Raw genomic sequence first — 106,647 nt, forward strand, 5'->3', positions numbered from 1 at the left:
GGAAGCCGCCGCCAAGGACGTCAGCGCACAGACGCTGCGGACCTTGGCGACGCAGCGGGCGGAGAACGCGCGCAACGAACTGGTGGAGCAGCATGGATTGGATGCGGGCCGGGTTCGTCTTGGGGATCCGGCCATGGACGGTAAACTGGCGGGCATCCAACTTGGGCTGGGCAACGATTAAATGAGTCTGATCTGGGAGCAGCAGCACGACGGGGTGTGTTATCAGGTGCGTCGCCGGCGAACCACTTTGGAGCTGTACGCCAATGGGGTGCAGCACTCCGAATTCCACCCCCGCCGTTTGGTCACCGGCAGTGTCTGGGATCTGTTGTGGTTGCCGGCGTTATTGGGAGAACCGGAACGGCTGCGGCGGGTGCTGGTGCTGGGTTTGGGAGGCGGCACGCTGATCCCGCCGCTGCGCCGGTTATTGAAACCGGAGTGTCTGGTGGCGGTGGAAATGGACCCGTTGCATCTGACCGTGGCGCGGGACGTGTTTCAGGTGATCGACGATGATATGGAAACGGTGGAAGGCGATGCGGTGCAGTGGGTCCGTGATTACCAGGGGCCGCCATTCGATCTGATCATCGAGGATCTGTTCGCGCCCAGTGACGAATCCGTAACACGGGCGGTGGCGGCGGATCGCGACTGGTGCGACAGTCTGAGCCGGCATGTCTCCGAACAGGGGGTGCTGGTGATGAACTTCGGCGACTATCGTGAGTTTCGCGACAGCCACGCGGCTGGCTCCGCCGCCATGGCCGGTTGGGCCAGCCGCTTCCGCCTGTCCTGTGGCGACTGCCACAATGCGGTGGTGGCGTTTTCCCGGTTGCCGGCGCGCAGCGTACACCTGCGGCGCCGGGTGCAGGCGCATCCGGCGCTGGCTCCGTCAGTGCGTGACGGGCGTCTTAACTACCATATCCGCCAGCTGAACTAGCCCGCGGCCAGTTAATCGGTCTTGGAAACATCCATTCACGCCGTATTCGCTGGCAAGCCAGCTTCCCACGGAGGGGAACTACGAAGCTGCTGTGGGAAGCTGGCTTGCCAGCGAATACGGCGTGTAGGCGTGCCAGCCTGTAAGCTGGCGGGTCTACAGCTGTGGGATTCCACGGGTTCGTGGGCCACGATGTCTTTACTTCCTCACCAGTGCCTCATCGCTTTGCAAAAGCGCCTGGGAATAGCCCGCGTTACGCTCCGCCGGGGTAGTCAGACGCACCTTCTCGTCAGGGGCGTGCAAACCCGCCAGCAGTACCCGGTAGGTGAGCACCGCCTGCACATACTCGCGGGTTTCACGGAAGGGAATCGATTCAATCCACACGTCCATCGGGCGGGTGTCGCTGCGTTCCGGCAACCACTGGGGAATACGGCCCGGCCCGGCGTTATAGGCGGCCAGGGCCAGAATCCGGTTATCGTTGAAACGGCCCAACATATCGGACAGGTAGCGGCTGCCCAGATTGATGTTGGTTTCTGGATCAAACACCTGATCACGGGAGGGGGCCGGCTGCTCTTCATCCATGGCGACCTTGCGCGCGGTACCGGGCATCAGCTGCATCAGGCCCATGGCGCCGGCATGGGACTGGGCGCGGGGGTTGAAGGCGCTCTCCCGGCGGGAAATCGCCATCGCCAGCCATGGGTCCAGTTTGTGACGGGCGCTGGCGCGGGCGAATTCCTTGCTGTAGGCGGCCGGGAAGCGCCAGGCCAGCGTGTCCCAGGCCTTGGCCTGAATGGAAGCCTGCACGGCGAGGTCGTACCACCCTTGCTCCAGCGCGTACTGGGCCAGACGGTCCTGATGGGGCCGGTCATTGTGCAACATCAGCCAGTGCCATTCTTTCCAGGCGGCGCCGTACTCTCCCATGTCACGCAGCAAGCGCACGCGGATCACGCCGGGAGGCAGGTTGACATTGGTATCGGGCTGGTAGACTTGCTGATTGAAACTGTAGGTCTGCCCGAGCCGGTCGGCGGCTAGAAAACCATAGAAATTCCGTTGCTCGGCGGCCTGCCGCCACAGTGGTGTCGCCTGGTTCCGCTGGCCGTTTTCCCAAGCGGCCCGGCCGGCCCAGTAGCGCCAGCGGCTGTCGCTGGCTTCCTCGCTGGGCAGGCGTTGGATCCAGCGTGCCACGGCGGGCCAGTCCTGCTCAATAACGGCGCGGCGAATGCGTTGGTCCAGCAGGGCGGTATCGGGGTGGTCCGACAACCACCGGTCGAGCCAGTCCTGATTTCCGCGAATGCCCCGAATAGTGGAATAAAAAGCAATCCGATCACCGGCGGCGCTATACAGTGCCGGGTCGGTGAGCCCCCAGCGCCTGGCTCTTTGCTCGAAGGCCTGACGGGCACCGGTGGTATTGGTATAGGCCATGCGCTGCAAGGCCGCGGAGATCAGTTCCTGGCGCCGGGTATCGGCCAGCGTCGCCGGTAAGTCGGCGACCTTGTCCGGGTTGTGATAAAGCTGCTCCAGCCATTCTCCAGCGGTCTGGTAGGGTTCGTCGAGCATACGTTTGAGATAGCGCATCAGTCCGGTGGCCCGGGCTTCGAACGCCAGTTGCATGCGTTGCCAGATTTGTTCCTGGCCGATGACGCCGGCGGCCTGGGCGGCTTCGAACAGAGGGTCGCAGGCGGAGGGGCGGGATTGGCCCGCCAGCCAGATTTCACGGGCGTCCTTCAGTGCGGCATCGCGATCATGGCGCAACTGGGCCCGTTGATAGTAACAGCGCGCTTCAATGGCGGTGGGAGGGCTGTCCATGGCTTCGGCGGCGGCATCCCAGCGCCCGGCCTTGGCGTAAGCGATCAAGGCCATCTGGCGAATGTCCGCCGGCAACGGGGAACGGGGATAGCGGTTTTGGTAGTCACGCAGACGCGAAGGATTCAGCTCCGGAAGGTCTCTGCGCAAATGATGGAATTCCAGGTAATCGCGCAGCGGGTAGTCCTGGGCGATGCGTGGTTCCAATTGCGCCAGTGTTTCCCAATCATTGTCGCGAGCTGCCCGCAGTGCGTCCTCGAAATTTGTGTTCACGGGTTGTGTGGCGCATGCCAGGGCGCTACAAGCGAAACTGAAAACCAGTACGGCGCGACGGATCATCCTGCCTCCATTCGTAGGGTGATCTCACCATTCTAGCGAGACGCGACCGCCGGGCGTGCGCGGTGAATGTAAAACTTGAGGTGGCGCCGGCGCCGGGGTTTATACTGTCGCCCCTTTTTTCGCCTGCCCTGACCGGTGACCGTGATGGAAAACAGCACAAAACTTTTGCAACGTCAGGCGTCCGCGCTGGCGGCTCGCCGGGTCGGGGTGGTGGAGGCCGATGACGCGGCCCTGGCCGATCTGCCGACGGCCTCCCTGTGGCTGCATGCCGATGATTTTACCGTGTCGGCGGATCAGTGGCGGCCGTTGCCGGAAGTGGCCGAGGACACCGATTTGTTGATCCTGCCGTTGCCGAAAGCGGCGGACCGCATGACGCTGCTGTTGCGCCATCTGGCCGGCGTGATCCGCAAGCCGCTGCCGCTGTGGTTGGTGGGGCCGGCCAAGGGCGGGATCCGTGGCGGCGTTACCCGGCTCAAGGGCTTCGCCGATGACATCCAACTGCTCGACAGCGCCCGCCACTGCAAACTGTATGAGGCGCAACTGAGACCTGGGCCACCGCTATCCCTGGCGGAGCAGGCCGCGGTGATCGAGGTGCGCGGTGCACGGGTGACCAGTTACCCCGGTGTGTTCAGCCACGGCCGCCTCGACGAAGGCAGCGACTTGCTGCTGGATGCCCTGGAAGCCGCCGATGTCGGTGGTGGCAAGGCTTTGGATATTGGTTGCGGTGCCGGTGTGCTGACGGTCTGGCTGGCCCGGGCCGGCTGCCGGGTGCAGGCGTTGGATCCAAGTGCCACGGCGGTGACCGCAGCCCGCGCCACGCTGGCCGATAACGGTTTGAGCGCCGAGATACAGGGCGGCGATCTGTTTGACGGCATCACTGGTCGCTTTGATCTGCTGGTGACCAACCCTCCGTTCCACGATGGCCGTGAGCGTACCACCCAGATCACTCGCCGTTTGATCCGGCAGGCGCCAGAGCATCTGCAAGCGGACGGGGAACTTTGGCTGGTGGCAAACCGGGAATTGCCCTATGCCCAGTGGCTGGACGACGCTTTCCGGCAAGTGACCGTGGTACGGGAAACCAATCGCTTCCGGGTTTATCGGGCCCGCCGTTGATCAGGTGACACTCAGCATTCCTTCCGCGCGCATCCAGTCGATGCATCGACGCAGCATGATCTCCAGCGGTACCTGATCATCAAAACCCAGCTCCCGTACCGCCTTGGCGCCACTGACCCGGCTGCGCGTGGAAATCAGCGCTACCTTTTCCGGCGTCAGACGTGGCTCGTTACCGGAGAAACGAGCGGCGATGGGGGACAACTGTCCCAGCAGGCCCAGCGCCCAACGTGGCGTCACTTTGCGGGGCGCTGGCCGGCCCAGCAGCCGCCCGATGGTTTGCGCCAGTTCCAGAAAACTGGCCTCGACGCCGGCCAGGATATAGTTGTGCCCGTCCCGGCCTGCGTCCCAGGCCGCCAGATGGGCCCGCGCCACTTCCTCCACCGCGCCGAAATTACCACCACCAGGGGGAACGCCGGGCAGACGGCGCTGATCGATCAGGCTGATCATCTGCGACCAGTTATGCGTATCGCCGGCGCCAATGATGGCGCAGGGGTTGAGGATCACCGTGCTCAGGCCCTGACGGGCGCCGTCACGGACTTCTTCTTCCGCCAGATATTTGGTGCGGTTGTAGCCGATCCAATCGTTGGCGGCGTTGGAGGGGATTTCCTCGTGGATGATGCCATCCTGCTGCCCCCATGCGGAAATCGAAGACGTATGAATCAACCTGCCCGCCTGATTGCGCAGGGCTGCGGTGACCACCGCCCGGGTGCCCATGACATTGTCCTGATACTGCTGGTCGCGCCGCCGTCGCCAGAGACTGGTATTGCCGGCTACGTGGAACACGGCGTCCACCGCCGGCGGCATTACCAGAGTGAGTTCGGTGGCGTTGCTCAGCGGGGCATGGACGATTTTCATCCCGGCTTCCCGCAGCGCTTGGCCGTCGCTGCCGGGGCGCAGCAGGGCGGTGACCTGCCAGCCTTGTTCCACCAGCAGGCGGGCGATGTGGCAACCGAGAAACCCCCGGGCTCCGGTGATAAAGGCGCTGGGCATGTTGTCGCTCCCCATTCATGGTTTGTCTCCGGTTATCGCCTAGGGCGGGGAGCGTGTAAAGCCCGGGCCTTCTTCGCGCAGGCGCAGAAAGCTGGCGAACCGGGGCAGGCCATGACGAGTGTGGCCGTGGTATTTGTAGGTGACGACGCTGCCAATGGCCGGAGGGCGAGCCCGCAGCGCATCGCTGAAACCGGTGCCCAGACGGAAATGACGCCCGCCGGGCGTTTTCACCAGCAGCGCCCCCATCATTCCGGTGTACTTGCCTTCGCCGGGGATCACCGCGACCACTTCCGCTTCCGCGTCCAGATAGGGCTTTACCTTGAGCAGATTGTCATTGCGTTCGCCCCGGTAAGGCGCGCCGCCGCGATGCAGCATCAGGCCTTCTCCGCCCGCCGCCACCACCTGCTCCAGATCGCGCATCAGCGTGGCGTGGTCGTGTCCCCGGCGCTGGTCGACCAGGTACAGGTGGGGCAGGGCGGCATCGTCAATCAGTTCGCGCAGTCGCGGCAGCCGCTGGTCGAACGGACCCGCGGACGAGGGCAGATCAAACGCCATGAAATAGATATGTCGCCAGGGTTCCGCGGGTGGCGTGCGACGGTTGAGTATCCCGACCAACTGACTGAAGGTGCCGCGCCCCATCCATAACTCGCCGTCCAGCGGTTGGTCGGGAAAGCCTTCGGTAAAGCCGGGCGGGGTATCGATCACATTTCCGTTGCGCGACAAAAACCGCTGCCCATCCCAGTAAGCGCGCACGCCATCCAGCTTCTCGCTGACCCAGTAGTTGCTCAGATCAATGCCTTCTTCATAAGTATTCGCCAGCATCAGCGCCGGTGCTTTCGCCGCCCGGGCCGCGGCGGCCATTACCAGAGTGGTGGCGATCAGTAACGTGCCGATGAAGTACAAAATTGGGCGGGACATCCTTGTTCCTCCTGGTCATCCATTGACGGAGCCAGTGTAGAAGAAGGGGCGGGCCGGGGATGCAGGTCCAGGCTGAAATACGTGTAGGACTATGGCTGCCTGCCCATGGTGATTGGCTGACAAGGACGCGGAACAGGTGGCCGGGCGCTGGAAAAAATTCTGGGCCCGTAAGCCTTTTAGTCCAGGTGCTTGTGCCCGTTTTGCTCGCTGGGGGGCGGGCTGAACAATCGGGGAGCGCCGCGGCGGGGTTGATGAATCAGGTTCAGCCGGCTGCTGCGCGCCTGCCGCACGCTCAGCGATGATGGCGCGGACAGACTCACCAGGGTGCCGGCACCGGCGCGCACTGCTTTGTGGATCAATTCCAGACCGCAACGGCTGGTGATGGCCAAAAAACCGCTGGCCGGATCCAGGCCCGCGCGGACGCAGGCGCCGATCAGCTTATCCAGGGCGTTATGACGGCCGATGTCCTCGCGGCACAGACGCGTTTTACCGGCGCCATCCACATAAACCGCCGCGTGCATGGCGCCGCTGTCGCGGGCGAGAACTTGTCTCGCCTGGAAGCGTTCACGTAATCCCGTCAGGTGGACCAGTGGTGGCAGTGGCGCGGCGTCCCGCTCGGGCAACCGGGGTAAGGCTTGATCCAGGGCCTCCACCCCGCACAGGCCGCAGCCGCCGCTGCCCGCCCGGTTGCGGCGCTGGTGTTTGAAGGCGCTTAAGGCTCGGCTGCTTAAAGTCACTTCAACCTGGATCGCGTCTTCCAGTGGTGTCGGATCGATGTCGCGGATCGCCAGGGGGCTATCCACCACGCCCTCGGTCAGCGTGAAGCCGGTAACAAAATCCTCCACATCGTTCGGGGTCGCCATCATTACCGCGTGATTGATGCCGTTATAGCTGATCGCCACCGCCACTTCGGCGGCAAGCGGCTGATCGCCGGACACTGCGTGGGGGCTGTATTCCAGATAACCGTAACGGGGGGACGGATCCACCAGAGCAGAATCTTCATCGGAGGAACGCCCGGCACCGGGCCGGGAAGACGTCATGGTCGTTACCTCATGGGTTCAGGACGTGTCCTGCGTTGTTCTGTCATCCAGGCTCTTAGGATAGGGCGATTCGGGCCCCGGGTCCAAAATGTCAGAGGCTTTATTCAGGTTCATCGCGGAATAACGGGAATATGGGTTTCCATCGGGAGCCCGGGTGGCCTTCCGAGGTCCCTGATGGAAGGTAAGATCGGCCCCCACTAATCTACGATGAACCCAAAAAAGGGGTTGATTTTTGATCGCCGCTCCCTGATGTTGGATCAAGTCTGTTTACGGATCGGGGAAGGCCGGGAGCTACAAACCGGAGTGCCACCCCCCGTGGAGAGCGACACCGAAACCGATACTATTCGATAACAAAAGGTAGAGGCTAATGATGGATATCAGTACCACCCTGCTGGGGCAGATGGCGATCGCCTGGGCTGTGCTCTGTGCAGTGATTTCCTATTTTCTGGCACGCAAGAAAGTTCGCGCGCCGATTCTTGCCGCCGTGCTGGGCCTGTTCATGTCCCTGGTGCCGCCGTTCGCTTTGGTGTACATGGCGGTGCTGGCGTTCCTGCGGCCGGAACCGCGGCATAGCCAGGTTTCCGCCTGACCTCCTTGTCTCCGGTCTGCTCCGGTCCCGGGCTTCCGACAGGGCCTGTCGTGCCCTGTCCTGAGCTGTCGGTGCGGTTTAAAGGCGCCTGTCCACGCTGGTCTGTTGCATCCGTCTCCCACGGCAAGCATGCTGACCCTGGCATGGATTCCATGGGAATGTGGTATGTACCATCGATTCGCTATTGCTCTGATATTTCCCCTGAGCGCTTGTATGTCCAACACCACGGAACAGGATGACTCGGCTGGGCCCACCGGTATGGCTAATCCTGCTTCGCAATACTGTGAGCAAGTGGGAGGCGAACTGGAAATCCGCGACGAGCAGAATGGCCAGGTTGGCTACTGCCATCTGCCGGATGGTCGTGTCGTCGAGGAATGGGCGCTGTATCGCTCCTCCATCCAGAATTGATGACGCCGTACGAAAATGCCGCGGGACAGTGGACATGGCATAAGGCGTTAACTATATTGCCGTTTCACGGAAGCGGGTGTAGCTCAATGGTAGAGCAGAAGCTTCCCAAGCTTACGACGAGGGTTCGATTCCCTTCACCCGCTCCAAACCTCCTTCTCCCGCCGCGAATACCCCCTCCCGCCACCGATAGGATGGAACGAGCCGTGTCAGGATGCGGTATCCTTTCTTTCTGGAATGCGACTCATGAAACCAACGGATAAAGGGCGCGATATGAGGAAGTGGTTCTGGGGAGTAGCGGTGCTCTTCTTGCTCGCCGGTTGTGGCGGTAATGATCTGAGCGCGGTCACGCTGGACAAGTTCACGGTGATGTTGATCGACGGTAAGGAGAGGAAAGCCGCGATCTGCCTGAGGAAGCTCAATGCCCAGGGCGATGGGATGATTGCGGGTTGTGGTGAGTGGACGCCGATCGACGTGGTGCATAAGACCCTTTAGTTGCACGTCTGGCGGTTCTGGCCGAACTGCTGCGCCTTATTCTCTCTTTTCCATGTTTGCCTTCCTTATGGTAACAATTGAAGTTACGATAAGGCGAAACGGTGGCAATGGAATCTCCTGTGTCCTCTTTTTCCAATCCCGGTTCCGTTGCCCGGTACGCTGATGGCCCGGTCAGGCAGGTGCCGGGTTTCCTCGCGCTGCAGAAAATGGCGGAGTTGCTGCTGGCGGAGCGTGTTCCCGAACAGGGGCATGTTCTGGTGTTGGGCGCCGGTGGCGGCCTGGAATTGAAGGCATTCGCGCAATCCCGGTCCGGATGGCGCTTTCTGGGCGTTGATCCCTCGGCGCGGATGCTGGAGCTGGCGTCGGATACGCTGGGCCCGCTTGCGGACCGCGTGGAACTTCTCGAAGGTTACATCGACCAGGCGCCGGACCTGGCCTTCGACGGCGCCACCTGCTTGTTGACGCTGCACTTTCTATCGATGGAGCAGCGCCGCCACACGCTCGGAGCGCTGCGGCGCCGCTTGAAACCCGGCGCGCCGTTGGTGGTGGCCCATCACAGTTTTCCCCAGGACGAGGATGAGAAACGGCGTTGGCTGAAGCGTTACGCTGCGTTCGCGGCGTCGTCCGGGGTAGCCGGAGCCGACGCCGAAAGAGCCATCGAAGCCATTGGCGTCCGGTTGCCCTTGCTTGCTCCAGAGCAGGAAGAGGCGCTCCTCAGGGAAGCAGGTTTCAAAGGAACCGAGCTGTTCTACGCCGGGTTTACCTTCAAGGGCTGGGTTGCTTACGCTCCCTGACGCTGGTCAATGCCGGAAGGCCCCCAGCCGCTTGATTTGCAGGCGCAGCCCGTCTTCACCCAGGTAGTGCGCGAGTTTGCCCTGTCTCACCTTTTCCAAACTCGTGCGCAATGACGCCAACAGTGTTTGTTTTTGTTCCGGCAGGGTGGCGCGCTGCTGTACGGACAGCTGTTCCGTTATGCAGTGGGCACTGTCGGGGACTCCATGCAGGACGCAGCGTAGCGCTGCCTGTACCGAGGCCTGATCCGGGTGGGTCAGCACACGGGCCACCAACGCCCTGGGAACAGGACCATTTACGTCGTCCAGCAGCCGTTCGGGGAGCGGCGGATCACGGTCAAGCAGGGCCTGAAAGGCTGACCAGGCATTGTTGATGACAGCCAGGGAGAGCGGGCTCATATCGCCGCGAAGCGGGATATCCGCCGTGATGCCGCCGTCGAGTAATTGCGTGAGCAGGGCGGCATCGTCCTGTTGAATGGCGTGACTCAGAGCCAGTGTGGCAAGAAGAGGATTGTTGCTCAGGGTGCCGGCTTCGAGCGCGCCCCGCCAATCCAGCACGGCTTGCCGGTAAAAGTCGACTATCTTGTCGGCCAGAGCGTCGGGCAGGCCGTGATCCTGCCTGCGGCAGTCCAGATACTCCAAGAATTCCAGACCGGTATCGGCGCTGTCGTCGGAGACCGGATCTTTTTCCAGTCCGAGGCATTGGAAAGCCTCCCGCAGAGTCGGTGCGATGGTGGCCAGTCCGTCCTCGTGCATGGCGTGGCGCCAGGCTGGCGGCAAGCCCATTTTCCAAGCCAGAGCGTGGCCGTAATCCAGGGCGTGCTGGTCGGTGACCACATAGATGCGGTCGCAGTATTCGAAGCCGCCGATGGGCAGAGCGCCGATTTTGCCGTCCCAATCACGCCCACCAGCCTCGCAGGCTTCTTCCGCGAGCGCCTGTTCATGCTCGATCCAGCCGGGTAGATCACGATAGCCATCGCTGTCGTGGTAGAACAGCTCGGTCCAGGAAATCGCTTCCTGATTGCCGTGCATGGTCAAGCGCAGGTCGTAGTCCAGACGGCCGCCGGCGGTGAGTCGCCAGAGCGACAGCAGAGCGTCGGGCAGGGTGCCGCGGATTCGCTGGCGGATATCCCGCAACGCATCCTCACTAACGGGGGGCTGCGCTTCGAAGATGACGCGGTCGGCCCAGATCACGATATCGTGATCGCGCAGTTGCTGAAGTTCATCCCGGGTGAAAGTGTCGGAGAGATCCATTCTGGTCTGGTGCCGTGCCCAATGAGAAAGTCAGCTTACCATGGTGAGGGCCAGGGTTTGTTGATCATGGCGGAGGATTACAAGCCCATTAAAAAGGTTCATCGCGGTTTGGCGGGATTTGGAAATGCCCTCCATCAGGGACAGCGTAGCCGTGTTACGCCTTTGCGGGAACGTCGTGAAGCAGGTTCCGCAAAGGCGTAACACAGCTCCGCTTCGAGGTGAGGGGCTGGCGCCAGCGCTTTTCCGGTCGCTGGCATGGAAGGGCTTTGATGTCGCTGTGGGAGCCAGCCTGCTGGCGAGCGATGAACCATTAAAAAGCCGAAGCCCGTATTTTTCGCGGACTTCGGCTGTGCAGGCCGCCGCTCTGACAGAGGGCGGAACGGTTCAACTGGTTTTCGGTTGCTTGACCATCCGCAGGTAGGGTTTCTTCTCATCCCAGCCTTCGGGGAACAGCTTTTGCGCGTCCTCGTTGCTGAGTGAGGGAACGATGATGACGTCATCGCCGTCGTTCCAGTTCACCGGGGTCGCCACTTTGTAGCCGTCGGTGAGCTGCAGACTGTCGATGACCCGCAGAATCTCGTCGAAATTACGGCCGGTGCTGGCCGGGTAGGTGATGGTGAGACGGATCTTCTTGTTCGGGTCGATGACGAACACGCTACGCACGGTCAGGGTGTCGTTGGCGTTGGGGTGGATCATGCCATACAGGTCGGCGACCTTACGGTCGGCGTCGGCCAGCAGCGGGAAGTTCAGGGCCTGCCCCTGGGTTTCCTCGATGTCACCGCACCAGGCGTTGTGATCGTCGAGCGGGTCCACGGACAGACCGATAACCTTGGCGTTGCGTTTCTCGAATTCCGGCTTCAGCCGGGCCACTTCCCCCAGCTCGGTGGTGCACACCGGGGTGAAATCCTTGGGATGGGAAAACAGTACCACCCAATTGTCCCCGGCCCATTGATGGAAGGAAATCGGACCGTCGGTGGAGTCCTGCTGAAAATCCGGTGCGATGTCACCTAATTGCAATGCCATGCTACGCCTCCTTGTTATATTGGCGGATAGTGATAGGGCTGAAAGCTAAGCTCGCTTATAACTCCAGAGAACATAGAGGTTCACGATGACGCTTTAAAGGGGGGCGGCAAGACGGAATTGCGCTAAGCATCTTCTCCACGCTTATTAGTGTGAACCGGCGCTAGTGCGACAGATCGCTGGCGGCGGCGCGGCGGTGCTCCGGATCGTCGGGAGAGTATGCCACCTGCAGTCGGTTGAGCGTGCGTTCCTCCAGTTGGTCCAGCCGCTGTCGGCAGGCCAGGAAGGTCCGGCTGATGCGGGTGGAGTTGTTGATCATGTCCAGCTTCGGCCAACTGGTGCGTTCGCCCAGGCTGATGAAATTGCGCACGTCGTCCATGCTGGGATTACGCAGTATGCGCAGCAGATTCAGCGGCTGACGCGGCGGAATCAGGTTGATGTCGCCGATGTAGCGTTGCTTGACCACATTCTGTGCTTTGCTGATCAGCAGTCCCAGATCGTTGGAACGCACCCGCCGCTGCGCCAGTTCCAATGCGTAATTCAGGTTCATGGACAGATTGCGCACGCCCCAATCGGCCAGGGTGCTGAAGCTGGAGTCGGTGCTCTCGCTGCGCGACAGGAACGGTACCACGTGGGGATTGGTCTGGCTGACGATGGAATGATTGACGCCGAACAGGCGGGCCAGACGCCGCACCGGCAGGTCATCCTGGATCGAGCCGTCAACGAATTTGCGCCCGGGGATATAAGGCACGCGCTCACCATCGATGTTCTTGGCCCACAGGCTCACCGGGGGATAAATGCCGGGGATCGCGCAACTGGCCAGGGATGCCTTGCGAATCAGGACATTGGGCGAGGTGCGCCAGTTCAGCAGCCGACTGTGCTGGTTACGGTCATAGGGGCTGACGGTGATGTTGATCTCGCGTCCGGTCTTGCGGTAGGCCTCCTCGAAGGTGAGGTCGGGAATGTTCTCTTCCAGACAGGCTTCCAGGTGATCACCATCCAGTACCGGGGTGCCGCGTACCAGGCCCTTCCAGCCGGCGGCGCGGAACGCCTCCAGGTAGAGATTTTCCGGGCGCAGTTTTTCCGCCAACTCGTCATTGCTGTGGGTACCGGCCCCCGCCGCCACGATACTGCCGGCGCTGGAGCCGGAGATCACGCACGGTAACAGGCCCTGTTCCCACAGGCTTTTCACCACGCCCACATGGAACAGTCCGAGGGCGGCGCCGCCGGACAGCATCAGGCCGCTTTGGCCGAACGCCTGGCCGGTGGTTTCGAAGAAATCCAGTTTCTGCTTCAGGCCGAATTGCTCGAAGGACTCGTCGCACAGATAGTTCAGCGCGGCGCAGACTTCGTCCAGGTAACGCTCGATCAGATGTTTGGTGCCAACCCGGCTGTGGCGATACAGCGCCGGGTTGGAAATGTTGCCGAGGTTGCCGTGCAGGCCTTCGTGGAGATGAAATACCAGTTTGTTGACATTGTGCCGCTCGCGGGCCTGGCGGATCTGCCAGAGCCGGTTTCGGATCAGTTCGTAATCGTAGTGAGGGGAGCGGTCGATACCCTTCCATTCGTCGGCACCGGATATCCGGTCGTGTTCCAGACTGGCTTCCATCCACGCCTGATAGGAGGTGGCGTTGGCGATGTCGCGCTCGAGCTGCTTGAGCGTCCGATTCATGCGGATCTCCCTGGCTGACGACCGGCCCGAGGTTGGGCCGCCGATCTTGCTACCGGCCCATCGGCGGGCCGGAAATGTTTATTGTTGGGCGTTTTCGCGGTTACGCCAATTCAGCATTAGCACAACCGGATTGCGATTCAGTGTAGCCGTCTCTTCCGGCGCCATTGGTTCCGGATTGTCGGACAATAGCGTAAAAAGTGACATTGACCGATGGCATGGTGTTTCGCGGCGCGGCGGCCTGGCGGGCAGCCCCTGACCGTGCTCCGGTGGCGCCGGTGAGGGCTCTATTCCTGGGCCAGGATCAGCGTCATGATGCGCCGGGCCATGGGGGACGGTGTGCGATCGCGCAGGGCGACGATACCGAATGAAGCCTGCATCGCGGGGGCGTCTCTTACTTGCAGCGGAACCAGGGTCCCGTCCCGCAGGTCCTCGGCAACGGCCGCCTCGGTGGCGATGAGCACCGTGTCGGTGGCCAGGGTGATCGATCGCAGCACCGCGAAGTCGTCGCATTCCAGGGCCAGGGCGGGACTTTGCCCGGCCTGCGGCGGCAGTTGTTCAAGGAAGCGGGCGCGGGTTTGCGATGAGACACTGACGGAGCCGAGCCCATATCGCCACACATCGGAGAGGGGATTGTCCCTGTTCGCCAGAGGGTGACCGGAACGGACATAGAAGCGAACATCGCGGTGGGGCAGGGGGGTTATCTCAAGGGATGGCCCCGCTCTCAGATGGCTGATATCGGCGATGAAGAATTCAATCTCCTCGCCCTGCAAATGGGTCAGTAACTGGGTGGTGTGACTTTGTTCGATGCGGAATGTCGCCAGAGGGTGGCCGCGCCGCAATTCGCTCAGGACCGGTGCCAGCATGGTGGCCGAAACCATCGCCCCCACGCCGAAAGCGGTATCCCCCAACTGACTATCCCGGTAGAGAGCCACCTCCCATTGCAGACTGCGTGCGTCAAACAGCAGTTTACGCGCCCTCTCGATAACCAACCGCCCGGCCGGAGTAACCCGAACACCGTCCGTGTCCCGATCGAACAGTCGCAGGCCAAGTTCCTGTTCCACCGCCTGAATGCTGCGGCTGAAAGCGGATTGGCTCAAATGCGCACGGGCCGAGGCACGGGCGAAGTGCAACTCGTCGGCCAGGGCGACCACATGGGAAAGTCGGCGCAGATTCATGGCCCTGATTCTCAAGGGTGTATTGCATAAAACACAATGATGAAACGCATATTATGCATTGGACGCATTAGGAGGCCAGTCAATACATTGAATTTGAGAGCCGGGCTCCGCCATTGGCGGCTTCCGGCCGGCATTCACGCGGAGATCGTCAAGGAGACCGTCCATGAGCCTTTCAACGGCAGCCCCCGAGGTTGGAATGGGGGAAGAGACACCCGAACAAGAACATCCGCCGTTTCGAATCAAACCGCTGTCCCCCACCATCGGTGTCGAGATCGAGGGCATCGACTTGCGGCAACCACTGGATGATGTCACCTGCAAAGCAATGCGGGCGGCGCTGATCCGCCATAAATTACTGGTGTTTCGCGACCAGGACATCACGCCGGCGCAACACGTGCGGTTGGCGGGTCGCTTCGGCGAACTGGAAGTGCACCCGGTGTTTAATCATCACCCTGACCATCCTGAATTGGTGCTGCTTGGCGGTGACCAGCAGGTCCGGGCCCGGGAGAACATTTTTCACACCGACGTGTCCTGGCGGGAATGTCCTTCGATGGGCTCGATGCTGCGGTGTATTGAATGCCCTGAAGTGGGGGGTGATACCCTGTGGGTGAACATGGCCGCCGCTTATGACAATTTACCGGAGGATGTGAAGGAAAGGCTGGTCGCACTGTACGCGGTACATGACGTGATGCCGGCATTCGGCGCGCGAATGACGCCGCAAGAGCGTGAAATAAACCGCCATAAGTTCCCGCCGGCAACGCACCCGGTGGTCAGAACCCATCCGGAAAGCGGCGAGAAGATTCTTTACGTTAACGAGGCGTTCGTTACTCATCTGGCCAATTACAACCAGGTGGCGGAGATGCGGATGGGGTTTGATTTCCGGCTCGGAGAGATGGACCTGCTGCAGTACCTGTATCGACAGGCGGCGGCCCCGGAATATCAGATTCGCCTGCGCTGGCGGCCGAATACCATTGCGTTCTGGGATAACCGTTCAACCCAGCACTACGCTATTCAGGACTATTTCCCGGCGGTGCGTCGCATGATGCGGGCCACTATCATCGGTGACCGGCCGCGCTGATCGGCATGGTCGCGGGGAATTGCGCCAACGCCACCTTGCGGGGCGGCGTTGGCGTCGGTGGGGTATCGATCAGCGCAGTTGGAAGGTGACCATCACCTGAGCACTCAGCTCCTGCTCACCGGGGCGATAGCTCTCCTGCACCGCGCCCTTGGCCATGGCGGCACGCATCATCGGTGCCGGATGGCTCTGGCCCTGCACATTGATGGTAATCGCCGGACCCAGCTTGCGGTCCGCCGCCTTGGCGACAATCTCGGCCTTGGCGCGGGCGTCTTCCACCGCCGTTTCCAGTGCCTGCTGGTTCAGCTCGGCGGCGTTGCTGATATCGGTGCCGGCCGGGGAAATGTCCTTCAGTCCCAGTTTGGTCAGGCCGTCGGCCAGTTCCGCATAGACTTCGATGCCGTTGACCTGGAAGCGCACTTCCCGCGCCACTTCATGGCCAATCAGCTTGCGTTCCGGCTGGTACTGCCACTGCGGCGTGACGCGAATATCGGTGGCGGTGACGTCCTTCTCATCAATATCCAGGGAATCGGCCAGATCCAGCATGGCCTTGACCTGATCGTCCACGCGATCCTTCATGGTGGCGATGTCATCGCCGGTCTCCCGGGCGGTGGCCTGCAGATTGAAAATATCCGGCTGACCGCTGACCTTGCCCTCGCCGGACACCGTGATGGTGTCGCGCTCTCCGTTGGTGGTGCCGCTGTCCGTGCCGCAGGCGCTCAACCCCAGCACGGCCAGAGCGACGACAAAAAGAGCCGGTTTGTTGCGCATTGTGATACTCCCTTATTCATTGGTTATGAGGTAATTCCGGTTGCGACCTTGGTTGTGTTGCCGGGGAACTTTATCATTCCTGATTCATCAGCAGGAGGTCCCATGGCGGAAGTCGAACAGGCGGTTAGACAGGTTCTTGGCGATTTGATCCCGGACGATTTGCAAACCGACCTGATCAGCGCCGGCACCCTGTCGGCGATACAGGTGGATCAGGATCAGGTGCGGCTGGAGATTACCCTGGGCTATCCCTGTGCCTCGGTGCTGCCGGCGCTGCGCGAGCGTATTCGTACCGCGGTGGCAGCGGTGATCGAAGGCCGTCGTTTGCTGCTGGCGGTGACCGTGGCGATCAAGCCGCACCGCGCCCAAGGCGGCATGCCGGCCATGGCTCAGGTGACCAATGTGATCGCGGTGGCGTCCGGCAAGGGCGGGGTGGGCAAATCCACCACCGCGGTGAATCTGGCTCTGGCGCTGAGCCGGGAAGGCGCCCGGGTGGGCATTCTCGACGCCGATATCTTCGGTCCCAGCCAGCCGCTGATGCTGGGGTTGCCGGAGGGCACGCGGCCACAGGTTCGCGATGGCAATCGCTTCGTGCCGGTGGAGGCCCTCGGCCTGCAAAGCATGTCCATGGGCTACCTGATCACCGAGCAGACGCCGGTGGTGTGGCGTGGTCCCAAGGCCAGCGGCGCGCTGACGCAAATGATGCAGCAGACACTGTGGCACCAACTGGATTATCTGATTGTCGATCTGCCGCCGGGCACCGGTGATATTGTGCTGACGCTGGCCCAGAAAGTGCCGGTGGCCGGCGCCGTGGTGGTGACCACTCCCCAGGACATTGCCTTGCTGGACGCCACCAAGGGGGTGGAGATGTTCCGTAAGGTGGACGTGCGGGTATTGGGTATCATCGAGAACATGGCGGTGCATGTGTGCAGTCAGTGCGGCCACCAGGAGCATGTGTTCGGTGAAGGCGGCGCGCGCCGGCTGGCGGACCGTTACCACACCGAGGTGCTGGGAGCGTTGCCGTTGTCACTGAAGATCCGCGAGCAGGCCGACGCCGGCCGGCCCACCGTGGCGGCGGAACCGGACAGCCCGGAGGCCGCGCTGTACCGGGCGGCGGCCCGGCGCCTGGCGGCGCGGTTGTCGCTCACCGAGGAAGGCAAACGCGGGTTTCCGAAAGTCGTCACCCAGCATTAGTGGTTACCCGGCATTGAGGCCGGAGGGACTCCTTCTGTACCATTGGTCGATTCACCCTATCACTGGACAAGGCTTGTCATGAGTATTAAATCCGATCGCTGGATCTCCCGCATGGCCCGCGAGCAGGGCATGATCGAACCGTTCGAGGCCGAGCAGGTGCGCGTCGACGGCGAGGGCAACAAGCTGATTTCCTATGGCGTGTCCAGTTATGGCTACGACGTGCGCTGCGCCGACGAATTCAAGGTTTTCACCAACATCCATTCGGCCACGGTGGACCCCAAGCATTTCGATGAGAAGAGCTTCGTCGACATCAAGGGCGACTACTGCATCATTCCGCCCAACTCCTTTGCTCTGGCCCGCACCGTGGAGTATTTCCGCATTCCCCGTAATGTGCTGACCATCTGCCTGGGCAAATCCACCTACGCCCGCTGCGGCATCATCGTCAACGTGACGCCACTGGAACCGGAATGGGAAGGGCACGTGACGCTGGAGTTTTCCAACACCACCACCTTGCCGGCGAGAATCTACGCCAACGAAGGCGTGGCGCAGATGCTGTTCCTGGAGTCCGATGAAGAGTGCGCGGTGTCCTACATGGATCGTGGTGGCAAATACCAGGGCCAGCGAGGGGTGACGCTGCCGAAGGCCTGATAGGAGTATCGTGGCCGTTCGACTACTGGTGTCCCTCGGATTCTGATGGCGCTGAATCCATGGCCGTGGCCAGTCCATGGGGCCTGGAGACATGAAGAGGCGTTGTATTCGCTGGCAAGCCAGCTTCCCACGGAGGGAGCTACGGAGCCGCTGTGGGAGACTGCCTTGGCAGCGAATCAGTGTGCGGCATGCCGTTCAATTCCCGTAGTCGATCATGATCAGCTCGCCGCGCAGTAGCGTGCTTTCAATGTGGCGGGCTTTCACCACCATGTAGTCCTTGGCCGGCGCCACCCAGAACAGGGTGCGGCGTTTTTTCTTGCGGTCGCCTTTGCGGCGTTTTTCCACGATCAGCGTATCCAGTTCGCCCATGGGGGTGTCCAGGGTTTCCCGGTCGATGACGATGAAATGATGCTGGCGGATCCGGTCACCGTAAACGCTGGTGGCGGTGTATTCCTTGTCACCGGTGGCGAACACGCAACGGGCCCGCAGCAACATGGTCAACTCGTCCAGGGCATCGGCCGGGATGTCGAAACTCTCCTTGCCTTCCTTGTTGTCGCTGTTGACCACCCTGGGTGGTGACCAGGAGAAGTCGGTGTGGTGGTAGCGGTGTTTGCCGAACCCCTGGAACTCATGCACGTAACGCTCGGTGCGCGGTTTGCAGTCGTTCCATTCGAACCGGCTCTCCTCGGTGTTGGTGAGCATGAACGAGTCCGCCTCGAACAGCATGCGGTACTGGTCCGCGCCCGGCGCGGGTTCCAACACCAGGGTCGCCTTGATCGGCGTGGGAATCTTGTTGACGTGAATGCGATATTCGGCGGCGAACGGTGCCAGCGGCTCGGCCAGAGCGGCGCCGCCAGGTAATGCCAGAGCCAGTGCCAGGAGCGCGGCACGCATCACGGTAGCGCTCCCTGCAGGGTCATCACGTGGCGGCCGTCCTCGTTTTCCTGCACCAGTTGCACCAGCGTATAGCCGTACTCCGGTGCGAACCAGAGCCAGGTCTGGCGCGGGCTGTTGCCGCTGCGGTCGCGGCGTACCTTGACCGTGGTGATCGGGTTGCCATTGATGCTCAGGGTTTCCTCACCCTCGACCAGATAATGCTGGCTTTCCAGTTCCCGTTCATCGGCCACATGCAAGGTCAGATCCCGCTCGCCCCGGGCCAGCCGGCATTGCAGAGCCAGGGTCAGGGAAATCTTGTCGGTCACCGCGTCGGACGGCACCGGGTATTGGCGATCCGCCTTGCCGCTGCGTTTGGCGGTGGCGGTGGCGCCACCGGCCGGGATCCGCACTTCCGCTTCCTTGAGCTGGCCAAGTCCCTTGCGCCGGTACCCGTAATAGCGACTCACCGGAGTGCAGCCGCTCCAGGTGAAACGGGAGGTCTCGCGGATTTCGCCGAGTACGTTGCTGGCCACCACTTCCATTTGCCATTGCCCGTCACCGAGCGCTTTCAGCGTCCGGTTGGCGGTGACCGCGAAAGGAATGCCCTGGGCCTTGAGCCGGTATTGCAGTTGGAACGGGGTGATCGGTGATTCGGTGGCGATGGCCGGGGCCGTCGCCAGGATCAGCAGCGTCAGCAGGGCGCTAGTGAGAAACCGCCGGCGCCCATTGCCGGCCTTGTGGGGGTAGGATTTCGCCATCCAGTGCCACTCCCTGTGTGGTCAGACGCAGACGCCCGGCGGCCCGCCATCGCAGCACCTCCGGATACAGTCCGTGCTCGCATTCCTGTACCCGTTTGGACAGGGTTTCCGGGGTATCGTTCGCCAGTATCGGTAAGCGCGCCTGAGCAATCAACGGGCCTCCATCCAGTTCCTCGGTGACGAAGTGGATCGAACAGCCGTGCTCGCGGTCACCGGCCTCCAGCGCCCGGGCGTGAGTGTGCAGCCCACGGTGCAGCGGCAACAGTGACGGGTGGATGTTGATCAGGCGGCCGTCATAGTGCCGCACGAAGTCACTGGAGAGGATCCGCATGAAACCGGCGAGCACCACCGTGTCCGCGCCATGGGCGTCAAGTTCGCGGATCATGGCGCGGTCGAAAGAGGGCCGGTCCGGATAATCGCGATGATCAATCACCGCCGTGTCGACGCCGGCCCGGCTCGCCCGCCGCAGGCCGCCGGCATCGGCCCGGTTACTCAGCACCAGAGTAACGCGGGCGTCCAGGGATCCGTCGTCGATGGCATCAAGAATGGCTTGCAGGTTGGTGCCCGAACCGCTGATCAGCACCGCCAGACGGTGGGTCACGGAGTGAGCCCCTCCATCACCACTTCCGGGGTGCCGTCGTGAGAACGGATGTCGCCGATCAGGATGGGCTGCTCGCCGGCGGCTTCCAGCTCGGCCACCGCCTGATCCACGTGCTCGGCGGGCACCACCACCACCATGCCAATGCCGCAGTTGAAGGTGCGGTACATCTCCATTTCCGGCACTTGGCCCTGTTCCCGCAGCCACTGGAATACCGGCGGCCAGGTCCAGGTCTTGGTGTCGACCACCGCGCGGGTGCCGTCCGGCAGCACCCGTGGCAGGTTCTCCGGCAGACCACCGCCGGTGATGTGCGCCAGGGCGTGCACTGGCACGGACTTGATCAGGGCCAGCAGGCTCTTCACGTAAATGCGGGTGGGTTCCAGCAGATGCTCGATCACCGGTTTACCGTCCAGATCGGCGTTGGCGTCGCCTTGCTCGAGAATGCGGCGCACCAGGGAGTAGCCGTTGGAATGAGGGCCGGAGCTGGCCAGACCGATCAACTTGTCGCCGGCCTGGACGCGGCTGCCGTCGATGACACCGTCGCGTTCCACCACGCCGACGCAGAAGCCGGCCAGATCGTAATCCTCGCCCTGGTACATGCCGGGCATTTCCGCGGTTTCGCCACCCACCAGGGCGCAACCGGCTTGCACGCAGCCTTCGCCGATGCCTTCCACCACCCGCGCGGCGGTCTCCACATCGAGCTTGCCGGTGGCGTAGTAGTCAAGGAACATCAGCGGTTCAGCGCCGCCCACCACCAGATCATTCACGCACATCGCCACCAGGTCGATGCCGACGCGGTCATGGCGGTCGTGATCCATGGCCAGCCGCAGTTTGGTGCCGACGCCGTCGGTGCCGGCCACCAGCACCGGGTTCCGGTACCCTTCAGGCAGAGCGCAGAGAGCGCCGAAGCCTCCCAGACCGCCCATCACTTCGGGCCGGCCGGTGCGCCTGGCCACCGGTTTGATTCGTTTTACCAGCTCATTGCCGGCATCGATGTCCACGCCGGCGTCGCGGTAGGTCAGCGGCCGTTTCTGTTCGCTCATGGGGCACTCCAGATGGTGAAGGCGCGTATTCTAGCAATCGCGGACCAGGAGTGGAAACGGGCCGATGGACGGTTCGCCAGCGGCGTTCGGATAGGGGATAATAGCGCGCCCAATCGAGGCCCGCTGGACCGAACTGATGACCCGATTATTGTGCTGCGTACTGATATTGCTGGCCCTGGCGCCGGGCGCGGGGGCCGATACCCTGGGGCAGGTGTCGCTGCCCGCGACGCAAGGGGCCGGCGGCGAGGCGCCCGGCGAAGAGGCGCTTCGTGACGGGTTGGAAAGATTGACCCGCCGCCTGACCGGCCAGGCCGAGGTAGCCGACCTGCCCGGCGTGGCCGCGGCTCTGGAAGCGCCGGATCGTTGGCTGCAGGCCTATCGCTATCAGCAGGATGGCGATGCCACCCGGCTGGAACTGGAATTCGACGGCGCCGCCCTGCGCCGCTACCTGGCCAACCAGGGGGCGCCGGTGTGGCGGGGAGAGCCACCCACGGTGTTGGTGTGGATGGTGGCGGGAAGCGGGCGCGGCAGTGTGGTCGGCGCCGGCGATGATCTGGCTGATGCGATGACGGATGTGGCGGCACAACGCGGCGTGACGCTGCGTTTCCCGGCCTGGGATGAACAAGACCGCGAGGGGCTCACGGTGGCGGACATTCGCGGCCGTTTCGATGAACCGGTGCTGGCGGCGTCGCGCCGCTACGGCAGCGACTGGGTGGCCACGGCGGTGCTGTACGACGGCCGCCAAGAGACCCTCAACTGGCGTTTGATGGAAGGCCGTGAAACCGTGACGCAGGATCGTGACAGTGGTGAGCGGGGCGCCTTGCTCTCCGGCATGGTGACGGCGATGGCCGATACTCTCACGGAGCGCTATGGCGATGAGGTCCGCGCCGCCGCAGGCGGACAGGCGAACCCGCCAGCCTCCCCGCCGACGTCTTCGCCCGCCACGCCCGCGGACGGTGGGCCGATGGTGGCCGGCGCTCCGGTGACGCCCACCGGCCCGGACAGCTTTGACGACATGACGTTGCTGGCGGTGCGCGGCATCGGCTCCCTGCGAGACCTGACCGCTTTGCGCCAGGCGCTGTCCCAGGCGCCCGGCGTGGCCTCGGTGGAGGTGCGCTCGCTCGACGGCGATCAGGTGTTGGTTCAAGTGAGCCCCGCGGGGCTGACGCTGGCCCGCGATGTGGCTGGTCTCAGCGAATGCGGGGAAAGTCAGGGGCGCTCCCTGTATTGCTGGCAACCATGAGCAACCAGTTACCCCTGGCCCTGCAGTTGCGTGAAGGGCACGATCTCGACAATTTCCAAGCCGGTGACAATGGCCTTGCCCTGGCCTCGGTGAAAGCCGCGGCTCAAGGCGAGGAGCGGCAGGTATTGCTATGGGGCGGTGAGGGGCAGGGCAAGAGCCATCTGTTGGAAGGCGCGGTGCGCCACGCCCAGACGTTGGGCCGCCCCGCCTGTTTGCTGCCGGCCACGGAGCTGTTGCCGCTGGTTCCCGACGTCCTTGATGGCATGGAGCAGTTCGCTCTGCTGGCGTTGGACGATGTCGACCGTTTCGCCAGCCAGCCGCGCTGGGAAGAAGCGCTGTTCCATCTCTACAACCGCGTCATGGCCGGCGGCGGCGCGCTGCTGTTTACCGCGTCCGCCTCACCGGCGGCAACCGCCTGGCAACTGCCGGATCTGGCCACGCGGCTGGCGGCGGGGCCGGTGATCCGGCTGCAGCCCCTGGATGAGCAGGCGCTTACGGAATTGGTGGTGCGACGCGCCGGTGAACGCGGCTTGCGCATCAATGGTGAGGCAGCCCGTTATCTGGCCATGCGCAGCGAGCGCTCGCCGGCGGCACTGCTGGAGCGATTGGCCACGCTGGATCATATGGCGCTGGCCCGTCAGCGCGCCCTGACCATCCCGTTCATCAAGGATGTTTTTGATTGGTGACCCGGCGGGGATCCGTCTTTTTTCCTATACTACCGAAACAACACCGAACACCCTCGCGTGATCTCGCGATCACCACCAAGTCGATAAGGAGACGCTATGGATATCAGTTCCGGTTGGGATCTAGTCATCATCGGCAGTGGACCGGCGGGGGAGGCGGCGGCGATGCAGGCGGCCAAGGGCGGTTTGCGCGTTGCCATGATCGAGAGCCAGAACCGGGTCGGCGGTAACTGCACCCATTGGGGCACGATCCCCTCCAAGGCGCTGCGTCACCAGGTGCGTCAGGTGATCCGTTCGCAACGCAATCCGTTGCTGCGCGGTCTGATCAATCCGCGCCAGGTGCAATGGCAGGATCTGATCCGCCGCAGCGGGGAAGTGATCGACTCCCAGGTGCAGGTGCGTACCGACTTCTATATCCGTAACCGGGTACGTTTATTCTCCGGGCTCGGCTATATTCAGGGGCCGGGGGACGTCCGCGTGGACGATCCGGTGGGCCGCCAGTGGCTGTTGCGTACCCGCAATATTCTCATCGCCACCGGCTCGCGGCCCTATCATCCGGCGGACGTGGACTTCGATCATCCACGCATCTACGACTCCGACACCATCCTCAACATGGCGCATACGCCGCGCAACATCATCGTCTACGGCGCCGGGGTGATCGGTTGCGAGTACGCCTGCATGTTCACCGGCTTGGGCATGCGGGTGGATCTGGTCAATAACCGGCAGCATTTGCTGGATTTCCTCGACACGGAAATTTCCGATGCGCTCAGCTATCACCTGCGTGACCAGGGCGCCACCATCCGTCACAGCGAGGAATACTCGCGGATCATCGCCGACGATGAAGGCGTGACGCTGGAGTTGCAGTCCGGCAAACGACTGCGCGCCGACGCGCTGCTGTGGTGCAACGGCCGTTCCGGTAACACCCAGGATCTGGGTATCGAGAATCTGGGGCTGGAAGCCAACAGTCGCGGTCAGTTGAGCGTGGATGAGCGCTACTGCACGGCGGCGGAGAACGTTTACGCGGTGGGGGACGTGGTGGGCTGGCCGTCCCTGGCCAGCGCCTCCTACGACCAGGGCCGCTTCTGTGCCGAAGGGATCGTCACCGGTGGACCGGTGAAGCAGGTGGAGAATGTTCCCACCGGTATTTACACCATCCCCGGCATCAGTTCGGTGGGGCAAACCGAACAGGAACTGACCGAATCAAAGGTGCCCTACGAAGTGGGGCAGGCGTTCTTCAAGAATCTGGCCCGGGCGCAGATCACTGGTGAGCGGGTTGGCATGCTGAAAATTCTGTTCCACCGCGAGACCCTGGCGGTGCTGGGAATTCATTGCTTCGGTTATCAGGCGATGGAAATAGTACACGTCGGGCAGGCGGTGATGCGTCAACCGGCGCCCAACAACACGCTGCATTATTTCGTTGACACCACTTTTAACTACCCCACCATGGCGGAAGCCTATCGGGTAGCGGCGATCAACGGGGTCAACCGGGTTAGGCGGTGAAACAGACCGGGCCTTCTTCTGGAGGGACATAAATTCGGAAGCCACTACAAAGCCGCCGTGGGAAGCGGCCTTGGCCGCGAATGCCCCCGGGCCGTCGGCCATTCGCTTGCAAGCAAGCTTCCCACGGCGGCTTTGTAGCGGCTACCTCTGCGCGCGGCTGCGCTCGTAAAAAAACTCCCGGTTTTTCTGCCGCGCGTCGCCACTTTTTTTCAACAGCGCCAGGGTGACGCCAGCGCCGCCCTGATTCTGCGGGGCGCTGTGGAAGGCCAACACTTCCGGGTACTCGGCCAGCCAGTGCAGCACGTAGCTTTTCAGCAGCCCGGGGCGCTCGCTGTGCTGGCCCTTGCCATGGCTGATTTGCACGGTGCGTAACCCCTGGGTCTGAGCCTCCTGGAGAAAGCGGAATACCTGTTCGCGGGCATCGAGCAGACGAACCCGGTGCAGATCCAGACGGGCCTGGGTTTCGTACTTGCCCAAACGCAATTTCCGGAACACCCCTTCCTGCACGCCGTTTTTCTTCTGGCCGACGATGTCGTGGGGGCCGGCCTCGGGAACATGTTCCGGCAAGGACAAGGGATTGCCGTCCTGGGCGGGGCGGGCGGTGGCGGCGGCGCGACGTTGCTGCTGGGCCAGGCTGGGGGGGTGAGGGCGGCTCAGGTGCACGCGGCCATCGTCCTTGAGCGGTGCCACACCGGTCATTTCTTTGCGAAACAGATCGTCGTCATGGTCGTTCATGGCACCCTCCGGACACGGCACTTTATTGGGATAGTACACAAAGTATGAGGGGCATGGCAGCGGCCCGATGGTCGTCAATACCGGGGCGCGGAGGGGGAACTCGGAAAAAAGCACCACAGGGGGTATGCGAGCATACCCCTTGAGGACCGGGAGAAAAGGTCGATCAGTGCGAGGGACGCGGCGGTCGGGGGCGACCGGGGGCTTCCGCGGCCTCGTCATCGGTTTGATGACGATGCTTCTTGGCGTCCCGCTTGCGACGTTCCTTCGCTACCCGACTATGCTCTTCTTGCCATTCTTTGGCGTCGTAGTCATCAAAGTGGCGACGACTCATGTTCTGTACTCTCAAAAAAGATCCGTAATACAAAAGGCGCGTGATAACAGGCGCGACCAGCTCGCATTCCCTGTGTATCAACGACTATATATCACTGAACCCGGCGGCGGAGAAGAGGCGCAACGCAATATTCATACGATCCTGTTCATACCGCCCGGGGAGCGGTATCGGGTTCCTGGTAGGCGTAATCCAGGTATTCCAGGATCGAAGCCGATTCATAACGCTCCTCGCCAGTATTCGGGTCCACCAGATAGGGAATCGCCACCATATCGGTGATGGTGATCAGACGTTGGCGGTTGCGCTGGCTGGGCCGGTAATTCAGGTTCAAACGGTCACGTACCGCCGGCAGCACCCAGTCCATCCACTGGTCCCGGCCGCACTGCCGGATCAGATACGGCAGTTGCATCTCGCACAGCCGTTCCCGCACCAGGCGGGCGAACGGGCTGGCCTCGAAGGAATACAGTTCCAGAGGCCGTTCCGCCAGGCCCGCGGGGCGGGCGCGCAGCCCTCGGCGGCCACGGGGCACCGACGCGGTGAACGATGACACCAGCCGCAAGCGGGAAGCCAGTCCGCGGCCGGGGGGCAGGCGGTCGCCATATTCCCGGTGCAGGTAATCGATAATGTCCCCGGATTCATAGAGCGCCGCTCCTGTGTTCGGATCCATCAGGAACGGGACGCGGGTCTGTCCACCGAGATTTTCCACTAGAGGCCGGTAACGGCTGCCGTCCTTGGGGCAAGGGAAAATCAGCACGTCCAGATCCAGCTCGGTAAGCGTTTCACGCACCAACCGGCAATAGGGGCAGGCTTCGATGTCGTACAATTCCAAAGGCTCTTCCGGCTGCCTGTCACGCGGGCGGGTGGCGATGCCCCGGCCATTTTGCGCGGCGCTGGAAGCCAGTGAACGGGCGATATCCAGATATGACATAAGGCTCCTCCTTGTTCCGCTCTACCTTGACCATGGCGCCGTGCCGGAACAATGGCCCTGGCGCCGGTAAGATCATGAACCGGCTCCAAGGCGCCAGGGGCGATGCCGCCGTCAGGCCGACTTTTGCCGCGATACTTGCGCCAGCGCATCTTCGTACAGGCGGTTCACGTAGGGCCAGTTGACCACCTTCCACCAGGCGTCGATGTAGTCCGGGCGCTTGTTCATGTAGGTGAGATAGTAAGCGTGCTCCCACACGTCGCAACCCAGAATCGGCGTGCCGCGCACCTCGGCGGTGTCCATCAGCGGATTGTCCTGGTTACCGGTGGAGCTGATCGCCAGATCGCCGTTCGCGGTAACCGAGAGCCAGGCGAAACCGGAGCCGAACTGGGTGATGCCGGCGTTGGCGAAAGCCGTCTTGAATTCATCGAAGGAACCGTACTTGGCCAGCAGAGCGTCCGCCAGCGGACCCACCGGATCGCCGCCGCCATCCGGCGACATCACGTTCCAATACAGGGTGTGGTTGTAATAGCCGCCGCCGTTGTTGCGCACCGCCGGCGCGTGCCGGGAGATGTGGGCGAAAATGGTCTCCATCGGCTGCTGTTCCAGATCGGTGCCGCTGATGGCGGTGATGAACTTGTCGTAGTAAGTGCGATGGTGCCGGGTATGGTGTACGCGCATGGTGGTCTCGTCGATCACCGGTTCCAAGGCGTCGTAAGCGTACGGTAAGTCCGGAAACTCATGAATCATGGTAACTATCCTCTAACGTTAAAAGACGTGTGGCGTCCTCCAGTGCCCGCCGCTGATGTGGCTCGAGCAATCCGACGCCGGATTGGTGCAAAGCCAGTAACCGCATTCTCAGCCGGCCGAACTCGCCCAGCGCGCAGCCGCCGGCACCTCGCGACATCTGATCGTTCACCCAGACCGCCAGATTCAAGCAGCCCTCCAGCAGAACATCCCGGATCCGCTCCGGTTGTTCGCGCCGGGCGTGGGTATCGGCGAGGTTCTGAATGGCGATGGAATACAAGATCAGGGCGTCGGTGTCGGCGGGGCGCCGGCATTGAAGGGCGGTTGCCAGAGCGCTGATGGCCTGGCGGTAGCGGTCCTGAGCTTCGGCGTAGCGTTGCGTGGCGAAGGCTTCGTTACCTAGCCGGAGCAGGGCTTTGCTGTCCATTGCGATAATCGTAATGCGAATTACTTTTATTTAAAAGAAGGAAAAGAATCAGAATGCTGTCTTTTTCGCTCAGTATCCGTGATCGCTCCCGTCATTGTGGCCATTCCGGCCCTCGGGCACTCTGTTGGCCTCAATATCTGTTCACCTCAATAATTATCGTTACCCCGGAACGCCGAGCCTGCTCAGGCCGCGAGGGCGAGAGGAACGCTTACATGACCGAAGCCTATATTTACGATGCCATCCGCACCCCCCGTGGGCGTGGCAAGAAGGATGGCTCCCTGCATACTGTCAAACCTCTGGATCTGGTGGTGGGGTTGATTGGTGAATTGCGCGATCGTTTCCCCAATATGGACGTCAACCGCATCGACGATGTGTTGCTCGGCGTGGTCTCGCCGGTGGGGGATCAGGGAGCCTGTATCGCCAAGACCGCGGCCCTGGCCGCCGGTCTGCCGGAAACGGTGGCGGGCTATCAACTGAACCGGTTTTGTGCGTCCGGCCTGGAAGCGGTCAACACGGCGGCCCAGAAAGTGGCGTCCGGTTGGGATGATCTGGTTCTGGCCGGCGGTGTTGAAGCGATGAGCCGGGTGCCGATGGGCTCCGATGGCGGTGCCTGGGCCATGGACCCGATCACCAACTACGAAACCGGTTTCGTGCCTCAGGGCATCGGCGCCGATCTGATCGCCACCATCGAAGGCTTCTCCCGCCGCGATGTGGACGAATTCGCCGCCGAGTCCCAGGCCCGTGCCGCCAATGCCTGGGAAAAAGGCTATTTCCGGCGCTCCGTGGTGCCGGTGAAGGACCGCAACGGCCTGGTGGTGTTGGATCGGGACGAGCACGTGCGCGCCGGCACCACCGCCGATGTGCTTGGCAACTTGAATCCGTCGTTTGCCGTCATGGGCGAAATGGGCGGCTTCGACGCCGTGGCGCTGCAGAAATACCACTGGGTCGAGAAGATCGATCACGTGCACACCGGAGGCAACTCCTCCGGCATTGTCGATGGCGCTTCCCTGGTGGCCATCGGTAACGCCCAGGTGGGCAAGGACTACGGCATGACGCCGCGGGGGAGGGTGGTGGCCACCGCCATCAGCGGCGCTGATCCCACCATCATGCTCACCGGTCCGGCGCCGGCCTGCCGCAAGGTGCTGAAGAAAGCCGGCATGACCATCGACCAGATCGACCTGGTGGAAATCAACGAGGCCTTCGCTTCCGTGGCCATGCGTTTCATGAAGGACATGGGCCTCAGCCATGACAAAGTGAACGTCAACGGCGGCGCCATTGCCATGGGTCACCCGCTGGGCGCCACCGGCGCCATGATTCTGGGCACCGTGCTGGATGAGCTGGAACGCCGTGACCAGAAATACGGACTGTGCACCCTCTGCGTGGGCGGTGGCATGGGGATCGCCACCATCATCGAGCGCCTGTGAGCCGGACGGGGAGAAACGAATCATGAATGAGAAAGCTGTTAGCGATAAAGAAAGCACCATCCGCTGGGAACAGGACGCCGACAATATCGTCACCCTGGTCCTGGACGATCCCAAGCAATCCGCCAATACCATGAACGAGCGCTACATGCGCTCCATGGCGGCCACCGTGGAACGGCTGGAAAAAGAAAAGGACAACATTGCCGGGGTGATCATTACCTCAGCCAAGAGCACCTTCTTTGCCGGCGGCGACCTTAACGACCTGATCCAGGTAACGCCGGAGCGGGCGGCGGAATTCTCCGCCGGTGTGGAAACCGCCAAGGCACAGCTGCGCACCCTGGAAACCCTGGGGATTCCGGTAGTGGCGGCGTTGAACGGCACCGCCCTGGGCGGCGGTCTGGAAATCGCCTTGTCCTGTCATCGTCGTATCGCACTGAACAATCCCAAGGCGGTGTTCGGTCTGCCGGAAGTCACCCTTGGGCTGTTGCCCGGTGGCGGCGGTGTGGTACGCACCGTGCGCATGCTGGGGATTCAGAACGCTCTGATGCAGGTCCTGCTGCAAGGCCAGCGCCACAAGGTGGACAAAGCCAAGGCGCTGGGTCTTGTCGACGAAGTCGTGGATACCCCGGAAGCGATGCTGGAACAGGCCCGTGCCTGGATCAAAGCCAACCCCAAGGCCAAACAGCCCTGGGACGAGAAGGGCTACAAGATTCCCGGCGGTTCGCCGAGCCATCCCGGTTTCGCGCAGAACCTGCCGGCGTTCCCGGCTAATCTGCGCAAACAGCTCAAAGGGGCCAATTATCCGGCGCCGCGCAATATTCTGGCGGCGGCGGTGGAAGGGGCCCAGGTGGACTTCGACAACGCCATCAAGATCGAGGGCCGCTACTTCGTCGAGCTGGCCTGTGGTCAGGTGGCGAAGAACATGACCACCGCTTTCTTCTTCAATCTGCAGGCGATCAACGCCGGCGCCAGCCGTCCCAAGGACGTGCCGAAATACAAAGCCCGGAAAGTGGCGGTGCTCGGCGCCGGCATGATGGGCGCGGGGATCGCCTACGTCACTGCCCGCTCCGGTGCCGAGGTGGTGCTCAAGGACGTCTCCCTGGAGAACGCGGAGAAAGGCAAGGCGTACTCCGGGAAGCTGCTGGACAAGGCGGTATCCAAGGGCCGGATGAGCAAGGAAAAGAAAGAGCAGATTCTTGCCCGTATCACGCCCTCCGCCAATGTTGACGATCTGCAAGGCGTGGACTTTGTCGTCGAAGCCGTGTTTGAAAACACCGACCTGAAGCACAAGGTGTTCCAGGAGATCGAGGACGTGGTCAACGCGGACGCGGTACTGGGCTCCAACACCTCAACGCTGCCGATCACCGGCCTGGCGGAAGGCGTGAAGAAACAGGACAACTTTATCGGCATCCATTTCTTCAGCCCGGTGGACAAAATGCCGCTGGTGGAAATCATCCGTGGTGAGAACACCAGTGATGAAGTGCTGGCGAAGGTGTTCGACTACACATTGCAAATCAACAAGACGCCGATCGTGGTCAATGATTCCCGTGGTTTCTTCACCAGCCGGGTGATCGGCACCTTCATCAACGAGGCCATCGCCATGGTGGGTGAAGGGCAGAACGCCAACTCCATCGAGCAGGCTGCTACTCAGGCCGGCTATCCGGTGGGCGCGCTCAAACTGATCGATGAGATCAACATGAAGCTGTCCCTGAAGATCGCCGGTGAGTACAAGCAGGCCGCCGAAGCCCAGGGTAACAGCCCGCAAGCCCATCCCGCGCTGGCGGTGATGGAAAAAATGGTCAACCAACTGGAACGCCCCGGCAAGCTGGATGGCAAGGGCTTTTACGATTATCCGGAAAATGGCAAGGCGCGCCTCTGGGCTGGCCTGAAGGAACAGTTCCCGGCCCGTGAAGCAATTCCATTCAAGGATATGCAGGAGCGGATGCTGTTCGCCGAAGCCCTGGAAACGGTCAAGTGCTTCCAGGAAGGGGTGATCGAGTCCGTTGGCGATACCAACATTGGTTCCATCTTCGGTATCGGTTTCCCGGCCTGGTCCGGCGGTGTGGTGCAGTATATGAACCAGTACGAGGGTGGCCTGCGCGGCTTCGTGGCCCGTGCCGAGGAACTGGCCGACCGCTACGGGGAGCGTTTCAATCCGCCGCCGCTGCTGGTGGAAAAAGCAGAGAAAGGCGAGATTTTCAAATAGCCAGCGGCTTTCGTTGGAACCGCCGAAGCCCGGGCCGTTTGGCCCGGGCTTTTTTATGGTTCATCGCGGTTTGGAGGGAAACCGTATTGCCTTCCATCAGGGACAGCGTAGCCGTGTTACGCCTTTGCGGGAACGTCGTGAAGCAGGTTCCGCAAAGGCGTAACACAGCTACGCTTCGAGGTGAGCGGCTGGCATGGAAGGGCCTCGAAGTCGCTGTGGGAGCCAGCCTGCTGGCGAATGGGCTTGCGACCTTAACCTTCGCTTGCAGCGGTCCGCCGCCCGGACAAGCTCCCACAGTGGCGCTGTAGTCACCTCCGGGTTTGGGTCTCCAAGGCCAGCAAAGGCATAACGCACCTTCGCTATGGGTTCCTGGGTCCCCTCTTGGCCCGTGGCGCCCCGGCTGAAGCGAGACTTCCCGCTAAAGTGCGATGAACCTTTTTCATTGAGGCGCTGGCACGCAACACGCTTGCACGCGCCAGCATTCGATAACCATTCTGGTTGCGATTCGTTTCTCTGCTACCTGTAACCTAACCCATTGAATTAAATGATAAAATCTTCGCCGGGGCTGGCGCGTCACAACAGGGCGCGTCATACTGTGCGCGTGTTCCATTTATCTGTAATTCGAGGAGTTATCCATGAAAGGCCATCCTGATGTGATCAAGTGCCTGCAGGAGCTGCTGCGCGGTGAACTGGCTGCCCGTGACCAGTATTTTCTGCATTCACGCCAGTACGAGGATCAAGGGTATGGCCGCCTCTACGAGCGCATCAATCACGAAATGCAGGAAGAGACCGAACACGCGGATGCCATTCTGCGGCGGCTGTTGTTCCTGGAAGGGGTTCCGGATATGACGCCCCACGCCATGTCTCCGGGCCGTACCGTCATGGAAATGTTGGAAGCGGATCTGCGCCTCGAATATAAAGTGCGGGAGGATCTGGCCAAAGCCATGGCATTGTGTGAGTCGGTGGGGGATTACGTGACCCGGGAAATGCTGCGTCAGCAATTACAGGACACGGAAGAGGATCACACTCACTGGCTGGAGCAACAGCTCCGTTTGATCAAGCACATCGGCGAGGAAAACTACCGCCAGTCCCAGATGTCCTGATCCGGCGTCATTGGATCGCCGGGCGGTGCCACGGCGATTACTCGGTTCTTCATATTTGCACAAAGTCGGCACAGTGTTTGCGCATTACCGGCGCATCCTGGTTCCATCAGGACGAAACAGGAGCCGACCATGAAAAGCCGAAAAACTCTCGCTCTCGCCCTTGGTGGCAGCCTGCTGCTGTCGTCTTCTCTGGCCTGGTCACAGCCGGCTAGAGGACCGGATCAGAGCAATCACGGGCCGGCTCAGCAGGCCCATCAAGGTCCCTCCCATGGTGATGGGCATCGTCCGCACCATGCCGACTGGAAGGGAAAGCCGTTGCCCAAGCGTTATCAGGAACCGCGTTACGTGGTGAAGGAGTACGGTCGTTATGGGCTGCCGGCACCGAAGCCGGGTCACCACTGGGTAAAAGTGGATAATGACTTTCTGCTCACCGCCATCGCTACCGGCGTCATTGTCTCGATCATTGCCGGCTCATAGAGGCCGGTTTGTCACCACTCCCCTGTTAATGGAATGATGTTAGTATTGTTCCATTAACTTTGTTGAGGGTGGAAAAGGATGGCGGCAGCAAGGAAACCCACGCGTCGTAAAAAGAGCAAGGCGGAAGAGATTTCCGGAACCAAGTTGGAGTTGACGCTGGCGGCGGAGAAGGTTTTCGCCATGAATGGGGTGCAGGGGGCGTCCCTGCGTCAGATTCGTGAGGAGGCCGGACAAAAGAACGAATCGGCGATTCACTATTACTTTGGTTCCCGGGAAGCGATCATCGAGTCCATTCTGGCGATGCGCTCCAAACCGATAGACGCGGACCGCCATGCCATGTTCGAGGAGGCCCGCCGGCAGGCGGGTGGCAAGCCTCTGTCCACGGAACAGATTATGCGCTGCGGGATGATGCCCCTGGCCCGTTATCTGTTTGGTACACAGGAGCCCGGATATTACCTGCGTTTTTTGGTGCAATTGCGTATGGAGCGCGGTACCTGGCTGCACTTCAACGCGATGTACGGTGCGGGCATGGAAAAGTGTCTGGAAGCGCTGCGGGAGGCAAAACCGTATTTGCCCAAGGCGATTATCGAGCAGCGTTTCCTCAGTATGTTGTTCATGCACACCAACGGGATGGCGACGATCGAGCGGATTCAGTCGGAAAAAGGTCAGAGTTTCCGTCGTGAAGAGGCCTGGATTCGAGTCGAGGATATTATTGGTTGCAGCGTTGCCATGTACGACGCGCCGTTATCGCCGGAGACGCTGGAAGCGATTCATCAGGCGTCCACGTTGTATGACCTGCCCTCCTATACGGAAACCTCCATACTCAAGAGCGCCGGCACCGGCGGCGGCGAATGATGCCGCCGGTGCCGGCGTCTCCTCAACCAATGCCAACCCGGCGGCCGGGATAACCCGGGTCACCGTCATCACCCAGCGCTTTCAACGAGGCGTTGGCGGCGTCGGTGAAAATGCCTCTGGCCATTAATGAGGTTTCGGCTTTGGCCCGCGCCTGGTTCACCGCTACGCGCACCCGGTGAGCTTCCTGATTGCCGGGCTCCGCGCTGATCGCCATTTCGCTGAGGTGTCCGGCCAGGCGTAAGTCGCCTTGCTCCAGATACCCGCTGGCGGCCTGTGCCAGAATGGTGGCGCCGCCGCACAGTTCCGCCAGGGCGCTGCTCAGCGCATCAGGGTGTGCCGGTTTCAACTGGGCGGGATTGCCGTCGTACCAGCCACCGTACAACCGCCAGACATTTCGGATCAGAAACTCAGGGTCATCGTAAGAGGGGTGCAGGTAGGGCCGGTCAAGCAAGCCTTCAGGCAGCGTTACCTGTTGCACGATGTCCGCCAGGGGCAACCCCTGATTCATGCCCGCCAAGGTTTGGTCATGGATGGTTTCCAGGAAAGTGGCGGTGTCGTCCAGCAGGGTGGCGACGCGGTCGGCACCAAACACCGCCGGCCCGTGGCCGGGCACCAATACTTCCGGTTTCTTCCGGGCCATGGCCCGCAGCGCCTCCGCCCATTGCAAGGCGAAGCGCTGGACCTTCTGCGGGTTACCGGCATTGGGGGCCGCCCAGATAATGAAGTCGCCGGTGATAACGGTGCGGTCCTCCGCGATCCAGCTCCAGGTATGGTCGTCGGTTTCGCCCATGCCGTGATTGAGTTCCACCTGACTGTCACCGCACTGCAGAATCATCTGTTCTTCATAGAAGCGGTCGGGATAACGGTATTCAGCGGGCCAGTGGAATCCGGCGACTTTGAATTGCCGGCTATTGATATGAGCGTTCCAGTTGGCGCTGGCCTGATAGCGTTGGAAGCGCCGGCGAATATTCGCCTGGCCGATAACTTCCGGTTTCGGATCGCCGGCCTGTTGTGCTTCCTGATCGAACAGGGGGGTGCCGAAGGCGTGGTCAAGATGGCCATGGGTATAGATGACGTGCCGGATCGGCTGATCCGACCAGGAACGAATAGCCTGATGAATATTGGCGGCGGTATTGCGGCTGCCACTGTCGAATACCACCAGACCTTCCCCGGTGCTGAGCACGGTGACATTGCCCACCACGCCTTTGGAAGCGATGTAGACCAGATGGTCGTTGATCGGTATGACCTGGCTGCCATGCAGGTGGCGATTCCAGTCACGGCCGAAATCAAACCGCTCCCAACAGGCGTCGCCAATAGCTCTGAGTTCTTCGTTGATCATTCAGGGTCTCCTCCGAGGGTGAGAATCAGGAACAGAGTGTTACCTAAAGTAATGTCGTGACATTAGAAAAGATAGGTGAAATTCATGTTATGGCATTACTTATGCTCAAATCCGCCTCTCTTGCGAGGAAAGAGGGGTGGGCATTCCGGGTTGCCGGATAGGCATGTTGAGTGTCGACAGGTGTGTTCAACGATGTCCGGTTTAAGATAAAAAATACTTTTATAACAATAACTTGTAATTTGAGGACGGCAAAATTCCGTGTCTTGAACGAATGTTCACTTCCGCCGGGGATAATGAGGCATGCCAATGAATAAATTGTCACTGAGGTGAGGGAGTTTGTAGTAATCTAATTGACAGACATTAATTCGGCATGATCTGATGAGTGCACAAAAAAACCAAGGCGGACTTCGATGTCCGCGGGAGAGGGAGAGTGCTCACAGATTCAAGCCGCCGGCTTGGCCTGGCGATTGCCGTGGTGCTGGCCGCCATCAGTATTTATACGTCTCTTTTCGGGATCTTTGATCCCAGCTATCAGCGTCCATTGACGTTTGCTGCCTGTATTCTTGTCGCCGTACTGGTCAAGCCTCTGGTGATGGTGAATCCGCCGCGCACCGCATCATTCCGCGCTCTGTTCTGGCTCATCGATCTGGTGCTGGTCGGCGCCATCCTGTTGGCCGTCGGCCGCTTCCTCGTCTTCGCCGGCGATATGGAAAACATGTTGGTCGACTATAGCCGCACGGATCAACTGATCGCGCTGGCTGGTGTGGTGGCGGTTATCGAGCTGACCCGCAGGGAGTTTGGCCTCGGACTGTCCCTGTTCGCCGGCGTGACATTGCTGTATTGCCTGTGGGGAGATCTGTTGCCCGACGTCGTTCGCCATGCTGGGTTCTCTCTGGACCAGATCATGCAGGGCATGTGGTACGGCTTCAGTGGCGTATTCGGTACGCCGGTAGCGGTGATGATCGAGTTGTTGTTCATCTACATTATCTTCGGCGTCATGCTTGAAGCCACCGGCGCCGGCCCGGCTCTGGTCCGCATGTCGATTCGCGTCACCGGCCGTCTGCCGGGTGGGCCGGCTCACGCCGCGATCTTCGCCAGCATGCTGTTTGGCACTATGTCGGGTAGTGTTACCGCCAACGTGGCGGGGACCGGTGCCTTCACTATTCCCATGATCAAGAAGCGCGGCTTCAGCCCCGCTTTCGCCGGTGCCGTTGAAGCCGCCGCATCCACCGGGGGGCAGGTGATTCCTCCGGTGATGGGAGCAGCCGCATTCATGATGGCGCAACTGACCGGCACCCCCTATCTGTTGATCTGCGTGGCGGCATTATTGCCGGCGGCTTTTTATGTGATCGCGCTGTTCGCGGCGGTCTACTACGAGGCTCGGCGGCTTGGCATCAAGCCTACCCCCGAGCATGAACTGCCAGTGCTGACCAAAGATGACTGGTTGCGCTCGCTGATGTTCGTGGCACCGGTGTTAACGGTGATCCTGGTCCTGGCCACCGGCCGTTCACCGGCCATGGCCGGGGTATGGGCGACGCTGGTGGCAATGGCCTTTGGTTTCCTCAATCCTGAAATTCGCCGTCGGCCCTGGGCGCTGATCGGTGCTCTGGCAAAAGGCGGAGTGGCAGGATCGCGCATCATGATCGCGGTGGGGGCTATTGGTATTGTCATTGCCGGTATGGATCTGACCGGTCTGGGATTGAGTTTCGCGCAAGCCGTTGCCGGCCTCGGCGAGCACAGTTTGCTGTTGAGTCTGGTGTTAACCGCGTTGGGTTGTCTGATTCTGGGCATGGGCATGCCGACCCTGCCCGCCTATCTGATCATTGTGTTGGTCATGGGGCCGGCCCTGACCAGCTTCGATGTGCCGTTGCTTTCCGTGCACCTGTTTGTCCTCTACTTCGGTGTGCTGTCCGCCATTACTCCGCCGGTGGCGTTGGCGGCTTTCGCCGCGGCGCCATTGGCCGAGGCTAACCCGATGAAAGTGGCGATGCTCTCCGTGCGTCTGACTCTGGTCGGGTTTCTGGTGCCCTTCCTGTTCGTGTTCAACCCATCGCTACTGTTGATCGTGGAGGGCTTCGATCCAATGGATCTGGCCTGGGGGGTGGTGCGTCTGACTCTGGTGGTATGGGCAGTGACCACGGGATTCGCGGGGTTTGGCGGCGAGCGGTTGAGCATGTTGGCACGGGTTCTGAGGCTGGCGGTGGCGGCGCTGCTGATGGCGCGCGGCACCTCGGTGGAGCTGGTCGGCCTGGCCCTGGCGCTACTGATCCTGCTGTTTGATTTCATGCCGCACCACAGGCCGCGTTGGCTTGGTTGTGCGCCGGCGGACAAGTGAACGCCGGAATAAAAAACGAAAAAAGGCCGGGAGGCCTGGCAGTAAGAGGCTCGCACGAGCCCCAAAAGGAGAATGGAATGTTTGGACTGAAAACGATTAAGTGGGTGGTCTGTGTGATGACCGTCGCTTTGGCGCTGGGGCAGGTCGCGCAGGCGCAAGAAACTCATCTGCGAATGCAGACCGCCACTCCCGGATCGGGATACTACGTTTTTTCCGTGACCTTGCAGTCGGTTCTGCAGAAGAAGCTGCCGGTGAAGATCAACATGACAGCCGGTGTCACAGGCCCTCGTTCGCCACTGGATGCGGCACGGGGCCAGACCGACCTTTTTATCAGCAGTCCGTCCATCAATCATTTCATGCGAACCGGTACGGGGATGTTCGCCAAAATGGAGGCGGCACCGGAGTTGTACCAGAACGTCAGGCAGATCATGACGTTCCCGGCTGGCCCCTATCATATCGTGGTGCATGAAAAGTCCGGCATTCGTTCCCTCGAGGACATCAAAGGGCGTCGTATCTTTCTCGGCGCGCCGGGTGGCGCGGCTACTCTGGTGGCCATCTCCATTGTCGAAGGCGCCACCGGCTATGAGGCCGGCACGGACTATGAGCTGGCAAAACTGGATTGGAACTCTGGTCTGCAGGCTTTCCAGGATGGACATGTGGACATGTTGGTAATGCCAACGCAGCTACCGTCCGCTTCGATGGAGCAGATGGCATTGCTTGAGAAAGTCCGTTTCCTGGGGATTCCCGATGACGCGTTCGAATCCGACCAGATGAAGAAAATCATGGCCCTTCCCGGGCGGACCCGGGCCACCATCCCCGCCGGTATTTACGGTGCAAATCAAACCAACGAGACGGACGTAAGAACCATCGGTTCCTGGGCTGGCCTGGGTACCCGCAAGGATCTGGATGAAGAGCTGGTGTACCAGATCACCAAAACCTTGTTCGAGAACCTGTCTGCTTTCCATGGCGCCGCGAAGTTCATGGAAGAGATCACCCTGGAGAATGCTCTGACGGAGATGAGAACCCCGTTGCACGCCGGCGCGGTTCGTTATTACCGGGAGGCCGGCGTTGACCTTCCGGATCACTTGATTCCACCGGAGGCACGTTAATGAGCGCAGTATCAGAACACACTATCGAAGATCTGGATCGTCTGTTCCGGCCCCGCTCCGTGGCGGTCATTGGTGCCAGCGCCACGCCGACGAAAATCGGCGGCCTGCCGATCGCGTTCCTGCTTGCCCAAGGCTTCGAAGGGCCAATCTTTCCGATCAACCCGAAGGCCTCTGAAGTGCAGGGGCTCAAAGCCTACACCCACATCGGCGAGGTAGCGGGACAAGTGGACCTGGCTATCGTCGCGGTGCCGGCCGCGCTGGTCGATCAAGCCGTGGATGACGCCATCGCCGCGGACGTCAAGGGTATTGTGCTGTTTTCATCCGGTTTCGCGGAGATCAGTGAGGAAGGGCGTCTGGCACAGGATGCGCTGATGGCCCGCGCCCGCGCGGCCGGTGTCCGTATTCTCGGGCCCAACTGTCTTGGTTTCATGAACCTTTCCGAAAAAGTGTTTGCGACTTTCTCGCCGGTGGTGGGACAAGGCGTGACGCCGAAAGGGCGCATTGGCCTGATCAGCCAGAGCGGTGCCTATGGTGCCTATGCGTTTACGCTGGCGCGGCAGCGTGGTCTGGGGCTGAGCTACTGGATCACCACGGGCAACGAAGGCAACGTGGATTTCGCCGATTGTCTGAGCTGGCTGGCGCGGGATCCGGACACCGATGTGATCCTCGGTTACATGGAAGGCTGCCGTGATGGCCGCAAGCTGGAAGCCGCTCTGGCCGCCGCCCGCGCCGCCGGCAAGCCGGTGGTGATGACCAAAGTCGGTCGCACCGATATCGGCGCCCAGGCCGCTGCGTCTCATACCGCCGCGCTGGCCGGCGAGGACGCGGTCTTTGATGCGGTATTCCGCCAGTACGGCGTGTATCGCGCCTATTCCATCGAGGAATTTTTCGATGTGGGTTATGCCTTTTCCGTGGCGGGCATCCCGTCCGGAGAAAACCTCGGTGTGTTTACTGTGTCTGGCGGTGCTGGTGTGTTGATGGCGGATGCCGCCGCTGATGAAGGACTGGCGCTGCCGGAGCTTAATCAACAGGCCCAGGACCGCATCCGGGAGTTGGTTCCGTTCGCCGCACCGCGCAATCCGGTGGACATCACCGGACAGATCACCAACGACATCGGTCTGTTCGAGACCAGCCTCGACATCATGCTCGAGCAGGGTGATTACCACCTGGTCGCCGCTTTTCTGGCCGCCGCCGGTCAGGGGCCCATGGGCGAGCACATCGCCGAGCAGATCGGCCGTGTACGTGAGCGTTATCCGGATCGCGTGTTCTGCGCGGTATCGGTGTTCAAGGAGCCGGTGCGTGCCTTGCTGGAGCGTAATCGCTGTCTCGCCTTCGAGGACCCCACTCGTGCCATTCGTGCGCTGTCCGCCCTGGCCTGGTTTGCCCGGCAACGGCAAAAACCAGCGGTGCCGGTGGCGTCGCGCGGCGCCAGCGTAACGTTGCGCACTGGCAGTTATTCGGAGGCGGACAGCTTCCAACTGCTGGCTGACTTCGGAGTGCCGGTGCCGGAGTCCCATCTGGTCGCCGACGGTGCCGAGGCCCGGGCCCGGGTGGCGCAAGACTCTCGCGCCTGGGTGGCGAAGATCGCGTCCCCCGACATTCCGCACAAATCCGACATTGGCGGTGTACGGCTGAACCTGCGTGGTGCCGAGGCTGTTGGCCAGGCCAGTGATGAGGTGCTCGCCGCGGCCCGCCGCGCCTGCCCGGAGGCGCGCCTCGATGGCGTGCTGCTCTCGCCAATGGAAGAACAGGGCGTTGAATGCATCGTCGGTGTGCAGAGGGATCCTGCCTTTGGCCCAGTGGTGATGCTGGGATTGGGTGGCGTATTGGTGGAGGTGCTCAAGGACGTCAGCTTCCGCAGCGCGCCACTGAACCGGGATATGGCCATGGACATGATCAACGAGCTGCGCGGCAGAGCGATTCTTGACGGTGTCCGCGGGCAGCCACCGGCGGACATCGGTGCCCTGGCCGATCTGCTGGTGAGAGTGTCGCACTTCGCCGTGGCCGCCGGGGACAGTCTGGAAAGTCTGGACATCAATCCGGTGCGCGTGCGCGCCGGGGGGCAGGGCGTGGTGGCATTGGATGCCCTGGTCATCGGGCGCTGATATCGGGCGCCCCGGAATCAAGCAATAGCCAGATAAAACAACAAATCGGGAGATTGGAATGAAACTGAAACACCCTTTTATCCGCTGGGCGAGTGGTCTGGTGCTCCTGGCAACCGTATCGCTGGCCAGCTACGCCAATGCTGATGCCAATCTGCGGATGCATACCGCTCAACCAGGGTCGTCCCCTTATGTGTTTTCGGTGACGCTGCAGTCGGTGCTGCAAAAGCACTTGCCGGTTCGCATCAACATGACGTCCAGTATGGCGTCCACCCGTTCCACTCTGGACGCCGCCAAGGGGCAGGTGGATCTGTACATTGGCAGTCAATCGATCAATCACTTCATGAGCACCGGCACGGGCATGTTCAGCAAAATGTCCAGCGCGCCGGAGCTGTTCAAGAACATCCGCACCATCATGAGCTTCCCGCTCGGACCGTACCACATCATGGTGCACGAGAAATCGGGTATCCGTTCGCTCAAGGACATCAAGGATCGCCGTGTCTTCATTGGACCGCCAGGTGGGGCCGCGACCCTGGTTGCCTTGTCCATCATCGAAGGGGCCACCGGCTACAAGGCGGGTGAGGATTATGAGATGGCGAAGCTGGACTGGAACTCCGGGCAGCAGGCCTTCCAGGACGGTCAGGTGGATATGTATATCGGTCCGACCCAGTTGCCGTCGGCCTCCATCGAGCAAGTAGTGCTGCTGCAAAAGGTCCGTTTCCTGGGGATTCCCGAGGAGGCCTTCGATAGCGAGCCGATGAAGCAAGTGATGTCGTTGCCCGGCCGGACCATTGCGGAAATTCCCGCCGGTATCTATGGCGAGAACCAGACCAACGAAGGTCCGGTGAAAACCGTCGGTACCTGGGTCACCCTGGGTACACAGAAGGATTTGGACCCCGAACTGGGATATAAGATCACCAAAACCATCTTCGAGAATCTTCAGACGTTCCACGACGCCGCCAAGTTCATGGATTCCATAACGCTGGAGAACGCGCTCAATCAGGTGAACACGCCACTGCAGGCCGGGGCCTTGCGGTACTACCGGGAAATTGGCCTGGATGTGCCGGATGCGATGGTGCCGCCGGAAGCCCGTTGACGGGTGGTGGAAAAGGCACACCGGCGAAACGACCTGGGTGTTACCCCAAGACCTTGGCACCGGCATTGAGCGCGGGTGCCCGGGGGCATCCTTTGAAGAAGAGAAAGAGGAACTAACATGAGTAATGAATTTGCTTCGGTGTCTCCCGCTGAACTGAAGTCCGCCGCCAAGCGCGCGTACATTTACACGGTTCCACTGGTGATCATGGAGACCACCCGTAAATGGCGCATGGGCGCCGGGGCCAACGTCTTCAATCATGCACGCAAGTTGTTGACGCACCGCAGCCGCTGGGTGACCACGCCGAACAATGACACCCTGTACTCCGATGCCTGGCTGGATCTGTCAAAAGGGCCGGTAAAGATCACCGTGCCGGCCACTGGCGAGCGCTATTTTTCGCTGGCCTTCATGGACATGTACACCAACAACTTCGACATTCTCGGCACTCGTACCACGGGGAATAACGGCGGTGTTTATACCGTGGTTGGTCCGCATCAGGCGGTGCCGGAGGATGCCACCAATGTGGTCCGTGCACCGACGCCAAGAGTCTGGGCACTGGCGCGTATTCTGGTGGACGGCCCCGACGACCTGCCGGCGGCCTGCGCCGTGCAGGATGGATTGTTCGTCCATGAAGGGGCGGATCCTGAAGACGTGGCACCGGGTGATCCGGTACAGCGCTCCGCCAGCTGGCGTGAGTATCTGGCCACCGCCAATCGCTTGTTGCGCCGCGAACCGCCGCCGGTCACCGACGGCCTGATTCTGGAACAGATTCGTGCCCTGAATATCGGCCCGGATCAGGTGTTCGACGCGGATGCGTTCGATCAGGAGCAGGCGGAAGCGATTGAACGGGGCGTGGAGGAGGCCAGGAACTGGCTGGTCCAGATTCAGCGTGCGCGCCGCAGCGCCATTGACGGCTGGACCTATCCCAGCATGCGCAATGGTGATTATGGTCAGAACTACACCCTGCGAGCGGTGGTGTCGGTGGGTGGTCTGGGTGCCTTGCCGTTGGAAGAAGCGATCTATATGCGTGCCGAAGGGGATGCCGAAGAAGGTCTGTTCGACGGCAACCAGAACTACCGGCTGCATTTCCCCGCTGGCGCCATGCCGCCGTTGAATTCGTTCTGGTCACTGACACTTTACGAAGCCATGGACGACGGGCAGTTCTTCTTCGCCGATACCCCGTTGCGCCGTTACGCCGTGGGGGATCGCAGTCCCGGTCTGCAGTACAACGAGGACGGATCCCTGGATCTCTGGATCGGTGCACGCAGTCCCGGCGCGGATCGCGAGAGAAACTGGCTGCCCGCCAACGAGGGGCCCTTCGCCCTGTTTTTCCGAGGTTATATGCCTAAGGCTGATCTGATGGAAGGCCGTTACAGGCTGCCGCGCGTCGAGCGTCTGTAAACACGGAATCACCCGTTTTCCCTTCTTTCCAACGGCACCACCGGTGGCCGTTACGGGCGCCCCTGTGCCCGCCACCGGTGACAAAGCAGGAGCTATGTCATGACAGGCAACAGCAACAAGCGGGAATCGCCGATCCTTGGCGAATTCCTGCTCGCCAACAAGGACCTCAAGACCATCGCCCCGGGTGTCCATCTGCTCGGAGGGCAGGGCAACAGTGTGGTGGTGGAAACCGACAACGGCGTGGTAATCACTGACTCCGGTCCGGGCGGCAAGATCACCCGGGCAATGATCGAACACATTCGCCAACTGACCGATAAACCGGTGCTGGCCATCGTCTACAGCCACGGCCATTTGGGTTACAACCACGGTGCCCGCAGCTGGCTGGCGGACGCCGCCGAGCGCGGTCATCCGCGCCCGAAAATAGTGGCTCAGGCCAACCTGCCGCGTCGCTATGACCGCTACCAGGAGACATGGGGATTGCAGGCGCATCTCAACGGGCTGCAGTTCAATTCCCAATTCCCGGAAAGCGCGCCGGAAAAATGGTTCGCCTATCCGGATGTCACCTTCCGTGAACGCTATGTTATCGAGGGTGGGGATCGTCAGGTGGAGATACTGGAAGCGCCTTCGGAAACCGATGACGCCATGGCGTTGTGGTTGCCGGAGGAGAAGATCCTTTATGCCGGCCCGGCCTTCATCAAATCCATTCCCAATATCGGCACGCCTTTGCGCACGCTGCGTGATCCGGTGCGCTGGGCGGAAACCATGGAAAAGCTGTTGGGGCTGGAGCCGGAAATGCTGATTCCTGAATTCGGCAAGCCGATTGAAGGCCGGGAAGCCGTTCGTGAAGCCATGACTCTGACCATCAAGGCCCTGCGTTATCTGCGTGAGGAAACGGTGAAGCGGATGAATCGCGGTATGACCGAGGCGGAGATTCTGCATGACATGGTCTACCCGGAAGAGATCTTTGGTCATCCGTTGATGAAGCCCAGCTACGGCATGCCGGAGTACATCGTGCGCGATATCTGGCGTTCGGAGAACGGCTGGTGGGACCGCAATGCCACGCAGCTGCATCCGGGGCCGCCGGATGCGGTGACGGCCGCGCTACGCGAGGCCATCAGTGATCCCGAAAAGGTATTGGGGGTGGCACGGCGAAAGCGGGAGGAAGGCCAGCCGCAACTGGCTTTGCATGTGCTGGATCTGCTTTCCCCTGAAAGCAGCCAGGACCGGATCGGAGCCAGTGCCCGTGCCCTGAAGGCGGAAATTCTGGAGCAACTGGCGGAGGCCTCTCCGTCTTTTGTCTCCGCGCAAATCTATCGTTCGGTGGCGGCACGACTGAACGAGAGATAACCCCGGGTTATGACCCGTATCAATTAGATAAAAAAAGATTCGAGGAGAAGCTAATGAAAACCCGTCCTCTTTTGACCGCGGCAGGCTCCGGTCTGCTGATGGCTTTGCTGCCACTGTCCGTCCAGGCCGCGGATATTCAGGTTCTGGAAGATGTTATTCACCCGGAACAGGCGATTAAGAAGAAGATGGAACTGTATGGGGCGCTGCGCATGTCGGTGGACTATGTGGACTCCGATGTCACGGATGCGCAGGCGGACACCTCGCCCTTGCTTTCCGATGGTGGGATCGGTGTTTCCAGTAATACCACGATGATAGGTTTTCGGGGAGAAGTCCCTTACAGCGAGGATTTTAAGTTCCTGTGGCAATACGAACAGCAGGTTGACATGGATGATACCGACGGTAATGACGTCTGGACCACCCGTGACAGCTTTCTTGGCCTGGGTACACCTATCGGTACTTTCCTGGTGGGACGTATCAACACGCCTTTCAAGAACATGGGTGTGTCGTATCTCGGCTACTTCAATACCACGGTGGCTGATACCCACGCCATTCTTGGCGCGCCCTCGGCAGGTGCTGGTGGACGGCTGGATTTGTTTGGCTCCAACAGCTTGAACTGGAAGTTCCGTCTGGCCGGTGTCAACGTCGCTCTGCAGTACGCGGCGGATCAGGCTGGTTCAGTCAATAGTGCTGACGATAATGATCGTGACAGTTCAAGTATCTGGCTGGATTGGAAGCGAGGCGGGCTGCAATTGAGCAGTGCCTATATTCATTATTCCGATTTCGCCACTACCGGCAGCCTGGATGCCTGGCGGGTTTTCGCCAAGTATAAATTTTCTGTTTTCACCCTTGGTGCCATTTACGAGGACATCAGTCCGGACAATTTTGCCTCCCTCGACCGCGAGGCCTATGGTTTGCAGGCTCTGTATACGGTGGCGCCGCGCTGGAACCTGGCGGCGCAATGGAACCACGCGGAAGAATCGGAAGTGGGTGACGATGAAGCCGACCAGTACAGCGTTGGTGTATTCCATTCCCTTAGTGACTCGGTATTGCTGCATGCCATGTACACGGTGACGCAAAACGGCGACAACGCCGCCTATCGTGGCGTTGATTATGCCCATGGCGACAAAGTGGGCACGCTGGCCGGTAATGACCCGTGGGCCCTGTCGGTCGGTGCCCAGCTGAAGTTCTGAATGCCGTTGTCCACTGGATACGGTGTGTTCTCCGGACATCCTCCACGTTGTCCGGGCGGTGTCGAGACTCTCCGGGGCGAATGCTCTCCCCATCGCCGGAGTGGTGTCGAATGTAGTGTCGATGATGACGCCGCCTTCCGTGTCCTTTTTCGCGCCGGCCGATGGCCGGCGTTTTTTTATGACCACTGCCCGTGGCGGTCACCCTTCGGGCCATCGCGGAGCGACGTTCAAAATTACCGGGAGCAATTTTTTAATTCTCCAGGGCAGATGGGAGCAGTTCAGTGGCCCTGAAACCAGTAAACCATCAACAGGAGTGTTTGAAGATGACGGATCTGAGCCGATCGGAGGAAATCCGGTTCCGACAGGAGATTCGCGAGTTCGTGGTCAGTGAAGTGCCGGAGTCCATTCGCCTGAAAGTGGCGCAGGGCAGGGACGTCAGCCGTGACGAGACGATTGCCTGGCAACGCAAGCTGGTTGCCCGGGGCTGGGGGGCGGTGCATTGGCCGAAGCGATGGGGTGGTACCGACTGGAGTCTGCAAAAGCGATTTGTCTTTGAGGAGGAAATGGCACTGGCTGGCGCGCCATCCATACCGCCTTTCAATACCCGCATGCTGGGGCCGATCCTGTTGGAATACGGTACCGAGGAGCAGAAGGCGCGTTTTCTGCCCGGTGCTCTGAACATGGATCAATGGTGGTGTCAGGGCTATTCGGAACCTTCCGCCGGGTCGGATCTGGCGGCACTGCGGACCCGGGCGGTTCGTGAAGGGGATTACTACCACGTCAACGGCGGCAAGATCTGGACCAGCTATGCCCACTACGCCGACTGGATGTTCTGCCTGGTTCGCACCGATCCCGAAGCCAAGAAGCAGAAAGGTATTTCCTTCCTGCTGCTGGATATGCGCAGCGAAGGGGTCAGTGTCGAGCCGATTCATCATTTCTATGGCGCGCACTTGCTCAATCAGGTGTTGCTCGAAGATGTAAAAGTGCCAGTGGAGCAACGTATCGGCGAGGAGAACACCGGGTGGACCACGGCGAAAGCGCTGCTGGAACACGAGCGGCTGGCCACCTCCCGCCACGCCGAGGCACGGCGCAAACTGGGCCGTCTTCTGGTGCTGGCGAAAACCAACAGGGACGCGTCGGGAGCGCTTTATCAAAGGGCTGATCTCAAAGCGCGCATCGCCGAGGTGGCGGTACAGGTGAAGGCTCTGGAATTCGCCACCCGCCGCGGGTTGGAGATGCTGATTCGCGATGGCCGCATCGGGGTCTTCGCCTCATCGCTCAATCTCAAGGGCGTGGCCATCAATCAGGCAGTGGATGAGGCGATCATGGACATCGCCGGCGTCGATGCGCTTGCCGCCGATGCCGCCTATGACGGCTTGCCCGGGGGCCTGTTGAATGATGGCGGTGATGCCCGCTATGTGGCGGAGTCCCGCTACTACCTGCGAGGGCCGGCCATCGCCGCCGGCTCCAATGAAGTGCAGCGCAATATCATCGCCAAGCACGTGCTTGATCTGTGAGGTATCCCATGGAGTTTATGTTGACCGAAGAGCAGCAACTCATCGAAGACACGGTGGCCCGGTTGCTGGACAAACAATGGGACCCGCGCCGGGACCAGGCGCTGTTGTCCGCCGACGTGGCCCGTATGCGCTTGTGGCGTGAGCTGGCCGAGTTGGGTCTGTTGGGGATCGCGTTGCCCGAGGAGCACGGCGGTGGCGGCATGGGTCCGGTGGAGCTGACGGTGTTGTGCCGTCGCTTTGGCCGGGACCAACTGCGCTCGCCTTTTCTCTCGTCGTTGATTCTGGCCGGCACCGCGTTGACGTTCTCGCCGCGGGGTGCCTTGCGGGATCAATGGCTGCGACAGTTGGCCGCCGGCGAGGCAACTCTGACACTGGCCACATTGGAGGATCGGGCCGGGTATGACCACCATCACACGGCAATAGAGGGGCAGCGATACCAGTCGGGCTATATGTTGAATGGCCGAAAAAGAGCGGTGATGGATGCCGCTGGTGCCGACGCGTTCATCGTCTCCTGCCGGTTGGATGGTGAGCTCGCGCTGGTGCTGCTGGCGCCGGAGACGGAGGGAATGGCGGTGGCGTCTTACGCGGCCTTTGACGGCAGCAGCCTGGCGACGCTCACCTTTAATGACGCTTTGCTACCGGAAGAAGCGGTGCTGGCCCGCGGGGCGGAGGCGCGGGCGGCGCTGGAAGCGGCGCTGGCGCAGGGTGCCCTGGCCGCGGCGGCGGAAACTCTGGGCGCGTGCGAAGGCGCCCTGGAACGTACTCTGGACTATCTGCGATTACGCGAACAGTTCGGAACCAAACTAGCCCGCTTTCAGGCTTTGCAACATCGTGCCAGCGATCTGCATGCGGATCTGGAAATGCTGCGCTCGCTGGTGTCCGGTGCGGCACAAAGCCTGCTCCACGAACCGGCCCATGCCGACGCCTTCGCGGCAATGGCGCTGGCGGTACCGGTGGGTGACCGTGTATGCAGGGAGGCGATTCAGATGCACGGCGGCATCGGCATGACCCTGGAGCTGGGGATCGGACGTTATCTGTTGCGCGTGAACGCATTGAGCCGGCTGCTCGGTGACGCCACGCATAACGGGCAGCTTTATCTCGAACGTATGGAGGCCTGAGACAATGACGGAACAAGCGGTATTGATGGAAATCCAGGAGGCGGTAGCGGTGGTCACTATCAACGCCTACGCCATGCGAAACTCCATGGGCGCGCCCGGGGTGCGTGAAGGGCTGCTGGAGGCCTTGGAGCACTTTGAAAATGATGATGACCTGCGTGTCATGGTATTGACCGGAGCGGGCGGTGTGTTCTCCGCTGGCGGCAATCTGGATGCGTTGCGCCGTATTCGTGACGTGGAAAAAATCCGCCAGCGTCTGGAAGCGGGCGGCCCTTTGCTGCAACGCATCTTGACGTCGGAAAAGCTGTACATAGCAGCGGTGGAAGGTCCCGCTTTCGGTGCCGGTCTGGGGCTGGCCGCCTGTTGTGATTTGATGGTGGCCGCGGAGGGGGCCCGCTTTTGTGCCGCGCAAATCCGTGTCGGCGCGGCGCCGGATGGCGCCCTTTGGTGGGCACTGCCTTTTCGCGTTGGCGCTGGTCGGGCGCGGAGGATTCTGCTCACCGGTGAGGAAGTGTCACTGGAAGAGGCCCTTCATATCGGTCTTGCTGACGTGCGCGCGGAGCAGGGTGGGGCTCTGGAAACCGCGCTGAAACACGCCCGCCGTCTCGCCGCCGGACCGCCGTTGGCTCAGGCCACGATCAAGAGGCTGTTCACCGCGTTGCCGGCGGATCTGGTGGAGCGTTTGCGGGTGGAGCGGGAAACCGCCGCGGAGACGTTCGCCTCCGAGGACTTCGTCGAAGGCGCCAGCGCCTTTCTGGAAAAACGCCGCGCCCACTTTAAAGGATGCTGAGCAACCGGAAGTGAAAGCATCACGACCCTAATGGGGGGCTTCGGTGTTTGCGCGCTGCATTCGCTGGCAAGCCAGCTTCCCACGGCAGCTCCGTAGCTCCCGTTGTGGCAAGCTGGCTTGGCGGCGAATCGGCGAGCAAGCGGCTTGCTGCGCTGCCCTGAAAAGAAAAACCAGGCCTCCAGCCGGGGCGTGGCCGTTACCTTGCTTTGGGGCAGTGTCCCGTCTTTGACCCAGACGTTCGCCAAACAACCAAGGACCTTCGGCTTGACCTTTATAGCAATTGAGAATTATTCTCATATTCTGAATTGGCTATAGCGTACCAACGACGGAATCCCGCAGGGGAGGGGCGAACGGATGGGGGCGACGAGCTACCTGAAACGCGATCTGGTGGCGGTGCTGTACAGCGATCACCACGGCTGGCTGCTGGGTTGGTTGAGAAAGAAGCTGGGCTGTTCACAGCGCGCGGCGGACATGGCCCATGACACCTTCGTAAGAGTGCTGACCTCCTCCTCGGATCTGCAGGGGGTGCGTGAGCCTCGGGCCTTTCTTACCACCATCGCCGGCCGTCTGATCATCGACGACGCCCGGCGCAAAAAGGTGGAGCAGGCGTACCTGGAAACCTGGATGGCGCTGTATGGGGATTGCGCCGCGGCACCGTCGTCCGAGGAACTGGCGACGGTGGTGGAGCTGCTCACGGAAGTGGCGGGCTGGTTGGAGAGCTTGCCGGAGAAGCCCCGTCAGGCCTTTATAATGAGCCGGCTGGACGGGCTGTCCCATGCGGAGATCGCCGAACGGCTCGGCGTCTCGGTAAGCATGGTGAAGAAATACGTGGCGCAGGCGTTATTGCACTGCCTGGCTCTGAACGAGACCGATTGAAGCGTGACCGTGGAAGACGAAGGGCCTTTTTTGCGTGAGGCGGCGGAATGGATCGCCACTTTGCACTCCGGGGCCGTCACCGAGGAAGAACGGGAAGCCTGCCGCCGCTGGCGCCGGGCCGACGTCCGTCATGAGCGTGCCTATGTGCGCGCCGAATCCCTGTGGCATGGTCTCGAACCGGTGTCCGGGCGGCATCGCCCGGAAGCCGGCCCGGTGCTGGGTAAAGTGCTGGGGCCGGTGCGTCGCAACCGCCGCGCCAGTTTGCTGGCGCTGGCCGGGCTGCTTGGGCTGGGCCTGGCCTGGTGGCCGCTATGGTCCTTGAATCTGACTTCCGATTACCGCGCTGCCGTTGGGGAACAGCGTCAGGTGACCTTGCCGGACGGCAGTTCACTGATACTGAACAGCGGCGCCGCCGTTGATGTGGATTACGATGGTGACGAGCGTCGAGTGATTCTGCGCGATGGCGACGTCCACGCCACGGTGGCGCCAGACCCCGACAGACCCTTCGTGGTGGCCACCGGCCTGGGGTCGGCTCGTGCCCTGGGCACCCGTTACACCGTCAGTTTGCGTGACCGGAACATGGCGGTGGTGGTGACCGAATCCAGCGTGCAACTGTGCGCCGCCGCGCCGCCACCGCCGGCCCGCCACGCCTGCGTCGATGCTCATGCGGGGCAGCGCACCGCCACCGACGGAAAGAGCATCAAATCACCGCGCGGCGTCGATGTACGCCTGGCCACCGCCTGGCTGGACCGGCGTCTGGTGGCCGACGACCAGCCTTTGACGACGGTGTTGGAGGAATTGGCGCGTTATCGATCCGGGCTGTTGCGATTCGACGATCTGGAACTGGCGGGGTTGCGTGTGTCCGGTGTCTTCCCGCTCGACGATACCGACCAGGCCTTGGCGCTGCTGGCCGACTACCTGCCGATTCAAGTGACCAATTACACCCGCTGGCTGACCGTGATCGGCCGTCGCTGATACACAGCACGCCGATTCGCGAGCAAGCTCGGCTCCCACGGCAGTTTCGCAGCCCACTTTGTGGGAGCCGGGCTTGCTCGCGAATACAACGTGAATCCATATCGTCTTATTTTCCCTAATCACTGTCCCTTTCCCGATCTCGCCCGTCATCACAGATGAACAAGGATGAGAATGGGAATTGATATTAATGCAGCGCTGTCTCCGACCCCGCTTCGCCATGGGCATCCTGGCGGCGGCCTTTCTGCTTGGCGGCCCCGGCCAGACCCGGGCGCAAGCCGAGGCGTCATCCGTGACGCAAAGGCACTACCAGATACCCGCCGGCGCCCTGGCACCGGCGTTGAATCGCTTCGCGCTGGAAGCCGGAGTGGTGATGTACTTCGATCCCGGTCTCACCGAGGGCAAGCACACTCGCGGACTGCGGGGGCAATATTCAGTGCCGGATGGGTTCGCCGCGCTACTGATCGGGACCGGTCTCAGCGCCGAGCCGGAAGCGCGGGGTCAATATGTATTGCGCCAGGAAGGCGGCGAGGGCGGTGACCATGCCAACCCTTTGCCTCGGGTCACCGTCACCGGTGAACTGGATCCGCGCGGGCGGGCTTACCGCACGCCGGGGTCCATGACCATCATCTCCCGGGACCAGATCGACCGGATGCCGCCGCGCAATACTTCCGACGTGCTGGCGGCGGTGCCCGGCGTGCATACCTCGCAAAGCCGTCAGGATCCGGGGGTATCGGTGAATATTCGCGGCCTGCAGGACTTCGGCCGCGTCAATGTGATGATTGACGGTACCCGCCAGAACTATCAGCAAAGCGGCCACGGCAGTAATGGGCAGGTCTACGTGGATCCGGAACTGCTGGCCGGCGTGGATATCAGTAAAGGACCCAGCTCCGGCGCCGGCGGCGCGGCGGTGATCGGCGGCATGGTCAACTTCCGCACTCTGGATGTGGACGATCTGCTCAAACCGGAGCAAAAGACCGGCGGCCGCGTCAATGCCACCACCGGTGACAACGCCTATTACTTTTCCGGCAGCATCGCCGGCGCGGTGCGCGCCAGTGACGATGTGGATCTGATGGCGGCGGTGAGCCGCAAGAACGTAGGCGCGTTCAAAAAAGGCGAACGGGGTGGCAACAGCGGCGGCTATTGGCACGGCACCAGCCAGTTCACCGGCCAGGAACAGTGGTCCGCGCTGCTGAAAAGTACCTGGCGCTTCGCCGACAACCACTCCCTGAAACTCAGTTATATCGGCCTGCGAGCGGATTTCGATGAAGGCAGCAATACTGCGTCTGGCAGTGACGCCACCGATGAAAACCAGATCCACTCCGACACCTTCCTGATCAACTACGCCTTCTATCCCGGCAGCCGCTGGTGGGACCTGGATACCAGCCTTTACTACACCCGTACCAGAAACGATGAGTACCGGCCCGCGGACCCCGCCAATGGCTACGGCGAATTCGATCTGCGTTATGAGACCAACACCGTCGGAGGGACTCTGGTGAATCGCATGGAGGTTCCCGTTGGTGACTGGCGTGGCTCACTGGACGTGACCTACGGCGGTGAGTTCTATCACGACTGGACCCAGCCGGATAACAGCGGTGACGAGCGCGGCAGCGACTGGTTCTCCGGACCGACGCCGGAAGGGGAACGTTCCGTGATCAGCGCCTTCACTACGGCGCGCCTGGCCCATTATGACGGCTGGGAATTGACCGGCGGTGTGCGTTACGACTGGTTCCGGCTCGAAGGCGACGGCGAGATGTTTGTTGGGCGGCAGGAGAACGAAGACGGCGTGCGCCCGCCCTACACCCTTCTTTACAGCAAGTTCGACGTGGCCCGCCACGATGGCTTTGTCTCGCCGACTTTGAAAGCCGCCTGGCAGGTGGCCAATCCATTGCAACTGTTCGCCAGCTACGGCCAGGGCGTGCGCCCGCCGGCCATCACCGAGTCGATCATGTGGGGCGCCCACGTCGGCAATACCTTTCCGTTCTTTCCCAATCCCGGTCTGGAACCGGAACGTTCTCGTACCTGGGAAGTGGGGGCCAATCTCAACTGGCAATCCTTGTTCCGCGACGGCGATCGCCTGCGCATGAAAACCGCCTGGTTCGACACCCGTGTCAAGAATTACATCACCCAGGGCTTGGTGGTCGGGCCCGCCTCCGAAAACGGGGAATCCCAATCCCTGGCCTTCGTCAATCTGCAAGATGAAGTGCGTTTCTACGGTTTGGAATGGCAGGCCGAGTATGACGCCGGCGGTTATTTCCTCGAAGCCAGCTGGACGCGGACCCTGCACGATCTGGGGCGAGGCGGTTACGACCCTTACCCGCTTGGCTGCTTCACCGGTTGTCCGCCGACTGGCCATGGCGACGCCAACGGCGGCGGCATGTTCTATCTGTTGCCGCCGGTGAAGAAAAGCACCTTGAGCGCCGGCCTGCGGCTGCTCGATCGCAAACTCACGCTCGGCGCCCGGGCCCGCTACGAAGACAACGATGGCCGCGGCGGCAGCGCCTACGAAGACGTGGTGGACTGGACCGTCTACGACGCCTGGGCCAGCTACCAGCCCGATGATCGCCTCACCCTGCGGCTCGCGGTGGACAACCTGCGCGACCGCAACTACGCCGAACTCAACGGCCTCTCTTACTGGATCGCGCCGGGCCGCACCGTCACCGGCACGGTTTCACTGAAATTCTGAAAGAAGGAGTGTTTCGATGACACCGCATTCATCACGAAAATTCCGGCCGGTTGTGGCCGGTGTCGGCGCCACGCTTTTATTGATGTCGTCTTCGCTGCTGGCGGCAGTGACGCCGGAAGTGCTGTATCGGTTTTCCAATTCTTCCGGCATGAAGCCGGCGTCGCCGCCGGTCAGAGTGGAATCCGAGGATAGAGCCTGGTTGTTCGGTGTCTCCCCGCCTGTATCGAGCGTTTTAGTGAGTTATTACACGTATCCACTAAGCGGAGTGGAAGATGACTTCGCGGCCGCCGACCTGCCTCAGGCCGGGACGGGATCCCAACCTTCGCCGCTGGTGACGGATGGTGAAAGAGCGCTTTTTCTCATCAACCCAACATGCATGGGGGAAACGTGTTTCGGCGACCCGGACGTGTATGCGTGGCGCTCGGGGGAGGAGCCAGCATCCTTGATCACGTCACCGGAAAATCCGGCGGAAGAGTACGGATCGGATCTTAGGCCTCGTGGTGTGCCCGCGCTGGATGCGCAAGGCAATCTCTATTTCGGCGGTGGCGGGGGGAGCTCCGGTAACGGCCTGTTCCGGCTTTCTCCGGAGGGTCAACTGGTTGAGCTGGTGGACTTTGATAACCATGCGGAAGGTCGCTATTACCCGCTTGGGCAGCGCCCAATCGCCTTGCTTATCGATCAGGAAGAGAACGTTCTTTACGGCTTGGCGGGACGAGACCAGTCCGACGGCGTTGGTGATTCCGAGGCGATTCCCGCGGACGACGAAAGTATGGGGACGTTGTTCTCCATTGATCTTGCCAATGTCGAGACCGACGGTTCCACCACGGTGACACTGCTGCGCACCTTCGCCAAGGAGGCCGATGGGTGTTCAGCAAACGGTGTCGACAGCTGCTTCCACGGCAGCCATACCGCGCAGCACGCTTTGCTTCAGGTCGGGGCGTGGTTGTACGGCACGTCCTTCAACACGATATGGCGTTTCCAGCCTGATGACAGTGACAGCTTTGCCGTTGTGCATGCTTTCGGGGAAGAGGTTGGCGACGGCCGTGTGCCCTGGGGGCCATTGGTTCTGGCGGCGGACGGCAATCTTTACGGCACCACTCGCCGTACGGTGGCCGAGGAGGGCGCCGTGGATGGGGCTGGGGTTCTGTTCCGTGTACGCATCGGACAAGCCAATGATCGTTCCGACGACGAGTATGAAGTACTGCATGTCTTTGACGTGGAAGCTGATGGCGCCTTGCCGGCGGGACTCAGCGCCGGTGCCGTCGATGGAACGGTGCAGACCTTGTACGGCGCTACCTCTCGGGGGGGACGGGTTGGTAATACCGTTTCCGTCAATGACGCCGATGGCTTCGGCACTTTGTTCGCCGTTGATATCGATCTGCCCGTGCTCGCGGAGATCGAAATCAGCGCCGATCCGCAAACCCTCACCCTGGGCGAAAGCACCACCCTGACCTGGTCGGTGAGCAACGCCAATAACTGCTCGGGGGAAGACGACTGGGCGGGAGTGAAAGCCACTGAAGGCAGCGAAATCTATACCCCCTCCGTGGATGGCGAATACGTTCTCACCCTGGCCTGCGTGGATGCCAATGACGATCGGGTGGAAGCGAGTGTCACCGTGACCGTGGAACCGGCGGAAGATGGCGGAGATGGCGATGGTGATAACGGCGGTGACAGCGGCGGTGGCTCTTCCGGTGGCGGTGGAGGCGGCGGCGCCTTGTCACTGCTGTGGCTGTCCGTTCTGACATTGCTGACGGTGCGCCGCCGGCGCCACTTCTCCCTCTGATTTTTGCTGGCGGGCAGGCCCCGTCGGCCAAAGAGCAATCGAGCGCCAGCCGCGCCGCCAGCCTCGGACGCCCCGTCGCGGAAAGCGGCGGGTCACTACCCCGTAACGGGGCACAGTAAACAGAGCTAAAGGAGTACCTGTAATGAGCGTAACCGTAACTTACTCAGCAACGTTCGGTAATTATGACGGGACCTATGGACCTGATGCTGTCCAAGGTTGGGATGGTTCAGACGGGCTGCACAGTGGAACGACAGGCAGTTTTGAAAATCAGGATGGCTTCCTGCCCGCCTTCAACCGCCTTTTCGAGATCGCCGACCATAGCGAAAACCCGGGGGCTTTTGCCGGTGATGAAGACCCTGATCCGGTCGTGGACCTGGGCCTTTGGGACCTGCTGGGTACCTTCTCTGGTACCCAGTACGCCTCCTCCGGCGAATACGCGGGTCTGGATCTGGGCTTTATCGTCGAAGCGGCGGACGGCTCTTATCTCAACTACACCTTCTTCGCCAGCCCCACTCATACCCTCTATGGGGAAATCGGTTCGATCACCTTCGGTCTTGGCCTGGAGCAGGACAGCAATGGTCTGTACTACTTCGATGAGGAACTGGTGACCATCGACGGCTTGGACACCATCGGCCTCAATGGCGGCCTGGACGCGAATGGTGATGTCATTGATCGCAATGACCCCAATCTGACCAACGATACCCACGCGATCGTGAATGGGCTGAAGGATGGTGATGCCTCGGCATTGTGGGCGGCCATTGACGGCAATATTGGTTCCGAGGTTTTCAATTCCGCTTTTGCCGAAGTGCTGGGTGTTCCAGAAACCACCGAAACCGAACTGGAACTGGCGGCCTGAGCATAACCGCCTGATTGACCGGTGTTCGCTCTCTGATGGGCGGACACCGCTTTTTTTAAAAAGAAGGAAGCAAGACATGCGACGGTTTGGACTCTGTTTGCTCTCATTTTGCGCCTTCGCTCTGGCGGGCCCGCCGGCCAGTGCGCTGGAACCCACCATCCTGGCCGCCAATGGGGGCCCCAAACCGGACGGTTATGAAGGGGTGGGCGCCCCCCGTGTCCCGCCACTGTTGGCAAGGAACGGCCGCCTTTATGGCATTGACGCTTACGACAATATCTTTTCACTGGAAAATTACGTTAACCATTCCCGGCAAGTCGTACAGCTGACCGAGTTTGGGCTGGAGGCGTTCAGCGGTGGTCTGGTGCAAGACCATCGGGACGGGAAGGGAGAAATGTATGTGGCGGGCTTCCGCGTGGCCGGCCCTTTTGATGAACTCGACACTGGTCGACTGCTGCGTCTGGACTTTGATGGCAGCCACCCGCGCGCACTGGTGGAATTGCTGGAACCCAATGGCATTCTGGTGATCGATGACGATCATCTCTACGGGTTGGATAAAGGGCCGGAAGGCAATGGGCGCTTGTTCACTGTCAACCTGGACGCGGCGCAGCCGGCGCTGGAGACCGTGCACACCTTTTCCGCGGGTCCTCAGGGGCAACGCCAGTATCCCAACGGCATGATTCTGGGCTCCGATGGCTGGCTCTACGGAGTGAGCGCCTATGTGCGGGGCGTGCCCTACGCTCCGGGAACGCCGTCTTCGCCCGCCACACCCACCGGCACGGTGTATCGAATCGATCCACGGCAAGGCACGGCCTCGTTCGAGGTGTTGCATACCTTTGTTCTTGATGATGGAGAAATCCCCTGGCAGACCCGCTACGGGGAAACCTACCATCGTAATGCCGTGGACGGTGCCAACTCTATTGGTTACACCCTCAGTGGTTTGGTGGAAGGGCCGGACGGCTATGTGTACGGCAATCTCTCCCTGGGTATCTGCACCACGCCGGGTACCCAGGAAGAGGGTTGGAGCCATTTTCTAGAGGCCCTGCCGTTGTGCCATGGGCAGGAAGTCGCGGCGGACGACCAACTGAAGTGGTACGCGTCCGATCCGCCCCATTACGATGGCCCGAATCTCCACGGATCGGTCTACCGCGTGGCCATGAGCGGCGATGACTTCGCCATTGTGCATCGTTTCAGCGGTGGTGACGGCGGCAGCCAGCCACGGGGGCCGATGGTGCTGGCCGGAGACGGCAATATCTACGGCACCACCTATGCTGGTGGCCGTCTCAGTGGCGGCAGGGCACTACCGGGCGAGCCGGTGGAGCCGCCGGCCGATGACGAATGGGGCTACGGCGGTGCGATTTATCGCATTAATCCGGACCAGATCCGCATCAATGAGTCCGGGCAGGTGGAAGACGATGGATTCGAACTGGTGTATGGCTTTGTAGACGGCGTGGATAAGCAAGGTAATGTGCGTTACGACGGCCGGGGACCGGTGGGTCTGTCGCTGGGATTGGACGGACGTATGTACGGAGGCAACCTAAGTGGGGGAGGCTATTTCAGTACTTCCGGCAGCAAGGTGCTGTCGCGTACAGGTACCCTTTACCGGCTCAGCCTCAATCCGGACGATGAGCAATCCCGAGTCACCGTCACCATCACTCCCGGCGAGATCGAGGAAGGCGGCACCGCCCTGCTGGAATGGAGCACGGTGGATGCCTCCAACTGCACCGCCAGCGGCGGCAATGATGGTGACGGCTGGGCCGGGGCCAAGGACGACAGCGGTTTCCTTCGGGTCAGCCCGGAACCGGGCACCCATTACTACACCCTGACGTGTGAAAGCACGCTGACCGGCGGCCAGGTAGGCGACGTGGCGTCCCTCGGCGTCGGCGCGCCGGATCGGGAAACCGACGAGCAGGTTCTCGAGTACGGCAATGGCAGCGGCGGCAGCCCGTCCTGGTGGTTACTCGCGGGCCTGGGGGTGTTGTTGGCGGCCCGTTCCAAGCGGAGCGGCCGGCGATGAAAAAGACCAGGGACGATCTGCGCGCGGCGTTGATGCTGCAGCGCGGCACTTTCGTTTCCGTGGGCGTGTTCAGCGCGGTGATCAATTTGCTGATGCTGGTGCCAGCGCTGTATATGTTGCAGGTCTACGACCGGGTGTTGGCGTCCGGTAATGGCGTGACGTTGCTGATGCTGACGGTGATCGCCCTGGGGCTGTACGCGCTGATGGCCGCGCTGGACTGGCTGCGCGGCTTACTGGTGATTCGTGTCGGTGAAGCCCTGGACCAGCAACTGGGCGAGCGTGTTTATGACGCCGCCGGACAGCATGGTTTGCAAGGCGGAAATGTGTCCTCGGCCCAGGCCTTGTCGGATCTCAATCAACTGCGCCAGTTCTTCGCCGGCAGTGCGTTGTTCGCTTTCTTCGACGCCCCCTGGGCACCGCTCTACTTGATCGTGCTGTTTCTGTTTCATCCGTTATTGGGGGCCTTGGCGTTGCTGGGCGCTCTGGTATTGCTGGCGCTGGCGTTCGTCAACGAACGCTGGTCCCGGGCACCGTTGAACGAAGCCAGCGCCTTGTCCATCAACGCCGGCCGTCTGGCTCAGGAACATTGGCGCGGCGCCGCCACCATCAAGGCTCTCGGTATGGGCGGCCGTTTGCGCCGCCGTTGGCGTGAATTGCAGGATGGCTATGTGGACCATCAACACCTGGCCAGCGAACGCAGTGTGTTGATCAGCGCGGTGACGCGGGCGCTGCGGTTGGCTCTGCAATCGCTGATGCTCGGCGCCGGCGCCTGGCTGGCGATCCACGGCCAGATCAGCGCCGGCATGATGGTGGCCGGTTCGATTCTGGTGGGCCGGATGCTGGCGCCGGTGGAGCAGGTGGTGGGCGCCTGGCGTCAGTGGAGCGGTACACGCATCGCGGTGAATCGCTTGCAGGCTTTGTTGCAGGCGCATCCGAGGCCGGAGCGGGGGTTGAGTCTGCCGCGTCCGCAAGGCGCGCTGATGGTGGAAGGGCTGACACTGATGCCGCCCGGCGCGGAACGTCCGAGTTTGGCCAATGTGCGTTTTGAGCTGACGCCGGGAGAAGTGCTTGGCGTGGTTGGGCCTTCCGGCTCCGGCAAGTCGTCCCTGGCGCGGGCGCTGGTGGGATTATGGCGGCCGCGTGCCGGCAAGGTGCGCTTGGACGGAGCGGACCTGCACGGTTGGCCCGCGGACGAATTGGGGCCGGCGATCGGCTATCTGCCGCAGGAGGTGGATCTGTTCGCCGGCACCGTGGCGGAAAACATTGCCCGCTTTGGCGAACTGACCGGCGGCGCTCAGCAAGCGGTTATCGATGCGGCGCGTCGCGCTGGCGTGCATGACATGATCCTTCGTTTGCCTCAGGGCTATGACACCGTGCTTGGCGAGGATGGCGGCGGCTTGTCCGGCGGCCAGAAGCAGCGGGTGGCGTTGGCGCGGGCGCTGTACGGTGAACCGGCGCTGTTGGTATTGGATGAACCCAACGCCAACCTCGATGACGTCGGCGAGGCGGCGCTGGCGGAAACCCTGAAAGCCTGGAAGGCGCAAGGCCGCACCGTGGTGTTGATCACCCACCGGGCGGCGGTGCTGGCGGTCACCGACAAGGTGCTGGTGCTCAAGGACGGCGTGATGCGGAAGTTCGGTGTTACCGCCGAGGTGATGGGGCAGCGCCGGCCAGCGGCGAAACCGGCACCCCGTGTGTCTTACAGTTTCGGCGCCGAAGGGGGTGGGGCATGAATGCGCGCATGGAGCCGCCGATCGAGGCCTTGCCGGGCGTGGGTTTGCGCCGCCGTGGTCAGCGCAAGCTGGTGTTATGGGGTGGCGTGATATTGCTGGGCGGGTTCGCCGCTTTTCTGCTGTGGGCGGTGTTGGCACCGTTGGATGGGGGGGTGGCACTGGAAGGCACGGTAACCGTGGATGGCTACCGCAAGCGCATTCAACATCCCGCCGGTGGTGTGGTGGCCGAGGTGCCGGTGACGGAAGGAGAGAGCGTCAGCCAAGGTCAGACGTTGCTGAAACTGGACGCCCGGGTGGCGCGGGCGGAGCTGGATTCCGCGCGGTTGCATCAGGCCATGGCGGTGGCCGGTATCGCGCGCCTGGAAGCGGAAAGCCAAGGGCTTGAGACCCTGGCCCTCGATCCGGCTCTGACGCAACAGGTTACTTCCGATCCGATACTGGCCTCGGCGCTGGAGGCACAACGGCAGCTTTTCCGCAGCCGCCGTCTGGCACTGCAAACAGAACGCGCCGGCCTTGAGCAGGCGATGGCTGGTGCCGAGGCGCGCTGGCGGGGTGAACAGGCACGGCAATCCAGTTTGCGGCAACGTCTGGCCTTGCTGGATCAAAGGCTGGCGGCGTTGCGGCCGTTGGCGGAGCAGGACTATGTACCTCGCAACCGGGTATTGGAACTGGAAGAGGAGCGGGCGCGGCTGAGCGGAGAGTTGGCCGCCAGCGACGCTGCGGCACGGGCGGCACGGGCCGGTTTGGGCGAAGCGCGGGCCAGGCTGGATGCCCTGCGTGACAACCAGAACCGTGACGTGGAGCAGGCGCTGACCGAACACCGTTTACGGGCCGCCAGTGAAAGCGAGCGGCTGGCCAACGCCCGCTTCCAACTGGAGCACAGTGAGATCACCGCGCCGGTATCCGGCCGGGTGGTGAACCTGCAGGTGCTGACCCGGGGGTCGGTGATCCGTCCCGGTGACGTGGTGATGGAACTGCTGCCGGCGGACGAGCCGTTGTGGGTGGATGCCAGGGTGCCGGTGGACCGTATTGATTCGGTGCACGCCGGCTTGCCGGTGGAGCTGATGTTCACCGCCTTTAATCGCGCCAGTACACCACGCATCCCCGCCACGGTGACGCGGGTGTCACCGGACCGGCTGGAGGATCCGCACAACGGCCAGCCTTACTACGCCGCCCGGTTGCGGGTGGATCAGGAAGCCCGGGCCGCGCTCGGTGACCTGGTGGTGCAGCCGGGCATGCCGGTGCAGGCGTTCGTGCGCACCGGGGAGCGATCGCTGATGAGTTATCTGTTCAAACCCCTGGTGGACCGTATTCCGCTGGCGCTGGAGGGGCAATGACACAAGTCCCACCACATCGCGGTGCGTGGGCCGCTGCTGTCTCACAGTGTGTTTACACGCAACACGCTGGCACGCTTACACGCCAATTCGCTGCCAAGGCAGCTTCCCACTGCGACTTCGTGCCCCTTCTGGCAGTGAATACAGCGCGAATTCATGTCTCCAAGACCAATAGACAAGCCACGGCCATGGATTCAGCGCTCAAGCGCCAAAGCCGGGATAGCGGTGGCCCGTGGACCGCGCGCACGGAGACCTCTATACCTACGGTGGGAGCGGTCCACGGACCGCGACACCTCGCTGCTGCCTGGCCGTGTTGGTCGGCCTGGCTGCTGCTGTTGTTGTGCTTGAGCCCGCTGGCGTCGGCGCTGACCTTGGAACAGGCCTTCGATGCGGCGCTGCGTCACGAACCGGACTTTCAGGCGGCGATTCATGACCGCCGCGCCGCCGGTGAATTCAAGGTGCTGGGCCGGGCCAATCTGCTGCCGACGCTGGCCTACAGTTATTCCTGGGGCAAGAACTGGTCGGAGGTGGAACAAGACTCGCTGTTTGGTCCGGTAACCGAGGAACGGGATTACCGCAGCTACAGTTCCTCGTTGAGACTGGAACAACCATTGTTCGATTACAGCGCCTGGGTGGCGCGGGATATTGGCCGCCTGCGCGCGGCGAGGGCGGAACTGGAGTTCGAGGCTCGCCTGCAGGAACTGGTGGTGAGGGTATCGCGAGCCTACACCGATACCCTGGTGGCCTGGTCCCGGCGCCGCTGGGCGCGGGAACAGACGTCGGTATTGACCGCATTGCTGGAGCGCAACGAGGCGTTGCGAAAAGCAGGGGAGGGGACCCTGACCGAAGTGCTGGAAACTCGCTCCCGCCTGGCCCTGGCCCGAGCCGAGTGGCTCGCCGCCGAAGAGCAGGCCCAGGTGGCGGAACGTGGTCTGACACAATTGACCGGGCTGGATCTCAGTGGCTGGCAACCACGGGCGCGGGGCGCGGTGTCGGCGTTGCCGCTGGACGGCGATCTGGCCCGCTGGCGTGAACAGGCGCTGCGCCACAGCCCGGTGCTGGCGGTACGTCGTGAGGATGTGGCGCTGTCGGAGCGGGAAGTGGACCGGCGGAAAGCGGGCCACTGGCCCACGGTCAGCCTGTACGCCAGTACCCGACGCACCGACTCCGACAGCGAGAATACCTACGGCCAGCATTACGATACCGACAGCGTTGGCGTGCAGGTGCAAGTGCCGCTGTACGCCGGCGGCGGTGTCGCCGCCGCCCGGCGCCAGGCGGCCGCCCGCCATGATGCCGAACAACAACGGCTGCTTTCTTCCCGGCAGCAACTATTGTTGGCGGTGGAACAACGTTTCCGCGATTGTCGCGGTGGCGCCTCCCGCCTCGAAGCATTGGCGGAGGCGGTGGCCAGTGCCGAGGCCCTGGTGGAAGCCACCCGTCAGAGCCTGCTCGGTGGCGAGCGCAACAATCAGGACCTGCTGGAAGCGCGCCGGCAGCTGCACGAAGCCCGCCTGGAATGGCTGGGCGCGGGTTACGACTATCTCAATGCCTGGTTGGAACTGCACCAGCAAAGCGGGGTTCTGGGGGTGCGGGAACTGAAAATCGTGGACCAGGCGTTGTACTTTTCCCGATCTCACTCGTCATAGTTGATGGAAGCCGTTGTTTATTGGCATTGCCTTGGTATTTGCATATAGGAATCATCATGACTCAGGCCAACACCGTGGATCTTGTCGAGAAGCCGCTGTCCTTGTGCCTCAAGGAAGGCACCCACCAGATCCATGAAAACCTGGATGATCGTCTGTCCGGTTTCGCGCCGTTCGCTGACGAACACAGCTATCGTTGTTTTCTGCGCATGCAGTTACGGCTGCAATGTGCCACCGCGCCGTTATATCAGGCGGAGGAGCTGCAAGGCCCATTCCCCGGTCTGGCGGAGCGATCCCGTTTGCCGGAAGTGGAAGCGGATTGCCGTGATCTGAACGTGAGCGATTCCGATCTGTCCTTTGATCGCCTGGCGGGCACCACCGCTTTGATCGCCGGTGTGCCGGCGGCGGTAGGCTGGTTGTACACCAATGAAGGCTCCAATCTGGGTGCGGCTTTCCTGTTCAAACTGGCGCGGGACAAACTGGGGCTGAGCGAAAGCCATGGCGCCCGGCACCTGGCCGGGCACCCGGACGGGCGCGGCCTGCACTGGAAGCGGTTCAAGGCGCAACTGGACGCGCTGGGGTTCAGTGAAGAAGACAAAGCTCAAGCGGTGCGAGGCGCGCGGGATGCTTTCGCCTTCGTCAATTCAGCGGCGGAAGAACTGATGGCGGCTTTGCCACGCCCGGCGTGAGTGGCATGCGTATCCTGTTGTGGCGTGCACTGGCGTTACTGGCGCTGGGCACCGCCATGCTCGGTGTGGTGTTGCCCGGACTGCCGACGGTGGAGTTTCTTTTACTATCGGCCTGGGCCGCAGGGCGTGGCTGGCCGGCGCTGGAACGGTGGCTGCTGGCCCACCCCCGTTTCGGGCCGCCGATCCGCCGCTGGCGTGAGTACGGTGCCATCTCCCGGCATGCCAAATGGATGGCGACACTGACCATGTCCATCGGCGTGGTATTGATTCTGCTCTCCTCGCTGCCGCACTGGGCCAAGGGCCTGCTGCCGTTGACCATGGTGGTGGTGCTGTTGTGGCTGTGGCGGCGACCGGAGCGGGAAACCGGGTGTCGCTAACGATGGGCCAGCGAATACATGAGTGGTCTCAAAGCCCTTGTGGGAAGCTTGCTCCGGGGTAGCTACGAAGCCGCCGTGGGAAGCTTGCTTGCAAGCGAATGCTTGGAACGCAGCCCCATTCGCTTGCAAGCAAGCTTCCCACGGCGGTGAGGTAATACCCTGATCAGGACCAGGCCGGATCCGGCGCCAGCCCGGCAACGATGCGCAGCGCCTCCGGCAGAGCGGCGCTGAACGTGTCGCCGTGACCAAGGCCGGGATAGAGACGGCGGTGCGCCTCGACTCTCGGGATGCGATCAAGATCATCGGCGAAGTGATTGAAGGCGGCATTACCCTGTTGTTTCCGTTGCCGGAGCTGGTCCGCGTTCATTTCCGCGGTGACGCGCACCTCATTATCTCCACGGCATAGCCAGACCGGGATGTTCCGCTCCGGCGGTCGCGCCGCCAGATGATCCAGTGATTGCCGCAATAGATTATCCGCCCAACCCAGGGAAGGGCTGACCGGCATATAAATACCAAATGCCTGGGGCCGGGTGCATAGCGTGAACAGTGTGAAAAGGCCGCCGAAAGAATGGCCCCAAAGCGCTTTGCGATTTGCATCCACCTGGGTCCTGCTGGCTACCCAGGGCGTGATGGTGGACTCGATCCGCTCGATAAAAGCAGCGGCGCCACCGCCTTCCCGTTGCGGCCGCCGCGCATCCCGCACCGAGGCCTGTCCTTCAGGCGCGGGCGTATAGTCGTAATGACGAGCCTCCCCGTCGAACAGCAGATCGGTGTCGTAGCCGATCATCACCAGCACCGGCGGTGTCGCTTCGTCGAGTGCCGTCAGCCACTCGGGCCGCAGTCGGCTCAGTACCGCATTGCCGTCAAGCAGATACAGCGCCGGGAAGCCGGCCGGCGGCGGCGGCGTGCGGTCGGGAATCGCCAGCCACACCCGGTGCCGGCGCCGGCCTTCGGCGCCGGCGAAGACACGGCTCTCGAAGCGGTAACCGGCAAGGCCGGTATCCGCCACCGTGGTGCCCATGGTGCGGGTCATATCCGGGCGCGCCGCCGCCGGGCCGGGGAGCACCAGCAAACCGGCGGCGGCCAGCAGGCCCTGGGACAAGCGGCGTCGCTGCAGGTCCATCAGAAGTCCAACACCAGGCCGGCGGTGTAACGGCGGCCGTCCAGCACCATCTCGTAATCGGCGTTGGTCACCTGGCGGTCGCCGACATTATAAACGCCGGCTTTCAGCGTGAGGTGCTCGCTGGCGCGGTAGTTCAGGCCGAGATCCACCATCGAATACCCGGGAGTGCCGTCGGCCATGCTGGTGCGGGATTGGTAGTCCGAAGTGCGGCTGCGATGATTGACCCGCACCCAGCTTTGCAGACGATCGGTGGTTTGCCAGTCGACACCGGCGTTGACCATGTGGCGCGGAATCTTGTTCAGTGGTTCACCCTTGAACTCGCCGGTTTTCTGCTCGGAGTCGGTGAAGGTGTAGCTGGCGTTCAGCAATACCGTCGGTGTCAGATGCCAGGCCAGCGTTGCCTCCACACCCTGCATTTGCGCTTCGTCCACGTTGATGCGGTCGCTGACGAACATGTAGGTCTGACCTTCGTAATCGCAGCTCCAGGTGCTTGGATCGTTGCGGTCGCCGCCATTGTCGCACTCGCGGTATTCGGTGATCTTGTCCTTGAAGTCGGTTTGGAACAGCATCACGCTGGTGGCGAAACCGGATGGCAGATCCAGTGCCAGGCCCATCTCATAGTTAATGCTGGTTTCCGGGTCCAGATCCGGGTTGCCTTTGATGATGGCGCGCGGATGGCCCGCCGGATAGCCACCGCCACCTGTGATGCTGCCCCAGTCATCCGCGGCTTCGCGCAGGGACGGCTGGCGGTAGCCGGTGGAAACACCGCCTTTCAGTGTCAGTGCCGGATTCAGGTGGTATACCGCGTACAGACGCGGCGACACGTGGTTACCGAAGTTCTCGTCCTTGTTGAAGCGCAGCCCGCCGGTCAACGACAGATCATTGGTCAGACGCCATTCGTCCTCGAGAAATACCGCGTACTGCCAGCGGCTGATCTCACTGGTGCTGCTGGTGGGCAGACGGTTGGTGGCGTAGTCGGTGAGCTCCTCGTCCTTGTATTGCGCTCCTGCGGTGATGATATGACGCTCGCCGAACCAGGTGGCCTGGGTGTTGGCGGTCAGGGTTTCCAGCGTAATGCCGTTACGCAGCTCACCGACCCGGTCCGGGTTCTCGGTTTTTTCATTCTGGATGTAGGAGTCGGTGCTCCAGTTCCCGAAGTTGCCATTATGGGTGAGCGCGGCCACCTCTTTGTCGAAACGGCGGTGGGAGGGTTCCGAACCTTCTTCGTAGTATTTGCCCGGTGAGCCGTTTCGTTCCTGGCGGGTTTCCTGATAGGACAAGCCGATTTCGTTGCTCTGATCCGGAGTGAACACCAGTTTGGCGCCACCGCCGCGCACTTTCTGTTCCTCGAAGCCTTCCAGAATCTCGTCTTCATCACGGTGACGAACCTGACCGTTCACCTGCAGACCGAGTTTGTCCTTCAGAAGCGGGCCAGCGAGATACAAATCGGACTGGCGGGCGTTACCGGATTCGGAGTTGTCCTGCAGGGTGGCTTCGGCACCGAAGGAGCCGAGCCATTGATCCGGTACCTTGCGGGTAATGATATTGATCACGCCGCCCATGGCTTCGGAACCGTAAAGAGAGGACATCGGTCCGCGAATCACCTCGATACGTTCGATGGCGCGCAGTGGCGGCAGATAATTCTGCTCCAGGCCGCCGTCGTTGCCGTTGGCGGTGGCTTCACGGCCGGACAGCCGGCGGCCGTCCACCAGAATCATGGTGTACTTCGGCGACATACCGCGCAGGCTGATGTCCTGGCGGGAACCGCCGCCGGTGACGGTGACACCGGGGATGTCCTTCAAGGCATCAGTGACGTCGGTGTAGCTCTTGGTTTCCAACTGCTCCCGGTCAATCACTGAAATCGACGCCGGAGCGTCCGCGATATGCTGCTCGAAGCCGGCGGCGGACACCACCGTCACGGCTTCCAACAGGTGCGGGCTTTGTTCCTCGGCGAGAGCGTGATGAGCGATAAGGGTGGCGGTGCCGGCCAGAATGGCGCGGGGTAGGGCACGCATAGGGAATCGACGTGATGACAACACGGGCAAACCTCTCGAAAAAATAAAAAGTGGCCGGCCAGCCTGCCTGGTGTGCTGTTAAACACCACACCAGGGTCTGTTGGCGGCGGCCATAAAAATGGCACTCCCCTCTCCGGGAGAGGAGAGCCGGCGAAAGGGCCGGATGACGGCCTGATTGAGAAAGCTTTATATAATAATGGTTCTCATTTGTAAATGGGATTGCGTTGCGTTTCTTCGGGTTACATGGAATATGCCACCGAGGCAGGTCGCTTTTGGCAATGGTCATGATCGCGGGAATCGGCAATGCTGCTGTTTTCTTTTGGCGGGAGGTAAAACAGTGGCTCTGACCGATGATTTCAAATGGGTGATGAACGCGCCGTTTCTCAAGCTGCTTGGATTGGAAGCCGTCAGCGTGGAGAGCGGCCGGGTGGTTTCGAGGCTGACCGTGCGTGAGGACCATCATCAGCAGAATGGCTACGTCCATGCCGGTGTGGTGGGCACCATGGCGGATCATACCGCCGGCGCCGCGTCCGCCACGGTGATGGCGGAAGGGTTCATGCCGCTGACCATCGAGTTCAAGGTCAATCTGTTGCGTCCGGCGGTGGGGCGGGCCCTGGTGTGTGAGGCAAACGTATTGAAAGCCGGCAAGGCGGTGACGGTGGCGGAATCGGAGGTGTTCGCCGAGGACGACAACGGCGAACGCAAACTGGTGGCGAAAAGCACCGTTACCCTGGCGGTGGTGCCGCGGCGGTAACCGGGAGCGGTAGGCTATGAAGCCGCTGTGGGAGCCAGCCTGCTGGCGAATGAGCCCTTCCGAACGATGGAAAAATTCGCCAGCGGGGTTGGCTGCCACAGAATGTTGCCCTGGTGTACCAGCCAGGGCGTGGCATTCAATCCAGCCGTTTATGCACCCGCGTCACCGCGACAACCAGCAGGACCAGGGCGAAGGCGGCCAGGGCCAATAACTCCGGCCACAGATCGCTGAGTCCGGCGCCGCGCAGCATGATGCCCCGTGCCAGGCGGATGAAATGGGTTAGCGGCAGCACCTCGGCGATCCATTGAGCGGCCTTGGGCATGCCTTCATAGGGAAACATGAAGCCGGATAGCAGAATCTGCGGCAGAAACGTGAAGATCGCCGCCTGGATCGCCTGGAACTGACTGCGCACCAGGGTGGAAATAAAGATACCTAGCGCCAGGCTGGCGATGATGAACAGCAAAGCCGCCAGATAGAGTTCAAGCGGCGAGCCCCGCACCGGCACCTGGAAAATCCACTTTCCCAGCAGCAGCACCAGCGAGGTCTGAATCAGGCCGATGGCGATGAAGGGCAGTACCTTTCCCAGGGTCAGCTCCGCCGAGGACAGCGGCGTGGTGATGAGGAATTCCAGGTTGCCCTGTTCCCGTTCCCGCACCAGCGCGATGGCGGTGAACATGACCATGGTCATGGTCAGGATCACGCCGATCAGCCCGGGCACGGTGTTCAGCGGCGCGTTGCGGTGCGGATTGTAGTAGGGCAGCACTTCCACCGAAGCCGTGCTGGTGGCGCCGCGCAAAGGGAATTGGGCGATTTGGCGGGCGGCTTGTTGCACTACCTGGTCGGAACCGTCGACGATCAGTTGCAACGGCGGTCGTTGACCTTGCCGGCGGCGCTCGAAATCCGACGGAATGATCAGCACCGCTTTCACTTCTCCCCGTCGCAACAGGGCCTCGCCGGTGGCCGGATGAGGCACGGCGCGATTGAAATTGAACACTCGTGATTGCTGTAGTTCCGCCACCACCCGCCGGCTTGTTTGTGTTTGGGCCTGATCCACCACGGCGGCGGGCAGGTGGCGCACATCCATATTGATGGCGTAGCCGAACAGGATCAGCTGCAGGGTGGGAATGCCGATGATCATGCCGTAGGTGAGGCGGTCCCGGCGCAGCTGCCGCAGTTCCTTGATCACCACCGCGAGCAGGCGCGCAAGGCTGAAACGATCGCTCACGATGCTCCCTCCGTGTGGCCGTGGGTGGCGGCGACGAAGACATCTTCGAGATTGACCCCGGTGTAGTCCACCTCGCCTTCGATGCCCTCCTTATGCAGAGCATCACGTACCGCTGGTAACTGATCCGGGGACGAGACCAGCACCCGCAGGCTGGCGCCGATTTGCGCGCAGGACCGCACGCCGTCCAATGTTTGCAATACCGTCTGGGCCTTTCTCGGCGTTGCCGTTACCACCAGCAAGGGCGTCGCGCCGACCTCGGCTTTCAGTCGCTCGGGGCTGCCCTGAGCCATCAGCCTGCCTCGTTGCAGGATAGCCAGTTGGTGGCAACGTTCCGCCTCATCCATGTAATGGGTGGAGACCAGCAGCGTGGTGCCGGCGTCGGTGAGGGCGAACAGCTCGTCCCAGAAATCCCGCCGCGATTGCGGGTCCACGGCGCTGGTGGGCTCGTCCAGGAACAACAGTTCCGGCCGGTTCAGTACCGCGGTGGCCAGGGCCAGGCGCTGTTTCTGGCCGCCACTGAGCGTGCCCGCCAACTGGCCGGTCAGCTCTTCCAGATGATAGCGATGGCAGAGTTCTTCCACCCGCTGGCGGGTATGCGAGCGGCTCAGTCCGAACAGCCGGGCAACGAACTCCAGGTTCTCGCGCACGGTCAGATCGCGGTACAGCGAGAACGTTTGTGTCATGTAACCGGCCCGGCGTTTCAGCGCTTCGGCGTGTTTCGGGATGTCCAGGTCGAGCACGCGGATATCGCCCTCACTGGGTAACAGCAGGCCGCAGAGCATGCGGATGGTGGTGGACTTGCCGCAGCCATTGGGGCCGAGAAAGCCGTAGACCTGGCCGCGCGGCACACTGAGATCCAGGTGATCGACGGCGGTGAAGTCGCCGAACCGGCGGGTCAGATCATGGGTCTCGATGGCGTTGTCAGTGCTCATCGTCTTGCTCTGGCCAGACCTGACAGGGGACGCCCGCCGGCAACTCGCGGGCGGCGTCTCCGAGCAGCGTCAACTCCGCCATATAGGACAGCCGGGCGGCATCGTCACCGCTGAGCGCGTAGTAGGGGGTGAAGGCCGGGTCCTGACGGATGCCGCGCACCTCGGCGTCGAAGGGCGTGTCGATGCCGTCCACGGCGACACGGAAGCGATCGCCGGGCCGGATCGCCGCCCGCCGGGGTTCCGGGATATAGACCCGCGCGTAAGGCGCGTCGCCACCGAGCAGGCTGACCAGCACCGCGCCCTGGGCGGGTTGATCGCCGAGCCGGTGGGGCAGGGCATCCACCCGGCCGGTGGTGGGGGCCACTGCGTCCAGACGTTGCCGCTGGCGCTGTAACTCCGCCACGGCCGCCTGTGCCGCCAACAAGGCGGCACGCGCCTGATCCAACTGTTCCGGGCGGGTGCCGGCGAGCAGTTCGTCCAGCCGTGCCTGACGGGCGTCCACCTGAGCGCCGAGACTGCTCACTCGGGTACGGGCGTCGTCCAGATCGGCGCGAGCCACGCTGCCCCGTTCGAACAGCGTTTGTGTCCGCCGCAGATCCTGCCGCGCCAGGGCGTGTTCGCTGCGCGCCTGGGCAAGTTCGGCACGGTTGGCGTCGATGGTTTCCTGCCTCGGGCCGCTTTCCAGCTCGGCAAGCCGGGCCTGTTGCCCGGCCAGGTCCGCCCGCGCCGCGTCCAGCCGTGCCTGTACCCGGGTCGGGTCCAGGCGCAGCAAACGCTGGCCGGCGGTCACCGCCTGACCTTCCCGCACGGCCAGTTCGATGACCGGTTCGGAGGCTTCGGCCAGGATCGCCACGCGGTCCCATTCGATAGTGCCGAGCAGGGGCTCGGGTTGGTCGCCGCAGCCGGAGAGCAGCAGCAATAAGGTGGTGACGACAGCGTAATGCGTGATGGGAGCGGAGTGGTCGCGGATTGCTTTCACGCCTTTATCCTCCGGTCAGACCGCCGTGCAGCAAGGCGCGCACATGGCGGATCAGGGTGGCGGTGTCGATGTTCTGGTTGCCCGGAAAACGGGACCACAGCGAGCGGGTGGCAAGGGCGAAGATCGTCAGGCCGATCAACGATATTGGTACCAGGCGCGGTTCGATATCCGGGTTCAGCAGGCCTCGCCGTTGATCCCGTTCGATCGCATCGGTGATGGTGCCGGCGACTCGTGGTGCCACTTCCCGCACCAGCATTTCGCGCAATTGGCCGCCTTCGGTCAGCACTTCCCGTACCCACAGTGGGGGAAGCCAGGAGGCACCCGACACGGTTTCCAGTATTGTCACAACGAAGCGGTCGAGAATCTGGCCGGCGCCGTCGTCCGGGGCGTGTTCGGTGATGCTGTCAAGGGCGGGGGCGATCAGCGCCAACAGGCGTTCCCGCACTACCGCCTCCACCAACTGTTCCTTGTTGCCGAAATAGTAGTGCATCAATGCCGGGGTAACGCGTGCTTCGCGGGCGATACGGCTTAACGGGGTGCCGCTGATGCCGTGTTCGCTGAACTGTCGCACCGCCACATCCAGCAGTTGTGAGCGCTGATCGGGACCGGTTCCGGTTTCCGGGCGCCCGGGCCGGCGGCCACGGGGAGGGCTCATGGTGACTCTCTCTGATAACGGTATCCGGCAATTTAATTAATAATTAATTTAATTACCAGCCCCATGGAAAATTTCACCGATCGGCATGGGCGTCGACGGCGCCGACAGTCTGGATTGGCGGTATCACCATGCCAATCGCCGGCGCTTTTATTTATCATTGGGCCTTTCCCGGGGGATGGCCGGGGCAGGCGGCTTTTTCGCCGCCGCGCAAGCCGTCGTCCCCACGTTCAGGATCGCGGATGAATCAACGAAGAACCATCAATGTGCGGCGAGTGGTCAAGGTGCTGCAGGGGGCGGCGCGCAGCGGCGTGAGCATCCCCGAGTTGCTGGACCAGTGCGGTATCGAGCGGCGGGTTCTGGAGCAGCCGGACGCCCGCATCGAGCGGGACACCTTTATCCGGCTGATGCTGCTGGTGATGGAACAGACCCAGGATGAGTTCCTCGGCTTCGGCCAGGGCCGCAAGTCCAAGCCCGGCACCTTCTCGATGATGGCCCACGCGGTGATCAATTGCCCGACCCTGGATGCGGCGGTGCGCCGGGGAATCCGCTTCTATGAGCTGTTTGACCTCAACATGCGCACCTGGCTGCGGCGCGAAGGCGACCAGGCCCGGCTGATCACCGAAGTCGATCCGCGCCTGGATTTTCGTGATGTGATCATCGATGCCATGCTGTTTCTCAGCCTGCGCTTCATGAGCTGGCTGGTGGGCAAGGTGGTGGAGCCCCAGGCGGTTTACCTGGATTACCAGCCGCTCAAGGAGGACGATGAGCACCGCTTCATGTTCAACTGTCCGACCTATTACAATAGCGGCGTCAATCAGGTGGTGTTTCCCGTCCACTACCTGGATCTGCCTCTGGTGAGAAATGAGCTGTCATTGTCCCATTTCCTGCGTGAGTCTCTGGCGCAGTTGTTCGAAGGCAATGTGCATAACGTGGGTTTGCCGGCGCGCATTCGCGGTTTGCTGTCCGAGGATTACGGTGGCCATTTCCCGGACTTCGGTGAAGTCTGCCGGCGTTTGCAAATGACACCGCAAACCCTGCGCCGCCGTCTCAAGGATGACAACACCAGCTATCAGGAAATCAAGGACTCGATCCGCAAGGACGCCTCGGTGTATTACCTGTCCAAAGCGGAACTCAGTATTGACGAAATCGCCTTGTTGATGGGCTTCAGTGAAGCCAGCTCGTTTCACCGGGCGTTTAAGAAATGGACCAACATGACCCCGTCGGCGTACCGGCGGACCCACTTTGGAGAAACGAATGAGCACCCCTGACGCCGCCACCGCGCGGTTGCTGGTGACCTGTCCGGACCAGCCCGGCATCATCAGCGCGGTTTCCACCTTCTTCTATAACCATGGCGCCAATATCACCGATCTGGATCAGCACTCCAGCGATACCCAGGACGGTACTTTCTTTTTGCGCCTGGAATTCCAGACTCCGGATCTGGATTGCTCGCGGGATGCCCTGGAAAATAATTTCCGCAAGCGGGTGGCGGAACGGTACGGCATGCAGTGGCACATCAGCTACGCCGCCGAGAAGAAGCGCATGGCGATCCTGGTGTCCCGTCATGACCACGTGCTCATGGACTTGCTGTGGCGGGTCTCGAGGGATGATCTGTCCGCCGACATCACCATGGTGATTAGCAACCACGACGATCTGCGCGACGAGGTGGAGCGCTTCGACATTCCCTATCATCACATTCCGGTGACCCGGGAAAACAAGGCGGAAGCCGAGGCCCGGGCGCTGGAATTGCTGGAAGGCCAGGTGGATGTGATCGTGCTGGCCCGCTACATGCAGATTCTCAGCCCGGAGTTCGTCGCCCGGCATCCCCATCGCATCATCAATATTCACCATTCTTTCCTGCCGGCCTTCGTCGGCGCCAACCCTTACCAGCAGGCCTGGGACCGGGGCGTCAAGCTGATCGGCGCCACCAGTCACTACGTCACCGAGGATCTGGACCAGGGGCCGATCATCGAGCAGAACGTACAACGCGTCTCCCACCGCCATTCGGCCAGGGAGTTGCGCGCCCTGGGGCAGGACGTGGAACGCCAGGTAATGCAGCGCGCGGTACGCTGGCACCTGGAGGACCGGGTCATCGTCGACGGCAACAAGACGGTGGTGTTCGTTAAGTAAAGGCAATGAATAGTGGACAGTTAACAGGGAATAGTTAACAGGGAATAGTTGCGCGACAACCGGACGGAGTGATCCGCAATTCAGGAGGCCGCGCTCAAAACCCGGGTGCGGCATCTTTGTCCTGAAAAACGCCGCGGTTCAAATTGGCATCTGCTGATACGCAAACGGCTATTGCGAAACCGCAATCTGTTTTGACTTTCGCTGTTCACTATTCACTGTTAACTATTAACTGCTTTCCCGAGGGTTTATGGCTGAGCAACCACACCGCTATCTGGCCCTGTGCCGGCCCGGGTTTGAGTCGGATCTGGCGGCGGAGCTGTCGGATCGGGCCGCTGATCTGGGCGCCGCCGGTTATCCGCAGGCGCAACCGGATAGCGGCTGCGTGTTCTGGGAGAACCTGCAAGGGGATCCGGCGCCGATTCTGGAGAGCGGGCTGATTTTCGCGCGGACCTTCTATCCGCTGGTGGCGGCGTTCGATGATTTGCCGGAGCGGGATCGCATCGGTGCCCTGTGGCCGGAGTTAAAACGTAACGGCCCTTACACGGAGCTGTATCTGGAACACGCGGACACCAATGACCGCCGTGAACTGGCCGGCTTCCTGCGTGGCTTCCGCAAGGCGCTGGAGCCGCGTCTGCGTAAGGAAGGCGTGCTGCGCGCAAATTCCAGTCGACGTCTGCATCTGTATTTCGACGATTCCCGCCATGGCTATATTGGCGTCAGCCCGTCCCGGCTGCCGTTGCCCGAAGGGGGTATTCAACGGCTGCGGCTGGCGCCGGAGGCGCCTGGAAGAAGCAATGCTGCGTTTCCTCGGGCGCGGCCGGCCGGAGGGGCTGCACACCGCGGTGGACCTTGGCGCGGCGCCCGGCGGTTGGAGCTGGCAGCTGGCGCGCCTGGGCATCAAGGTCACCGGTATCGACCATGGTCGCCTCGATACCCGCCTGCTGGAGGAATACCCGGTGCGTCACGTTTCCGCCGACGCCTTCACCTGGCGCCCGGAGCGACCGGTGGACCTGGTGGTTTGCGATGTGGTGGACAAACCGGCCCGCACGCAATCATTGATGTTGAAATGGCTGACCCAGGGCTGGGCCCGGACCGCCTTGTTCAATCTGAAATTGCCGATGGCGCGCCGTTATCGTGAGTCGCGGGTGCTGTTGGAGCGATTGGCGGAGGGCATGGAAAAACAGGGCCTGGCCGCCCGTATCAACGCCGCGCATCTGTACTACGACCGCGAGGAAATCACTGTCTGGGTGGATACTCGTGCCCCCTGAGCGCGGTCCGGCCCCGGCATACGTACTGCTGACTCTGGCCGGACTCTATTTTCTGCAAGGCCTGCCGTCCGGTTTATTGGCCAAGGCGGTACCGGCGCTGGCCCGGGAAGCGGGGCTGTCCACCGAATGGATCGGTCTGCTGGCCCTGGCGGCGTTGCCCTGGGCGCTGAAGTTCCTGTGGGCACCCTGGGTGGATCCGATGGCCGGTGCCCGCGCCGGTCACCGCCTGCGTTGGGTGGCGGCGGCGCAAGTGCTGGTGATGGCGCTGTTGCTGGTGCTGTCGTTGTTGGAGCGCCCGCTTTGGTTTGGTGAGGCGTTTCCGGTTCTGCTGTTGATCCTGTTTCTGATCAATCTGGCCAGTGCGACTCAGGACGTGGCCGCCGATGGCCTGGCGGTACGCTGGTTGCGGGGTGATCTGTACGGCCTGGGCAACGGCATCCAGGTGTCCGGTTACAAGGTCGGGCTGATTCTCAGTGGTGGTCTGTTTCTGATCGCCAACGACCTGATTGGCTGGCGCGGCTCATTGTGGTTGCTGACCATCATGATTGGCGTGCTGTTGATTGGGATTCTGCGTTTCCCGGAGCCGGCGGAGGCCGCGGCGTCGTTTCCACGGCGCCGTGGCGTGCGGTGGTGGTGGCGGCGGTCGCGTGGCTTCTGGTGGCGGCCGGGGCTGCTGCCCTGGGCTGTGATCCTGCTTGGTTACAAGGTGGGTGACGGGTTTGGTAGCCGCATGATCAAGCCCTATCTGGTGGATCAAGGCTGGACACTGGCCGCCATCGGACGGCTCGATCTGGTGGCCTCTCTGGTGGGGCTGCTCGGCGCCTTGCTGGCCGGCGTGCTGATGCGCCGCTGGGATTACCGGCGTGCCCTGGTGGGGCTGGGCCTGGGGCAGGGGCTGGCGTTCGTGGGCTGGTGGTGGGTGGCGCGGGCTGATGCCGCGACGCCGTTGATATGGATGGTCTCCCTGTTTGAACAGGCGGCGGACGGTGCCTCCACGGTGGTCTTGTTCGTGGTGATGATGGCTTACTGCCGGTCGGGCTCGGAAGGTGGTGACTACACGCTGCAAGCGTCATTGCAACTGATGGCGGTGGGGATGTTCACGTTGGCCAGCGGATTCAGCGCCGGCTATTTCGGCTACGCTGGTCATTTCCTGCTGGCGGCGCTGTTGGGCTGCGCGGTGGCCTTGCTGGCCCTGGCCTGGCGCCCGCCGCTTGGGCCCGGCGCGGCAGGGCGTTATACTGGCGCGCCCGATCACTCCTGACCCTTCGCGGAAACACCATGTCCGACGCCATTGACGCCCAGCACCACTTTGACGCCACCGGTCTGCTATGCCCGGAGCCGGTGATGTTGCTGCACAGCAAAGTGCGTGACATGGCGCCGGGCGAGGTATTGGAAGTCCGCGCCACGGATCCCTCCACCGAACGGGATATCCCCAAGTTTTGCCAGTTCCTGGGCCACACTCTGTTGGCCCGGCGGCAGGATGGCGAGCTGTTCCTTTATTGGATCGAGAAGAAGCGCTGAGGCGGAATTTCGCTGGCAAGCCAGCTTCCCACAGCCTCTTAGAGCCCCCTGTGGGAAGCTGGCTTGCCAGCGAATGCTTTTGTGTCCTTTCCTGTCCTTTTTCAAACGCGATTCCTCTCCGAATCTTTCCTTCATTTCAATGAATTTTTTGTTGTTCTTTGTTGAATCAAAGACATCATCGACAACGAATAACCTCATAAAAAATAGTGCTTTGCGCGATTTCCAGGGCCCAGTTCCTATTTCATGACATCGCACTTGTTTTCTCTTTCCTGTCCTGGCTAGATGCTGTCATCGATTGTTCAGACGAATCGGTTAGAACGATAACCGTGACACCGGGAAGACGGTGACGCTCGGGATGCAAGCCGCTTATAACGCCGAACATAACATCAGATAAGCAACGCCAAACAGGGACCATGGTTCCGGTTTCTGCCGGACGGGAATCGCCGTGCCATGGCGCGGCCAAACACATCATCAAGGATGGAGAAGGAACATGGCGGGTGACACCGGCAATACGTTGAAAACACGCTACGTGCCCATCGAGCGGATTTCCTTCATCGACATGAAGGAGATGTATGGACTCTACGAAAAGTACTATCAGAACGTGTCCCTGGAGGTCTTCGTCAAGGATATGTCGGAGAAGAGCGGTGTCTTCATGGTACGCCGGACACTGGACCGGCAAGTGGTGGGTTTTTCAACATTGAAAACCGTGCCGATGAGTGTCGGGGGGCGCACCGCCACCGGCGTCTTCAGTGGTGATACCATCCTTGAGAAACAATACTGGGGGGATCGCTCCCTGCAGACTGCTTTCCTGCGCTGGATGGTGCGGGAAAAAATGAAGCGGCCAACAAGAACGCTGGTATGGCTGCTGATCTCCAAGGGCTACAAGACTTACTTACTGCTGGCCAATAACTTCAATCGGTACTATCCCCATCCCGATGGTGAGCATCAGGATCTGGCGGCATACGTCGACCATTACTGCGAGAAGCTCTACTCCGACAGCTATTGTGCCGAGCGCAAGTTGCTGGACTTCGGTGACAACTATTCCTCGCTCAAAGGCGCGGTGGCACCGATTTCCCAGGAAATGCGCGACGGCAACGTCAAGATCCGCTTCTTCGAAGAGCGCAATCCCACCTGGGAGCGGGGCACCGAACTGCCCTGTGTGGGCATCTTTGATCGCGGCACGGTGCAGGCCTACCTGGCCAAACTCTGGCGTAAGCGGCCCCGCCGTCTGCGTTTGGCCGTTCGCCCGGCGGCTTACGAGTAAGGAGAGGTTATGCTCAGCCAACGGCTATTGCATCTGGGGGTGCTGCCCGCCGGGCGGCGTTTCCGTACCGGGCTCTCCCATTTGGAACAGACCCAGCGATTCCGTCATCGCCAGTTGATGCGGCAGGTGGCGGCGTCAGCAGTGGGGCGGGAGCAAGGGATCGGCGAGGACTGGTCCTGGGAGCGTTTCGCCGAACGACTACCGGTTACCAGCTATGAGGACTGGCGCCTCCGGGTGGAGCAGGGCAGACGGGAGGGCGCCAATCCGCTGATCGCCTCGCCCACCGCCCGTTACCAGCCCACCAGCGGCTCCACCTCGGCGATCAAGTGGATTCCGTACAGTCGCGCCTTTCTCGGTGAACTGGACGGCGCCATCGGCCCCTGGCTGGCGGACCTTTATCATCGTTATCCGAAGCTGCGGCGCGGCCGGCACTACTGGTCGCTGTCCTGGATGCCCACCGCGCTGCGGCAGTCTCTTGGCGAGGAATTGAATGACGATCTGGCGCTGATGTCCTGGGGCAAGCGGCTGATCGCCGGCGCCACACAGAGCGTGCCGTCCTCGGTGGCTTTGGCCCGTACCTCCGACGATTCCCTGTTCGCCACTCTGGCGCACTTGGTCGCCGACCGCCGCCTGAGCCTGCTGTCGGTGTGGAGTCCGACCTTCGGCATTGGCCTGCTGGAAGGTCTGGCCAAGTGGCGCGAGGAACTGGCGCAAGTGCTGAGCCGTGGTGACTGGGGGGCGCGGCGGGCCGCGATGGCGGCGTCCAGGTGTCCGCGCAGTCCTCGTGGGGCGGCTTTGCTGCGAGCCTGGGACGGTGAACTGACGGCGGATTTTTTCCTGGCGCTGTGGCCGGCGCTGGCGCTGGTCAGTGCCTGGGATACCGCCGCGTCGGAGCCCTGGGCGCGGCGCCTGCAAGCGCTGTTGCCGCACGCGGATTTTCAGGGCAAGGGACTGTGGGCCACCGAAGGGGTGGTGACCTTTCCCTGTCAGGGCCGTTACCCGCTGGCGTATCGCAGCCACGTGTATGAGTTCCAGGATCCGGATGACGGAGCCATCCATGCCCCCTGGGAGCTGGAAGCCGGGCAGCGGGTGATGCCGTTGCTGAGTACCGGCAGCGGCTTGCTGCGCTACCGGCTCAATGACTTGGTGGAAGTGACCGAACATTGGCGCACCGTGCCTTGCCTGCGTTTCCTCGGGCGGCGTGGCACCGTTGATCTGGTCGGCGAGAAGCTGACTGGCGAGGTGGTCAATGAGGCTTTCGCGCGGGCGCCGTTGCCACCCGGCGTAACGCCGGTGGGCGTGGTGGCCTGTGATGACGCCGGCGATGGCAAACCCGGTTATCTGGCGCTATTGGAAGGGTCGCCGCAAGTGCCGGTGGCGTCGCTGGCCGAGCATCTGGAGCAGGCGCTTGGTGGCCATTTTCATTATCGTCTCGCACGCAATCTGCACCAGTTGGCGCCGCTGCGGTGTGTGGTGCTGGCGGACATGCGCGAACGCTATCTGGGCCATTGCCGGGACCAGGGCATGATCGAGGGCAACATCAAGATCGAGGCCCTGCGTGCCTGGCCGGGAACCGCGCCGGCTTTCCTCGCGCCATCGCCGGTTTCAGCCTGAGGAGGGGGCCCATGCGTATTCGAAGAGCCACCAGCCAGGACAACCCGGCGATTCTGGCGCTGCTGGAAAACACGCCACAACCTGGGGCGATGACCCTGACGTTTGAACGGCGCCCGGATTATTTTCGGGGCGCGGCCATTACCTGTGAAGAACCGGAAGTCTGGTTGGCGGAAAGTGACGGGCCATCGCCGGAGCTGGGCGCGGTGTACAACGTGGGCCGTCGCCGGGTGTGGGTGAACGGTGATTGCGTGCCAATCCGCTATGCGCACGATTTGCGTATTGCCCCCCGGCACCAGGGCAGCCGCTTGTTGTTTCGCCTGTTCCGCACGTTGAAAGCCACTTTGCATCAGGAGGAGTGGATGCAGACGGTGATCCTGCGCGATAACGGCGTGTCGCGGAACACCGTGGCCAGCGGCCGCGCCGGGCTGCCGCGCTATTATCCGTTCGGCGCCATCGAAACCAGCGTGATTTACACACGGCCTGGTCGCTTCCAGGCACCGACGGGGCTTTCCGTGCGCGCCATGACCGGGGCCGATCTTGGCGCGCTGCTGGCGCTGCTGGAGCGGGAAGGGCCGCGCAAGCAGTTTTTTCCCTGGCTGGACCTGAGTGAGCTGCATTCCTCTCCCTACTTTCACGGCCTGAGTCTTGGCGACTGGGTCGGTGTCTGGCAGGGGACGACGCTCAAAGGCGTATTGGGAAGCTGGAATCAAAGCGATATCAAACAGACGCGGGTCAATGGCTATCGCGGTGCTCTGCAGTGGTTGCGGCCGCTGCATAATGTCACCCGTCCGCTGCATGGCGGTTTGCGGCTGCCGGCGCCGGGCGAGTGTTTGTCGTTCGTCACCTTGCACACTCTGGTGACGGAGAACAATGACCCGCAATGGCTGGCGCCACTGCTGGAGCACGCCCTGCATGCCCATCATCGTGATCACGGGGCGGTGGTGTGCGGCTTCTTCATCCAGGACCCGTTACGCGACGCGGTGCGTGGCCTTCGCCGTCGTACTCTGCTCAGCGACCATTATCTGGTCAGCTATGGCGAAGACCCGCGCCCGCGACTGGACCCGGAACGGATCCCTTACGTGGAAGTGGCCCGACTATGAAGGTGGTGGAGAAAGATTATATCGGCATGTGGTACCAGGCTCGGCGCCGCTGCGGTATCGACGACGCTATCCACTTCGCCGTGATGGATCCGGATGGCGTCGGCGAGCGCTACTATTCGATTCCTCATCGGCATCACGATGGCATCGGCGGCTTGCTGGTGTTGTTGCGGCAATGGGGCGTACCTCTACCACCGGTGCCTCGCAGTCGCCAGAGCGCGTCGCCGCCCCTCTGGCAATGGTTGAGGGCTCAGGGCGCGCCGCCCGGTCAGCCGCTTCCCTGGCGCCGTCTCCGTGGGCCCGAACCCCATGGTCAGGTGGAAACCATCTGTTTCGATCCCGAAGCCACGGCGGCGATCATGGCGCGGGCGAAGCAGGAGCAGGGTTCGTTGAACAGTTTATTGCTGCATCGTCTGCATCGGGCGGTAGGCGAAACGCTGTTGGAGACGCCGTCCACCGGCAGCTGGTTGTATCCGGTGAACATGCGTGGCGCGGTGAGCCGTGCCCGGGATGACATGAACCTGTCCAGTGGCTTCTATGTGCCGGTGGCACCGGAGCAATCGGTGGCGGCGCTGTACACCACTTTGCGCGAGAGGTTGCGCCAGCAGCAGCACTGGCGTTTCTGGCACCTGGCGCATGTCGGCCGCTGGATTGGCGAGCGCGGGGTGGATTGGTTATGCCGGCGCCTGCTCGAGGGGCCCGGTCATATCGGCTCCTTCAGTAATCTGGGGGTTTGGCGGCTCGATCTTGGCGCCGCCGGCTTTTCCGATTCCGCTTGCCTGGCGGTATGCGGGCCGGGCAGTCCCAACCACCCGGTCGCTAATGGCGCCATTATCGTCAACGGCCGGTTGACCCTGTCACTGCGGGTGGACGCCTCTTTGACGGCGGGGCGTCTGGCCACACGAAAATGTTTGAATCTGTGGCGTCATTTTTTGTTGGAAGAGGGGGCTGGACGCTAGAAGCCGGACGCCGGACGCTTTAGAACATCGAGGCGTGGAGCATTGCGGATATAAATGAACGCTTTCAATGCTTGCGAGGGCGGCGGGCCCGGTTTTTCATCATTGGCGTCCGGCGTCCGGCGTCCGGCGTCCCGCTCTTATGCCACGTTCTCGTTACTCTCCGGCTCCGCATTCTTGCGCTTGCCGGCGAACAATCCGGTTACGTCGTCCATCACCATATAGAGCGTCGGAATCAATACCAGTGTGATCAAAGTGGCGAAGACGATGCCGAAGGACAGCGATACCGCCATCGGTTTCACCACCTGCGCCTGCAAACTGAATTCCAGGAACACAATGGGCACCAGCCCCAGAAAGGTGGTCAGCGACGTCAGAATGATCGGCCGGAACCGGGCCCGTGCCGCCTTGATCGCGGCTTCCACCAGCGGCTCGCCGTCGCGGCGGTAGCGATTGACGAAATCCACCAGGATCAGACTGTCGTTCACCACCACGCCGGCCAGGGCGACGATGCCGAACATGGACAGCAGGCTGAAGGGCATGCCCAGCACCAGATGTCCGACCGCGGCGCCGATGGTGCCGAACGGGATCACCGACATGATCATCAGTGGCTGCACATAGGACTTCAATGGGATCGCCATCAGCGCATAAATCAGAAACAGAGCCAGGCCGGTGCCATACAGCAGATCGACCATCATCTTTTCCTGCTCCCGGGTGGCGCCGGTGACACGATAGCTGACCCCGGGGTGATGGCTGAGAATGTCCGGCAGCTGAGTTTCGATCAAATCCTTGGTGATGCGGCCGGGCTCGGCCACCGCCTTGTCCACCCGGGCGGTGATGCTGATCGAGCGCTGGCGGTTGAAGCGGCGGATGGTGGCCGGGCTGCTGCCCATGTCCAGATCGGCCACGGCGGAGAAGGGCACCGCCTGGCTGTCGCCGGTGCGAATGCGCATGTCTTCCAAATAGCCTTCGGATTGCCGTTCCGACCTGGGGTAGCGGACCATGACTTTCACTTCGTCCTGGCCGCGCTGGATGCGTTGCACCTCCTCGCCGTAGAACGCCTGGCGCACCTGCCGCGCCAGATCCCGCTGGCTCAGTCCCAGCAGTTCCGCTTCCGGTCTGATCCTGAGCTGGATTTCCCGCACCCCGCTGTCATGGGAATTGCGCAGGTCGTAAACGCCGTTGTAATCCCGCAATCGTTGTTCCAGTTCGGCGCTGGCCGCCTCCAGATGCGCCTGATTCTGGCCCACCAATTCCAGTGAGATATCGTTGTCGTCCGGGCCGCCCTCGCCACCTATGTGGAAAGTCCGGGCGCCGGGAATGCGGCCGACTTTTTCCCGCCAGCGCCGTGACAGTTCCGGCACCGACACCAGACTGTTCTCGCTCTTCACCAATTCCACCATGATGCCGCCGGAGGTGTCGCTCTCGGTCCACGCCAGTTGGGTACGCACCAGCGGCTCGCTCAACCCCAGCTCCTGCTGGAGTTCCTGATCCACTTCAGTGAGCGCCTGGCCGATGGTGTCCAGGTTGGTCTGGGTCACGTAGGCCGGCGTGCCCTTGTTCATTTCCAGTTCCACCTGAACGAAGTCACCGCTCAGATCGGGAATGAACACCACCCGCAACAGGCCGCCGACAAGCAGGCCCACGGCCAGAATCAGCACCGAGAGGGCCCCGGCCAGCGCCAGATAACGATGGCGCAGGATACGCCGCAGCAGGGGCAGATAGGTGTTGTCGACGAAACGGAACAACCCGTCGGAGAAGCGCCGCTGGAAGCGGATCATCCTGTTCGGTTTCAAGGTCTCCGCGGGGGCGTCGCGCATGTGCGCCAGATGGGCGGGCAGAATCAGTTTTGATTCGATCAGCGAATAAAACAGGCAGATCACCACAACGCCGCCGATGGAGGCGAAAAACTGCCCCCAGATGCCGGAGACCAGCAGGATCGGCAGGAACGCGGCCATGGTGGTCAGCACGCCGAAGGTGGCGGGGCCGGCCACATCGAGCACACCCAGCACCACGTTATTGGTGGAGTGGCCGTCCCGTTGAATCCGCGTGTAGGCGGATTCGCCGATAATAATGGCGTCGTCGACGACGATGCCGAGCACCACCAGAAAAGCGAACAAACTGATCAGATTGATGGTGATGCCGAACAGCGGCAGCGTGAACAGCGTGCCGAGAAAGGCGGTGAGCAGTCCGGCCATGACCCAGAACGCCAGTTTCAGGCGCAGGAACAACGACAGGATCAGAAACACCAGCACCGCGCCCATCAACAGGTTTTCCGACATCATGTTGAGCCGGCCTTCCAGGTAGTAGGACACGTCGATCATCCAATTCACCTGGACGCCGTCGGGCAGACTCTCCTGCATCCGGTCCACATAGCCGCGGACTTCCCGGGACAGCGCCAGAGCATCCTGTTCGCCCAGGGCCAGCACCCGAATGCCGACGGCGGGGCGGCCGTTGTGAGTGAGGTAGTAGTTGTCCTCGACGAAACCGTCGCGGATATCGGCGATGTCGCGGAGCAGCAGGCGACTGCCGTCCGGGTTGGTGCGCACCACGATGTCCTCGAAATCCCGGCCCACGTAAGCCTGGCCCACGGTACGCACCAGTATATCGCCGCCGGCGGCCTGGATCCGGCCGCCGGGCAGGTCCAGGGAGGAGCGCCCCACCGCGTCCGCCACTTCGGTCAGCGTCAGGCCGTAGTTGCGCAGGGTCTCCTCGCTGACCTCGATACCGATTTCATAGGGGCGATCACCGATCAGTTCGGTCTTGGTCACCGAGGGCAGGGCAGTGATGTCGTCGCGCACCCGTCGCGCCACCTCCTTGAGCGTGCGGTCGTCCACATCGACGCTGGACACCGCCACCCAGATCACCTCGGTGCTCCAGACATTGCGCTGGTATACCGGACGCTCGGTTTCCGCCGGAAACGTGGTGATCGAGTCCACCCGCATCTTGATGTTGTCCATCACTTCGCGGATGTCGTAATCCGGACTCACCTCCACCTGCACTGAACCGGTGCCTTCACTGGCGATGGAAACGATTTCACTGATCCCTTCCAGATCCTGGATCGCTTCCTCGATCTTGATCAGCACGCCCTGTTCCACGTCCGTGGGCGTGGCGCCCAGGTAAGGCATGGTGATGTTGACGTAGTTGGTTTCGACCTGCGGCTGGATTTCCTTGGTAATGGTGAACGCGGTGATGGCGCCGCCGATGATCAGTATGGCCATCAGCAGGTTGGCCGCCACCGGGTTGTGGGTGAACCAGGCGATCAGACCGGTGTATGCGTTCAGCCGCGGTGCTTCGGATTGCTTGTTGTCCGCATCAGGGGGCGACGACATGCGGGGCTCCCTGATCGGCACCGGACTCGGTGTTGCCGTGTTCTCCCGGCGATGTCACCGGTGGCGGGGCGGACGGCTCGCTGTCTTCCTGGTTCGCGTCCAGATCACGGATTTTCAAGGCCATTCCCGGTATCGGTGTCTGAATCGCGGTGATCACCGCGCGGTCGCCGGGTTGGAACGCCTCGTTGGTGTAGACCTGCTCGGGCGTACTGCGTACCACCTGGACTTCTCGTATGGCGAGTTTGTTGTCGCTGTCCGCCACATAGACCTGGTCGCCGTTACGCAAGGCGACTCGAGGCAACACCACCAGCCCCTCGGCGGAGCGGCCCTGGATACGGGCACTGACAAAGGTGCCGATGGGCAATGGCGGCTGCTTGCCGTCGCCTTCGAGATGGTACGGATCCGGTACCCGTGCCACGGCGTAAATCAGCCGGGTACGTTCGTCCACCACCCCTTCGGTGCGGACGATCTCGCCGGGCCAGCTCATCATCCGGCCGCCGACTCTCGCCTGCAGGGTCACTTCGGGCAATGAAGCCGGCTGGTAACCCGGCCGGGGCAGATCGATGAAGGCGCTGTCCTGTTGCGACAGCGGTAGCCGTATCTCCGCCTCCTTGACGCTGAAGGCAGTGCCGAGCGGATTGCCGGCGGCCACGAATTGCCCCAGATCCACACTCCGTTCCTTGACCAGCCCGTCGTAGGGCAGGTGGATGCGGGTCCGTTCCAGGTCTCGCCGCGCTTGTTGAACCAGCGCCTGTTGTGACTGGATCGCGGCCTGGGTCTGCTCTGCTTCCGACTGCCGCTGCTCCAGATCCGACTTCGAAATGTTCTTGCGGTGATAGAGGCTCTCGAACCGATCCAACTGCTGGCGGGCCAGGCGGTGTGCCGCCCGCAGCCGCTTCAATTCCGCCTGCGCCTGGGACAGCGTGTTGCGGTAATCGCTGGGGTCGATTTCAACCAGCACCTGATCGGCTTGAAACAGACCTCCGGCAACGAACTCATTGGCAATCCGGGTTACCTTGCCGGACACCTCCGCCACCAATTGGGTTTCGGTGCGCGGTTGCACGGTCCCCTGGGAGCGCAGCTGAAACTGGCTGTGGGCGGTTTCGATCGGTAGCACATCGACGATCTCCGCCATCGCCGGCCGCTCCTCCACCTCCGGTTGCGGGCGCATGGCCGCCAGTATGGCCACCACGGCCACGGAGCCGAGCACCATGGCGGCGGCGATCAGTACGAGAGAGGTTTTTTTCATAACAGTCCGCTTGTTGACCATTCCCTGGTGGCATGCCGATGCCCGGGCCTCTATTGCAAACGCGCATTCGCTGGATATAAAGAAAACAGGTTAGCACTGCTGTTTTGCACGCCTATGACCGCACCGCCCCCCGGGTGTCGCCAATAGGCAACGCCCGGATGCCGTTGGTCCGACAGTGGAGGATCGGAGTGTAGGAAAATTACAGGTACTGGCCGGGGCCGTAAAGCGCGTTGAAGCGGCAAACGCCACCGCTGGCCCGTGGAGGAGCACGGACCAGGAGGGCTTCGATGTCAGTAGCGGGCCGCCAGCATGGCGATGGCGGCCAATGCTTCCGGGTCGTGTTCCTTGAGCCGGTTGGCAATGCCATGCTGAAAAAAATAGCGGAATCCTTGTTGCTCCTCGGCGGCCACCAGGCTGCGGTCGCCGGGCAATACCGGTGTCTGTGTCACCGCCGCCTCGTCCGCCACCATGGCTTGTGGTGTGCCGTCACCGTGCAAGCGCCAGCTCACCACTTCCATTAATGACAACGTTTCGAATTCGTCCTGGGAGAATACCGCGTGGGTGCCGATGGTGTCGGGAATCTCCTGGCGGCTGTGATCGCCCGGTTTGCCGAAAAAACGCAACGCCGCGTCCAGCTCCCGCACCTTGTGTTCCGGAGCGTCGCGGAACAGGTAGTCGCTGTCGGGGAGACGATAACCTTCCCAGCGGCCATTAAGTGGATCGGACAAGGCGCTGGCGGTAACCAGATCGCGCAACCAAGGCACCAGCGCCTGAGTGGTGCCGTCCTCGAGACGGGCCCAGGCGAGAATTTTCAGGGAAAACAGAGTGTCGGGATGTTGATCGTTGGCATAGAGCAATTCCATGCCGTCGTACTCCGGAGAGAGTCTCAGAATGGACGGCTTGCCGGAGCGCCGTCTGGGGGTGAAGGGGATGACGTTACTGCCGCGTGGATCCTGCCGGTTAGCCCGAACCATAAGCGCCTCCGCCCAAGAGAACCGTGGAATACCCCTGCGTCGGCGCCGATCCCGTGAATGATCGTCCTCGCACGGGCTATTCCAGACTCTTCGATTTTCACACTAGACGGTTGTGGGCGGAGGCGCAAGTCAGAGCGGAGCCCGTGGGGATTGAGGGCTGGAAATCGGCGAGCGCGGACCGCAATAGGCGCGCTCAGGCGTGGCCGATGGGCAGTCCGGCCTGGTTGGCACGAGCGGTCAGCGGTTGCCGCAACCGCCAACGCAGGCGGATACCAAGCAGAATGGCGGCGCAGGTGAGACCAGCCACCAATCCGATCCAAAAACCGCTGGGGCCCATGGCCGGCACCACCAGATCGGTGAGAGCGAGCGCGTAGCCCACCGGCAAGCCGATGCCCCAATACGCGAACAGGGTCATGACCATTGGCCAGGCGGTATCTTCGAAGCCGCGCAGACAGCCGTTGGCCACCACCTGAATGGCGTCGGAGATCTGGTAGAGGGCGGCGAACAGCAGCAGGTGCGAGGCCAGGGCAATGACGCCCGGGTTATCGGTATAGATCCACGGCACCCAGTGCCGCACCAGCACCAGCAGCGCGGCGGCGCCGACTCCCACCAGACTGACCATGCGTATCGCGCTGCTCACCGCCAGATTGAGATCATCACGGTTGTGGCGGCCGCGAGCGTGGCCCACCCGCACCGTGGCGGCCAGGGAGAAACTGAGCGGTACCATGAAAATCAGCGAGGTGAAGTTGAGCGCGATCTGATGGCCGGCGACGATCTCCGGTCCCAGGCTGCTGATCAGCAGGGCGATCACCGCGAAAATACTGACCTCGAAAAAGATCGAGAAGCCCACCGGCAGCCCCAGCCGTAACATATAGGCCAGGCTGGCCAGTTCCAGGTGACGCCGCCGCAGGTTCAGCCGCGCCGGCCGATAGACCGGATGGCGGCGGATATACAGCCCCATCATCAGTGCCATGGACCACATCACCACGCTGGTGGCCCAGCCGCAGCCGACACCGCCCATGGCCGGGAAACCGAGTTTGCCGTAGATCAGCACATAGTTGGTGGGAATATTGATCAGCAGCCCGATAATGCTGATCCACAACACCGGACGGGTGTGGCGCATGGCTTCCGTGTAGCTGCGCATGGCCAGCATCAAGGCGGCGCCGGGCATGCCCCAGCTGAGACCTTCCAGGTAGCCCTGTACCAACGGCAGCATGGCCGGGTCCACGTCCATGGCGTGCAGGACCGGAGACATGCCGCGCAGTGCCACCGCGGTGAACAGTCCCAATCCCAGCCCCAACCACAACGCCTGCTGGGCCAGCGGGTTGACCCGATGGTAAGCTTCGCCCCCCAGGTGGCGCGACAGAATCGGCGTGGCGCTGGTCAGTACCCCGGTCATGAACAGAAACAACGGGACCCAGATGCTGGCGCCCACCGCCACCGCGGCCAGATGCTCGGCACCCACGCGGCCGGCCATCATGGTATCGACGAAGCCGTTGGCGGTTTGCGCCAACTGACCACCCAGAATCGGCAGGGCGAGAGCGAGTTGAGCAGCGTATTCCTTACGGCGAATGGACATGATGCGGGTCGGGAGCAGAGGCACGGGGCGGCTACCATACCGCAAAGCGCTGCCGGGATGTACTGCTCCGCGACTCTGGAAGGACTGTTCCGCGATACCTTTTTTTCGCGCTATCACACAGTCCTGGAGGGGGGCGCCGAGGAGCCCGTGTACTCGCCCGGAGCGCCCCATCGTATTGTCTATACCCGTGACTATTTCCGCAGCGCCCTGCACGAGGTGGCGCACTGGTGCGTGGCGGGACCGCGGCGCCGTACCCTGGAGGATTACGGGTACTGGTACGCACCGGATGGCCGTGATGCCGGGCAGCAGCAACTGTTTGCCCGGGTGGAGGTGGCGCCACAGGCGCTCGAGGCGCTGTTCTGTGCCGCCTGCGGCCATGATTTCCGTGTCTCCATGGATAATCTGGACGGTGACGAAGCGGCGCTACGGCTGGAAGCCGCTTTCGCCGAGCAGGTGCACCGCCGGGCCCATCGCTATCTCGAAGAGGGCCTGCCACCGCGCCCGCTGGCCTGGTGCCGGGCGTTGGCGGCTTGTTTCAATACCGGCTGGAATGGCGGAGCGGAAAGTCTGGATCGGGTCTTTATCTTCTCCGCTGAACGCATGACGCCAGACGCCGGACGCTAGAGCAATCGCCGCTCACGAGTCGCGCATGGTGTGTTAGCGTGCAGGCGTGTTGCGTGTGAGCGAAATATCCGCCCTGGCTTACAGCACATCACCACGAAAGCTTACAGCCACCGCCGCGGCGCCGGATTAGGGTTCATTCATCGGCTTCCGGCGTTTTCTGGAGCGCAGCTTCCAACTGCGCACCACCGCCAGACGCCAGAACACCTTCACCGCCCCATAGGACAGCAGCCCGGCAATCAGGGCCACGATCAGTGAGCCGATCCACAGGGGAACCAGTTGTTGCAGGAACCAGGCCGTGGTGATGCCTTCGCCATGATGGGGAGGCAGGCCCATCAGCCAGGCACCGACGCGGTAGTTGAAATAGAACACCGGAACATAGGTGAGTGGATTGGACAGCCAGACCAGCATCATCGACAGCGGCAGGTTGCAGTGGAAACGTACCGCCAGGAAGGCCGCCAGGCCCATCTGCATGGGAATGGGAAGCAGTCCGGTAAACACGCCTATGAAAGCGGCACCGGCCAGTGAATGCCGATTAATGTGCCACAGGTTCGGATCCGACAGGATCTCGCCAAGGAACTTCAGGGAGGGATGTCCGCGAAGCTTCTCGGGGGAAGGCAGGTATTTTCGGAATAACCGTTTCGGCATGAAAGTCGAGAATCCGGTTCCAGGTGCGCGCATTATGCCGATGTGGGACGGTCGCGCCTAGTGCGCGTGATCCACCCCGCCGCTCAGAGAACTTCTGAAAACCACCCCGTCATCCCGGGGTAGAGAGTTCAATGGCTTAAGATCATTGAACTCCCCCTTCGGGGCGCCCCGCGGGGCGTCCAAACGGTGCTCCAAGCACCGTTGTGTGACCCGGGGTCTCCCTCCGCGGGGCGGATGGTTTCGTGGAAGGAGATGCCGGATCGAATCCGGCATGACGTTTTCCACAGGCTCTTAGGCAGTGTAGAACAGACAAACTGAACGGAAGCTGTCAACACCAGAGGGTTGGTGGCGGGAGGCAAGGATGCCTTGGTGGCGTATGGCCGCGGCGATGACGGCGGCGGTGTGGTACGGCCTGTTATGGCCGGTGGCGGCGGGCTTGGCGCTGGCGCTGCTGGCCCGGCGCCGCGGTGGCTCCGCCGGAGGCTGGATGTGGCCGGCGCTGGCTTATCTTTACGCCGTGGTGGTACTGCAACTGGCGCTGGAGGCGCGGTTGCCGGAGCACCTGAACGGGGAGGAGATGGTGTTTGTCGGACGGGTGGTGTCGCTGCCCGAGACCCACGGCGGGGTGCATTATGGTCAGACCGGCATCAATCAGAGCGCGCTGCTGGAAGGCCGCGTCAGCGCCCCGGAACGCCGTTGGCCGGGCCGGCATCGGCTGCGGGTAAGTTACTGGAACCCGGATCCGCCATTACGCGCCGGCGAGTGGATACGCGCCCGGCTGCGCCTCTACAGGCCCCGTGGTACCTACAACGAAGCGGGTTTTGATTCTGAGCGCTATTTTCTTGCCGAGGGCATTGATGCCCGCGCCACGGTGCGAGCCGTGGAAGCACGCTGGGGCGGCGGCGGTCTGCCGGGCTGGCGGCAGGCAGTGAGCGACCGCATCGTCGGCCATCTGGCCGTCAGTCCCCATGGCGCGGCGGTGGTGCCGGCCCTGGTGGTGGCGGACCGCCGTGGCTTGCCAGCGCCGCTTTGGGACCTGTTCCGTGAGACCGGTACGGCGCATTTGCTGGCCATCTCCGGGCTTCATCTGACCCTGGTGAGCGGCATGGTCTGGTGGCTGGGCAGGGTTTTGTTCGGTCCCCTTTGCCAGTGGTTGTGCGGCCCGTTGCGGCGGCTCCCGCTGGCGCTGCTGGCCTGGCCCCCGGCAGTGACGGCGGCCTGGGGGTACGCCGCGCTTGCCGGATTCAGCCTGCCCACCCAGCGCGCCGCCCTGATGATCTCGGTGCTGGCGCTGGCGGTTTGCCGGCGTCGCCCCCGGCCGCCGCTGGGGGTTCTCGCCCTGGCGCTGTTCGTGGTCTTGCTTTGGGATCCGCTGGCGGCGCTGTCGGCCAGCCTGTGGCTGTCCTTTGGCGCGGTATTGGCGATTTTGCTGATCGCGGGGACCGGAGGCCCCTGGTTATGGGCCGGCCTGCCACTGGTCATGGGTGTGATCAGCGCGGTGATGTTCGACAGTTGGACCTGGGCATCACCGGTGGCCAACGCCGTGCTGGTGCCCCTGTTCAGTGTGTTGATCGTGCCGCTGGCGTTGAGTGGCGCCATATTCGATTGGCCGGCACTGTCTTTGGGGGCGGCCACCGGGGTGGAGGCGGCGGTGGCGTTGATGGCGATGCTGGCACGGTTCACACCGGGGGCGCCGCCGGTGCTGACAGGCATGGCGGCGGCGGCGTTGTTGCTGGCGGTGGCGCTGGCGACGTTGAGGGCCTGGCCCTGGCCACGCCGTATGCTGCCGCTGCTGATGGTGCCCTGGCTGTGGCCGCAGAATGCCGCGCCGCCACCTGGGCAACTGCGAATGACGGTGTTTGACGTGGGGCAGGGGCAGGCGGTGGCGCTGCGTACTCACGGGCATCTGCTTCTATACGACACCGGCCCGGCCTGGCCGGGCGGGTCCTCGAACCGTGGCTGCGCCGCCAGCGGTTGCGGCCATCGATCACCGTCATCAGCCACGGCGACCTGGATCACGCCGGCGGTTTGAGGGACCTGCGCGAGCCGGGCTTGTTGCTGTCTGGTGAGCCGGATCGTACCGTCGGCGCGGCGCCGTGCCAGGCCGGGCAGAGCTGGACCCTGGACGGCGTCACGTTCCGTTTTCTGTGGCCCCGTGATCAGGCCTGGCAGGGCAATGACGCCAGCTGTGTCCTGTGGGTGGAGGCCGGCCCGCATCGTGTGTTGTTGACCGGCGATATCACCCACCAGGTGGAATACCGGTTACTGGGGCAGGTGGCGCCGGTGACCGTTCTGGTGCTGTCCCACCATGGCAGCGATACCGGCACGTCGCGGGCCTGGGTGTCGCGATTGCAACCTCGTTGGGCGGTGGCGTCGGCCGGCTATGGCAACCGGTTCGGGCATCCGGCGCCGGCGGTGCTGGAGCGTCTGGAAGCGGCAGGCGTCACGGTTCTGCGCACCGACCGGGCCGGCATGATTGAGTTTCAATTGGGGGCCACCGATAATGCCGCGCCTATAACAAGGTGGCGTGACGACCACGGCCGGCCCTGGCATGGGCCCGGCGGATGGCGCTGGTAAGGGGGTTACCGGATTGGCCTGGTATCGTGTCGCGGCGCGCCATCGCAACTGACCAAGGGGATAACAACGTGCAGGAATTGGTGCGGTCCGGGGGCTGGATGATGCTCCCGATCCTGATCTGTTCGGTGGTGGCGCTGGCCATCGTGGCGGAACGATTCTGGACTTTACGTCCGTCCCGGCTGGCGCCGGCGGGCACCCTGGCGGAGGTGCGGGGGTGGTTGAAGAAAGGGCAACTGTCCGATGAGCGGCTGGAAACCCTGAGATCGCAGTCCGCCCTCGGTGTGATACTGGCGGCGGGGCTGGCCAACGCCCGGCACGGCCGCGAGATCATGAAAGAGAGCATCCAGGAAGCGGCCACCGGAGTGGTCCACGACCTGGAGAAGTACCTGGCGACACTGGGCTCGGTCGCCGCCATCACGCCCTTGCTGGGTCTGCTCGGCACGGTGGTGGGGATGATCGACGTGTTCGCCGCGATCATGATCCACGGCACTGGCGATGCGGCGCAGCTTGCCGGCGGTATTTCCCAGGCCCTGCTGACCACCGCCGGCGGGCTGGTGGTGGCGATTCCTGCGATTTTCTTTCACCGTTTCTTTGTGCGCCGGGTGGAGGAGATCACCGTCGGGCTGGAACAAAACGCGGTGCATCTGGTCGATTTGGTCCACGGTGACCGCGAACCGGCGCGGGGACAAGGGCAAAGGCAAGGGCAAAGGGAAGGAGCGACGTCGTGAGATTCCCGCGGCCCAGGCAGGAAGAAATCAGCGTTAACCTGACGCCGTTGATCGACGTAGTGTTTCTGCTGTTGATTTTCTTCATGGTCTCCACCACCTTCACCCGCCAAACGCAGTTGTCGCTGACTCTGCCGGAAGCGCAGGGCACGCCGCCGGAGCAGGCGCCCCAGGCGGTGGAGATTCTGGTGTCGTCGGCGGGGGAATATGTGATCAACGGCGAAAAACTGATCGACAATAGCGACGCCGGCCTGCGCTCCGCTCTGTTGCGGTTGGGCCAGGACAAGACCGAGTGGCCCATGCTGATCACCGCCGATGCCCACGCCAGCTATCAGGCGGTGGTGACGGTGATGGACGTGGCGGGCCAACTGGGCTTTGATAAGCTGTCGCTCACTACACGTGAAGCCACTGAAGAGGGCCAATGAGCCAACAATCGGAAAGTGCATGGCAAACGTATAAACGACTGCTGGGCTATGTAAAACCTCACTGGTTTCTGTTACTCGCCAGTTTTTTCGGCTATGCCATCTACGCCGGTACTCAGGCCGCCGCCGCGCAACTGGCCGGCTACCTGGGTGAAACCGTGGTCGACCCGCAGCCTCACCGGGTCCTGGTGGTTTCCGTCGCGCCGCTGCTCATCGCCCTGGCTCAAGGGGTCGGGCAGTTCCTTGGTAGCTACACGCTGGCCTGGGTGGCCCAGGAAATCGTCTATTTCATGCGCAATGAAGTGTTTGGTCATGTGTTGCGGCTGCCTCAGTCGGAGTACAACAACAACGCTTCCGGCCGCATCATGTCCAAGATCATCTTTGATGCCCAGCAGGTCACCAGCGCCGGCACCGACGCGGTGATGGTGATTTTCCGGGAAGGATTGACGGTGATCGGACTGATGGCGTTCCTGTTCTATCAGAATTGGAAACTGACGCTGATTCTGCTGGTGGTGGCGCCGGTGATTGGCCTGGTGGTGAATGTCACCAGCAAACGGTTCCGTCACATCAGCCGCCGTATTCAGTCGTCCATGGGCAACATCACCCAGTTTCTTGGTGAAGCCATCGAGGGCAATCAGGCGGTGAAGATTTTCGGTGGCCAGAAGCTGGAAGGCGACCGCTTCCACAGCGTCAGTCGCCGATTCGCGCGCCAGAACACCAAGCTCAATGCCAGCAAGATTGCCTCCACGGTGATCGTGCAGCTGTTCGTGGCGGTGGGCATTGGCGCCATCACTTATCTGTACATCACGATGATGGGCGAGCAGCTCACCGTGGGTGGTTTCCTGTCCTACATCGCCGCCGCCGGCATGGTGCAGAAACCGCTCAAGCAGCTTACCGACGTTAATGTGAAGATTCAGCGTGGCGTTACCGGCGCCGCCTCCTTGTTTGAATTGATGGACCGCCCGGTGGAGCAGGACCTGGGACAATTGACGCTGCCGCGCACCGAAGGCAACGTGGAATTCCGGGATGTCACCTTCGGCTATGACGAAAATCAGCCGGTGCTGCGCAACCTCAGTTTCTCCATTCGCAGTGGTGAGACGGTGGCACTGATTGGCCGCTCCGGCGCCGGCAAGAGCACCATCTCCGCCATGCTGCCCCGGTTCTTCGACCCGGATCAGGGCCAGGTGCTGCTGGACGGCGTGCCGTTGCCGGACTACAGGCTGGCGGACCTGCGTCACCAGATCGCCATGGTCAGCCAGAAGGTGGTGCTGTTCAACGATACCGTGCGCAATAACATCGCCTATGGCGAGATGCGGGACGCCGACGACGCGGCAGTGGAGCAGGCGGCCCGTAACGCCTATGCCTGGGATTTCATCCAGGGCCTCGACAAGGGCCTGGACACCATGGTCGGCCAGGACGGCGCCCAACTGTCCGGCGGCCAGCGCCAGCGCGTGGCTATCGCCCGGGCTCTGCTCAAGGACGCGCCGATCCTGATCCTGGACGAAGCCACCAGTGCGCTGGACACGGAATCGGAGCACCATATACAGAAGGCGCTGGAACGCCTGATGGAAGGTCGTACCACCCTGGTGATCGCGCACCGCTTGTCCACGATTGAAAAAGCGGACCGTATTCTGGTGCTGGATCAGGGCCAGTTGATCGAACAGGGCACGCATGCCGAGCTGTTGGAAAAGAATGGACTCTACACACAACTCTATAAGATGGATTTCGCCGACGACGTTAATGACTGATTTTGCCCGCCGCGTGGAGCGGGGCTGGTACCAAGGCAGCCCCTGGCTGACGCCGCTACGCCCGCTGGGGTGGCTGGTGGGGCGGGTTGCCGGGCGCCGTCTGGCCGCCTTCCGCCGGCAGCGAACCGCTCCGCCGGTGCCCGTACTGGTGGTCGGCAATATCACCGTCGGTGGCACCGGCAAGACCCCCCTGGTAGTGGCTCTGGCCCAGCGCGCCAGCGAGCGGGGCCTCAGTGTGGTAGTGATCTCCCGGGGCTATGGCGGCAAGGCCGGCCGATATCCGATGACCGTGACACCCTCCAGCGATCCGGCGGTGGTCGGTGACGAGCCGCTGTTGATCGTGCGCCGGGCCGGCGTGCCGGTGGTGCTGGATCCGCGCCGGGACCGCGCCTTGAGCTATGTGACGCGCGAACTGGCGCCGGATCTGGTGATCAGTGACGACGGCCTGCAGCATTACGCGTTGCCCCGTTCCGCCGAAATCGTGGTGATCGATGCCCGCCGGGGGCTTGGCAATGGCCGCTGCCTGCCCGCCGGTCCGCTGCGCGAGTCGGCCGACCGTCTCGATCAGGTGGATTTTCTGGTGGCCAACGGCGGGGTCTGGCCGGGGGCCGTCACCATGCACCTCAAACCCGGTAAACTGACCCGCCTGAATGATGGCCTGACCCTGGACGGTGAGGCGTTTCGGGAGCGTTTTGGTGCCGTGCACGGCGTTGCCGGTATTGGCCACCCGGAGCGTTTTTTTCATTCCCTGGCGGTGCTGGGACTGGCGGTGACACCACACGCGTTTGCCGATCACCATGCGTTTAAACCCGAGGATCTGGCGTTCGCCGACGGCCGCCCGGTGGTGATGACCGAGAAGGACGCAGTGAAATGCCAGGGCTTCGACAATAGCCGGCTGTGGATGCTGCCGGTGCGGGCGGCCTTGCCGGACACGGTGCTGGACGCCATGATCGACCGCGCATTGAATCCGGACCCGGCGCTGCTCAAGACGGCGCCGGCATCCGTCGAGAAGGCATCCGTCGAGAAGGAGAGAGAATGAGTTTTTCCGTGGTGGTTCCGGCCCGTTATGCGTCGGCGCGTCTGCCGGGCAAGGCATTGGCGGATCTGGCTGGTAAACCGATGGTGCTGCGGGTGGCGGAACGTTGCCTGCTCAGCGCCGCCGGCAAGGTGTGGGTGGCCACCGACGATCAACGCATCGCCGATGCCGTTGGTGACCGTTGTCCGGTGGTGATGACGCGGCCGGATCATCCCTCCGGCACCGATCGTTTGCAGGAAGTGGTAACGCAACTGGGGCTCGGCGACGACGACATCATCGTCAATGTGCAGGGGGACGAGCCGCTGATTCCGCCGGCGGTGATCAACCAGGTGGCGGAGAATCTGGCCGCCAATCCGGAGTGTCAGATGGCCACCCTGTGTGAGCCGATCACCGCCGCCGGGGATTTGTTCAGCCCGGATATCTGCAAGGTGGTATTCGATAACCAGGGGCGCGCGCTGTACTTCTCGCGGGCGCCGATTCCCTGGGATCGTAATGCGTTCACCAAGGATCGCGAGCAGCTCGGTGAGGGTGAGTGGTGGCGGCACATCGGTATCTACGCCTATCGCGCCGGCTTTCTGCACCAGTTCGTCAACTGGCCGCCGGCACCGCTGGAAACGCTGGAATCCCTGGAGCAATTGCGGGCGCTGGCCAATGGCGTGGCGATTCATGTGGCGCCGGCCCGCGAGGACGTGCCCGGTGGCGTGGATACGCCGGAGGACCTGGAACGTATGAGAGCGCTGTTGCGGGGAGAGGCGCATGACTGATCTCAACGCGCCGGCGGTGCTGTTTGTTTGTCTCGGTAATATCTGCCGTTCGCCCACCGCTGAAGCGGTATTCCGTCAGCGGGTGGATGCGGCGGGGCTGAGCGGGCGGTTGGAGATCGACAGCGCCGGCACCGGTGACTGGCACATCGGCCGCCCCCCGGACCACCGTGCCGCCGCGGCGGCGGCACGGCGCGGTTACGCCATGGAGACGTTACGCGCCCGTCAGATCACGGTGGATGATTTTCGCCGTTTCGATCTTATCCTGTGCATGGACCACAGTAATTTTCACGATGTCTCCGAGCTGGCGCCGGCCCAAGCCCGCGCGCGGGTGGCGCGCTTCCTGGAAGTGCTGGGAGAAGGCGAGCCGGAGGAAGTGCCGGACCCTTACTATGGCGGCGAGGAGGGCTTTGATCAGGTGCTGGACCTGGTGGAACGGGCCAGCGAGCTGTGGCTGGAACAGTTGCGGGCGTCACTGTGATCGAGACCGATGTGGATCTGAGCACGGCCAATACCCTGGCCCTGCCGGCCCGCGCCGAGCGCCTTGCCTGCCCCTCCGATGTGGACGAACTGGCCCGGGTGCTGACCGGGCGCGGGACTGACCCGCTGTTCGTGCTCGGCGGCGGCAGCAATCTGGTCCTGACCGGGGACTTGCCCGGCCTGACGGTGATGCCGGCTTTCGACGAGGTAAGCTACCGGCAGGTGGATGAGGGCCAGGCCCGGGTCCGGGTTGGCGCGGGGGTGGTCTGGGACCGGCTGGTGGCGGACACCGTCGCCGCTGGCTGGCAGGGTCTGGAGAATCTCTCCCTGATTCCCGGCAGCGTCGGCGCGGCGCCCTTCCAGAACATCGGTGCCTACGGGGTGGAGCTGGCGGACGTGGTCTCCACGGTGGAAGCGGTGTCGGTGGAAGACGGCAGCAATATCCGCTTCGATGCCGATCAATGCGAATTCGCCTATCGGGACAGCCTGTTCAAGAGCCGCTGCCGGGGTGAATTCATTATTACCCACCTGACGTTGAATCTGCGCCGTGGCAGCGACTGCCCGTCGGACTCTTTCCGATTGGACTATGGCGGGCTGGCGGAGCGGCTGGAAGGCGATGGGCCGGTGACCCCGGCCCGGGTGCGCGAAGCGGTCATCGCCTTGCGGCGAAGCAAGCTGCCGGACCCGGCTGATTTGCCCAATGCCGGCAGTTTCTTCAAGAATCCGGTGGTCTCTCTGGCGCACTATCAGCGGTTGCTGGAATCGTATCCGGAACTGGTTTCTTTCCCGGTGCCTGAAGGTCGTAAGCTGGCCGCGGGCTGGCTGATCGAGCGCAGCGGCTGGAAAGGCCGGCGTCTCGGCCCGGTGGGCATGCACGATCAGCAGGCGCTGGTACTGGTCAATCATGGTGGCGCCACCGCCGTGGATGTCCTGACGCTGGCGGCGGCGGTACGGGAAGACGTGCGGCAGCGCTTTGGCGTGGAACTGGAGCAGGAGCCGGTGTTGATGCCGGGCGCCCTGGCAATCTGAGATATCAATCGTGGCTCGTGGGCCAGTGGTGTCCCACAGTTGGGGAGGCTCTGGCGCTTGCCGCCGAATCCACGGCCGTGGTCAGTCTATTGGTCTTGGAAATATGAGCTCATGCTGTATTCGCTGCCAAGGCAGCTTCCCACAGCAGGACCACGAAGTCGCCGTGGGAAGCTGCCCTGGCAGCGAATCAGTGTGCAGGGCGCCACAAAAAAGCCCTCGCCGGTAACCCGGCGAGGGCTTTTTCATGCCTGAAGGATCAGGGCATCAGGCGCCGGTGTCGGCGTCCTTGGTGCTGTCCGCCGCGGCAGTCGCCTCCTGTTGTTGCTGGCGGCGGCGCAGACGTGGGTCATTGCTGGCCCGGCCTTGCGGCGCGGCTTCGGAGCCGGTGCTTTTGGCGTCGTTTGCCGGTGCCGGCTGTTCCGGGCTGACCGCCGGCTTTGCTGCTTCCTCCGGTTTGCTGTCCGCCTTTGGCTTGGCGTCGTCGGAGGGGAAGGTTTCAGTCTTGGCTTCCGCTTTGGGCTCGGCCTTCGGTTCCGCTTGCGGTTCCGCCGCCGGTGCCGCCGGTTTCGGCTGCTCGGTCGGTGCCGGCTTGCTGGCCTCGGCTTTCTCCGGCGCTTTTTCTGGCGCTTTCTCCTCGGCTTTCACTGGAGCAGGGGTGGGCTCCGCCGCCGGTTGCGGTTTTTCCGCCGCCGGTTTTTCCGCTACCGGTTTGGCAGCGTTTTCCGGCTGCGTGGCCGGGCCGCCGTTGGCTTTTTCCGGCTCGGGCGCTTCAGGCTTGTTCTGAGCCTGAGCCTGAGCCTGAGCCTGAGCCTGAGCCTGAGCCTGAGCCTGAGCCTGAGCCTGAGCCTGAGCCTGAGCCTGAGCCTGAGCCTGAGCCTGAGCCTGAGCCTGAGCCTGAGCCTGAGCCTGAGCCTGAGCCTGAGCCTGAGCCTGAGCCTGAGCCTGAGCCTGAGCCTGAGCCTGAGCCTGAGCCTGAGCCTGAGCCTGAGCCTGAGCCTGAGCCTGAGCCTGAGCCTGAGCCTGAGCCTGAGCCTGAGCCTGAGCCTGAGCCTGAGCCTGAGCCTGAGCCGCGGCCTGGCGGTTACGCTGGCGCGGATCGTTGCCGGCACGTCGTACCGGCTGCTCTTCCACTTGGGCGGAGGCCGCCGGCTTGGCGTCCTGGACCGGCGCTTCAGCGGCGGGCCGCGGTGCTTCCCGCTTGCTTTCCTGTTCCGGCTGTTGTGGCTTGCTCACCGGCTGCTCGTGCTGCTGCCGGGAGCTGTCCTTTTGCTGTTGCGCCGATGGTTGCTCCGCCGGAGCCTCTTTGGCATCGCCGCCCTGAGCCGGTTTGGTCTGGGCCGGTGCCTGGTCGGCTTGCGCCTTGCCTTCTCCGCCTTCCTGAGCCGGAACCAGCTTGGCCTTGGGCGGACGGCTGTCGCCACGTTCCTGATCGCGTCCCGGCGTGTTGTCTTCGCTGGTCATCAACGGAGGCTGAGCCGGGGTACCGCCTTTCGCGGTGTCCTGCTTGCTTTCCGCCTGCTCGCCACGGCCGGTGTTTTGCTGGCGCTGATCATTACGGCGCTGGTCGTTATCCCGTTGCGTGGCGGCCTTATTGCCTTCGTTGCGGGGTTCGTCCTTGCCTTGTTGATCCTTGCGCTGCTGAGCATCGCCACTATTTTGCTGTTGAGCGGCTTGCTGTTGAGCCTCCTGCTGCTGAGCCTTGCGATCATCCTGGCTCTTGCGCGGCCGTTCCCGTTCGCGCAGCGGGCGATCGTCCTTGGCGTCCTGGCGCCGGTTGGCTTTCGGGCCCTCGCCACGGCGTTCCTGGCGGCCCTGGTTGTCATTCGTCCTGGCGTTATTGGACCGGGTATCACTGGACTTCGTGTCGCTGGACTTATTGTCCGTGCTCTTATTGTCCGAGGACCGGTCGCCACCACGGTTGCGACCGCGACGGTTATTGCCGCCGCCGGCGTTGTCGCCGTCGCGACCGTCCGCCTTGTTGCGGTTGCGGTTCTGATTGCCACGGTTGCCACGACGGTTATCGTCCTGCTGCTCCGTGTCTTCCCGCCGGTTCCGGTTATTGCGGTTGTTGCCCCGATCCTGCTGACGGCGGCCGCGTTCCTTGTCGCGGTTGCCGCGCTGGTCGCGGTTCTGGGGCTGGCGATCCTGCTGACGGCGTGCGTCTTTCTGGCCGCCTTTGGATTCCTGCTTCTGTTCTTGTTCGGCACCGCCACCGAACACGGCGGCGAACCAGCCCAGCAGCCGGGCGAGCAGACCGGGAGTGCTTTCACTTGCCGCCGCCGGCGCGGCCGGTTCCGCCGGTTGCGCTTTGGGGGCAGGGGGAGCCGTGTCCGGGGTGACCAGCTTAACCGCTGGTTCCTGTGGTTTCGCCGGGGCTTCCTGGGTGTTGGTGGTGGGCTCCTCGGCGCTGGTGTCCACCAGTTCCAGCTCATGGCTGGTTTGCGATTTGACCTGATCGTCGCGGATCCGCTCGACCTGGAAATGAGGGGTTTCCAGGTTCGGGTTGGGGATCACCAGCACCCGGGCGTTGTGCGCGGTTTCGATGTCCCGCAGCACCGGGCGCTTTTCGTTGAGCAGGAAGGTGCCCACCGCCACCGGCACTTGGGCCTGTATTTCGCCGGTGCGTTCCTTCATCACCTCTTCTTCGATCAGGCGCAGGATGCTCAGTGCCAGGGACTTCACGTCACGGATATGGCCCTGGCCATCACAGCGCGGGCAAACGATGCTGGAGGTCTCGCCCAGGCTGGGACGCAGCCGCTGACGGGACAGTTCCAGCAGGCCGAAGCGTGAAATGCGGCCAAGCTGGATGCGGGCGCGGTCCGCTTCCAGGGCGTCGCGCATGCGGTTTTCCACTTCGCGCTGATTGCGGGCCGGCCCCATATCGATGAAGTCCACCACGATCAGGCCGCCGATATCCCGCAGCCGCAGTTGCCGGGCGATCTCGTCGGCGGCTTCCAGGTTGGTCTGCAGGGCGGTCTCCTCGATGTCCGCGCCCTTGGTGGCCCGGGAGGAGTTGATGTCGATGGACACCAGCGCTTCGGTGGGGTCGATGACAATGGAGCCGCCGGAAGGCAGCTTCACTTCCCGCTCGAAGGCGGTCTCGATCTGGGACTCGATCTGGAAACGGGAGAACAGCGGGATCTCCTCGTTATACAGCTTGATCTTGTGCTTGTAGTCGGCCATCACCTGCTGGACGAAGGCCTGGGCTTCCTCGAACACCTTCTCGGAGTCGATCAGCACCTCGCCGATGTCCTTGCGCAGGTAGTCGCGGATGGCGCGGATGATGACGTTGGATTCCTGATAGATCAGGAACGGGGCCTTGCGGGATTGCGCCGCTTCGGAAATGGAATCCCACAATTTGAGCAGGTAGTCCAGGTCCCATTGCAGTTCCTCGGCGCCACGGCCGAGTCCGGCGGTGCGCACGATCACGCCCATTTCATCGGGCAGCTTGAGGCTGGCCAGGGCTTCCTTTAGCTGCTGGCGTTCCTCGCCCTCGATACGGCGGGAAATACCGCCGGCACGCGGGTTGTTGGGCATCAGCACCAGGTAGCGGCCGGCCAGACTGATAAAGGTGGTCAGGGCGGCGCCTTTGTTGCCGCGCTCTTCCTTGTCCACCTGGACGATCACTTCCTGACCTTCCTTGATCACATCCTTGATATTGATGCGACCCTGGATGTCCTTGGGATCCTTGGTGAAGTACTGGCGGGAAATTTCCTTCAGCGGCAGAAAGCCATGGCGTTCGGCGCCGAAGTCCACGAAAGCGGCTTCAAGAGAGGGTTCAATGCGAGTGATCTTGCCTTTGTAAATATTGGCTTTTTTCTGCTCGCGGGAGCGGTGTTCGATATCCAGGTCATAAAGACGCTGTCCGTCCACCAGGGCCACCCGAACCTCTTCGGGATGGGCGGCGTTGATCAACATACGTTTCATTGTGCTACCACGTTGTTCGTGGCGGCATGCAGCGGGCCGGCTTGGTGCCGGTATCAGACCCTGACCCTGAACGAGGAAAAGCCGCGCAGGCATCGACGTCACGTGTGTACGGCGCTTTTCGGGCGCGGAGACGACGGTGATGATTCTGCCTGTTCGTTACTCTTTCTCCTCCGGATATAGGAAGTCGTTCCGTTGGTGTTGCGCCGGGGATGTCATGCCCCGTGGTTGTGCTTCACGCTGTGCCCGGCGCTTGGATTTTCGTGGCGCCGGACCGGGTAAACTTTGGTTTGTCTGTATACCGGTTCTCTGTCTTCAGCCTGGCTGCAGTCCGCCTGTTTAGGTTGTCGGCAACCTGCCGGGCAATGACGCGGCCCGGGAGGTCATGCTGCAGCGTCGCGCTCCGGTGGGAGTTCTCGCGACGTCATCATGGTCGGGCGGGGCGGGCGGTCTGATCTTGACGGCGAATGGTCGCTGCGCGTCGCCGTTGGCCTGCCGCGGCCGACATGAGTCTGTCATCAGCGTTCCGATCGCGCATCGGAGGCCATCTTTTCACGGTAACCGGGCGCAACGAGCGTCTCTGATTGGGTGGGCGGGCACGGGAAGCGGCAAGGATAATGTTTCCGGTGGCGTCCTGACTTGACCCGATAGGGGAGCAGGGCGCCGGCCCGGGCCGCCCGTCATGCTCACGGGACCACCGGCTTCACTGTTCGCGCCCCGCCATCCGTGAATCTCAGTAATGGGCGGACACAACGATCGTAAAGCTGTTGCCAGACAAGGCACTATAGCAACAAAACCGCAATAAGATCAATCTGATGGCGCTGCCGCCCCGGCGAGGCGATTGACCTGCGCGGGGGCGGAGGTCAGAATCCCCCGCATGTCCGAGACCCCCTCCGCCGACCGCGTTTCCTTCGTTACCATTGATGAAGGTCGTGACGGTCAACGCCTGGATAATTTCCTCATCACGCACCTCAAGGGCGTGCCCCGTTCCCGTATCTACCGGATCATCCGTTCCGGCGAAGTGCGGGTGAATAAAAAGCGCGCCAAACAGACCACGCGCCTGGCGAGCGGGGATATCGTGCGGGTTCCGCCGATCCGCACCGCCGAATCCGAGGCGCCGCCGAAAATCAGTGACGCTCTGGCGGAGCGGCTTTCGCGCACCCTTATTTATGAAGACGAGCACCTGTTCATCTTCAACAAGCCGGCGGGCCTGGCGGTGCATGGCGGCAGCGGCGTCAGTCTTGGTTTGATCGAGGCGTTGCGGGTGCTCTATCCGGAGGAGCGGGAGCTGGAGCTGGTGCACCGGCTCGACCGGGATACCAGCGGTTGCATCATGGTGGCGCGCCGGCGCGGTTTTTTGCGCCGATTGCAGCGGTTGATGCAGCAGGGCGGTGTGGAAAAACGCTATTGGCTGTTGTGTCAGGGCTTCAAGGGCAAGGAACGCCGTATCGAGGCGCCGTTGCTCAAATTAATGCAGGGCAACGAGCGGGTGGTACGCGTATCCCGGGAAGGCAAGCCCTCGGTCACCGACTTCCGGCTGCTCGAACGGCTCGGTGGTGTCAGCCTGGTGGAAGCCACTCTGGGCACCGGGCGGACCCACCAGATCCGCGTGCACAGTCAGTTCGGCGGCTTCGCGCTGCTGGGGGATGACAAGTACGGCAATGATCAGGGTGATCGCCTGCTTGGGGAACTCGGCGTGCGTCGTTTGTGTCTGCATGCCCATAGCCTGGCTTTCCGGCATCCGCTCAGCGAGCGCCGGGTGCGGGTGGAGGCTCCCCTGGACGAGGATTTCGAGTCGATCCTGGCGGCACTGCGGCGCCGCTCCCGATCCTGATCCTGAAGTGAAGTAAGGCTACCCGAGGCGCTGGCAAGATGAGCTACGATCTGGTGATTTTCGACTGGGACGGCACGGTGATGGATTCCACCGCCCGCATCGTCGCCTGCATGCACGGTGCCGCCCGCGACCTGGCGTTGCCGGCGTTGGAAGATGAGCAGGTGCGCGGCATCATCGGCCTTGGTTTGCCGGAAGCGATCCTCACTTTGTACCCCTTCCTGGACGAAGCCATGGTGAGCACCATGCGCGACCGGTATGCTCATCATTTCGTATTGGCGGAGCGGTCCCCCAGTGTGCCTTATCCGGGCGCCCGCGATACTTTGCTGGCGCTGCGCGAGCGGGGCATGCGATTGGCGGTGGCCACTGGCAAGTCGCGCAAAGGGTTGGACCGGGTCTGGACCAACACCGGCCTCGGGGCGTTGTTTCACGCCTCCCGCTGCGCCGACGAGAGCCGCTCCAAACCGCATCCGGCCATGGTGCTGGAGCTGCTGGAGGAATTGAGAGTGGCGCCGGAGCGGGCACTGATGGTGGGGGATACCACCTTTGATCTGGATATGGCGGAGGCCGCCGGGGTTGACCGGGTGGCGGTCAGCTATGGTGCCCACACGCCGGAGCGCCTGCGTCAGCGCAATCCGCGGGCGATGATCGATGCTTTGCCACAGTTGCTGCCCCTGGTCGGGGCAGGGGTAATCACGCGAGGAGCAGATGTAGATGGAATCGAATCAACCACCGTCCCGGCCGCAGGGCAGCAATAAAGAGTGGCAGCTGATCGAGAAGCTGCTGGGGCAGGCCCAGGCGGAGCAACGTAAAAGCCGCCGCTGGGGGATTTTCTTCAAGACGCTGACCTTTGTTTATCTGTTCGTTGTTCTGTTCATGCTGATTCCCAGTCGCGATGGCGCTCTGGCGGTGGCCGAGCCCCATGTGGCGGTGGTGGACGTGAATGGGGTCATCAGCGCTGACAGTGAGGCGTCGGCGGATCTGATCAGTGCCGGCCTGAGGGAGGCGTTCGAGGCGAAAAATGCCAAGGCGGTGCTGTTGCGCATCAACAGCCCGGGCGGCTCGCCGGTGCAGTCCAATCAGGTTTACAACGAGATCCGGCGGTTGCGCGAGAAGTACCCGGAGAAGAAGGTCTACGCGGCGATCACCGATACCGGCGCGTCCGGGGCTTATTACATCGCCTCGGCCGCGGATGACATCTACGCCGATCCGGCCAGCATTGTCGGTTCCATTGGCGTGATCATGGCCGGATTCGGTCTGGAAGAAGCGGCGGAGAAGCTGGGCGTGGAGCGCCGCGTTTACACCGCCGGCGAGAACAAGGACCTGATGGACCCGTTCGCACCGGTGAATCCGGCCCATCGCCGGCACGTGCAGGAGATGCTGGATGAGATTCACCAGCAGTTCATTGGCGCGGTGAAACAGGGGCGCGGTGATCGCCTGCGGGTGGATGGCCACCCGGAATTGTTCTCAGGCCTGTTCTGGACTGGCGAGCGGGCTCTGGATTTGGGCTTGATCGACGGCCTCAAGAGCCCGGGTCAGGTGGCCCGGGATGTGATCGGCGTCGAGGAATTGGTCAACTACACCTACAGCCCGTCTCCGGTGGAGCAATTGTTGCAGCGCTTCGGTGTTTCCATTGGCAAGGGGCTGGGTAGCAGCCTGGGCTTGGAGCAGTACCTGCCGGATCTGCGTTGATGGGGGGTGAGGCGCCGGACGCCTGACGCCAGACGCTAAAGTCAAAACCCGGGGC

The 106,647-nt window shown here is 62.3% G+C and carries 94 protein-coding genes, 1 tRNA gene and 1 pseudogene (1 of these 96 cut by a window edge); 64 read left to right on the forward strand and 32 right to left on the reverse strand.

Features of this window, described 5'->3' with window-relative positions; genetic code table 11:
• Together A6D6_RS06120 and A6D6_RS06125 are read left to right on the forward strand one after the other, a co-directional pair.
• Nucleotides 1-181 carry the final stretch of a DUF748 domain-containing protein gene (locus A6D6_RS06120; RefSeq protein ID WP_159660221.1) on the forward strand. 2,858 nt of this gene lie to the left of the window's left edge, so the window shows 181 of its 3,039 coding nt (coding positions 2,859-3,039); its start codon lies beyond the left edge, outside the window; its stop codon occupies nt 179-181.
• Nucleotides 182-928: a spermine/spermidine synthase domain-containing protein gene (locus tag A6D6_RS06125; RefSeq protein ID WP_159660222.1), complete on the forward strand. Its 747-nt coding sequence runs from the start codon at nt 182-184 to the stop codon at nt 926-928.
• Nucleotides 929-1,123: 195 nt separating this feature from the next.
• Here the strand turns inward: A6D6_RS06125 and A6D6_RS06130 are convergent, their stop codons facing one another.
• Nucleotides 1,124-3,067 carry a transglycosylase SLT domain-containing protein gene (locus A6D6_RS06130; RefSeq protein ID WP_159660223.1) on the reverse strand — a complete coding sequence of 648 codons (1,944 nt, stop codon included), beginning with the start codon at nt 3,065-3,067 and terminating at the stop codon, nt 1,124-1,126.
• 144 nt (nt 3,068-3,211) lie between these two features.
• Between A6D6_RS06130 and A6D6_RS06135 the strand changes: the two genes are divergently transcribed.
• Entirely contained in the window at nt 3,212-4,180 is a 969-nt protein-coding gene (locus A6D6_RS06135) for a class I SAM-dependent methyltransferase (protein ID WP_159660224.1), read from the forward strand.
• Here A6D6_RS06135 and A6D6_RS06140 read toward each other — a convergent pair whose 3' ends face one another.
• The 3 genes from A6D6_RS06140 to fdhD all read right to left on the reverse strand — a co-directional run bounded on the left by A6D6_RS06140 (nt 4,181) and on the right by fdhD (nt 7,128).
• Nucleotides 4,181-5,170 (reverse strand): NAD-dependent epimerase/dehydratase family protein, encoded by a 990-nt coding sequence (locus A6D6_RS06140; protein ID WP_133493293.1) that lies wholly within the window; start codon nt 5,168-5,170, stop codon nt 4,181-4,183.
• Between the two features lie 39 nt (nt 5,171-5,209).
• On the reverse strand, nt 5,210-6,088 hold the full coding sequence (locus tag A6D6_RS06145) for a DNA ligase (RefSeq protein ID WP_133493294.1): 879 nt from the start codon (nt 6,086-6,088) through the stop codon (nt 5,210-5,212).
• Between the two features lie 176 nt (nt 6,089-6,264).
• Nucleotides 6,265-7,128, reverse strand: a complete 864-nt coding sequence (gene fdhD / locus A6D6_RS06150) for a formate dehydrogenase accessory sulfurtransferase FdhD (RefSeq protein WP_159660225.1) — start codon at nt 7,126-7,128, stop codon at nt 6,265-6,267.
• A gap of 367 nt (nt 7,129-7,495) precedes the next feature.
• Here fdhD and A6D6_RS06155 point away from each other — a divergent pair, with 367 nt between their 5' ends.
• The 5 genes from A6D6_RS06155 (at nt 7,496) to A6D6_RS06175 (ending at nt 9,411) form a co-directional block, all read left to right on the forward strand.
• Nucleotides 7,496-7,717 carry a hypothetical protein gene (locus A6D6_RS06155; RefSeq protein WP_063140744.1) on the forward strand — a complete coding sequence of 74 codons (222 nt, stop codon included), beginning with the start codon at nt 7,496-7,498 and terminating at the stop codon, nt 7,715-7,717.
• 165 nt (nt 7,718-7,882) lie between these two features.
• Complete coding sequence (locus A6D6_RS06160) at nt 7,883-8,125, forward strand: putative hemolysin (protein ID WP_133493296.1); 243 nt, start codon at nt 7,883-7,885, stop codon at nt 8,123-8,125.
• Nucleotides 8,126-8,197: 72 nt separating this feature from the next.
• Nucleotides 8,198-8,271 (forward strand) — tRNA-Gly (locus A6D6_RS06165).
• A 97-nt stretch (nt 8,272-8,368) separates the two neighbouring features.
• Nucleotides 8,369-8,617 carry a hypothetical protein gene (locus A6D6_RS06170; RefSeq protein WP_159660226.1) on the forward strand — a complete coding sequence of 83 codons (249 nt, stop codon included), beginning with the start codon at nt 8,369-8,371 and terminating at the stop codon, nt 8,615-8,617.
• Nucleotides 8,618-8,736: 119 nt separating this feature from the next.
• Complete coding sequence (locus A6D6_RS06175; protein WP_133493298.1) at nt 8,737-9,411, forward strand: class I SAM-dependent methyltransferase; 675 nt, start codon at nt 8,737-8,739, stop codon at nt 9,409-9,411.
• 6 nt (nt 9,412-9,417) lie between these two features.
• Here the strand turns inward: A6D6_RS06175 and A6D6_RS06180 are convergent, their stop codons facing one another.
• From A6D6_RS06180 to A6D6_RS06195, 4 genes are all read right to left on the reverse strand, one after another.
• Nucleotides 9,418-10,662 carry an SMI1/KNR4 family protein gene (locus A6D6_RS06180; protein ID WP_159660227.1) on the reverse strand — a complete coding sequence of 415 codons (1,245 nt, stop codon included), beginning with the start codon at nt 10,660-10,662 and terminating at the stop codon, nt 9,418-9,420.
• Between the two features lie 384 nt (nt 10,663-11,046).
• On the reverse strand, nt 11,047-11,685 hold the full coding sequence (locus A6D6_RS06185) for a peroxiredoxin (protein WP_133493300.1): 639 nt from the start codon (nt 11,683-11,685) through the stop codon (nt 11,047-11,049).
• 160 nt (nt 11,686-11,845) lie between these two features.
• Nucleotides 11,846-13,354 carry a DUF3336 domain-containing protein gene (locus A6D6_RS06190; RefSeq protein ID WP_159660228.1) on the reverse strand — a complete coding sequence of 503 codons (1,509 nt, stop codon included), beginning with the start codon at nt 13,352-13,354 and terminating at the stop codon, nt 11,846-11,848.
• 284 nt (nt 13,355-13,638) lie between these two features.
• Entirely contained in the window at nt 13,639-14,529 is an 891-nt protein-coding gene (locus A6D6_RS06195; protein WP_133493302.1) for a LysR family transcriptional regulator, read from the reverse strand.
• 163 nt (nt 14,530-14,692) lie between these two features.
• Here A6D6_RS06195 and A6D6_RS06200 point away from each other — a divergent pair, with 163 nt between their 5' ends.
• Nucleotides 14,693-15,604: a TauD/TfdA dioxygenase family protein gene (locus A6D6_RS06200; RefSeq protein ID WP_201303709.1), complete on the forward strand. Its 912-nt coding sequence runs from the start codon at nt 14,693-14,695 to the stop codon at nt 15,602-15,604.
• A 69-nt stretch (nt 15,605-15,673) separates the two neighbouring features.
• Here the strand turns inward: A6D6_RS06200 and A6D6_RS06205 are convergent, their stop codons facing one another.
• Nucleotides 15,674-16,372, reverse strand: a complete 699-nt coding sequence (locus A6D6_RS06205) for an SIMPL domain-containing protein (RefSeq protein WP_133493303.1) — start codon at nt 16,370-16,372, stop codon at nt 15,674-15,676.
• A 102-nt stretch (nt 16,373-16,474) separates the two neighbouring features.
• On the opposite strand from A6D6_RS06205, the gene apbC reads away from it, so the two are divergent.
• A complete protein-coding gene (gene apbC, locus A6D6_RS06210) occupies nt 16,475-17,563 on the forward strand; it encodes an iron-sulfur cluster carrier protein ApbC (protein ID WP_159660229.1) in 1,089 nt (362 codons plus the stop codon).
• Between the two features lie 78 nt (nt 17,564-17,641).
• Nucleotides 17,642-18,211 carry a dCTP deaminase gene (gene dcd / locus A6D6_RS06215; protein WP_133493305.1) on the forward strand — a complete coding sequence of 190 codons (570 nt, stop codon included), beginning with the start codon at nt 17,642-17,644 and terminating at the stop codon, nt 18,209-18,211.
• Between the two features lie 195 nt (nt 18,212-18,406).
• Here the strand turns inward: dcd and A6D6_RS06220 are convergent, their stop codons facing one another.
• Genes A6D6_RS06220 through purM form a run of 4 tightly spaced genes read right to left on the reverse strand, consistent with a single transcriptional unit; the run spans nt 18,407 to nt 21,486 of the window.
• Nucleotides 18,407-19,105 carry a DUF3108 domain-containing protein gene (locus A6D6_RS06220; RefSeq protein ID WP_133493306.1) on the reverse strand — a complete coding sequence of 233 codons (699 nt, stop codon included), beginning with the start codon at nt 19,103-19,105 and terminating at the stop codon, nt 18,407-18,409.
• The gene (locus A6D6_RS06225; protein ID WP_159660230.1) at nt 19,105-19,845 is read right to left on the reverse strand and encodes a DUF3108 domain-containing protein; all 741 of its coding nucleotides are present in this window, start codon (nt 19,843-19,845) and stop codon (nt 19,105-19,107) included. The genes A6D6_RS06220 and A6D6_RS06225 overlap by 1 nt, the downstream gene beginning before the upstream one ends.
• A complete protein-coding gene (purN, locus tag A6D6_RS06230; RefSeq protein WP_159660231.1) occupies nt 19,790-20,446 on the reverse strand; it encodes a phosphoribosylglycinamide formyltransferase in 657 nt (218 codons plus the stop codon). The genes A6D6_RS06225 and purN overlap by 56 nt, the downstream gene beginning before the upstream one ends.
• Complete coding sequence (purM, locus tag A6D6_RS06235) at nt 20,443-21,486, reverse strand: phosphoribosylformylglycinamidine cyclo-ligase (RefSeq protein WP_133493309.1); 1,044 nt, start codon at nt 21,484-21,486, stop codon at nt 20,443-20,445. Before purM ends, purN begins: the two co-directional genes overlap by 4 nt.
• A 136-nt stretch (nt 21,487-21,622) precedes the next feature.
• Here purM and A6D6_RS06240 point away from each other — a divergent pair, with 136 nt between their 5' ends.
• The 3 genes from A6D6_RS06240 (at nt 21,623) to sthA (ending at nt 24,912) form a co-directional block, all read left to right on the forward strand.
• Complete coding sequence (locus A6D6_RS06240; RefSeq protein ID WP_133493310.1) at nt 21,623-22,729, forward strand: DUF2066 domain-containing protein; 1,107 nt, start codon at nt 21,623-21,625, stop codon at nt 22,727-22,729.
• Entirely contained in the window at nt 22,726-23,415 is a 690-nt protein-coding gene (gene hda, locus A6D6_RS06245) for a DnaA regulatory inactivator Hda (protein ID WP_133493311.1), read from the forward strand. Before A6D6_RS06240 ends, hda begins: the two co-directional genes overlap by 4 nt.
• A gap of 96 nt (nt 23,416-23,511) precedes the next feature.
• On the forward strand, nt 23,512-24,912 hold the full coding sequence (gene sthA / locus A6D6_RS06250) for a Si-specific NAD(P)(+) transhydrogenase (RefSeq protein ID WP_133493312.1): 1,401 nt from the start codon (nt 23,512-23,514) through the stop codon (nt 24,910-24,912).
• Nucleotides 24,913-25,053: 141 nt separating this feature from the next.
• Here sthA and smrA read toward each other — a convergent pair whose 3' ends face one another.
• The 5 genes from smrA to A6D6_RS06275 all read right to left on the reverse strand — a co-directional run bounded on the left by smrA (nt 25,054) and on the right by A6D6_RS06275 (nt 28,074).
• Nucleotides 25,054-25,647, reverse strand: coding sequence for a DNA endonuclease SmrA (gene smrA / locus A6D6_RS06255; RefSeq protein WP_133493313.1), 594 nt, complete (start codon nt 25,645-25,647; stop codon nt 25,054-25,056).
• A 163-nt stretch (nt 25,648-25,810) separates the two neighbouring features.
• A complete protein-coding gene (locus A6D6_RS06260) occupies nt 25,811-25,978 on the reverse strand; it encodes a hypothetical protein (protein WP_159660232.1) in 168 nt (55 codons plus the stop codon).
• Nucleotides 25,979-26,123: 145 nt separating this feature from the next.
• Nucleotides 26,124-26,903, reverse strand: a complete 780-nt coding sequence (locus A6D6_RS06265; RefSeq protein WP_159660233.1) for a glutathione S-transferase N-terminal domain-containing protein — start codon at nt 26,901-26,903, stop codon at nt 26,124-26,126.
• 111 nt (nt 26,904-27,014) lie between these two features.
• On the reverse strand, nt 27,015-27,650 hold the full coding sequence (locus tag A6D6_RS06270) for a superoxide dismutase (RefSeq protein ID WP_159660234.1): 636 nt from the start codon (nt 27,648-27,650) through the stop codon (nt 27,015-27,017).
• Nucleotides 27,640-28,074: a DUF2753 family protein gene (locus A6D6_RS06275; protein WP_133493316.1), complete on the reverse strand. Its 435-nt coding sequence runs from the start codon at nt 28,072-28,074 to the stop codon at nt 27,640-27,642. The genes A6D6_RS06270 and A6D6_RS06275 overlap by 11 nt, the downstream gene beginning before the upstream one ends.
• A 212-nt stretch (nt 28,075-28,286) precedes the next feature.
• On the opposite strand from A6D6_RS06275, the gene A6D6_RS06280 reads away from it, so the two are divergent.
• The 5 genes from A6D6_RS06280 to A6D6_RS06300 all read left to right on the forward strand — a co-directional run bounded on the left by A6D6_RS06280 (nt 28,287) and on the right by A6D6_RS06300 (nt 34,136).
• Entirely contained in the window at nt 28,287-29,498 is a 1,212-nt protein-coding gene (locus tag A6D6_RS06280) for an acetyl-CoA C-acetyltransferase (RefSeq protein WP_159660235.1), read from the forward strand.
• 22 nt (nt 29,499-29,520) lie between these two features.
• Nucleotides 29,521-31,701 (forward strand): 3-hydroxyacyl-CoA dehydrogenase NAD-binding domain-containing protein, encoded by a 2,181-nt coding sequence (locus tag A6D6_RS06285; RefSeq protein ID WP_159660236.1) that lies wholly within the window; start codon nt 29,521-29,523, stop codon nt 31,699-31,701.
• Between the two features lie 635 nt (nt 31,702-32,336).
• On the forward strand, nt 32,337-32,804 hold the full coding sequence (gene bfr, locus A6D6_RS06290; RefSeq protein WP_022996496.1) for a bacterioferritin: 468 nt from the start codon (nt 32,337-32,339) through the stop codon (nt 32,802-32,804).
• Nucleotides 32,805-32,933: 129 nt separating this feature from the next.
• A complete protein-coding gene (locus tag A6D6_RS06295; protein ID WP_133493319.1) occupies nt 32,934-33,281 on the forward strand; it encodes an RcnB family protein in 348 nt (115 codons plus the stop codon).
• A 78-nt stretch (nt 33,282-33,359) separates the two neighbouring features.
• A complete protein-coding gene (locus A6D6_RS06300; RefSeq protein ID WP_133493320.1) occupies nt 33,360-34,136 on the forward strand; it encodes a TetR/AcrR family transcriptional regulator in 777 nt (258 codons plus the stop codon).
• Between the two features lie 22 nt (nt 34,137-34,158).
• Here A6D6_RS06300 and A6D6_RS06305 read toward each other — a convergent pair whose 3' ends face one another.
• A complete protein-coding gene (locus A6D6_RS06305) occupies nt 34,159-35,475 on the reverse strand; it encodes an alkyl sulfatase dimerization domain-containing protein (protein WP_133493321.1) in 1,317 nt (438 codons plus the stop codon).
• Between the two features lie 430 nt (nt 35,476-35,905).
• Between A6D6_RS06305 and A6D6_RS06310 the strand changes: the two genes are divergently transcribed.
• The 13 genes from A6D6_RS06310 to A6D6_RS06370 all read left to right on the forward strand — a co-directional run bounded on the left by A6D6_RS06310 (nt 35,906) and on the right by A6D6_RS06370 (nt 54,008).
• Nucleotides 35,906-37,810 (forward strand): TRAP transporter permease, encoded by a 1,905-nt coding sequence (locus A6D6_RS06310; protein WP_159660237.1) that lies wholly within the window; start codon nt 35,906-35,908, stop codon nt 37,808-37,810.
• Nucleotides 37,811-37,887: 77 nt separating this feature from the next.
• Nucleotides 37,888-38,919 (forward strand): TAXI family TRAP transporter solute-binding subunit, encoded by a 1,032-nt coding sequence (locus tag A6D6_RS06315; protein ID WP_159660238.1) that lies wholly within the window; start codon nt 37,888-37,890, stop codon nt 38,917-38,919.
• A complete protein-coding gene (locus A6D6_RS06320; RefSeq protein ID WP_159660239.1) occupies nt 38,919-41,024 on the forward strand; it encodes an acetate--CoA ligase family protein in 2,106 nt (701 codons plus the stop codon). Before A6D6_RS06315 ends, A6D6_RS06320 begins: the two co-directional genes overlap by 1 nt.
• Before the next feature lie 58 nt (nt 41,025-41,082).
• Entirely contained in the window at nt 41,083-42,117 is a 1,035-nt protein-coding gene (locus A6D6_RS06325; RefSeq protein ID WP_159660240.1) for a TAXI family TRAP transporter solute-binding subunit, read from the forward strand.
• Between the two features lie 117 nt (nt 42,118-42,234).
• Nucleotides 42,235-43,515, forward strand: coding sequence for a DUF1254 domain-containing protein (locus A6D6_RS06330; RefSeq protein ID WP_159660241.1), 1,281 nt, complete (start codon nt 42,235-42,237; stop codon nt 43,513-43,515).
• 99 nt (nt 43,516-43,614) lie between these two features.
• Nucleotides 43,615-44,862, forward strand: coding sequence for an alkyl sulfatase dimerization domain-containing protein (locus A6D6_RS06335; RefSeq protein ID WP_159660242.1), 1,248 nt, complete (start codon nt 43,615-43,617; stop codon nt 44,860-44,862).
• A gap of 53 nt (nt 44,863-44,915) precedes the next feature.
• A complete protein-coding gene (locus A6D6_RS06340) occupies nt 44,916-46,052 on the forward strand; it encodes a porin (RefSeq protein WP_133493328.1) in 1,137 nt (378 codons plus the stop codon).
• Nucleotides 46,053-46,375: 323 nt separating this feature from the next.
• Nucleotides 46,376-47,569: an acyl-CoA dehydrogenase family protein gene (locus A6D6_RS06345; protein ID WP_159660243.1), complete on the forward strand. Its 1,194-nt coding sequence runs from the start codon at nt 46,376-46,378 to the stop codon at nt 47,567-47,569.
• An 8-nt stretch (nt 47,570-47,577) separates the two neighbouring features.
• Nucleotides 47,578-48,687: an acyl-CoA dehydrogenase family protein gene (locus tag A6D6_RS06350; RefSeq protein WP_159660244.1), complete on the forward strand. Its 1,110-nt coding sequence runs from the start codon at nt 47,578-47,580 to the stop codon at nt 48,685-48,687.
• Between the two features lie 4 nt (nt 48,688-48,691).
• Nucleotides 48,692-49,474 (forward strand): enoyl-CoA hydratase/isomerase family protein, encoded by a 783-nt coding sequence (locus tag A6D6_RS06355; protein WP_159660245.1) that lies wholly within the window; start codon nt 48,692-48,694, stop codon nt 49,472-49,474.
• A gap of 354 nt (nt 49,475-49,828) precedes the next feature.
• The gene (locus A6D6_RS06360) at nt 49,829-50,350 is read left to right on the forward strand and encodes a sigma-70 family RNA polymerase sigma factor (RefSeq protein ID WP_022994563.1); all 522 of its coding nucleotides are present in this window, start codon (nt 49,829-49,831) and stop codon (nt 50,348-50,350) included.
• A 3-nt stretch (nt 50,351-50,353) separates the two neighbouring features.
• The gene (locus A6D6_RS06365; protein WP_159660246.1) at nt 50,354-51,325 is read left to right on the forward strand and encodes a FecR family protein; all 972 of its coding nucleotides are present in this window, start codon (nt 50,354-50,356) and stop codon (nt 51,323-51,325) included.
• A 187-nt stretch (nt 51,326-51,512) separates the two neighbouring features.
• Nucleotides 51,513-54,008 carry a TonB-dependent receptor gene (locus tag A6D6_RS06370; protein WP_159660247.1) on the forward strand — a complete coding sequence of 832 codons (2,496 nt, stop codon included), beginning with the start codon at nt 51,513-51,515 and terminating at the stop codon, nt 54,006-54,008.
• Here A6D6_RS06370 and A6D6_RS06375 read toward each other — a convergent pair.
• The gene (locus tag A6D6_RS06375) at nt 53,994-54,158 is read right to left on the reverse strand and encodes a hypothetical protein (protein ID WP_159660248.1); all 165 of its coding nucleotides are present in this window, start codon (nt 54,156-54,158) and stop codon (nt 53,994-53,996) included. The genes A6D6_RS06370 and A6D6_RS06375 overlap by 15 nt on opposite strands.
• 292 nt (nt 54,159-54,450) lie before the next feature.
• On the opposite strand from A6D6_RS06375, the gene A6D6_RS06380 reads away from it, so the two are divergent.
• From A6D6_RS06380 to A6D6_RS06415, 8 genes are all read left to right on the forward strand, one after another.
• Nucleotides 54,451-55,791: a hypothetical protein gene (locus A6D6_RS06380; protein WP_159660249.1), complete on the forward strand. Its 1,341-nt coding sequence runs from the start codon at nt 54,451-54,453 to the stop codon at nt 55,789-55,791.
• Nucleotides 55,792-55,933: 142 nt separating this feature from the next.
• Nucleotides 55,934-56,647: a heme acquisition protein HasA gene (locus A6D6_RS06385; protein WP_133493335.1), complete on the forward strand. Its 714-nt coding sequence runs from the start codon at nt 55,934-55,936 to the stop codon at nt 56,645-56,647.
• Between the two features lie 76 nt (nt 56,648-56,723).
• Entirely contained in the window at nt 56,724-58,661 is a 1,938-nt protein-coding gene (locus A6D6_RS06390) for a choice-of-anchor tandem repeat GloVer-containing protein (RefSeq protein ID WP_159660250.1), read from the forward strand.
• Nucleotides 58,658-60,394 carry a type I secretion system permease/ATPase gene (locus tag A6D6_RS06395; RefSeq protein ID WP_159660251.1) on the forward strand — a complete coding sequence of 579 codons (1,737 nt, stop codon included), beginning with the start codon at nt 58,658-58,660 and terminating at the stop codon, nt 60,392-60,394. The genes A6D6_RS06390 and A6D6_RS06395 overlap by 4 nt, the downstream gene beginning before the upstream one ends.
• Nucleotides 60,391-61,731, forward strand: coding sequence for an HlyD family type I secretion periplasmic adaptor subunit (locus A6D6_RS06400; protein WP_159660252.1), 1,341 nt, complete (start codon nt 60,391-60,393; stop codon nt 61,729-61,731). Before A6D6_RS06395 ends, A6D6_RS06400 begins: the two co-directional genes overlap by 4 nt.
• Before the next feature lie 332 nt (nt 61,732-62,063).
• Nucleotides 62,064-63,374, forward strand: coding sequence for a TolC family outer membrane protein (locus A6D6_RS06405; RefSeq protein WP_159660253.1), 1,311 nt, complete (start codon nt 62,064-62,066; stop codon nt 63,372-63,374).
• A 56-nt stretch (nt 63,375-63,430) separates the two neighbouring features.
• On the forward strand, nt 63,431-64,060 hold the full coding sequence (locus A6D6_RS06410; protein WP_133493608.1) for a biliverdin-producing heme oxygenase: 630 nt from the start codon (nt 63,431-63,433) through the stop codon (nt 64,058-64,060).
• Between the two features lie 5 nt (nt 64,061-64,065).
• The gene (locus A6D6_RS06415) at nt 64,066-64,437 is read left to right on the forward strand and encodes a YbaN family protein (RefSeq protein ID WP_133493607.1); all 372 of its coding nucleotides are present in this window, start codon (nt 64,066-64,068) and stop codon (nt 64,435-64,437) included.
• A 163-nt stretch (nt 64,438-64,600) separates the two neighbouring features.
• On the opposite strand, the gene A6D6_RS06420 is transcribed toward A6D6_RS06415, so the two are convergent.
• Nucleotides 64,601-65,560, reverse strand: coding sequence for an alpha/beta hydrolase (locus A6D6_RS06420; protein ID WP_159660254.1), 960 nt, complete (start codon nt 65,558-65,560; stop codon nt 64,601-64,603).
• The gene (locus A6D6_RS06425) at nt 65,560-67,575 is read right to left on the reverse strand and encodes a TonB-dependent receptor domain-containing protein (protein ID WP_133493605.1); all 2,016 of its coding nucleotides are present in this window, start codon (nt 67,573-67,575) and stop codon (nt 65,560-65,562) included. Before A6D6_RS06425 ends, A6D6_RS06420 begins: the two co-directional genes overlap by 1 nt.
• A gap of 337 nt (nt 67,576-67,912) precedes the next feature.
• Here A6D6_RS06425 and A6D6_RS06430 point away from each other — a divergent pair, with 337 nt between their 5' ends.
• Nucleotides 67,913-68,329 carry a PaaI family thioesterase gene (locus A6D6_RS06430; protein ID WP_133493604.1) on the forward strand — a complete coding sequence of 139 codons (417 nt, stop codon included), beginning with the start codon at nt 67,913-67,915 and terminating at the stop codon, nt 68,327-68,329.
• A 136-nt stretch (nt 68,330-68,465) separates the two neighbouring features.
• Here the strand turns inward: A6D6_RS06430 and A6D6_RS06435 are convergent, their stop codons facing one another.
• The 4 genes from A6D6_RS06435 to A6D6_RS06450 are packed head-to-tail and all read right to left on the reverse strand — an operon-like array spanning nt 68,466 to nt 72,120.
• A complete protein-coding gene (locus tag A6D6_RS06435; protein WP_133492922.1) occupies nt 68,466-69,554 on the reverse strand; it encodes an ABC transporter permease in 1,089 nt (362 codons plus the stop codon).
• Nucleotides 69,551-70,486, reverse strand: a complete 936-nt coding sequence (locus A6D6_RS06440) for an ABC transporter ATP-binding protein (protein ID WP_159660255.1) — start codon at nt 70,484-70,486, stop codon at nt 69,551-69,553. The genes A6D6_RS06435 and A6D6_RS06440 overlap by 4 nt, the downstream gene beginning before the upstream one ends.
• A complete protein-coding gene (locus A6D6_RS06445; RefSeq protein WP_201303710.1) occupies nt 70,476-71,465 on the reverse strand; it encodes an HlyD family secretion protein in 990 nt (329 codons plus the stop codon). Before A6D6_RS06445 ends, A6D6_RS06440 begins: the two co-directional genes overlap by 11 nt.
• Before the next feature lie 4 nt (nt 71,466-71,469).
• Complete coding sequence (locus A6D6_RS06450; protein WP_159660256.1) at nt 71,470-72,120, reverse strand: TetR/AcrR family transcriptional regulator; 651 nt, start codon at nt 72,118-72,120, stop codon at nt 71,470-71,472.
• Between the two features lie 239 nt (nt 72,121-72,359).
• Between A6D6_RS06450 and A6D6_RS06455 the strand changes: the two genes are divergently transcribed.
• From A6D6_RS06455 to A6D6_RS06495, 10 genes and pseudogenes are all read left to right on the forward strand, one after another.
• On the forward strand, nt 72,360-73,388 hold the full coding sequence (locus tag A6D6_RS06455) for an AraC family transcriptional regulator (RefSeq protein ID WP_026949067.1): 1,029 nt from the start codon (nt 72,360-72,362) through the stop codon (nt 73,386-73,388).
• A complete protein-coding gene (purU, locus tag A6D6_RS06460) occupies nt 73,375-74,247 on the forward strand; it encodes a formyltetrahydrofolate deformylase (RefSeq protein WP_133492926.1) in 873 nt (290 codons plus the stop codon). The genes A6D6_RS06455 and purU overlap by 14 nt, the downstream gene beginning before the upstream one ends.
• A gap of 247 nt (nt 74,248-74,494) precedes the next feature.
• A pseudogene (locus tag A6D6_RS22130) lies at nt 74,495-74,908 on the forward strand (23S rRNA (cytidine(2498)-2'-O)-methyltransferase RlmM); the annotation flags it as partial.
• A gap of 133 nt (nt 74,909-75,041) precedes the next feature.
• Nucleotides 75,042-75,515: a 23S rRNA (cytidine(2498)-2'-O)-methyltransferase RlmM gene (gene rlmM, locus A6D6_RS21835; protein ID WP_236564009.1), complete on the forward strand. Its 474-nt coding sequence runs from the start codon at nt 75,042-75,044 to the stop codon at nt 75,513-75,515.
• Nucleotides 75,505-76,776: an MFS transporter gene (locus A6D6_RS06470; RefSeq protein WP_159660257.1), complete on the forward strand. Its 1,272-nt coding sequence runs from the start codon at nt 75,505-75,507 to the stop codon at nt 76,774-76,776. The genes rlmM and A6D6_RS06470 overlap by 11 nt, the downstream gene beginning before the upstream one ends.
• A 17-nt stretch (nt 76,777-76,793) precedes the next feature.
• Nucleotides 76,794-77,036, forward strand: a complete 243-nt coding sequence (gene tusA / locus A6D6_RS06475; protein WP_159660258.1) for a sulfurtransferase TusA — start codon at nt 76,794-76,796, stop codon at nt 77,034-77,036.
• A gap of 490 nt (nt 77,037-77,526) precedes the next feature.
• A complete protein-coding gene (locus A6D6_RS06480) occupies nt 77,527-78,300 on the forward strand; it encodes a hypothetical protein (RefSeq protein WP_159660259.1) in 774 nt (257 codons plus the stop codon).
• A gap of 9 nt (nt 78,301-78,309) precedes the next feature.
• A complete protein-coding gene (locus A6D6_RS06485) occupies nt 78,310-79,914 on the forward strand; it encodes a GH3 family acyl-acid amido synthetase (RefSeq protein ID WP_159660260.1) in 1,605 nt (534 codons plus the stop codon).
• A gap of 11 nt (nt 79,915-79,925) precedes the next feature.
• Complete coding sequence (locus tag A6D6_RS06490; RefSeq protein WP_159660261.1) at nt 79,926-81,014, forward strand: GNAT family N-acetyltransferase; 1,089 nt, start codon at nt 79,926-79,928, stop codon at nt 81,012-81,014.
• 26 nt (nt 81,015-81,040) lie between these two features.
• Nucleotides 81,041-81,970 (forward strand): hypothetical protein, encoded by a 930-nt coding sequence (locus A6D6_RS06495; protein WP_159660262.1) that lies wholly within the window; start codon nt 81,041-81,043, stop codon nt 81,968-81,970.
• A 137-nt stretch (nt 81,971-82,107) separates the two neighbouring features.
• Here A6D6_RS06495 and A6D6_RS06500 read toward each other — a convergent pair whose 3' ends face one another.
• From A6D6_RS06500 to A6D6_RS06515, 4 genes are all read right to left on the reverse strand, one after another.
• Nucleotides 82,108-85,296, reverse strand: a complete 3,189-nt coding sequence (locus A6D6_RS06500) for an efflux RND transporter permease subunit (RefSeq protein WP_159660263.1) — start codon at nt 85,294-85,296, stop codon at nt 82,108-82,110.
• Nucleotides 85,280-86,545, reverse strand: a complete 1,266-nt coding sequence (locus A6D6_RS06505; protein WP_159660264.1) for an efflux RND transporter periplasmic adaptor subunit — start codon at nt 86,543-86,545, stop codon at nt 85,280-85,282. Before A6D6_RS06505 ends, A6D6_RS06500 begins: the two co-directional genes overlap by 17 nt.
• A gap of 290 nt (nt 86,546-86,835) precedes the next feature.
• Complete coding sequence (locus A6D6_RS06510) at nt 86,836-87,519, reverse strand: hypothetical protein (RefSeq protein WP_159660265.1); 684 nt, start codon at nt 87,517-87,519, stop codon at nt 86,836-86,838.
• Between the two features lie 193 nt (nt 87,520-87,712).
• The gene (locus tag A6D6_RS06515; RefSeq protein WP_159660266.1) at nt 87,713-89,098 is read right to left on the reverse strand and encodes an MATE family efflux transporter; all 1,386 of its coding nucleotides are present in this window, start codon (nt 89,096-89,098) and stop codon (nt 87,713-87,715) included.
• 57 nt (nt 89,099-89,155) lie between these two features.
• Here A6D6_RS06515 and A6D6_RS06520 point away from each other — a divergent pair, with 57 nt between their 5' ends.
• Nucleotides 89,156-89,722 carry an elongation factor P hydroxylase gene (locus A6D6_RS06520; RefSeq protein ID WP_159660267.1) on the forward strand — a complete coding sequence of 189 codons (567 nt, stop codon included), beginning with the start codon at nt 89,156-89,158 and terminating at the stop codon, nt 89,720-89,722.
• A 126-nt stretch (nt 89,723-89,848) separates the two neighbouring features.
• On the opposite strand, the gene A6D6_RS06525 is transcribed toward A6D6_RS06520, so the two are convergent.
• Entirely contained in the window at nt 89,849-90,367 is a 519-nt protein-coding gene (locus tag A6D6_RS06525; protein ID WP_133492936.1) for a DUF2062 domain-containing protein, read from the reverse strand.
• 361 nt (nt 90,368-90,728) lie between these two features.
• Here A6D6_RS06525 and A6D6_RS06530 point away from each other — a divergent pair, with 361 nt between their 5' ends.
• The 9 genes from A6D6_RS06530 (at nt 90,729) to murB (ending at nt 99,145) form a co-directional block, all read left to right on the forward strand.
• Entirely contained in the window at nt 90,729-92,399 is a 1,671-nt protein-coding gene (locus A6D6_RS06530) for a ComEC/Rec2 family competence protein (protein ID WP_159660268.1), read from the forward strand.
• Entirely contained in the window at nt 92,396-92,944 is a 549-nt protein-coding gene (locus A6D6_RS06535; protein ID WP_159660269.1) for a ComEC/Rec2 family competence protein, read from the forward strand. Before A6D6_RS06530 ends, A6D6_RS06535 begins: the two co-directional genes overlap by 4 nt.
• Before the next feature lie 68 nt (nt 92,945-93,012).
• Entirely contained in the window at nt 93,013-93,672 is a 660-nt protein-coding gene (locus tag A6D6_RS06540) for a MotA/TolQ/ExbB proton channel family protein (RefSeq protein ID WP_159660270.1), read from the forward strand.
• A complete protein-coding gene (locus tag A6D6_RS06545) occupies nt 93,669-94,094 on the forward strand; it encodes an ExbD/TolR family protein (RefSeq protein WP_133492939.1) in 426 nt (141 codons plus the stop codon). The genes A6D6_RS06540 and A6D6_RS06545 overlap by 4 nt, the downstream gene beginning before the upstream one ends.
• The gene (gene msbA, locus A6D6_RS06550; protein WP_159660271.1) at nt 94,091-95,839 is read left to right on the forward strand and encodes a lipid A export permease/ATP-binding protein MsbA; all 1,749 of its coding nucleotides are present in this window, start codon (nt 94,091-94,093) and stop codon (nt 95,837-95,839) included. Before A6D6_RS06545 ends, msbA begins: the two co-directional genes overlap by 4 nt.
• Nucleotides 95,832-96,878: a tetraacyldisaccharide 4'-kinase gene (lpxK, locus tag A6D6_RS06555; RefSeq protein WP_133492941.1), complete on the forward strand. Its 1,047-nt coding sequence runs from the start codon at nt 95,832-95,834 to the stop codon at nt 96,876-96,878. Before msbA ends, lpxK begins: the two co-directional genes overlap by 8 nt.
• Nucleotides 96,875-97,639, forward strand: a complete 765-nt coding sequence (gene kdsB, locus A6D6_RS06560; protein ID WP_159660272.1) for a 3-deoxy-manno-octulosonate cytidylyltransferase — start codon at nt 96,875-96,877, stop codon at nt 97,637-97,639. The genes lpxK and kdsB overlap by 4 nt, the downstream gene beginning before the upstream one ends.
• Nucleotides 97,632-98,117 carry a low molecular weight protein-tyrosine-phosphatase gene (locus A6D6_RS06565; RefSeq protein WP_159660273.1) on the forward strand — a complete coding sequence of 162 codons (486 nt, stop codon included), beginning with the start codon at nt 97,632-97,634 and terminating at the stop codon, nt 98,115-98,117. The genes kdsB and A6D6_RS06565 overlap by 8 nt, the downstream gene beginning before the upstream one ends.
• Entirely contained in the window at nt 98,114-99,145 is a 1,032-nt protein-coding gene (murB, locus tag A6D6_RS06570; RefSeq protein ID WP_159660274.1) for a UDP-N-acetylmuramate dehydrogenase, read from the forward strand. Before A6D6_RS06565 ends, murB begins: the two co-directional genes overlap by 4 nt.
• 264 nt (nt 99,146-99,409) lie before the next feature.
• Here murB and rne read toward each other — a convergent pair whose 3' ends face one another.
• Nucleotides 99,410-103,072, reverse strand: coding sequence for a ribonuclease E (gene rne / locus A6D6_RS06575; protein ID WP_201303711.1), 3,663 nt, complete (start codon nt 103,070-103,072; stop codon nt 99,410-99,412).
• An 874-nt stretch (nt 103,073-103,946) separates the two neighbouring features.
• Between rne and A6D6_RS06580 the strand changes: the two genes are divergently transcribed.
• The 3 genes from A6D6_RS06580 to sppA are packed head-to-tail and all read left to right on the forward strand — an operon-like array spanning nt 103,947 to nt 106,592.
• The gene (locus A6D6_RS06580; protein ID WP_133492946.1) at nt 103,947-104,903 is read left to right on the forward strand and encodes an RluA family pseudouridine synthase; all 957 of its coding nucleotides are present in this window, start codon (nt 103,947-103,949) and stop codon (nt 104,901-104,903) included.
• Between the two features lie 38 nt (nt 104,904-104,941).
• The gene (locus tag A6D6_RS06585) at nt 104,942-105,658 is read left to right on the forward strand and encodes an HAD-IA family hydrolase (RefSeq protein WP_133492947.1); all 717 of its coding nucleotides are present in this window, start codon (nt 104,942-104,944) and stop codon (nt 105,656-105,658) included.
• Nucleotides 105,615-106,592 (forward strand): signal peptide peptidase SppA, encoded by a 978-nt coding sequence (sppA, locus tag A6D6_RS06590; protein ID WP_159660275.1) that lies wholly within the window; start codon nt 105,615-105,617, stop codon nt 106,590-106,592. The genes A6D6_RS06585 and sppA overlap by 44 nt, the downstream gene beginning before the upstream one ends.
• Nucleotides 106,593-106,647: the final 55 nt, after the last annotated feature.

This window comes from Alcanivorax xiamenensis (assembly GCF_009846745.1).
Classification (GTDB): domain Bacteria; phylum Pseudomonadota; class Gammaproteobacteria; order Pseudomonadales; family Alcanivoracaceae; genus Alloalcanivorax; species Alloalcanivorax xiamenensis.

Coding starts and splice junctions, on each gene's coding strand:
- A6D6_RS06370 (WP_159660247.1), top strand. CDS start 51,513: ATGCAGCGCTGTCTCCGACCCCGCTTCGCCATGGGCATCCTGGCGGCG.
- A6D6_RS06205 (WP_133493303.1), bottom strand. CDS start 16,372: ATGCGCAACAAACCGGCTCTTTTTGTCGTCGCTCTGGCCGTGCTGGGG.
- A6D6_RS06425 (WP_133493605.1), bottom strand. CDS start 67,575: ATGCGTGCCCTACCCCGCGCCATTCTGGCCGGCACCGCCACCCTTATC.
- A6D6_RS06385 (WP_133493335.1), top strand. CDS start 55,934: ATGAGCGTAACCGTAACTTACTCAGCAACGTTCGGTAATTATGACGGG.
- A6D6_RS06360 (WP_022994563.1), top strand. CDS start 49,829: ATGGGGGCGACGAGCTACCTGAAACGCGATCTGGTGGCGGTGCTGTAC.
- A6D6_RS06415 (WP_133493607.1), top strand. CDS start 64,066: ATGCGTATCCTGTTGTGGCGTGCACTGGCGTTACTGGCGCTGGGCACC.
- rlmM (WP_236564009.1), top strand. CDS start 75,042: ATGCTGCGTTTCCTCGGGCGCGGCCGGCCGGAGGGGCTGCACACCGCG.
- rne (WP_201303711.1), bottom strand. CDS start 103,072: ATGAAACGTATGTTGATCAACGCCGCCCATCCCGAAGAGGTTCGGGTG.
- A6D6_RS06170 (WP_159660226.1), top strand. CDS start 8,369: ATGAAACCAACGGATAAAGGGCGCGATATGAGGAAGTGGTTCTGGGGA.
- A6D6_RS06400 (WP_159660252.1), top strand. CDS start 60,391: ATGAATGCGCGCATGGAGCCGCCGATCGAGGCCTTGCCGGGCGTGGGT.
- purM (WP_133493309.1), bottom strand. CDS start 21,486: ATGAGCGAACAGAAACGGCCGCTGACCTACCGCGACGCCGGCGTGGAC.
- A6D6_RS06525 (WP_133492936.1), bottom strand. CDS start 90,367: ATGCCGAAACGGTTATTCCGAAAATACCTGCCTTCCCCCGAGAAGCTT.
- A6D6_RS06330 (WP_159660241.1), top strand. CDS start 42,235: ATGAGTAATGAATTTGCTTCGGTGTCTCCCGCTGAACTGAAGTCCGCC.
- kdsB (WP_159660272.1), top strand. CDS start 96,875: ATGAGTTTTTCCGTGGTGGTTCCGGCCCGTTATGCGTCGGCGCGTCTG.
- tusA (WP_159660258.1), top strand. CDS start 76,794: ATGTCCGACGCCATTGACGCCCAGCACCACTTTGACGCCACCGGTCTG.
- A6D6_RS06355 (WP_159660245.1), top strand. CDS start 48,692: ATGACGGAACAAGCGGTATTGATGGAAATCCAGGAGGCGGTAGCGGTG.
- fdhD (WP_159660225.1), bottom strand. CDS start 7,128: ATGACGTCTTCCCGGCCCGGTGCCGGGCGTTCCTCCGATGAAGATTCT.
- apbC (WP_159660229.1), top strand. CDS start 16,475: ATGGCGGAAGTCGAACAGGCGGTTAGACAGGTTCTTGGCGATTTGATC.
- sthA (WP_133493312.1), top strand. CDS start 23,512: ATGGATATCAGTTCCGGTTGGGATCTAGTCATCATCGGCAGTGGACCG.
- A6D6_RS06325 (WP_159660240.1), top strand. CDS start 41,083: ATGAAACTGAAACACCCTTTTATCCGCTGGGCGAGTGGTCTGGTGCTC.
- lpxK (WP_133492941.1), top strand. CDS start 95,832: ATGACTGATTTTGCCCGCCGCGTGGAGCGGGGCTGGTACCAAGGCAGC.
- A6D6_RS06305 (WP_133493321.1), bottom strand. CDS start 35,475: ATGATCAACGAAGAACTCAGAGCTATTGGCGACGCCTGTTGGGAGCGG.
- A6D6_RS06530 (WP_159660268.1), top strand. CDS start 90,729: ATGCCTTGGTGGCGTATGGCCGCGGCGATGACGGCGGCGGTGTGGTAC.
- A6D6_RS06565 (WP_159660273.1), top strand. CDS start 97,632: ATGACTGATCTCAACGCGCCGGCGGTGCTGTTTGTTTGTCTCGGTAAT.
- A6D6_RS06185 (WP_133493300.1), bottom strand. CDS start 11,685: ATGGCATTGCAATTAGGTGACATCGCACCGGATTTTCAGCAGGACTCC.
- A6D6_RS06440 (WP_159660255.1), bottom strand. CDS start 70,486: ATGAGCACTGACAACGCCATCGAGACCCATGATCTGACCCGCCGGTTC.
- A6D6_RS06315 (WP_159660238.1), top strand. CDS start 37,888: ATGTTTGGACTGAAAACGATTAAGTGGGTGGTCTGTGTGATGACCGTC.
- A6D6_RS06390 (WP_159660250.1), top strand. CDS start 56,724: ATGCGACGGTTTGGACTCTGTTTGCTCTCATTTTGCGCCTTCGCTCTG.
- A6D6_RS06190 (WP_159660228.1), bottom strand. CDS start 13,354: ATGAATCGGACGCTCAAGCAGCTCGAGCGCGACATCGCCAACGCCACC.
- A6D6_RS06495 (WP_159660262.1), top strand. CDS start 81,041: ATGTGGTACCAGGCTCGGCGCCGCTGCGGTATCGACGACGCTATCCAC.
- hda (WP_133493311.1), top strand. CDS start 22,726: ATGAGCAACCAGTTACCCCTGGCCCTGCAGTTGCGTGAAGGGCACGAT.
- sppA (WP_159660275.1), top strand. CDS start 105,615: ATGGAATCGAATCAACCACCGTCCCGGCCGCAGGGCAGCAATAAAGAG.
- bfr (WP_022996496.1), top strand. CDS start 32,337: ATGAAAGGCCATCCTGATGTGATCAAGTGCCTGCAGGAGCTGCTGCGC.
- A6D6_RS06300 (WP_133493320.1), top strand. CDS start 33,360: ATGGCGGCAGCAAGGAAACCCACGCGTCGTAAAAAGAGCAAGGCGGAA.
- A6D6_RS06350 (WP_159660244.1), top strand. CDS start 47,578: ATGGAGTTTATGTTGACCGAAGAGCAGCAACTCATCGAAGACACGGTG.
- A6D6_RS06180 (WP_159660227.1), bottom strand. CDS start 10,662: ATGGATCTCTCCGACACTTTCACCCGGGATGAACTTCAGCAACTGCGC.
- A6D6_RS06125 (WP_159660222.1), top strand. CDS start 182: ATGAGTCTGATCTGGGAGCAGCAGCACGACGGGGTGTGTTATCAGGTG.
- A6D6_RS06160 (WP_133493296.1), top strand. CDS start 7,883: ATGTACCATCGATTCGCTATTGCTCTGATATTTCCCCTGAGCGCTTGT.
- A6D6_RS06270 (WP_159660234.1), bottom strand. CDS start 27,650: ATGATTCATGAGTTTCCGGACTTACCGTACGCTTACGACGCCTTGGAA.
- A6D6_RS06140 (WP_133493293.1), bottom strand. CDS start 5,170: ATGCCCAGCGCCTTTATCACCGGAGCCCGGGGGTTTCTCGGTTGCCAC.
- A6D6_RS06285 (WP_159660236.1), top strand. CDS start 29,521: ATGAATGAGAAAGCTGTTAGCGATAAAGAAAGCACCATCCGCTGGGAA.
- A6D6_RS06395 (WP_159660251.1), top strand. CDS start 58,658: ATGAAAAAGACCAGGGACGATCTGCGCGCGGCGTTGATGCTGCAGCGC.
- A6D6_RS06220 (WP_133493306.1), bottom strand. CDS start 19,105: ATGCGTGCCGCGCTCCTGGCACTGGCTCTGGCATTACCTGGCGGCGCC.
- A6D6_RS06320 (WP_159660239.1), top strand. CDS start 38,919: ATGAGCGCAGTATCAGAACACACTATCGAAGATCTGGATCGTCTGTTC.
- A6D6_RS06375 (WP_159660248.1), bottom strand. CDS start 54,158: ATGCCGGAAGAATTGGAAAACCGATACAGCACTTCCGGCGTCACTGCC.
- A6D6_RS06200 (WP_201303709.1), top strand. CDS start 14,693: ATGAGCCTTTCAACGGCAGCCCCCGAGGTTGGAATGGGGGAAGAGACA.
- smrA (WP_133493313.1), bottom strand. CDS start 25,647: ATGAACGACCATGACGACGATCTGTTTCGCAAAGAAATGACCGGTGTG.
- A6D6_RS06585 (WP_133492947.1), top strand. CDS start 104,942: ATGAGCTACGATCTGGTGATTTTCGACTGGGACGGCACGGTGATGGAT.
- A6D6_RS06295 (WP_133493319.1), top strand. CDS start 32,934: ATGAAAAGCCGAAAAACTCTCGCTCTCGCCCTTGGTGGCAGCCTGCTG.
- msbA (WP_159660271.1), top strand. CDS start 94,091: ATGAGCCAACAATCGGAAAGTGCATGGCAAACGTATAAACGACTGCTG.
- A6D6_RS06135 (WP_159660224.1), top strand. CDS start 3,212: ATGGAAAACAGCACAAAACTTTTGCAACGTCAGGCGTCCGCGCTGGCG.
- A6D6_RS06450 (WP_159660256.1), bottom strand. CDS start 72,120: ATGAGCCCTCCCCGTGGCCGCCGGCCCGGGCGCCCGGAAACCGGAACC.
- A6D6_RS06485 (WP_159660260.1), top strand. CDS start 78,310: ATGCTCAGCCAACGGCTATTGCATCTGGGGGTGCTGCCCGCCGGGCGG.
- A6D6_RS06265 (WP_159660233.1), bottom strand. CDS start 26,903: ATGTCATATCTGGATATCGCCCGTTCACTGGCTTCCAGCGCCGCGCAA.
- A6D6_RS06480 (WP_159660259.1), top strand. CDS start 77,527: ATGGCGGGTGACACCGGCAATACGTTGAAAACACGCTACGTGCCCATC.
- A6D6_RS06455 (WP_026949067.1), top strand. CDS start 72,360: ATGAATCAACGAAGAACCATCAATGTGCGGCGAGTGGTCAAGGTGCTG.
- A6D6_RS06260 (WP_159660232.1), bottom strand. CDS start 25,978: ATGAGTCGTCGCCACTTTGATGACTACGACGCCAAAGAATGGCAAGAA.
- A6D6_RS06130 (WP_159660223.1), bottom strand. CDS start 3,067: ATGATCCGTCGCGCCGTACTGGTTTTCAGTTTCGCTTGTAGCGCCCTG.
- A6D6_RS06515 (WP_159660266.1), bottom strand. CDS start 89,098: ATGTCCATTCGCCGTAAGGAATACGCTGCTCAACTCGCTCTCGCCCTG.
- A6D6_RS06580 (WP_133492946.1), top strand. CDS start 103,947: ATGTCCGAGACCCCCTCCGCCGACCGCGTTTCCTTCGTTACCATTGAT.
- A6D6_RS06500 (WP_159660263.1), bottom strand. CDS start 85,296: ATGTCGTCGCCCCCTGATGCGGACAACAAGCAATCCGAAGCACCGCGG.
- purU (WP_133492926.1), top strand. CDS start 73,375: ATGAGCACCCCTGACGCCGCCACCGCGCGGTTGCTGGTGACCTGTCCG.
- A6D6_RS06225 (WP_159660230.1), bottom strand. CDS start 19,845: ATGGCGAAATCCTACCCCCACAAGGCCGGCAATGGGCGCCGGCGGTTT.
- A6D6_RS06520 (WP_159660267.1), top strand. CDS start 89,156: ATGTACTGCTCCGCGACTCTGGAAGGACTGTTCCGCGATACCTTTTTT.
- A6D6_RS06490 (WP_159660261.1), top strand. CDS start 79,926: ATGCGTATTCGAAGAGCCACCAGCCAGGACAACCCGGCGATTCTGGCG.
- A6D6_RS06280 (WP_159660235.1), top strand. CDS start 28,287: ATGACCGAAGCCTATATTTACGATGCCATCCGCACCCCCCGTGGGCGT.
- A6D6_RS06510 (WP_159660265.1), bottom strand. CDS start 87,519: ATGGTTCGGGCTAACCGGCAGGATCCACGCGGCAGTAACGTCATCCCC.
- A6D6_RS06155 (WP_063140744.1), top strand. CDS start 7,496: ATGATGGATATCAGTACCACCCTGCTGGGGCAGATGGCGATCGCCTGG.
- dcd (WP_133493305.1), top strand. CDS start 17,642: ATGAGTATTAAATCCGATCGCTGGATCTCCCGCATGGCCCGCGAGCAG.
- A6D6_RS06275 (WP_133493316.1), bottom strand. CDS start 28,074: ATGGACAGCAAAGCCCTGCTCCGGCTAGGTAACGAAGCCTTCGCCACG.
- A6D6_RS06145 (WP_133493294.1), bottom strand. CDS start 6,088: ATGTCCCGCCCAATTTTGTACTTCATCGGCACGTTACTGATCGCCACC.
- A6D6_RS06335 (WP_159660242.1), top strand. CDS start 43,615: ATGACAGGCAACAGCAACAAGCGGGAATCGCCGATCCTTGGCGAATTC.
- A6D6_RS06345 (WP_159660243.1), top strand. CDS start 46,376: ATGACGGATCTGAGCCGATCGGAGGAAATCCGGTTCCGACAGGAGATT.
- A6D6_RS06410 (WP_133493608.1), top strand. CDS start 63,431: ATGACTCAGGCCAACACCGTGGATCTTGTCGAGAAGCCGCTGTCCTTG.
- A6D6_RS06195 (WP_133493302.1), bottom strand. CDS start 14,529: ATGAATCTGCGCCGACTTTCCCATGTGGTCGCCCTGGCCGACGAGTTG.
- A6D6_RS06505 (WP_159660264.1), bottom strand. CDS start 86,545: ATGAAAAAAACCTCTCTCGTACTGATCGCCGCCGCCATGGTGCTCGGC.
- A6D6_RS06340 (WP_133493328.1), top strand. CDS start 44,916: ATGAAAACCCGTCCTCTTTTGACCGCGGCAGGCTCCGGTCTGCTGATG.
- A6D6_RS06420 (WP_159660254.1), bottom strand. CDS start 65,560: ATGGACCTGCAGCGACGCCGCTTGTCCCAGGGCCTGCTGGCCGCCGCC.
- A6D6_RS06240 (WP_133493310.1), top strand. CDS start 21,623: ATGACCCGATTATTGTGCTGCGTACTGATATTGCTGGCCCTGGCGCCG.